The 107,072-nt window shown below is 61.4% G+C and carries 91 protein-coding genes and 1 tRNA gene (1 of these 92 only partly in view); 49 read left to right on the top strand and 43 right to left on the bottom strand.

Annotated elements, in window-relative coordinates:
• Nucleotides 1-199 precede the first annotated feature (199 nt).
• The 3 genes from BUE15_RS10325 to BUE15_RS10315 all read left to right on the top strand — a co-directional run bounded on the left by BUE15_RS10325 (nucleotide 200) and on the right by BUE15_RS10315 (nucleotide 2,972).
• A complete protein-coding gene (locus tag BUE15_RS10325; protein ID WP_084548966.1) occupies nucleotides 200-649 on the top strand; it encodes a PaaI family thioesterase in 450 nt (149 codons plus the stop codon).
• Between the two features lie 224 nt (nucleotides 650-873).
• A complete protein-coding gene (locus BUE15_RS10320) occupies nucleotides 874-2,295 on the top strand; it encodes an ATP-dependent DNA helicase (RefSeq protein ID WP_073284160.1) in 1,422 nt (473 codons plus the stop codon).
• Nucleotides 2,296-2,438: 143 nt separating this feature from the next.
• The gene (locus BUE15_RS10315; RefSeq protein ID WP_073284157.1) at nucleotides 2,439-2,972 is read left to right on the top strand and encodes a DUF1573 domain-containing protein; all 534 of its coding nucleotides are present in this window, start codon (nucleotides 2,439-2,441) and stop codon (nucleotides 2,970-2,972) included.
• A gap of 75 nt (nucleotides 2,973-3,047) precedes the next feature.
• Here BUE15_RS10315 and BUE15_RS10310 read toward each other — a convergent pair whose 3' ends face one another.
• From BUE15_RS10310 to BUE15_RS10290, 5 genes are all read right to left on the bottom strand, one after another.
• Nucleotides 3,048-3,425 carry a DUF423 domain-containing protein gene (locus tag BUE15_RS10310; protein WP_073284154.1) on the bottom strand — a complete coding sequence of 126 codons (378 nt, stop codon included), beginning with the start codon at nucleotides 3,423-3,425 and terminating at the stop codon, nucleotides 3,048-3,050.
• 115 nt (nucleotides 3,426-3,540) lie between these two features.
• Nucleotides 3,541-4,224: a YggS family pyridoxal phosphate-dependent enzyme gene (locus BUE15_RS10305; protein ID WP_073284152.1), complete on the bottom strand. Its 684-nt coding sequence runs from the start codon at nucleotides 4,222-4,224 to the stop codon at nucleotides 3,541-3,543.
• A 116-nt stretch (nucleotides 4,225-4,340) separates the two neighbouring features.
• Nucleotides 4,341-5,390: a VWA domain-containing protein gene (locus tag BUE15_RS10300; RefSeq protein ID WP_073284150.1), complete on the bottom strand. Its 1,050-nt coding sequence runs from the start codon at nucleotides 5,388-5,390 to the stop codon at nucleotides 4,341-4,343.
• 64 nt (nucleotides 5,391-5,454) lie between these two features.
• Nucleotides 5,455-6,396: a hypothetical protein gene (locus BUE15_RS10295; RefSeq protein WP_073284148.1), complete on the bottom strand. Its 942-nt coding sequence runs from the start codon at nucleotides 6,394-6,396 to the stop codon at nucleotides 5,455-5,457.
• Complete coding sequence (locus tag BUE15_RS10290; RefSeq protein ID WP_073284147.1) at nucleotides 6,389-7,291, bottom strand: DUF58 domain-containing protein; 903 nt, start codon at nucleotides 7,289-7,291, stop codon at nucleotides 6,389-6,391. Before BUE15_RS10290 ends, BUE15_RS10295 begins: the two co-directional genes overlap by 8 nt.
• A 68-nt stretch (nucleotides 7,292-7,359) precedes the next feature.
• Between BUE15_RS10290 and BUE15_RS10285 the strand changes: the two genes are divergently transcribed.
• Nucleotides 7,360-7,731, top strand: a complete 372-nt coding sequence (locus BUE15_RS10285) for a DUF4296 domain-containing protein (protein WP_139252211.1) — start codon at nucleotides 7,360-7,362, stop codon at nucleotides 7,729-7,731.
• A 45-nt stretch (nucleotides 7,732-7,776) separates the two neighbouring features.
• On the opposite strand, the gene BUE15_RS10280 is transcribed toward BUE15_RS10285, so the two are convergent.
• The 6 genes from BUE15_RS10280 to egtB form a co-directional block, all read right to left on the bottom strand.
• Nucleotides 7,777-8,115 carry a tRNA-binding protein gene (locus BUE15_RS10280; RefSeq protein ID WP_073284142.1) on the bottom strand — a complete coding sequence of 113 codons (339 nt, stop codon included), beginning with the start codon at nucleotides 8,113-8,115 and terminating at the stop codon, nucleotides 7,777-7,779.
• Between the two features lie 28 nt (nucleotides 8,116-8,143).
• Nucleotides 8,144-8,701: a DUF922 domain-containing protein gene (locus BUE15_RS10275; protein WP_073284140.1), complete on the bottom strand. Its 558-nt coding sequence runs from the start codon at nucleotides 8,699-8,701 to the stop codon at nucleotides 8,144-8,146.
• An 81-nt stretch (nucleotides 8,702-8,782) separates the two neighbouring features.
• Nucleotides 8,783-10,156 carry an MATE family efflux transporter gene (locus BUE15_RS10270; protein WP_073284137.1) on the bottom strand — a complete coding sequence of 458 codons (1,374 nt, stop codon included), beginning with the start codon at nucleotides 10,154-10,156 and terminating at the stop codon, nucleotides 8,783-8,785.
• Between the two features lie 417 nt (nucleotides 10,157-10,573).
• A complete protein-coding gene (locus BUE15_RS10265; RefSeq protein WP_073284135.1) occupies nucleotides 10,574-11,659 on the bottom strand; it encodes a pyridoxal phosphate-dependent aminotransferase in 1,086 nt (361 codons plus the stop codon).
• Nucleotides 11,660-11,678: 19 nt separating this feature from the next.
• Nucleotides 11,679-12,704, bottom strand: coding sequence for an L-histidine N(alpha)-methyltransferase (egtD, locus tag BUE15_RS10260; protein WP_084548965.1), 1,026 nt, complete (start codon nucleotides 12,702-12,704; stop codon nucleotides 11,679-11,681).
• A gap of 119 nt (nucleotides 12,705-12,823) precedes the next feature.
• The gene (egtB, locus tag BUE15_RS10255) at nucleotides 12,824-14,125 is read right to left on the bottom strand and encodes an ergothioneine biosynthesis protein EgtB (protein ID WP_073284132.1); all 1,302 of its coding nucleotides are present in this window, start codon (nucleotides 14,123-14,125) and stop codon (nucleotides 12,824-12,826) included.
• 259 nt (nucleotides 14,126-14,384) lie between these two features.
• On the opposite strand from egtB, the gene BUE15_RS10250 reads away from it, so the two are divergent.
• From BUE15_RS10250 to BUE15_RS10220, 7 genes are all read left to right on the top strand, one after another.
• Entirely contained in the window at nucleotides 14,385-14,630 is a 246-nt protein-coding gene (locus tag BUE15_RS10250) for a KGG domain-containing protein (RefSeq protein ID WP_084548964.1), read from the top strand.
• A gap of 138 nt (nucleotides 14,631-14,768) precedes the next feature.
• Nucleotides 14,769-15,857, top strand: a complete 1,089-nt coding sequence (locus BUE15_RS10245; RefSeq protein WP_073284130.1) for an o-succinylbenzoate synthase — start codon at nucleotides 14,769-14,771, stop codon at nucleotides 15,855-15,857.
• Nucleotides 15,858-15,933: 76 nt separating this feature from the next.
• Nucleotides 15,934-17,223, top strand: a complete 1,290-nt coding sequence (locus tag BUE15_RS10240; protein ID WP_073284127.1) for an aspartyl protease family protein — start codon at nucleotides 15,934-15,936, stop codon at nucleotides 17,221-17,223.
• Between the two features lie 113 nt (nucleotides 17,224-17,336).
• Nucleotides 17,337-18,503 (top strand): lysophospholipid acyltransferase family protein, encoded by a 1,167-nt coding sequence (locus tag BUE15_RS10235; protein ID WP_073284124.1) that lies wholly within the window; start codon nucleotides 17,337-17,339, stop codon nucleotides 18,501-18,503.
• A 129-nt stretch (nucleotides 18,504-18,632) separates the two neighbouring features.
• On the top strand, nucleotides 18,633-19,616 hold the full coding sequence (locus BUE15_RS10230; RefSeq protein WP_073284121.1) for an alpha/beta hydrolase: 984 nt from the start codon (nucleotides 18,633-18,635) through the stop codon (nucleotides 19,614-19,616).
• A gap of 234 nt (nucleotides 19,617-19,850) precedes the next feature.
• On the top strand, nucleotides 19,851-20,375 hold the full coding sequence (locus BUE15_RS10225) for a phasin family protein (RefSeq protein ID WP_073284118.1): 525 nt from the start codon (nucleotides 19,851-19,853) through the stop codon (nucleotides 20,373-20,375).
• Nucleotides 20,376-20,578: 203 nt separating this feature from the next.
• On the top strand, nucleotides 20,579-22,270 hold the full coding sequence (locus tag BUE15_RS10220; protein WP_073284115.1) for an ABC1 kinase family protein: 1,692 nt from the start codon (nucleotides 20,579-20,581) through the stop codon (nucleotides 22,268-22,270).
• A gap of 25 nt (nucleotides 22,271-22,295) precedes the next feature.
• Here BUE15_RS10220 and BUE15_RS10215 read toward each other — a convergent pair whose 3' ends face one another.
• The 3 genes from BUE15_RS10215 to hppD form a co-directional block, all read right to left on the bottom strand.
• Nucleotides 22,296-23,408, bottom strand: coding sequence for a hypothetical protein (locus tag BUE15_RS10215; protein ID WP_073284112.1), 1,113 nt, complete (start codon nucleotides 23,406-23,408; stop codon nucleotides 22,296-22,298).
• A gap of 128 nt (nucleotides 23,409-23,536) precedes the next feature.
• Nucleotides 23,537-25,273 (bottom strand): phospho-sugar mutase, encoded by a 1,737-nt coding sequence (locus tag BUE15_RS10210; protein WP_073284109.1) that lies wholly within the window; start codon nucleotides 25,271-25,273, stop codon nucleotides 23,537-23,539.
• Nucleotides 25,274-25,485: 212 nt separating this feature from the next.
• On the bottom strand, nucleotides 25,486-26,619 hold the full coding sequence (gene hppD, locus BUE15_RS10205; RefSeq protein WP_170865234.1) for a 4-hydroxyphenylpyruvate dioxygenase: 1,134 nt from the start codon (nucleotides 26,617-26,619) through the stop codon (nucleotides 25,486-25,488).
• A gap of 247 nt (nucleotides 26,620-26,866) precedes the next feature.
• Here hppD and BUE15_RS10200 point away from each other — a divergent pair, with 247 nt between their 5' ends.
• From BUE15_RS10200 to BUE15_RS10190, 3 genes are all read left to right on the top strand, one after another.
• Nucleotides 26,867-27,268 carry a hypothetical protein gene (locus tag BUE15_RS10200; RefSeq protein WP_244535931.1) on the top strand — a complete coding sequence of 134 codons (402 nt, stop codon included), beginning with the start codon at nucleotides 26,867-26,869 and terminating at the stop codon, nucleotides 27,266-27,268.
• Between the two features lie 100 nt (nucleotides 27,269-27,368).
• On the top strand, nucleotides 27,369-27,716 hold the full coding sequence (locus BUE15_RS10195) for a DUF952 domain-containing protein (RefSeq protein WP_073284103.1): 348 nt from the start codon (nucleotides 27,369-27,371) through the stop codon (nucleotides 27,714-27,716).
• A 154-nt stretch (nucleotides 27,717-27,870) separates the two neighbouring features.
• A complete protein-coding gene (locus BUE15_RS10190; protein ID WP_073284100.1) occupies nucleotides 27,871-28,560 on the top strand; it encodes a hypothetical protein in 690 nt (229 codons plus the stop codon).
• A gap of 76 nt (nucleotides 28,561-28,636) precedes the next feature.
• Here BUE15_RS10190 and BUE15_RS10185 read toward each other — a convergent pair whose 3' ends face one another.
• Both BUE15_RS10185 and BUE15_RS10180 read right to left on the bottom strand, forming a co-directional pair.
• The gene (locus BUE15_RS10185) at nucleotides 28,637-30,535 is read right to left on the bottom strand and encodes an ABC-F family ATP-binding cassette domain-containing protein (RefSeq protein ID WP_073284097.1); all 1,899 of its coding nucleotides are present in this window, start codon (nucleotides 30,533-30,535) and stop codon (nucleotides 28,637-28,639) included.
• Between the two features lie 81 nt (nucleotides 30,536-30,616).
• Nucleotides 30,617-30,850, bottom strand: a complete 234-nt coding sequence (locus tag BUE15_RS10180) for a hypothetical protein (protein ID WP_073284094.1) — start codon at nucleotides 30,848-30,850, stop codon at nucleotides 30,617-30,619.
• Nucleotides 30,851-30,988: 138 nt separating this feature from the next.
• Here BUE15_RS10180 and murI point away from each other — a divergent pair, with 138 nt between their 5' ends.
• From murI to BUE15_RS10150, 6 genes are all read left to right on the top strand, one after another.
• The gene (gene murI / locus BUE15_RS10175) at nucleotides 30,989-31,810 is read left to right on the top strand and encodes a glutamate racemase (RefSeq protein ID WP_073284091.1); all 822 of its coding nucleotides are present in this window, start codon (nucleotides 30,989-30,991) and stop codon (nucleotides 31,808-31,810) included.
• Nucleotides 31,811-31,903: 93 nt separating this feature from the next.
• Nucleotides 31,904-32,590, top strand: coding sequence for a Cj0371 family chemotaxis-regulating polar lipoprotein (locus tag BUE15_RS10170; RefSeq protein WP_073284089.1), 687 nt, complete (start codon nucleotides 31,904-31,906; stop codon nucleotides 32,588-32,590).
• A gap of 91 nt (nucleotides 32,591-32,681) precedes the next feature.
• A complete protein-coding gene (locus tag BUE15_RS10165) occupies nucleotides 32,682-33,857 on the top strand; it encodes a glutathionylspermidine synthase family protein (protein WP_073284086.1) in 1,176 nt (391 codons plus the stop codon).
• A gap of 376 nt (nucleotides 33,858-34,233) precedes the next feature.
• Nucleotides 34,234-34,878 (top strand): CsgE family curli-type amyloid fiber assembly protein, encoded by a 645-nt coding sequence (locus tag BUE15_RS10160; RefSeq protein WP_139252210.1) that lies wholly within the window; start codon nucleotides 34,234-34,236, stop codon nucleotides 34,876-34,878.
• Nucleotides 34,879-34,917: 39 nt separating this feature from the next.
• The gene (locus tag BUE15_RS10155; protein ID WP_073284080.1) at nucleotides 34,918-35,343 is read left to right on the top strand and encodes a curli production assembly/transport component CsgF; all 426 of its coding nucleotides are present in this window, start codon (nucleotides 34,918-34,920) and stop codon (nucleotides 35,341-35,343) included.
• 6 nt (nucleotides 35,344-35,349) lie between these two features.
• The gene (locus tag BUE15_RS10150; RefSeq protein ID WP_073284078.1) at nucleotides 35,350-36,819 is read left to right on the top strand and encodes a CsgG/HfaB family protein; all 1,470 of its coding nucleotides are present in this window, start codon (nucleotides 35,350-35,352) and stop codon (nucleotides 36,817-36,819) included.
• Between the two features lie 69 nt (nucleotides 36,820-36,888).
• On the opposite strand, the gene BUE15_RS21940 is transcribed toward BUE15_RS10150, so the two are convergent.
• Entirely contained in the window at nucleotides 36,889-37,296 is a 408-nt protein-coding gene (locus tag BUE15_RS21940) for a hypothetical protein (protein ID WP_170865233.1), read from the bottom strand.
• Nucleotides 37,297-37,311: 15 nt separating this feature from the next.
• On the opposite strand from BUE15_RS21940, the gene BUE15_RS21935 reads away from it, so the two are divergent.
• The 6 genes from BUE15_RS21935 to BUE15_RS10120 all read left to right on the top strand — a co-directional run bounded on the left by BUE15_RS21935 (nucleotide 37,312) and on the right by BUE15_RS10120 (nucleotide 49,966).
• Entirely contained in the window at nucleotides 37,312-37,776 is a 465-nt protein-coding gene (locus BUE15_RS21935) for a hypothetical protein (protein ID WP_073284075.1), read from the top strand.
• Between the two features lie 182 nt (nucleotides 37,777-37,958).
• Nucleotides 37,959-38,519 (top strand): hypothetical protein, encoded by a 561-nt coding sequence (locus BUE15_RS10140; RefSeq protein ID WP_139252209.1) that lies wholly within the window; start codon nucleotides 37,959-37,961, stop codon nucleotides 38,517-38,519.
• 189 nt (nucleotides 38,520-38,708) lie between these two features.
• Complete coding sequence (gene csgH / locus BUE15_RS10135; RefSeq protein ID WP_073284070.1) at nucleotides 38,709-39,056, top strand: curli-like amyloid fiber formation chaperone CsgH; 348 nt, start codon at nucleotides 38,709-38,711, stop codon at nucleotides 39,054-39,056.
• 41 nt (nucleotides 39,057-39,097) lie between these two features.
• A complete protein-coding gene (locus BUE15_RS10130) occupies nucleotides 39,098-40,624 on the top strand; it encodes a carboxypeptidase regulatory-like domain-containing protein (RefSeq protein ID WP_084548961.1) in 1,527 nt (508 codons plus the stop codon).
• Nucleotides 40,625-41,328: 704 nt separating this feature from the next.
• Nucleotides 41,329-44,706 carry a T9SS type A sorting domain-containing protein gene (locus BUE15_RS10125; RefSeq protein ID WP_170865232.1) on the top strand — a complete coding sequence of 1,126 codons (3,378 nt, stop codon included), beginning with the start codon at nucleotides 41,329-41,331 and terminating at the stop codon, nucleotides 44,704-44,706.
• Between the two features lie 826 nt (nucleotides 44,707-45,532).
• Entirely contained in the window at nucleotides 45,533-49,966 is a 4,434-nt protein-coding gene (locus BUE15_RS10120; RefSeq protein WP_170865231.1) for a T9SS type A sorting domain-containing protein, read from the top strand.
• Between the two features lie 101 nt (nucleotides 49,967-50,067).
• On the opposite strand, the gene BUE15_RS10115 is transcribed toward BUE15_RS10120, so the two are convergent.
• A complete protein-coding gene (locus tag BUE15_RS10115; RefSeq protein WP_073284060.1) occupies nucleotides 50,068-50,766 on the bottom strand; it encodes a hypothetical protein in 699 nt (232 codons plus the stop codon).
• Nucleotides 50,767-51,327: 561 nt separating this feature from the next.
• On the opposite strand from BUE15_RS10115, the gene BUE15_RS10110 reads away from it, so the two are divergent.
• Nucleotides 51,328-52,518: a T9SS type A sorting domain-containing protein gene (locus BUE15_RS10110; RefSeq protein ID WP_073284057.1), complete on the top strand. Its 1,191-nt coding sequence runs from the start codon at nucleotides 51,328-51,330 to the stop codon at nucleotides 52,516-52,518.
• Nucleotides 52,519-52,619: 101 nt separating this feature from the next.
• Here BUE15_RS10110 and BUE15_RS10105 read toward each other — a convergent pair whose 3' ends face one another.
• From BUE15_RS10105 to BUE15_RS10090, 4 genes are all read right to left on the bottom strand, one after another.
• A complete protein-coding gene (locus BUE15_RS10105; protein ID WP_073284054.1) occupies nucleotides 52,620-52,946 on the bottom strand; it encodes a HesB/IscA family protein in 327 nt (108 codons plus the stop codon).
• Between the two features lie 195 nt (nucleotides 52,947-53,141).
• Nucleotides 53,142-53,552, bottom strand: coding sequence for a hypothetical protein (locus BUE15_RS10100; protein WP_073284051.1), 411 nt, complete (start codon nucleotides 53,550-53,552; stop codon nucleotides 53,142-53,144).
• A gap of 149 nt (nucleotides 53,553-53,701) precedes the next feature.
• The gene (iscU, locus tag BUE15_RS10095; RefSeq protein WP_044017126.1) at nucleotides 53,702-54,118 is read right to left on the bottom strand and encodes a Fe-S cluster assembly scaffold IscU; all 417 of its coding nucleotides are present in this window, start codon (nucleotides 54,116-54,118) and stop codon (nucleotides 53,702-53,704) included.
• A 96-nt stretch (nucleotides 54,119-54,214) separates the two neighbouring features.
• Nucleotides 54,215-55,429: an IscS subfamily cysteine desulfurase gene (locus BUE15_RS10090; protein WP_073284047.1), complete on the bottom strand. Its 1,215-nt coding sequence runs from the start codon at nucleotides 55,427-55,429 to the stop codon at nucleotides 54,215-54,217.
• Between the two features lie 153 nt (nucleotides 55,430-55,582).
• Between BUE15_RS10090 and mce the strand changes: the two genes are divergently transcribed.
• From mce to BUE15_RS10070, 4 genes are all read left to right on the top strand, one after another.
• Nucleotides 55,583-55,990, top strand: a complete 408-nt coding sequence (gene mce, locus BUE15_RS10085) for a methylmalonyl-CoA epimerase (protein ID WP_073284042.1) — start codon at nucleotides 55,583-55,585, stop codon at nucleotides 55,988-55,990.
• 74 nt (nucleotides 55,991-56,064) lie between these two features.
• Nucleotides 56,065-56,646, top strand: coding sequence for an L-threonylcarbamoyladenylate synthase (locus BUE15_RS10080; RefSeq protein ID WP_084548958.1), 582 nt, complete (start codon nucleotides 56,065-56,067; stop codon nucleotides 56,644-56,646).
• A 130-nt stretch (nucleotides 56,647-56,776) separates the two neighbouring features.
• A complete protein-coding gene (locus BUE15_RS10075; RefSeq protein ID WP_073284039.1) occupies nucleotides 56,777-57,058 on the top strand; it encodes a hypothetical protein in 282 nt (93 codons plus the stop codon).
• A gap of 186 nt (nucleotides 57,059-57,244) precedes the next feature.
• Nucleotides 57,245-58,660, top strand: a complete 1,416-nt coding sequence (locus BUE15_RS10070) for a CCA tRNA nucleotidyltransferase (protein ID WP_073284036.1) — start codon at nucleotides 57,245-57,247, stop codon at nucleotides 58,658-58,660.
• 235 nt (nucleotides 58,661-58,895) lie between these two features.
• Here BUE15_RS10070 and BUE15_RS10065 read toward each other — a convergent pair whose 3' ends face one another.
• Entirely contained in the window at nucleotides 58,896-61,454 is a 2,559-nt protein-coding gene (locus BUE15_RS10065; RefSeq protein ID WP_073284034.1) for a PspC domain-containing protein, read from the bottom strand.
• A 47-nt stretch (nucleotides 61,455-61,501) separates the two neighbouring features.
• Entirely contained in the window at nucleotides 61,502-61,867 is a 366-nt protein-coding gene (locus BUE15_RS10060; protein WP_073284185.1) for a PadR family transcriptional regulator, read from the bottom strand.
• Between the two features lie 420 nt (nucleotides 61,868-62,287).
• Between BUE15_RS10060 and BUE15_RS10055 the strand changes: the two genes are divergently transcribed.
• Both BUE15_RS10055 and porU2 read left to right on the top strand, forming a co-directional pair.
• Nucleotides 62,288-63,388, top strand: coding sequence for a putative type IX sorting system protein PorV2 (locus BUE15_RS10055; RefSeq protein WP_073284031.1), 1,101 nt, complete (start codon nucleotides 62,288-62,290; stop codon nucleotides 63,386-63,388).
• A gap of 56 nt (nucleotides 63,389-63,444) precedes the next feature.
• Entirely contained in the window at nucleotides 63,445-68,577 is a 5,133-nt protein-coding gene (gene porU2, locus BUE15_RS10050) for a putative type IX secretion system sortase PorU2 (protein ID WP_073284028.1), read from the top strand.
• Nucleotides 68,578-68,687: 110 nt separating this feature from the next.
• Here the strand turns inward: porU2 and BUE15_RS10045 are convergent, their stop codons facing one another.
• From BUE15_RS10045 to BUE15_RS10035, 3 genes are all read right to left on the bottom strand, one after another.
• Entirely contained in the window at nucleotides 68,688-69,173 is a 486-nt protein-coding gene (locus BUE15_RS10045; protein WP_073284026.1) for a dihydrofolate reductase, read from the bottom strand.
• A gap of 127 nt (nucleotides 69,174-69,300) precedes the next feature.
• Nucleotides 69,301-70,260, bottom strand: a complete 960-nt coding sequence (gene fmt / locus BUE15_RS10040) for a methionyl-tRNA formyltransferase (RefSeq protein WP_073284023.1) — start codon at nucleotides 70,258-70,260, stop codon at nucleotides 69,301-69,303.
• Between the two features lie 90 nt (nucleotides 70,261-70,350).
• Nucleotides 70,351-71,610 (bottom strand): exo-beta-N-acetylmuramidase NamZ family protein, encoded by a 1,260-nt coding sequence (locus BUE15_RS10035; protein ID WP_073284020.1) that lies wholly within the window; start codon nucleotides 71,608-71,610, stop codon nucleotides 70,351-70,353.
• A gap of 48 nt (nucleotides 71,611-71,658) precedes the next feature.
• Here BUE15_RS10035 and BUE15_RS10030 point away from each other — a divergent pair, with 48 nt between their 5' ends.
• Nucleotides 71,659-72,873 (top strand): ABC transporter permease, encoded by a 1,215-nt coding sequence (locus tag BUE15_RS10030; protein ID WP_073284017.1) that lies wholly within the window; start codon nucleotides 71,659-71,661, stop codon nucleotides 72,871-72,873.
• A gap of 267 nt (nucleotides 72,874-73,140) precedes the next feature.
• Here BUE15_RS10030 and BUE15_RS10025 read toward each other — a convergent pair whose 3' ends face one another.
• Nucleotides 73,141-74,127: an MBL fold metallo-hydrolase gene (locus tag BUE15_RS10025; protein WP_084548957.1), complete on the bottom strand. Its 987-nt coding sequence runs from the start codon at nucleotides 74,125-74,127 to the stop codon at nucleotides 73,141-73,143.
• A gap of 44 nt (nucleotides 74,128-74,171) precedes the next feature.
• Nucleotides 74,172-75,704, bottom strand: coding sequence for an HTTM domain-containing protein (locus BUE15_RS10020; protein ID WP_073284014.1), 1,533 nt, complete (start codon nucleotides 75,702-75,704; stop codon nucleotides 74,172-74,174).
• 178 nt (nucleotides 75,705-75,882) lie between these two features.
• Here BUE15_RS10020 and BUE15_RS10015 point away from each other — a divergent pair, with 178 nt between their 5' ends.
• Entirely contained in the window at nucleotides 75,883-76,434 is a 552-nt protein-coding gene (locus BUE15_RS10015) for a hypothetical protein (protein ID WP_139252207.1), read from the top strand.
• A gap of 42 nt (nucleotides 76,435-76,476) precedes the next feature.
• Here the strand turns inward: BUE15_RS10015 and BUE15_RS10010 are convergent, their stop codons facing one another.
• From BUE15_RS10010 to BUE15_RS10000, 3 genes are all read right to left on the bottom strand, one after another.
• Nucleotides 76,477-76,797, bottom strand: a complete 321-nt coding sequence (locus BUE15_RS10010) for a hypothetical protein (protein ID WP_073284008.1) — start codon at nucleotides 76,795-76,797, stop codon at nucleotides 76,477-76,479.
• A gap of 344 nt (nucleotides 76,798-77,141) precedes the next feature.
• Nucleotides 77,142-78,089 (bottom strand): adenylate/guanylate cyclase domain-containing protein, encoded by a 948-nt coding sequence (locus tag BUE15_RS10005; protein WP_073284005.1) that lies wholly within the window; start codon nucleotides 78,087-78,089, stop codon nucleotides 77,142-77,144.
• 64 nt (nucleotides 78,090-78,153) lie between these two features.
• The gene (locus BUE15_RS10000; RefSeq protein ID WP_073284002.1) at nucleotides 78,154-78,840 is read right to left on the bottom strand and encodes a peptidoglycan DD-metalloendopeptidase family protein; all 687 of its coding nucleotides are present in this window, start codon (nucleotides 78,838-78,840) and stop codon (nucleotides 78,154-78,156) included.
• A gap of 265 nt (nucleotides 78,841-79,105) precedes the next feature.
• On the opposite strand from BUE15_RS10000, the gene BUE15_RS09995 reads away from it, so the two are divergent.
• Both BUE15_RS09995 and BUE15_RS09990 read left to right on the top strand, forming a co-directional pair.
• Nucleotides 79,106-80,212: a ferredoxin--NADP reductase gene (locus BUE15_RS09995; RefSeq protein WP_073283999.1), complete on the top strand. Its 1,107-nt coding sequence runs from the start codon at nucleotides 79,106-79,108 to the stop codon at nucleotides 80,210-80,212.
• Between the two features lie 132 nt (nucleotides 80,213-80,344).
• Entirely contained in the window at nucleotides 80,345-82,090 is a 1,746-nt protein-coding gene (locus tag BUE15_RS09990; protein ID WP_073283996.1) for a M3 family oligoendopeptidase, read from the top strand.
• Nucleotides 82,091-82,322: 232 nt separating this feature from the next.
• Here the strand turns inward: BUE15_RS09990 and BUE15_RS09985 are convergent, their stop codons facing one another.
• Complete coding sequence (locus BUE15_RS09985) at nucleotides 82,323-82,907, bottom strand: hypothetical protein (RefSeq protein ID WP_073283993.1); 585 nt, start codon at nucleotides 82,905-82,907, stop codon at nucleotides 82,323-82,325.
• A 384-nt stretch (nucleotides 82,908-83,291) separates the two neighbouring features.
• Between BUE15_RS09985 and BUE15_RS09980 the strand changes: the two genes are divergently transcribed.
• Nucleotides 83,292-84,413 (top strand): T9SS type A sorting domain-containing protein, encoded by a 1,122-nt coding sequence (locus BUE15_RS09980; RefSeq protein WP_073283991.1) that lies wholly within the window; start codon nucleotides 83,292-83,294, stop codon nucleotides 84,411-84,413.
• A gap of 230 nt (nucleotides 84,414-84,643) precedes the next feature.
• A complete protein-coding gene (gene thiL / locus BUE15_RS09975; RefSeq protein WP_073283989.1) occupies nucleotides 84,644-85,675 on the top strand; it encodes a thiamine-phosphate kinase in 1,032 nt (343 codons plus the stop codon).
• 128 nt (nucleotides 85,676-85,803) lie between these two features.
• Here thiL and BUE15_RS09970 read toward each other — a convergent pair whose 3' ends face one another.
• The 5 genes from BUE15_RS09970 to BUE15_RS22565 form a co-directional block, all read right to left on the bottom strand.
• Nucleotides 85,804-86,199 (bottom strand): hypothetical protein, encoded by a 396-nt coding sequence (locus BUE15_RS09970; RefSeq protein WP_244535930.1) that lies wholly within the window; start codon nucleotides 86,197-86,199, stop codon nucleotides 85,804-85,806.
• A gap of 125 nt (nucleotides 86,200-86,324) precedes the next feature.
• Nucleotides 86,325-86,594, bottom strand: coding sequence for a GIY-YIG nuclease family protein (locus tag BUE15_RS09965; RefSeq protein ID WP_317614840.1), 270 nt, complete (start codon nucleotides 86,592-86,594; stop codon nucleotides 86,325-86,327).
• Nucleotides 86,595-86,741: 147 nt separating this feature from the next.
• Nucleotides 86,742-88,151: a 23S rRNA (uracil(1939)-C(5))-methyltransferase RlmD gene (gene rlmD, locus BUE15_RS09960; protein ID WP_073284179.1), complete on the bottom strand. Its 1,410-nt coding sequence runs from the start codon at nucleotides 88,149-88,151 to the stop codon at nucleotides 86,742-86,744.
• 421 nt (nucleotides 88,152-88,572) lie between these two features.
• Nucleotides 88,573-93,312: a T9SS type B sorting domain-containing protein gene (locus tag BUE15_RS09955; protein ID WP_073283980.1), complete on the bottom strand. Its 4,740-nt coding sequence runs from the start codon at nucleotides 93,310-93,312 to the stop codon at nucleotides 88,573-88,575.
• Nucleotides 93,313-93,423: 111 nt separating this feature from the next.
• Complete coding sequence (locus tag BUE15_RS22565) at nucleotides 93,424-95,496, bottom strand: GEVED domain-containing protein (RefSeq protein ID WP_073283977.1); 2,073 nt, start codon at nucleotides 95,494-95,496, stop codon at nucleotides 93,424-93,426.
• Here BUE15_RS22565 and BUE15_RS22335 point away from each other — a divergent pair.
• Both BUE15_RS22335 and BUE15_RS09945 read left to right on the top strand, forming a co-directional pair.
• The gene (locus tag BUE15_RS22335; RefSeq protein WP_244535929.1) at nucleotides 95,489-95,764 is read left to right on the top strand and encodes a hypothetical protein; all 276 of its coding nucleotides are present in this window, start codon (nucleotides 95,489-95,491) and stop codon (nucleotides 95,762-95,764) included. The two genes, BUE15_RS22565 and BUE15_RS22335, sit on opposite strands and share 8 nt — an antisense overlap.
• A gap of 105 nt (nucleotides 95,765-95,869) precedes the next feature.
• The gene (locus BUE15_RS09945) at nucleotides 95,870-96,676 is read left to right on the top strand and encodes an SDR family oxidoreductase (protein WP_073283974.1); all 807 of its coding nucleotides are present in this window, start codon (nucleotides 95,870-95,872) and stop codon (nucleotides 96,674-96,676) included.
• A 226-nt stretch (nucleotides 96,677-96,902) separates the two neighbouring features.
• On the opposite strand, the gene BUE15_RS09940 is transcribed toward BUE15_RS09945, so the two are convergent.
• Nucleotides 96,903-97,499: an SH3 domain-containing protein gene (locus BUE15_RS09940; RefSeq protein WP_073283971.1), complete on the bottom strand. Its 597-nt coding sequence runs from the start codon at nucleotides 97,497-97,499 to the stop codon at nucleotides 96,903-96,905.
• A 200-nt stretch (nucleotides 97,500-97,699) separates the two neighbouring features.
• On the opposite strand from BUE15_RS09940, the gene BUE15_RS09935 reads away from it, so the two are divergent.
• Nucleotides 97,700-97,772, top strand: a tRNA-Lys gene (locus BUE15_RS09935).
• A 65-nt stretch (nucleotides 97,773-97,837) separates the two neighbouring features.
• On the opposite strand, the gene BUE15_RS09930 is transcribed toward BUE15_RS09935, so the two are convergent.
• A complete protein-coding gene (locus BUE15_RS09930) occupies nucleotides 97,838-99,346 on the bottom strand; it encodes a TSUP family transporter (protein ID WP_073283968.1) in 1,509 nt (502 codons plus the stop codon).
• Between the two features lie 239 nt (nucleotides 99,347-99,585).
• Between BUE15_RS09930 and BUE15_RS09925 the strand changes: the two genes are divergently transcribed.
• The 5 genes from BUE15_RS09925 to BUE15_RS09905 all read left to right on the top strand — a co-directional run bounded on the left by BUE15_RS09925 (nucleotide 99,586) and on the right by BUE15_RS09905 (nucleotide 104,035).
• Nucleotides 99,586-100,404, top strand: coding sequence for an SDR family oxidoreductase (locus BUE15_RS09925; protein WP_073283965.1), 819 nt, complete (start codon nucleotides 99,586-99,588; stop codon nucleotides 100,402-100,404).
• Between the two features lie 192 nt (nucleotides 100,405-100,596).
• Nucleotides 100,597-101,319, top strand: a complete 723-nt coding sequence (locus BUE15_RS09920; RefSeq protein ID WP_073283963.1) for a PD-(D/E)XK nuclease-like domain-containing protein — start codon at nucleotides 100,597-100,599, stop codon at nucleotides 101,317-101,319.
• 450 nt (nucleotides 101,320-101,769) lie between these two features.
• Complete coding sequence (gene asnA / locus BUE15_RS09915) at nucleotides 101,770-102,777, top strand: aspartate--ammonia ligase (RefSeq protein WP_073283960.1); 1,008 nt, start codon at nucleotides 101,770-101,772, stop codon at nucleotides 102,775-102,777.
• Nucleotides 102,778-103,079: 302 nt separating this feature from the next.
• A complete protein-coding gene (locus BUE15_RS09910) occupies nucleotides 103,080-103,523 on the top strand; it encodes a hypothetical protein (protein WP_073283957.1) in 444 nt (147 codons plus the stop codon).
• 143 nt (nucleotides 103,524-103,666) lie between these two features.
• Nucleotides 103,667-104,035: a cupin domain-containing protein gene (locus BUE15_RS09905; RefSeq protein WP_211617628.1), complete on the top strand. Its 369-nt coding sequence runs from the start codon at nucleotides 103,667-103,669 to the stop codon at nucleotides 104,033-104,035.
• Between the two features lie 11 nt (nucleotides 104,036-104,046).
• Here the strand turns inward: BUE15_RS09905 and BUE15_RS09900 are convergent, their stop codons facing one another.
• The 3 genes from BUE15_RS09900 to BUE15_RS09890 all read right to left on the bottom strand — a co-directional run bounded on the left by BUE15_RS09900 (nucleotide 104,047) and on the right by BUE15_RS09890 (nucleotide 105,042).
• Nucleotides 104,047-104,355 carry a hypothetical protein gene (locus BUE15_RS09900; protein WP_073283955.1) on the bottom strand — a complete coding sequence of 103 codons (309 nt, stop codon included), beginning with the start codon at nucleotides 104,353-104,355 and terminating at the stop codon, nucleotides 104,047-104,049.
• A 169-nt stretch (nucleotides 104,356-104,524) separates the two neighbouring features.
• Nucleotides 104,525-104,860 (bottom strand): RtcB family protein, encoded by a 336-nt coding sequence (locus BUE15_RS22330; protein WP_244535928.1) that lies wholly within the window; start codon nucleotides 104,858-104,860, stop codon nucleotides 104,525-104,527.
• A complete protein-coding gene (locus BUE15_RS09890) occupies nucleotides 104,812-105,042 on the bottom strand; it encodes a hypothetical protein (protein WP_073283952.1) in 231 nt (76 codons plus the stop codon). Before BUE15_RS09890 ends, BUE15_RS22330 begins: the two co-directional genes overlap by 49 nt.
• 220 nt (nucleotides 105,043-105,262) lie before the next feature.
• Between BUE15_RS09890 and BUE15_RS09885 the strand changes: the two genes are divergently transcribed.
• Complete coding sequence (locus tag BUE15_RS09885) at nucleotides 105,263-106,858, top strand: protein adenylyltransferase SelO (RefSeq protein ID WP_139252206.1); 1,596 nt, start codon at nucleotides 105,263-105,265, stop codon at nucleotides 106,856-106,858.
• A gap of 182 nt (nucleotides 106,859-107,040) precedes the next feature.
• A protein-coding gene (locus BUE15_RS09880; protein WP_244535932.1) for a cytosine permease crosses the window boundary here: on the top strand, nucleotides 107,041-107,072 show its 5' end (the start). 328 nt of this gene lie beyond the right edge of the window; 32 of the gene's 360 nt are visible here — the first part of the coding sequence; its start codon is at nucleotides 107,041-107,043; the stop codon falls past the right edge of the window.

Raw genomic sequence — 107,072 nt, 5'->3', positions numbered from 1 at the left:
AGGACGCAGTACATTGCAACAGTCTGTTCGCGCATGAGTGGCAGGGGCTTGGGAGGTCAGAGACCCAAACCTAGCCTGTTCACGCCGAACAGACTTTTTTTATGACCGCAATAGCCCGCAACTTGGGTTATAATAAGCAACGACCTGCGCCTGCCACTATTTCCGCCGGCACCCGGTGCAACCCGGTATCTTTGTCCCAATGAATCTTTCTGACTCTACCGCCGCTTCTACCACGCCCGCCGAGGCCCTCGAAACCCGCATCCGCCGCAAGCTCACGCGCCAGCATTTCATGCACCTCATCGGCGCCGACCTGACCCGCATCGAGCCGGGCCGGGTGGAGGCCGAAGTAACCCTGCAGCAGCAGCACCAGCAGCACACCGGCTTCGCGCACGGCGGCCTGGTGGCTACCATGGCCGACCTGGTAGCCGGTTTTGCGGCCGTTACGCTCGTGCCCGAGGGAACCGGCGTTGTGACGGCGGAGCTGAAAACCAGCTACCTGCACCCCGGCGTGGGCCAGAAGCTGCGCGCCGTGGGCTGGGTGCTGAAAGCCGGCCGCCGCCTGCACTTCTGCGAGTCGGAAGTGTGGTGCGACGATAAGCTGATTGCCAAAGCCACCGCTACCATGGCCGTAGTGGAGCCGCATGGGTAGCCTGCGGCGTAGCGGCGGAGCTACTGCCGAGTAGTTGCGTTTTTCTGCGCGGATTATCTGCTTGAGTGGTGCATTTTGGGCCTGAAATGGTGTTCATGTACATGGAGCTGAAGCCGGAAAATGCCCAGCTCGCCGTCCTCCCCAACCACTCAATTTCTCCCGGCTTCTCCTTTTAAAAGCAAGGGGCGCCCGCCCTGGCTTTTTGCGCTAGCTTTGACCTTCTTATGCTCTCCATCCGCACTCCTTCTGTCCGCGACTATTTCCCCTACGAACCCACTCAGGATCAGGCCACGCTGTTTCAGAAGCTGGATGTGTTCCTGAAAGACGACCTGCCTGGCCGCAAGGCCTTTGTGTTGCGCGGCTACGCGGGTACCGGCAAAACCACCGTGGTCAGCGCCCTGGTGCAGTGGCTACACAAGCTGGGCCGCAAATACGTGCTGATGGCCCCCACCGGCCGCGCCGCCAAAGTGATGAGCGGCTACGCGGGCGTGCCGGCCAGCACCATCCATAAGAAAATCTACCGCCAAACCAGCGGCTCCACCAGTTCCAACCTCTCGTTTCAGCGCCAGCCCAACCGCGCCCAGGACACGCTGTTCATCGTGGATGAGGCGTCCATGATTTCCGATGAGAAGTCGTTCGGCGAAACCGGCCTGCTCGACGACCTGCTCAATTTCGTGTTCGAGAAGCCCACCAACCGGCTGCTGCTCATCGGCGACACGGCCCAGCTGCCGCCCGTGGGCCAGCTGCTCAGCCCCGCCCTCGACCCCGAGCTGCTGCGCCACCGCTTCCGGGCCACCGTAGACGGCGTGGAGCTGCGCCAGGTGATGCGCCAGGCCGAGCAATCGGGCATCCTGATGAACGCTACCGTGCTGCGCGAAGAGCTTCGCCAGGAGCAACCCAACATTCAGTTTCATACCCGCGGCTACTCCGACCTGTTTCAGATGGGCGGCGACAAGCTGGAAGACGGGCTGCGCTGGGCCTACAAAAACTTCGGACACGAAAACACCACCATCATCTGCCGCTCCAACAAAAACGCCAACCAGTACAACCAGTACATCCGGCGGCTGCTGTTCGAGGCCGAAGACGAAATTGAGTCCGGCGACTACCTGATGGTGGTGCGCAACAACTACTACTGGCTGCCCAAGGACTCGGAAATGGGCTTTCTGGCCAACGGCGACTTCGTGCAGGTGGTCAAGATCATCCGGCGTACCGAGGAGTTTGGCTTCCGCTTCGCCGATGCCCGCGTGCGGTTTGTAGACTACCCCGACGAGCCCGACCTGGAAATCAAGCTGCTGCTGGACACGCTGCACACCGAAAGCCCGGCCCTGCCCGCCGACCGCAACAAAGAGCTCTACGACGCCGTGGGCAAGGATTACGACCACCTCACCACCAAGAAAGACAAGACGGCCGCTCTGCGCAAAGACCCGTTTCTGAATGCCCTGCAGGTGAAATTTGCCTACGCCCTCACGTGCCACAAGGCCCAGGGCGGCCAGTGGCAGGCCGTTTTCGTCGACCACGGCTTTCTGAAGGAAGATATGGTGAACTCCGAGTTTGCGCGCTGGCTGTACACGGCCGTTACCCGGGCTTCGGAGAAGTTATTTCTGCTTAATTTCAACGCTAAGTTATTGGCGGAGAACCCCGAATAAGCGCCGCTGTGAACAAATACTGCCAGTTGCGTGGTTTATCTTCATGTGCGCTTCATCAAGCCGGCTGAAAACTGGCATTTTACTTGCGCCACCCGGCTAAACCAGTATTTTTGTTTTCAACAACACCCTAACGCAGTACCCCCATGAAAAAAGTACTTGTACTGGCTCTGTCGCTGGCTTGCGCTGGCTTTGCCGCTCAGGCTCAGACGGCTGCCGTGAAACCTGCCAACGCGCAGACGAAAGTTGCCGGCCCGCAAATTCAGTTCGACGAAATGAAGTACGACTTCGGCGCTGTCAAGCAAGGCGACGTGGTGAAGCACGTGTTCAAGTTCAAAAACACTGGCACGCAGCCCCTCGTGATTTCCAACATTGGCGTGAGCTGCGGCTGCACCACCCCCGAGTGGACCAAAGACCCGGTGATGCCCGGCAAAACCGGCACCATTACGGCTAACTTCAACACGGCCGGCAAGCTGGGGATGCAGAACAAGGTGCTGACCGTAGAGTCGAACTCGGCCAGCGGCAACGCCATGGTGGCGCTGGTAGGCGACGTGAAGGAAGCCACCGCCAACTCGGCCCCCACCATGACCGTGGAGAAAATGGAAAACATGTCTGCCGCGGACAAGATGAAAGTGAAAGCCGACGACAACAAGCTGAAAGCCAAAGCGAAAAAGTCGTAAGACAAAGCACTTCAGACGTAAAAAAGGCGGCCCGCACGATGCGGACCGCCTTTTTTGCGTGGTGCCTGGCCGAAGCTACGCCTGCCGGGCTGCCAGCAGCAAGGCAATCCAGCCGCCAATCAGCAGCAGGCCGCCGATGGGCGTGATGGCGCCCAGCTTCGTGATGCCCGTGAAGCACAGCGCATACAGCGAGCCACTGAAAATAAGCACGCCCCCCACCCACAGCCAGGCCGCTGTGCCGAGCAGGCGTAGCTCGGGGCGGGCCAGCAGCAGCACGCCCACGGCCAGCAGGGCCAGCGCGTGGTAAAACTGGTAGCGCACGGCAGTTTCAAACGTTTCGAAGCGGCCGGAAGCCTCCAGCATAGCCCGCAGGCCGTGCGCTCCGAAAGCGCCGATGGCCACGCCCAGCCCGCCCAGCAGGGCCGCGAGTTGCAGAATGAGTTTTGCAGTCATGAGAGAGAGAGTAAGTGAGTAGCGGAGTAACTGAGTAAGATGTGCGGGATGTTGGTGGCTGGCTGGTGGGCGGGTGACTAGTTCAGGCTTGTCCGTCGCCTGAATAAGAACTCCGTTACACAGCTGCTCCATAGTTCCGGGCTCCAAAAATAGCGCTGCCCACCCGGATAAGCGTGCTGCCTTCGGCTATAGCCAGCTGGTAGTCGGAGCTCATGCCCATGCTGATTTCACGGAAGTCGTCAGCCTCAGCGAAATAGCGCGCTTTCAGCTGCCCGAAGTAGCTGCGCAGCTCCCCGAACTCCTGACGCAGGCGGGCCTCATCGTCGGTGTTGGTAGCAATGCCCATCACGCCGGTCAGGCGCACGTGGCGCAGGCCCCGGAGAGCCTCCGACTGCAAAATTTCCTCGGCCTCAGGCAGCGTCAGGCCGGTTTTGGTTTCCTCGGCGGCAATATGAAACTGCAGCAGCCCCTGGATAACCCGGTTGTGCTTAGCGGCCTGCTTCTCTATTTCCAGCAGCAGCTTCAGGCTGTCTATGCTCTGAATGGTGTGCACGAACGGCGCAATGTACTTGACCTTGTTGGTTTGCAGGTGCCCGATGAGGTGCCACTCAATATCGGTAGGCAGCTCGGGCTGCTTGGCGGCCATTTCCTGCACCTTGTTTTCGCCGAAAAGCCGCGCGCCGGCTGCGTAGGCTTCCTGCAGCTTCTCCACCGGGTGCGTTTTCGTGACCGTAACGAGCCGGCAGCCGGAGCCTTCGAGTTGCTGCTGAAAAAAGCGGAGGTTGTCAGAAATGGACATGTAGCAGGGAATTGGCGGTGGTTAATTGCTGGAAGCTGATTGCCGGGTGTGTACGGTTGCGTTGAGAAGTTCGGCTTACAATCAACAGTCAGCACAGCAAACAACCAGCCCAGCAGCTAATCTTCCAGCGCGTTGGTGAGAAACGTGTTTTTAAGGGCGAGCCACAGCAGCCACAGCCCGATGCTCCAGAACAGGTAGATGCGGTAGTAGTCCTTGGTGTTACGGAAGCGCGTCTGCTTGATTTCGGATTTCTCGTAGCGGTTGATGCGCTGAAAGATCTGGCGCAGCGCGGCGTTGTCGGTGGCCCGGAAAAACTGGCCTTCGCCGGCTGCTGCAATCTGGCGCATAGTGGTTTCGTCGAGGCGGGTTTCTACGTAGCGGGTGCGGCCCTGCGCATCGCGGCCAAACGGCACCGTGCCATCCTGCCCCAGCCCGATGGTGTAGATTTTGAGGCCGTAGGCGTGGGCCAGGCGGGCGGCCGTGAGCGGGTCGAGGCTGCCGGCCGTGTTTTCGCCGTCGGAGAGCAGAATGCACACGCGGCTGCGGCTGCGGGAGTGGCGCAGCCGGTTGGTGGCCACGCCCAGCGCCGTGCCAATAGCCGTGCCGTCGTTCGGAATCATGCCCAGCTTCAGGCCCGCAATGCTTTCCCGCAGCAGCTCGTAGTCGGTGGTGAGGGGGGCCAGCGAGTAGGCGTCGCCGGCAAACACTACAAGACCCAGCCGGTCGCCCTGGCGGCCATCCACAAACTCCATGGCTACGCGCTTGGCGGCCTCCAGGCGGTTGGGACGCAGGTCGCCCAGCTCCATCGAGCCCGACACGTCCAGCACCAGCAGCACATCAATACCCTCACCAGTTTGCACTACCCGTTCATCGGTGCGCTGGGGGCGGGCCAGGGCCAGTATGGCAAAGGCCATGCTCAGGGCCAGTACCACATCCGGCACAAAGCGCAGCAGCGCCGTCCAGTCGCGGCGGGTCTGGCCTTCCACAAAAGCCACGCCCAGCTTGCTGCGCCGGCGGTATACCAGCAGCAGCCGGCCCACAAACAGCAGCGGAATCACTGCAATCAGCAGCAGCAGGCGCGGTTTCTCCCAGGCGTAGCTGGCCAGTGTGGCATAGCGCAGGCTATCCACGAGCGGGTCAAGAACCTGTTGCCAGAGCTGCTGCATCAAAAAGCGAAAGGTAAGGATAGGGGCAAAAGTAGCCGATCAGGCCAGGACTGGCGCAGGCACCTCACGTTTCCAGCTGCGTGCGCACCAGCTCATACCGCCGTTCCGCGAAGCTGCGGAGCAGGTCGAAGGCCAGGTCGGTTTCGGTTTCGTCTTCCGAAAACACATTGCCATAGATAACCCGGTCGGCGAGGCGCAGCGCCAAGCGCACGTCAGCATCGTTGTGGTAGTGGGCCACTATTTCGCGGGTAGTCAGGCTGCTGATGGTGTTGTTTTCGAGCGTGGTGAGGTAGTTTTTCCAGAGTGTGATGGCGCGCTCCATGTTGGTGAGCGAGCGGCTGAGCGTGAAGCGCTCCACGTGGCGGGCATACTGGGCCAGAAAGTAGACGTGGTTTTTGCGCACCTTGTACAGCTGGTAGCGCTGCCGCCAGCGCCGCCCAAATGTGAGGGCCACCCCGCCCAGCACCAGCAGCACCAGCCCGGCACCGGCCAGCCAGTACGGATAGTTGAACGCCGGGGCTACGGGCAGCAGCGCCGTGTTCTGGCGCAGGGTGGGTGCAGCACCGGCGGCGGCCGGCGCCACCAGCCGGCGCAGGCGAATGGCGGCACTCGTGCTGGGTAGTGTGAGCGTGTCGCGGCCGCGCAGGATGGTAACAGGGAGCTGCAGCCGCTGCACCGAGTCCAGCGAGAAGGTGCGCAGGCGGTAGGTGGTCTGGTCGAGGCTGCGGCCCTGGCGGGTACGGGTCGGCTGGTAGGTTTTGCCCACGTACTCAAAAGGCGCGTAGCTGGCCGTCGAATCAGGGAAAATAACGTTCAGGCCCGGCTCGTGGCGGTAGCTCAGCTCGTATTCAATGATTTCGCCGATGCGTGTAGCCGGCTGACGGAAACGGCCCTGCGGCACCTCCGCCTCTGCCTGCGCCTGGGCCCCCACCGGCAGCAGCAGGGCCGCTGCCAGAACTCCCCACATGGCCCGGCCGGGCCGGCCGCGTTGCAGCGCCTTATCCACGGCCGGCCCGGAAATTGCGCCGCCGAAACAGCCGGATCAGCTGTGGCACGTAGTCGGCATCGGTGGTGATGGAAATGTATTCGGTGCGGTGGCGGCGGCAAATCTGGCTGATCTGGTCCCGGTTCTGCTCGTAGGTGGCGCGGTAGCGGGCCCGGAAGGCGGCCGACGAGGTATTGGTCCAGAGCGTGCGGCCCGACTCCTGGTCGTAGAGCGGCACAATGCCCAGGGGCGGAAACTCCCGCTCCCGCTGGTCGAGCAGCTGAATCACGACCAAATCGTGCTTGCGGGCCAGCATCGTCAGCTCCCGCTCGTAGCTGCTGTCAATAAAATCGGAGATGAGCAGCACAATGCTGCGGCGCTTAAGCAGCCCCAGCGCCTGCTTGATGCCCGCAGCCACGCCCGTCTGCTTCGATTTCGGCGCCAGCTCAAACAGCCGCTTGATGAGCGAGTAGGCGTGGCGGCTGCCTTTGCCGGCCGCCATGTACAGCTCCTTCTGGTCGGAGAAGGCCAGAACCCCCAGCTGCGCATCCTGGCGGGCGGCGGCCAGCGCCAGAATCCCGCAGATTTCGCGGCCTACATCCAGCTTGCGGCGGCCGCTGGCCCCCACCTGCTGCGAGGCACTCACGTCGAAGAGCAGCAGCACCTGTTGCTCACGCTCTTCTTTGTAGGTTTTGATGAACGTGCCGTGGCCTTTGCTCGACACGGCCCAGTCGATGGCCCGCACCTCGTCGCCGTACTGATACAGGCGCACGTCATCAAATTCGAGGCCGGTGCCCTTGAATACGGAATGAAAGTTGCCCTGCAGCTGCGCGTCCACGGCTTTCAGCATCCGGATTTCCACCTGCCGAAGCTTGCGCACTAGCTGTTGAAACGGAGTTGGCGTGGGCACGTTCATAATGGCTAAACTACGTGAATCACGGCATTATTGCGGCCGGGAAGAAACCGAATCCTTACTTTTGCGTCGTGAATACCCTGCTCCCCCGTGCTTTTCCGTTGGTAGTCAGCCTGCTGCTGAGCGGCTTGCTTTCCGGCTGCCAGACTCCCGAAGAGGTACTGCCGCCCCAGCCGCTCATGCCGCGTGAGCAGCTCGTGAGCCTGCTCGCCGACCTGCACACGCTGGAAGCGCGCGTGGAAGCCGCCGGCCTGTCGCCCGACTCGGCCCGGGCCCTGTACCTGAGCCAGCAGAAGAACATTCTGTGGCGCCGCGAGGTCAGCGACTCGCTGTTTCAGCAGAGCTACCGCTACTATGCCAGCCACAACAAAGATCTGGACGAAATCTACAGCCTAGTGGTAGATACGCTGGCGATGCGGCAGGTAAAGGTGGCCACTAAATAGCCGGATTTCCGTCTGCCGGCCTGCGCGCAGCATGGCTACGTCGCTCTATAGCAGCCGGCTGCCGTTCGGGACGGGCCCCGCCAGAGCGGCCAGCACAATGTGGCCATCGGCATCGGCGGCGCCCGTCACCAGCACTTCCGACATAAACTTGCCGATCTGCTTGGGCGGAAAATTCACCACGCACAGCACTTGCCGGCCCACCAGCTCGTGCGGCTGGTAATGATGCGTAATCTGGGCACTGGACCGTTTCTGGCCGATTTCAGGGCCCAGATCAATGAGCAGCTGGTAGGCGGGGCGGCGGGCCTGCGGAAACTCGCAGGCCTCCAGTATGGTCCCAACGCGCAGGTCAACCCGTTCGAAGTCGGCCCAGGTGATGTGCGGCATAGTACGGTGTGCGGTTCGTAAGACGATGTTATTGGGAGGCAAACGCCTCAAGCAGGGCCAGGCGCTGCTGCACCTGCGCTTCCCAGAACTTCTGCCTGGCCTCGTTCAGGCCGTGGTTGGTTTCCATGTCGTAGCGGCCTTCTTCGCGCTGCCAGGCCGTGAAAGCCACTTTGGTGAAGTTGCTGAACGCCGGATTCAGCTTCTGGCAATCGAACTTGACGGTGGTGAGCTTCTGGCGCAGCATACGGGCGTGCAGCTCCGTAATATCGAAGTGCAGCTGCTCGTGGCGCAGCAGCGCCGGGGAAGCCCGCTTGGCGTCGCGCACCCACGATTCCTGTGGCATAAACACGGCCTTTACGGTAGAGCTGAACACGAAGTCGGTGCAGCCCACCTGCACATCAATGTTGCCGGCGGTAAGGGCCTCCATCCGTTCGGAAGCCAGGGGGCGGCTCTTGAAATCAGCCCACGTCAGCGGCCGGTTCGCCGACCACGGTATCATTTCGGGCTGAGGCTTGGTAGGAGTCTGGGGTGGGGTAGGAGTCTGGAAAGCCAGCAGTAGCGGCAGTAGAAACGAGCAGAAAGCCATGGTCAAATATAGCGGAGGCCGGCCATTATGCGGGCCGGCGTAGCCAGTACACCGATTGGCGCCGGCTCGTTCCCGGCCGGGCTAGTGCGTAACGAGCGGCGCCGGACGGGCCGCTCCGGCGGCCACGGCGCTGTGCTGGCGGAAGCGCCAGAGCAGCAGGCCGGCCACCAGCGTCAGGCCCAGCAGCAGCCCCAGCCACACGCCCAGGCTGCCCATCTTCAGCCCGAAGCCCAGCCAGTAGCCCAGCGGCAGCGCCATAGCCCAATAGGCCAGCAGGGCCACCACCGAAGGCACTTTCACGTCTTCGAGGCCCCGGAGCGCGCCCAGTCCTACTACCTGCAGGCCATCGGAAATCTGGAAGGCGGCGGCCACCAGCAGCAGTGTAGCCGCCTGAGCCACCACGGCGGCATCGTTGTTATAGAAGTGCGGAATGTAGTGCCGGAATGCCACCAGCAGCAGCCCCATAGCGCCCATAAACAGGAACGTGAGCAGATACGCCGCAAAACCAGCCTGCCGCGCCCCCTGCACGTCGCCGAGCCCGCGCAGGTTGCCAACCCGGATGGTGGCCGCCGCCGCAATGCCGCTGGCGGCCATGTACGTGACTGAAGCCACGTTGATGGCAATCTGGTGCGCGGCCAGCGAGGTAGCCCCCAGCCAGCCAATCATGATGGCCGAAAAGCTGAACGCGCCCATCTCAAACATCATCTGCACGCCAATCGGGGCACCCAGGCCCAGCAGGCGGCGCAGCGTGGCGCGGTCGGGGCGGAGCCAGTGCGTGGCAGCTTCGCGGTAGGGGCGCAGGCGGGCGGCGCGCAGCACGTAGGTGCCCATCAGCAGGGCCATCAGCACACGGGCAATAAGCGTCGCCCAGGCCGCGCCCATCATGCCCATTTCCGGCGCCCCGAAATTGCCGAAGATAAAGGCGTAGCACAGCACCGCATTCACCAGGTTGGCCAGCACCGACAGGTACATGGCCTGCCGCGTGAGGCCCAGGCCTTCGGCAAACTGCTTGAAGCCCTGAAAGACCATCAGGGGCAGCAGCGACAGAAACAGCACCCGCACCCAGGGCGCAGCCAGCGCCACCACATCGGCTGGCTGGTTGAGATGGTGGAGCAGCGGGGCAATCAACAGGCCGGCCGCCGCCAGCACCAGGCCCGCCACCACGCTCAGCCAAACGCCGGCCACCAGCAGGCGGCCCAGCTGCGGCACGTCGCGCTTGCCGTCGGCGGCGGCCACCAGCGGCGTAATGCCCATCGACAGGCCCATGCCCAGCACCATCACCACCGTGGCCACGCTCACGCCCAGGCTCACGGCGGCCAGCGGCAGCTTGCCGGTTTGGCCCACCATCACCGAGTCGCAGACGTTGACCAGCACGTGGCCCAGCTGGCTGAGCACAACGGGAAACGCAAGCCGGATAGTAGGCCGAAGATGAGGGCGAAGGGCAGTGAAAGGCATGGCAATGGGGCGAAATAAACCGCAAAGGTACGCCTGTTCCGGCGCGCCGCAGTCAGTCGGTCAGGAATTGTCTGGCCGCCCCGCTTAGCAATACGCTGTGGCCGAAAGAAACCACAGCGCCAACGACACAGCTAGTTGCGCGGCCGATGCAGGTGTATGCGCGAGTGATACGAACGGTAGCGCATCTGATACGAGTAATAGCGCTATCAATATGAGTAATAGTCGCGTTAATAGGGAGGGATGCCGATATGGTGTATATAGTTGCCGCAGTATTACCGGTAATTGCCAACTCAAAATGGGTGTATGCGCATTAGATACTATCAATTGCCGTTCATATATGATAAGTTGTTGCGGCGAAGCGGTTGTAACTACACGAAATAGAGAAAGAAGTGTGCCGGATTGGGTTGATAGTGACCCTCAGCGCAGCACCGCACCCAGCCGCCGCACGGCTTCCTGCAAGTCGGGCTCCGGCACGGCGTAAGACATGCGCACGAAGCCGGGCGCCCCGCAGGTAGCGCCGTCCACCACTTCTACGCCGGCCGCCAGCAGGCGCGCTACCAGGTCGGCGGAGGCTTCGGGCAGTGGCAGATTCGGGGTCAGGAAGGCGCGCAGATCGGGGAAGGCGTAGTAGGTGCCCAGCGGCGGATGCGGTAATGCGCCGGGCAGCGTTGCCAGAAAGCCGAGCAGCCGCTGCCGGTTAGGAAGCAGCTGCCGGCACAAATCGACCCCGATGTTTCCGTCCTGAAGCACCGCCAGGGCGGCCAGCTGGCTGGGAACGGCTACCGCGCCGCCCGTGGCAAACAGCCGCGCCGCGCTGGCCCGCCGCACCGCCTGGGGCGCCGCCAGCCAGCCAATATTCCAGCCCACCAGCGCGTGCGACTTAGAGAAGCCATTCACCACCAGATGCCGGTGGCCGGGGTCGGGGAAGGAAAGCAGGCTGGGGACCGACTCCGGCCCGAACAGGATGCCGTCGTATATCTCATCGGCCAGCACGAACAGAGCGGGAAACCGGCGCGTGAGGGCAAGCAGCGCCTTCAGCTCCGGTGGCGTATATATGCGGCCGGTGGGGTTGTTGGGGTTGCTGAAGAGCAGCACGCGGGTGCGGGGCGTGAGGGCGGCCGCAATGGCATCGAGGGGCAGCGCGTAGTTGTCGGCGGGGCTGAGAGGCAGCTCGCGCAGGTGCCCGCCCGCCCGCCGCACCAGCTCCGCAAACCCGAACCAATTGGGCGTGAGCAGCACTACCTCATCACCGGATTGCAGCACCGAGCTGAGCGCCAGAAACAGCGCCGCCTTCGTTCCCGGCGTAACGAGAAACGCATCGGCGCCGCCCGAAGCAGGCAGGTGAGGGAGGTAGCGGCTGGCCAGGGCGGCGCGCAGCTCCGCCAGGCCCTCGGTGGGGCTGGCCGGCCACGGGGCCCGCGGCAGCTGCCGCGCCACCGCCGGCGCTACTACTGCCGGCGCCGGAAAGCTGCCGTAGCCGGAGGCAAGACTAATCGGAGTCATGGAGCGCTAGAATCGTGTGTCAGGCCGGCCGCAGCACCACATCCGCAAAGTAGTCCCGCTCATCGGTGAAGAACTCGGCCACCGTTAGCCCGGCATCGGCGGCGAGGCTGTCAATCAGAGGGCGGGTGAATTTGTAGGAGTTTTCGGTGTGCACCGGTTCCCAGGCTGCAAAGCTGAACGTCTGGTTGAGGGCGGCCACATGCACGTGCTGGGCTTTGGTCGGCATCAGGAAAGAGCGCACAGCCCCGGAAAGCGGGTCGTAGTCGGTGTAGTGCTGCCAGGCGGCGCGCTCGAAGTCGGCGCCCAGCTCCCGGTTCAGGCGCGTCAGCAGGTTCAGGTTGAACGCCGCCGTCACGCCCTGCGCATCGTCGTAGGCGGCCCGGATCAGGCGCGGGTCCTTCTGCAGATCGAAGCCAATCAGCAGCCGGTCGTCGGCGGAAAGCGGCGCGGCCAGTTCCCGCAGAAAGGCCTGCCGCTCCGCCGGGAGAAAGTTGCCGATGGTAGAACCCAGAAACAGCACTGCCTTACGCCCCGAGCGGCTGGCCATCAGGCGTAGCGCCGTGCCATAGTCGGCCACCAGGGGCTCTACGCGCAACTCCGGCAGCTCCTGCTGCAGGCTGGCGGCCAGCCCTTCCACCGCCGCCGCCGAAATATCAACCGGCACGTAGGTAAAGGCCGCGCCCGTATCGAGCAGGTGCCGCAGCAGAATCTTGGTTTTGAGGCCGTCGCCGGCGCCCAGTTCCAGCAGATAAAATGGCTCCTGCGCCGCCGTGGGTCGTAGCGCCGTGCTCAGCGCCGCCTGGTGCCGGGTCAGGAGGCCGAATTCGGTGCGGGTAGGATAGTACTCGGGCAGCGCCATGATCTGCTGAAACAGCCGGCTGCCTTCGTCATCATAGAAATAGGTAGACGACAACGTTTTGGGCGTGCGGCTGAGGCCGGTAGCCACATGCTGTTTCAGCTTTTCCAGCTCCTCGGTCTGGGAAGACGGCGAGAAGGCAGGGGCAGAGGCAGTGGCGGAAGGCACAGAAGCAGAAAGGGAAGACATAAGCAAAACGGTAAATGAAGCCTGACCAGCTACGTGCGCCAACGCCTTCGGCAACTGCCAAAGGCGCGGGTAGTCTTATGCAGGCAGAAAAAAGGACGCTGAGCGCCGGCACCGGTAGCCTAGCGGACCAGCCGGATACCCGTAAACTGCCAGCGCTTGTCGGCATGGAAAAAGTTGCGGTAGGTGAGGCGGATATGGCTGACCGGGGTAGCACAGGAGCCGCCGCGCAACACCAGCTGGTTGATCATGAACTTGCCGTTGTATTCGCCCAGCGCCCCGGCGGCGCGCACGTAGCCGGGGTAGGGGTGGTAGGCCGAGTACGTCCATTCCCAGGCATCTCCGAGCAGCTGATGGCAGCGGCCGGGGTCTGCATCGGCAGGCAGGGGCTGCGGATCGAGCAGGTTGCTTTCCAGGAAGGTACCGCCGGTGGGCGTAGCGCCGAAATAGCGGGCCGCTACTTCCCACTCCGGCTCCGTGGGCAGGCGCGCCCCGGCCCAATGCGCATACGCGTCGGCCTCGTAAAAGCTGATGTGCGTGACGGGCGCGGCCATATTCACCGGCTGCAGGCCGTGGTGCGTGAAACGGTGCCAGCGGCCCTCGTGCAGCATCCAGTAGAGCGGCGCTTCCCACTGCTGGGTCTGCACCAGGTCCCAGCCCTCGCCCAGCCAGTAGCGAAAGTCGCGGTAGCCGCCGGCCTCCATAAACTGCAGGTATTCGCCGTTGGTGACCAGGCGGTTCTGCAGCTCGAAGTCGGCCGTCAGCACCTCGTGAGGGGCCTGCTCATTGTCGAAGCAGAAGCCGCTGCCTTCGTAGCCGATCCGCGAAATGCCGCCCGGCACCGGCAGCCAGGCCACCGGGGCGGCCTGGGCGTCCGGAGTCTGGGCGGAGCGCTCGGGCTCCGGCAGATAGGCCGGAGCCAGCGGACTGGTGCTGAGGATGTATTTGATGTCGGTGGCCAGCAGTTCCTGGTGTTGCTGCTCGTGCTGCAGCCCCAGCTCCATCAGCTCCTGAAAGGCAGCCGGCAGCGTATCGGCCAGGGCCAGCAGCTGCGTCATGTGCTCGTCGACGTGGGCGCGGTAGCGGTACACGTCGGCCAGGGCCGGGCGGGAGAGTGTGCCCCGGTCGGCGCGGTTCACGCGGGAGCCCAGTGAGTTGTAGTACGAGTTGAACAGAAAGGCGTAGTCGGGGTGGTAGACGGCGTAGCCGGGCAGGTACTCTTTCAGCAGGAAGGTTTCAAAAAACCAGGTGACGTGGGCCAGATGCCACTTGGGGGGGCTCACATCAATCATCGGCTGCACCACGGTGTCTTCGGGAAGCAGCGGCCGGCACAGGGCTTCGGTGCGCTGGCGCACGGCCTGGTAGCGGTGGGCCAGCGACAGGGCGGAAGCCGGGGCCGGCGCTATAGAAGCAGAGGAAGGCATGGCAGAGGGTTGAGGAACACTACGAATAACTGGATTCCGGGCTTCGGGGTTTTGGGTGGGGGCAGGCTGCGCGGGAGTTCGGGGCGTAAGCTCCTCCGTATTTGCCGCAGCCGGTTGGGATAAATACGCTTGAGCTTTCCGTAGAAAGCGGTATTTTGAGCTTTAAACACGGTTTTTTTGGGTCCAGGAGCCAGCCATTAGGTGGCAGGTTGCGTTTCTTCGGCTGTTCTCTTTTTCTACTGCCCAGATTCTTGCTGCTATGGAAACCAAACAGCCTGATACTACCGCCAACCGTACCAATCCCGCCGACAACAAGCCCAAGCGTGCCCGCGGCTTTGCCGCCATGGACCCCGAAACGCAGCGCCGTATTGCCAGTGAAGGTGGCAAAGCCTCGCATCAGAGCGGCCGGGGACACCGGTTTACGCCGGAAGAAGCCCGGGCAGCCGGCCGCAAAGGTGGCCAGGCCACCCGCCGCCCGCCGCAAGCCAACGGCGCTGGCGCCTAGCAGCCCAGACTGTACTACCTCTAGTGTGGCCCTACCTGGGTCCCGCCCGCCTTTTAGGCCGGCCGGGCCTAGGTAGGGCCGCAGGGTGTCGGGGCGGGAGTTTTGGCCGTTATTTGTGGCGTTTTCTTCGCCCTGCCTATGCTCCAGTTGCACTATTCGCGCCGTACGCTGCGCTTCAGCTTTCCGGCCCGCACTTCCCGCGGCGCCCTCACCGAGCACGTGGCCTGGTACCTGCACCTCACCGATACCGCCCACCCCGGCGCGGAAGGCCTGGGCGAAGCTGCCCCGCTGGCCGGCCTCAGCCCCGACTACCGACCCGACTTTGAGGCCCGGCTTGCGGCGCTGTGCGAAACGCTTAACCAAGCCGGACTGCCGGCCGATGCGCCTCTCGAAGACCTGCTGGCGCTGGTGCCGCCCGAGTGGCCAGCCCTGCGCTTCGGCCTTGAAACGGCCCTGCTCGACCTGTACCACGGCGGCCGGCGGCAGCTATTCGACAACGCCTTCAGCCGGGGCGAGGCCGGGGTGCCCATCAACGGACTGATCTGGATGGGAGATGCGGCGTTTATGCGCGAGCAGATCCGGAAGAAGCTGACGGAAGGCTACTCCTGCCTCAAACTCAAAATCGGGAGCCTCGACTTCGCCACGGAACTGCAGCTGCTGGCCGAAATCAGGGCCGAAGCCGGCCCCGACGAGCTGACGCTGCGCGTGGATGCCAACGGGGCCTTCGCGCCGGCCGAGGCGCTGGGCAAGCTGGAGCAGCTGGCCCGTTTCGGGCTGCATTCCATCGAGCAGCCCATCCGGGCGGGGCAGTGGGCCGCTATGGCTGAGGTCTGCCGGCACTCGCCGGTGCCGGTGGCGCTGGACGAGGAGCTGATTGGCGTGACGGACCCCGCCCGGCAGGCCGCGCTACTGCACGAAACCCGGCCGGCCTACATCATTCTGAAGCCGACGCTGGTGGGAGGGATGGCCGCCGCACTGGAGTGGTGGCAGCTGGCCGAAGAGCAAAACATCAGCTGGTGGCTTACCTCGGCGCTGGAGTCTAATATCGGCCTGAACGCCATCAGCCAGCTGGCCGGCGAATACGCGCTGCCGGATTTCCCGCAGGGCCTGGGCACGGGGCAGCTCTACCACAACAACCTGGCCGCGCCGCTGCACATCCGGCAGGGCCAGTTGCACCTGCAGCCGCAGGGCGCCTGGGAGTTGCCGGTGGCCGGGCAGATGCTGTAGCGTAAAGGCAGCAGGGCTTTCGGGGAGAGGGGAAAGGTAGTTTTTTGGCTATATTTCCCGGCCTCCCCGTTTCTCTATGCCCGCCCGCTGGTTTCCTGCTTTGCGTCTGTTTCCGGGTTTGCGCTCAGTGGCCTGGCTGCTGATCTGGGCTGGCGTAGGCAGCCTGTGGCCCGCGGCCGGCCGGGCCCAGGAGGCGCGGCCGCTGCAGTTCGAAAATCCGAAGAAGCGGCGGGCAATTCTGCCGTTCGAGTTTCAGCGCAACCTGATTATCGTGCAGGCGTCGCTGAACGGGCAGGGACCGTTCAATTTCCTGCTCGATACCGGCGTGGGTACGTCGCTCATCACCGACCCCAGCCTGGCCGGACTCCTGAAGCTGCGCCGCGGCGAAACCTACCGCGTAGCTGGCGTAGGGGAGGAGGGGCCGCTCGAAGCCTTTCATACGGACAGCGTGCGCCTGACCATGCCCGGTATTGTGGGCCCCGCGCTGTCGTTTCTGGTTTTGTCGGCCGATGTGCTCAATCTCTCGGGCTACGTGGGCATGCCGGTGCACGGCATTCTCGGCTACGACGTATTTCACAGCTTTGCCGTGCGCATCGATCCGCAGGCGGCGGCGCTGGAGCTGCACGCCCCCCACACCTACCGCCCGCCGCGGGGCCGCCGCTGGGCTTTGGTGCCGCTGAGCATAGAGTCGCGCAAGCCCTACATTCAGGTGCCGGTCAGCCTCACCGATTCGCTGGTGCTGCCCCTGAAGCTGGTGGTGGATACCGGCGCTGGCCACGCGCTGTCCATCGAAACCGGCTCCGACGCGCGCCTACAGCTGCCGCCCAGCCGCATCCGGGCCCAGCTGGGACAGGGCCTGAGCGGCACCATCAACGGCTATCTGGGCCGCGTACGGAGCATGCAGCTGGGCCGCTACCGCCTCAACAGCCTGCTCACGTCCTTCCCGGATGCCGACAATGGAGCCCAGCGCGCCGAAGTGCCCCGCAACGGCAACGTGGGCCTGGAGCTGCTCAAGCGCTTTGATATGGTGGTGGACTACCCCCGCAACCGGCTATGGCTGAAACCTAACGGGCTGTACCACGACCCGTTTGAGCACGACATGTGCGGCCTGGAGCTGCTAGCTACCGGCTACAACTACCGCCGCTACATCGTGCTGAAAATAGAGCCGAACTCACCGGCCGCTTCCGCCGGTCTCACCCCCGGCGACGAGCTGGTGTCCATCAATCTGCTGCCCGTATCCTCGTTCAGCCTCACCGATATCAGCCGCATCTTTCACTCCGAGGATGGACGGGTGCTGCTGCTGCTGTTCCAGCGCCCCGATGGGGAACTATACCCGGCGCGCATCCGGCTGAAGCGGCAGATATAGCAGGAGCCCAGGCAACGCAAACTTGCTCCGGCAGGTAAAATGGCTACATTAGAAGCCCGCTGCTAGTCGCCGGGGCTGTTCTGCTCCTCTCTCTCTGCCCGCTTTCCCGCCCGATGTCCACGGCTTCCCCGACGCCTCCTGCGCTGCCCCAGCCGCCGCCCGCCATCCGGGCCAACCAGCACATCTACTCCGACTATTTCGAGGCAGATTTCGTGCACATGCTCGACGCCAACATTCTGCAGCTGCTGGACCGGGTATGGTTTCGGTCGAAGCTGGTCGGGTTCGAGGATTTTCCGGAGCGCAACAACCCCGAGCGGCCTCTCATTTTCGCCTCCAATCACTCCGGTATGGCGTTTCCCTGGGATGCCATTGTGGCCTTGGCGCATATGTGGCGCACGCTGCCCGGCCAGCGCGGGCTGCCCCGGCCGCTGTCGGCGCCGCTGCTCTCGCAGTCTACCCTGATGAATCCGTTTCAGGTAAAGGAGTTCTGGAAGAAGTGCGGCTGCGTGGATGCCACCACGCTCAACTTCGAGACGATGATGTACTACCAGGACCACAACCTGATGCTGTATCCGGAAGGCGTGCCGGGCATCGGGAAGGGGTTCAACAAGAAGTATGAGCTGCAGCGGCTGGCCAGCAGCATGGTGCGCCACAGCATTACGCACCGCACCGATATAGTGCCCTTCTACACTATCAATGGTGAGTACCTCAACCCGTACGCCTATAGCTGGGAGTGGCTCAACAACCTGAGCAAGAAAATCGGGATTCCCTTTATTCCCATCGGGCCGATTGTGCTGCTGGTTCTGCTGCAGCCCTGGTCGTTTTATATGGCGTATCCGGCCCAGCTCACGTTCGTGCTGGGCTCGCGCATCCGCCCCTACGAAATGACCGACAAAACGCCCGCCGAGCTAACCCGCGAAGACTACGTGGCCCTGTCGGAGCAGGTGCGCCAACGCATGCAGACCGAAATGGATGCCGCCGTAGCCAAACACGGCCAGCAGCCGTACCGCTGGCGCGAGCTATGGCAGCGGATGAAGGAGAACTGGCGCTATTTCCCGTTTTTTCTGCCCGTGGCCTGGCCGGCCCTCTTTCAGGAGTTCGAGCGCCAGTACGTGCGCCACGGCCGCCGCGACTTCAAACTACAGCTCGACAAGCCGGGCGCCTGGCTGCGGATGGTCTGGAAAAACCCGTTCACGCTGGCGTTTTTTATTCCGATTCTGGGCTGGATTCCCATTGCCATTCGGGGCTATAAGGGCCACCGAATCGGACAAAAAAGCTGATTTCTGCCGCCTCACCTGCCAGGTTCGGCATCTTTTTAGGGCGCTTACGTTATTAGGATGTGCCTGTGTTGGTTTTGCCGCACGGGCGCTGTGTGTTCCGTTCTTCTTCCGCCTTCCCACCCGTTTTCCATGTCCTCAGCTCAGCATCTGCTGCTCAAGCAGCTCCTAACGGCGGCCACTGGCCCGCTGGCCCGTCGGCGGCCCCGGCTGGCTACTATGCGCCTGGCGGCCGAGGCGGCGGCCGTATTCCAGTTTGTACCCTGGAATGTGTTTTTGGAAGACGCCGACGTGGATGGAATGCCGGCCGAGTGGCTGCGCCCGGCGCAGGCTCCGGCCCAGCGGGTGCTGCTGTATCTGCACGGCGGCGGCTACGTGCTGGGTTCCCTCAATACGCACCGCGCTTTGGTAGGGGCCCTGGCCCGCAGCTGCCAGCTCAACACGCTGGCCATCAACTACCGCAAAGCCCCAGAATACCCGTTTCCGGCCGCCCTCGATGATGCCCGCCTCGCCTACGACTGGCTGCTGCGCCAGGGCTACCAGCCCCACGACATCATGCTGGCCGGCGACTCGGCGGGCGGGGGCTTGGCGCTGGCGCTGCTCCTGAGCCTGCGCGACGCCGGGCAGCCGCTGCCGGCCGCCGCCATCGGCCTCTCGCCCTGGACCGACCTGGTGTTGCCGACGGCCATGCTGCGCCGGGTCTGCCACGAGGAAAGCCAGATTCTGGAGGCGCTGGAAATCCGGGGCTGGGGGCCGCTCTACGCGCATCAGACTGCACTGAGCCACCCGCTGTTGTCGCCGGTACAGGGGGCGCTGCACGGCCTGCCGCCGCTGCTTATCCAGATTTCCGATGCCGAGGTGCTGCATGATGATGTGCTGGCGTTCTGTGCCAAAGCCCGCCAGGCCGGTGTGCCCCTTACGCTACAGGTGTTCGAGGGGCTGGTGCACTGGTGGCACCTGTTCTGGCGCTTTGTGCCCGAGGCGCAGCAGGCCCTCAACCAAGTAGGCACCTTCACGCAGGGAGTATGGGCGGCGCAGGAGTCGGCGCGGGCTGTACTGCAGGCCTCCGGGCGGCGCGCCCGGCAGGTACCGCGCGGTCAGTCGCGCCGGGTGTAGTGCCTGGGCCATTGGTATGCCGTGCTACAGCGCTGCTTCCGGTGTTGTGTGCTGCCGGCTTGTAACCTCTCGGATGGCATACTTCGTAAAATTTCTATCCTCAGGCCCAACTATATAGCCGCCTTTTTGTAGGTTTGTGTTAAGTAGTCGGCTTGCATACTACTTTTCCCGGCGGGCGGGTCCGCGGTGCCGGTTTTGCTTACTTCACCTTTCTTTCCCAAACCCTACAGCCTCATGGAAGATCTATTTAAGAAGTTCGTCAACGCTGGCGTTGGCTTTGTCTCGCTCACCACCGACCGGATGCAGAAAACCATTGATGCGCTGGTGAAGGAGAGCAAGCTGTCGGAGAAGGAAGGCGCCAAGATTATGGATGAGCTGAAGAAAAACGGCGAAACCAAGCGCAAGGAGTTGGAAAAGCAGTTTCAGGGCCTTGCCGCCAAAATGATGAAGACGGTGGGCGTGGCCCCCAACTCGGAGGTAGAAGAGCTGAAGCGCAGCGTGAAAGGGGGCTCGAAGTCAGCGGCCGGTTCGGCTACCGCTGCCAAAAGCAGCGCCAAGCCTGCTGCCAAGGCTCCGGCCGCCAAAACCGCTACTGCTGCCAAAGGTGCCGCTGCCGGTGCCGCCAGCAAAACGGCTTCCACGGTGAAAAAAGCGGCTTCCGCGTCCGGCTCAGCGGCTTCCAAGGCGCAAAAATCAGCGGCTGGCTCGGCTGGCGCTGCTAAGAAAGAAGAAAACCAGGCTGCCGGCTCGGCTTCATAGCCCCAAAACGGCCCGCTGCTGGCCGGTATACGTAGGTCAAAACCCCGCTCTGATTTTTCGGGCGGGGTTTTTCACGCTCATATTTTGCAGATTGGGCGACTTTCGCCTGCGAGGACTGCCCGTAGCTGCGGCACGGTTTCTGGTCCGGTCATCCTTCGCAGCATTTGCCGCCTCTACTCCGAGGCAGCCCAAGCTAGTAGCTCATGTTCAAAAACACGATTTCCAACCTCACCCGCATCCGGCAAGTATCAGAGGTATTGATCCGCTACGGCTTTGAGGATGCGGTGACTACCACCGCTCTGCGGCGACTGGTGCCGCGCAGCCGGCGGATTTCGTGGCAGGAAGGGGAGCAGGCCGTGTTCGAAACCACGCGCTGGCAGCGGATCCGGATGATTATCGAGGAGTTGGGGCCCACGTTCATTAAGCTGGCGCAGGCCATGAGCAACCGCGCCGACCTGCTTCCGCAGCCCCTCATCGACGAGTTTGAGAAGCTGCAAAGCAATGTGCCGCCGTTTGATGTGCAGGTAGCCAAAGGGCTTATCGAGCAGGAGCTGGGCCGGCCCATCAATGAGGTGTTTTCGGAGTTTGATGACGTGCCGCTGGGCTCGGCCAGCATCGGGCAGGTGCACCGAGCCCGGCTGCTGAGCGGCGAAGAAGTGGTGGTGAAAGTGCAGCGCCCCGGCGTGCAGGAAAAAGTGCGCTCCGACCTGGCCTTGCTGCACGAGCTGGTGCGCCTCACGGCCGGCTTTCTGCGCAAACAGGGCCTCGCCAACCCGCAGGACGTGGTAGATGCCTTCGAGCGGAGTATGACCAAAGAGCTGGACTATACTTCGGAGGCGCGCTCTATGGAGCAGTTTCGCAAACTCTACGAGAGCTACGAAACGTTCTATATCCCGAAACCCTACCGCGAAATGAGCACCGCCAAGGTGCTGGTGATTGAGTTTGTGAGCGGCTGCAAAATCACGGACAAGCCGCAGCTGCTGGCCTGGGGGCTGAGCCCGGAGCAGGTGGCCGAAACCGGCATGGACATCTATCTGACGCAGATATTTGAGTTCGGCATCTTCCACGCCGACCCGCACCCCGGCAACGTGCTGGTGCGCCCCGACGGTACGCTCGTGCTCATCGACTTCGGGATGGTGGGCAAGCTGACCAAGCAGCAGAAATACGCCTTTGCGGGCGTGTTTATCGGGATGGCGCGGCAGGACCCGCGCAGTATGGCGCTGAGCTTCCGCCGCCTGGCCCTCACGTCGGACATTCCGGACATGCGGGCGTTTGAAACGTCTCTGAGTGAGCTGATTGAGGACTTCGCCACCCTCGACGTGAAGGACATGAGCATGTCGGACCTGGCCGATGCGCTGCAGGGCGTCATCTACACCTACAAGCTGCAGGTGCCCGGTGCCGTGTTCCTGATTTTGCGGGCCCTCGTGATTCTGGAAGGCATCGGCAAGGTGCTGCACCCGCGCTTCAACACCTTCGAGTTTGTGCGGCCCTATGGCGCCCGCATCATTGCCGAGCAATACTCAGCCGACAATATTCTGAGCGAGGCGCAGTACACCGGCACGCAGCTGCTGGCCCTCATCCAGACGCTGCCCGCCGACATCCGGCAGATTATGCGCAAAATCTCACGCGGCGACCTGCGGGTGCGCGTCGAGCTGAGCGGCTATCAGTTGCTAATGCGCAAAGCCGACCAGCTGGTAAGCCGGGGCATTCTGGCGGCCATTTCGGTAGCCCTGATTCTGTTTGCGGGCCTGAGTTTGCTGGGGCGTTATCCGGCCGGCCAGATGCCGTATTACCGGGGCCTGCCCGTCGTGACGTGGTATAGTCTGGGTGTGGCGGCGTTTCTGCTGCTGATTCTGTTTATTCTGGGCACCAAGCGGGAAAGGCCCCGCGAGTAGTAGACTGCCCAGCTTGCGCAGGTGGCTATTTCCAGAACAGTGTGTAAGCTGCCTGCCCGCCTATCATCCCCTGGGTGTCACCGGGAAAGTACTGGTAGGTGCCCAGAAGCCGTACTTCGTGCTTGGGGCTTATCGGCCATATCACGCCGCCGCTGCAGGCAAGATAAGGCGCCAGACCGCCGGTTGAGGTAGTGGTATACTTCGTCTGAAAAGGGACGTTGCTGCCGGTTGGCCGCTCCTGGTATTCTTCCGACTGCGCCATCCCGTAGAAGGTGCCGATGTTGCCGCCCAGGTACAGATTCAGGCGGTTTGGCCGGCCGATGCGCTGCCCAAAAGACAAGTCAAGCGTCAGCCAATGGTGGCGAATCTGGTTCTGCACATCGGTTTGGATGCCTCCAGTACCGATGAAAGAATACGATTCCGCTGCCATCGTATACCGGCTGTAGGCCCCCAGCAGGCTCATTTGCCACCCGCTGGCCCGTACGGCAGTCCATTCCAGCCCGGCCAGGTAGCCCCGGCCTTTCAGGCTGTTTTTTTGCACACCTCCGAAGTAAGCACCCGTGCGCACGCCCAGGCCATGCCGCCATATGCCCGGCTGCGGCTCGGCTTTCGGCTGTCCTTCGGGGCCCAGGCATTGGCTGTAGTGAACGATGGTTTGCCGGATGTTTTTATCCGTAAACGGGAGTTGGACCATTTGCCAGCTGGTGTAGTCCATGGTAGGGCAGTCGTGCAGGTGCCGGTTGAAGAGTACGCGCCAGTTAGCGGCCGTGAGTTCGTAGAGCGTATCAGTGGCGGGCGGCAGCAGCAGGAGCCCCTGGTCGTGGGTGTAGGAATACAGGCTGGCTTTGCCTATCTGCACGGGCCGCACAAACTGCATAGAATCGGCTCCGGTGGCCAGGCGCACGGGGCGGCTGCGGACGGCTGTGCGGCCCCGCAGGCCGTAGCCTCGCACCTGCTTCGGCCACACCTTGCGGGCTTCTGTGTTGGGCTGTTCATAGAAAAGCAGGTGCGAGGTAGCATCTGCAATAGAGCCCGAAACGGTGTCGCCGGCCAGCGTGATAAGGTAGCCGGGCAGGCCCTGGGCCTGGGAGGTAAGACTGCCGAACAGAAAAATCAGCGCAGTGTAGAAGCGACGCATGGAGGAATAGCAAACAGATAATCAGACACGTAAGCAGCTGCAGCAGTGAGCTTGGTACAATGCTGCAACACAGCAAGGGCCTGAGCGTATGCGGCCCAGGCCCTCGGGACCTATTAAATAAAGCAGTTCTATTTCAACTGCATATCCTCAATGATGGCCTGAATCTTTTCATTGGCCAGGCGCGAGGCTAGGTCGAAGTCCACCACGGATTTCAGGGGCTGCTTCACGCTGAAATAGAACTTGATTTTGGGCTCCGTGCCGGAAGGGCGGGCCGAAATCTTGCTGCCGTCTTCCAGAATAAACTGGAGCACGTTGCTGCTTTCCAGGCCGGTGGGCTGCTCCAGGCCGGTGCGCAGGTCCCGGATGACGCCGGTTTTGTAGTCGCGCAGCTCTACCACGGGCTGGCCGGCAATGGTGGCAGGCGGTGTGGCCCGCAGGCCGGCCATCATTTCCTGAATTTCCTCGGCGCCGCGCTGGCCTTTCTTGGTGAGCGAAATCAGGTGCTCCTGGTAGAGGCCGAACTGGGCGTACATCTGGGTCATTTCCTGGTAGAGCGTGCGGCCGTTGTCTTTGGCTACGGCCGCCATTTCGGCCAGCAGCGCGCAGGCCGAAATGGCATCCTTGTCGCGCACGAAGTCCCCGATCATGAAGCCGTAGCTTTCCTCGCCGCCCCCGATGTAGGTGGCGTTGCCTTCCAGCTCCCGAATCAGGCCCGCAATGTATTTGAAGCCGGTCAGGGTCTGGTAGCTTTTCACGCCGTAGGAACGGGCAATGTCGCCGAGCACCTCGCTGGTCACGATGGTATACACGATGAAGTCCTGCTCCGTCATCTTGCCCGCCTGCTGCCGCGCCGAGAGCAGATAGTAGGTGAGCAGCGCGGCGGTTTGGTTGCCGTTCACGAGCACCCACTCGCCCTGCATATTCTTCACCGCAACACCCACCCGGTCGGAGTCGGGGTCAGTAGCCAGCACGATGTCGGCGTCCAGGGCTTTGGCTTGGTCGAGGGCCATCTGCATGGCAACCTGCTCTTCGGGGTTGGGCGAGAGGACGGTGGGGAAGTTGCCGTCGGGCGCGGCCTGCGCCTCTACTACCGAGACGTTGGTGAAGCCCAACTGCGCCAATGCCTGCGGCACCAGCGTGATGCCCGTGCCGTGAATGGGCGTGTACACGATTTTCAGGTCGTGCTGGCGCTGGATGGCGGCCGGGTTGATGCACAGCTCTTTCACCTTGGCCAGATACGCAGCGTCTACTTCGGCCCCGATAAGGTGAATGCGCGACGCATCGGCCTGGAATTTTACTTCCTGCACCGACTGAATGGCCTCTACCTCTCGGATGATGTTCTGGTCGTGCGGGGCCACTACCTGCGCGCCGTCGTTCCAGTATACTTTGAAGCCGTTGTACTCCTTGGGGTTGTGGGAGGCCGTGATAACGCAGCCGCTCTGGCAGCCCAGGTGGCGGATGGTAAACGACAGCTCCGGGGTAGGGCGCAGAGCTTCAAACAGATACACGGTCAGGCCGTTGGCCGAGAAAATATCGGACACGAGCTGGGCAAAGGCGCGGCTGTTGTTGCGCGAGTCGTGCGCCACGGCCACCTTCACTTCCTGGCCGGGAAACTGCTGCAGCAGGTAGTTGCTCAGGCCCTGGGCGGCCATGCCCAGCGTGTAGCGGTTCATGCGGTTGGAGCCCGGCCCCATAATGCCGCGCAGCCCGCCCGTCCCGAATTCGAGGTTGCGGTAGAAGGCATCCGACAGAAAGTCGTCCTGGTTCTGGGCCTGAAGCGCCCGGATTTCGGCCTGCGTTTCGGCATCGTAGCCAGCGCCAAGCCAGGTAGTTATTTTCTGTTGAATGTCGGGGGAAAGGGCCATGCCAGAGGGGAAATAAAGTCTAAAACGGTAAAGAACGGGCGGTAAAGAAAACAGGTTTTCGCCGGAAACAGCAGGGCTCGTACGAATTGCCGCCGGGGCTCCGGCCAAGCACTGCAGACCGGACTGCAGGCCCGCGGCCGGGGGCTGCCACAAAAAAATACTTCCCCGAGCTGCGGGTTGCAGTTCGGGGAAGTAGAACGGGTGTGTGCTGCCTACAGGTTGCCGCGCAGGTCCTGCTCGCGCTCAATGGCCTCAAACAGGGCCTTGAAGTTGCCTTTGCCGAAGCTCTTGGCACCTTTGCGCTGAATGATTTCGAAGAACACGGTGGGGCGGTCTTCCACGGGCTTGGTGAAAATCTGGAGCAGGTAGCCTTCCTCGTCGCGGTCCACGAGCAGGTTCAGGGCCTTGATGGACTCCAGATCCTCATCGATGTGGCCGATGCGCTCCAGCAGGTCGTCGTAGTAGGTGCCGGGCACCGACAGGAACTCCACGCCGCGGCGGCGCAGCTCGGTTACGGTCGTGCGGATGTCGTTGGTGATGAGGGCCATGTGCTGCACGCCCGGCGAGTGGTAGAAGTCGAGGTACTCCTCAATCTGGCTTTTCTTCTTGCCTTCGGCGGGCTCGTTGATGGGGAATTTCACGAAGCCGTTGCCGTTGCTCACCACCTTGCTCATCAGGGCCGAGTACTCGGTGCTGATATCGTCGTCGTCGAAGGTGATGAGCAGCTTGAAGCCCAGCACGTCCTCGTAGAACTTCACCCACTGGTTCATCTCGCCCCAGCCCACGTTGCCTACGCAGTGGTCTACCACTTCCAGGCCTACCGGCGCGCCCTGCGGCACGTTGCTGGTTTTGGCCACGAAGCCGGGCATAAAGGGGCCGTTGTAGTTGCTGCGCTCCACAAACGTGTGCACCGTTTCGCCGTAGGTATAGATGCCGGCCAGCGTTACGGAGCCGTTTTCGTCCTCAATAGTATAAGGCTCGAAAGCCACTTTGGCGCCGCGCTTGGTGGTTTCATCGAATGATTTGCGGGCATCGTCTACCCACAGCGCCATCACCTTCACGCCGTCGCCGTGCTGGGCCACGTGCCGCGTAATGTCGGAGTCGGGCAGCAGCGAGGTGGTGAGTACAAAGCGGATTTTGTTTTGCTGCAACACGTAGCTGGCCCGGTCGCGCACCCCGGTTTCGGGGCCGGCGTAGGCTACCAGCTCAAAGCCAAACGCCGCTTGGTAGTAGTAAGCCGACTGCTTGGCGTTGCCGACGTAAAACTCGATATAATCGGTACCGTTGAGGGGCAGGAAGTCCTGGGCGGGCTGGGCCTGCACGGCCGGCGAGGTCATGGTTTGCATGGGCGAGAAGAATGGGGTGGTACGTGTGGATGTGTGGGTAAAAATAGTGTTTTAGCAGAAATGATTCCCTGCCCGAACCCGTCCCGACGATTTCGACGGATACCGTTGGCAGCCTGGCCGGAGGCAGAGCCTGACAAATCGGGGGGGGGCTGCCGATACGGAGTGCTTCATTCTTCGTAAAATTGAGGCGGGAGCAGAAACGGCGCACGAAACTGCCGATTCCTGTTCACCTTTGTAGCCTAACTCAATGCTTACCCTTATGAATCTGGAAGAGCTGAACCGCGCCCTCGTTACCCTGATTGAGAAAAAGCAGGTCCTGCACGACATGTCGTACGATGATACCCGCTACGATGACGTGGAAGAGGAACTGCACGACCTGGAAGACGATTTCAACGAAGAGTACGGCACGTTCCTGGAAGCGGCCCTCGACAAAGTGCATTCCGAGCTCAACTCCGATACCGACGTGCTGCTGCCCACGGCTTATCTGCCCTCCAGCACCGGCGGTACACCCTCGCCCAAAGAAGGCGTGTGGGTAGACTCCGAGAAGTATCCCGGCAAAGAAGCCCGTATCACGCTCGTGCCCAACCCCACGCGCATCATGCTGACGGTGGGCAAAACCGTGCAGCAGGAGCTCTGGAAGGCCAGCTAATCTAGGCTGAAGCCAACCTCACCGATTACAGGCCCCGCGCCGTGCTGAGTGTTAGTGCTCGGGGCGGCGCGGGGTTTTTGCTTTCCTGTTTCTTACGTGTATGCTCTATCGAATTACGAACTCGGCTGATTGGCAGCAAGCGCAGCAGAACGGGTTCTTCGCCAGCCCGGATTTGGCGGCCGAGGGGTTTATTCACTGCTCAGAAAAAAGCCGGATTCTGGAAACGGCCCGGCTCTATTACGCGGGTTGTGCCGGGCTGTACTTGCTGGAAGTGGATGAGCCGGCGCTGGCGGCCGCCGGCGTGCAGGTAGAGCGGGAGTGGGTGGAGCGCCGGCAGCAGCATTTCGCGCACGTGTTTGGCGCACTACCGCTGGCGGCGGTGCGGCGGGTGTGGGCTTTTGGCACAAAAGCTGTAGAAGCGGAATTCACTCTGCCGGACGAGCTGTAACCGGCGGAAGGTACTCCCGGGAGCTAGCGCCCGGCGCCGGAAGACCCGGTAAAACACCCACAAATTACCTCATATGCGTCAACCTATACTTGTTGCCTGTGTGCTCGGAATAAGCACCCTGTTTAGTGGCTGCGGCCCGTCCTATCTGCTGACTATGGCCCCCAGCCGCCCCAACGGCCCGAGCGTGAACGGCCATCCTGCCAGCCTGAGTGCCCGGCCGGAGGACAGCGTGGAGGTGCGGCTGGGCTTTATCCGGTACGAAGAGAAAGAACTCGTATTTGAGGTGGAAGTGAACAACAGCTCCACCCGCCCGGTACTGATAGCGCCCGAAACCTTCTACTACACCCCGCTCTACTCCGACGCGCCGGACACTGTGGTTTCGGGGGCGGCGGCAGTGCTGGAACCGGCCCGCGTGCCGGCCCTCGACCCGGAAGCCCGCCTGCAGCTGCTGGCCAAGCGCCTCGATAAGCAGGCCAACCGGGCCCAGGGCGGCGGCTGGCTGGAGCTGGTGACCAGTGCCACGCACATTGCGGAAAACGTATCCACGATTACGAAAAAGGAAACCGACCAGCAGGTAGCGGAGCGCGAGCAGCGTCATGCCTCCGACGAGGCATTTCTGGCGGACCAGCGCGAGCAGTACGCCCAGCAGGCCGATGTGCTCTACGACCAGAAGCAACACATGGAGTCGGTGGCGCTGCGCAAAACGCTGCTGCCTGCGCGCCAGTACGTCACCGGGCAGGTGCATTTCCCCCGCTCCGATGGCGCCCACCAGCTGCGCATGGTGGTGTTCTTCAACGAGCGGCCCGTCACGTTCACGTTTGTGCAGCGCCCCGGCGTACTGTAGGAGCTGCATCACCCGAAACATAAAAGCGGCCACCCGAATTTCGGGTGGCCGCTTTTATGTTTTGGCTTTGGCCGGTTTACATCAGGTCCGCCAGTTCCAGCCACCGTTCCCCTTTCGTGTCGAGGTCGGCGTCAGTGCGCTTGAGCTGAGCGGCCCAGTCGGCCAGCTCCGTATGGGAGCCGGTGCCGGCATTCAGCTTCCCGATGAGGTCCTGTTTCTGGCTTTCGAGCTGTTCCAGGTCCTTCTCCAGCTGCTCGTATTCCTTCTTTTCCGCGAAGCTGGCCTTGCGCTTAGCGGGTGCCGGGGCCGCCGGAGCGGTAGTGGCCGAAGCCTGGTTTACTGATTTCAGGGCCTTTTCGGCATCACGGGCGGCATTGTCGGCGGGTTGTTCCTGCAGCCACTCGCGGTAGTCGGTGTAGTTGCCGGGGAACTGCCGGATTTTGCCGCCCGGCTCCAGCGCAAACACCTGCTCCACCAGCGCATCCATAAAGTACCGGTCGTGGCTCACAATGATGAGGCAGCCCGTAAACTGGAGCAGGAAATCCTCCAGAATATTGAGCGTGATGATGTCGAGGTCGTTGGTCGGTTCGTCGAGAATCAGGAAGTTGGGATTCTTGATAAGAACCCGCAGCAGCTGCAGCCGGCGCTTTTCACCCCCGCTCAGCTTGCTGACCAGCGTATACTGCTGGGCCGGCGGAAACTGGAAGTGCTGCAGAAACTGCGAGGCCGTCACTACGCTGCCATCGGCCAGCTCAATCACCTCGGCTACTTCCTTCACAATATCAATCACGCGCTGCGAAGGGTCGAACTGCAGCTCCGTCTGAGTGTAGTAGCCGAACACGGTGGTCTGGCCCGCGTCTACGGTGCCGGAGTCGGGGGCGAGCTGCTTGGTGAGCATGTTGAGCAGCGTGGACTTGCCCGCGCCGTTGGGGCCCACCAGGCCAATCCGGTCCTTTTTCTTGAACACGTAGCTGAAGTCGTCGAGCACTACTTTGTCGCCGAACTTCTTGCTTAGGTGCTCTACCTCAATGATTTTGCCACCCTGGCGCGTGGTTTTCACCGACAGCTCCATTTCCGGGCCCTTGATTTTGGTGCGGGCCTTTTCCTGGGTTTCGTAGAAGGCGTCGATGCGGGCTTTTTGCTTGGTGCCACGGGCCTGGGGCTGGCGGCGCATCCATTCCAGCTCCTTGCGCAGCAGGTTGCGCGCCTTTTCCACCTCGGCGGTTTCCATCTGCTCCCGCTCGGCCTTCTTCTCCACGAAGTAAGCGTAGTTGCCCTGGTAGCGGTGCACGCGGCCGCCGTCCAGCTCCACAATTTCGTTGGCCACCCGGTCCAGGAAGTACCGGTCGTGGGTCACCATGAGCAGGGTAAGGGAAGGGGAGGCCAGCCGGTTTTCCAGCCACTCGATGGTGGCCAGGTCCAGATGGTTGGTTGGTTCGTCGAGGATCAGCACGTCGGGCTCCTCAATCAGCACGCGGGCCAGGGCCACGCGCTTGCGCTGCCCGCCCGAAAGCTTGCCTACGTTGCGCTGCAGCAGCTCGCCCAGAATGCCCAGCTTACCCAGAATCTGCTGCACCTGCGACTCGTAGTCCCAGGCATTGTAGGAGTCCATCAGCTCCATCACGCGCTGCAGGTCGGCGGGCTTATGGTTGGGGTCGTTTACTACGTGCTCGTAGTCGCGGATGGCGGCCAGCGTATCGTTCTGGCTGGCGAAGATGGTTTCTTCCACGGTCAGCGTTTCATCGAACACCGGCTGCTGGCCCAGAAAGGCCACGCGCGTGTCTTTGCGGGTGCTGACGCTGCCGGTATCGGGCGGCTCTATGCCCGCCAGAATCTTCAGCAGCGTGGTTTTGCCGGAGCCGTTGATGCCCACCAGGCCCACGCGCTGGCCCTGTAGCAGGCCAAAATTCAGTTCCCGGAAAAGCCACCGGTCGGCATAGTTCTTTGATAGATTCTCAGCAGACAGCAAATTCATACCGCAAAGGTACGCCACAGGAGCCAGCAGACAGAAGCCGCCAACAAGTAGTTGGGAAGAAATGCGCCGCTGCCGCTGCGGCTAGATCACCCGCACCCGGTCTATGTGCAGGTCGTCGCGCAGAATTTCCAGCCCTTTGTAGGCCAGCGGCCGGCCTGTGTTATGGGTCAGCTCGCCGCCATCGGCGTGCAGATGCGCGACATCGAGAACGAGCTGCGTGTACTTCCGTTCGCCCAGCTCAATGGCCACCGGGCGGCCCTGGGAGGAATCGAAGGACGCCAGGGCGTGGTCAATTTCGGCCAGAATATTACTCATAGCAGTAGGCAAGGGGGGCGGTGTCAGGGGGGGAAGATAGGAATTTGAAAGAATTGTAAAATCCAGGCTTCCTTTTTCGGCCGCTGCCGAGGCCGGGCAGCCGCAGTTCCGCCGCTTCCTTGTTACTTGCCACCTGATATGACTCCAGACCTCACTACCCGGCCCATCGGTGTATTCGACAGTGGCATTGGCGGCCTTACGGTGGCCCGCGCCGTGGCCCGCGTGCTGCCGCACGAGCGGCTCATCTACTTCGGCGACACGGCCCACCTGCCCTACGGCGACAAAAGCACGGCCGCTATTCAGGCGTATGCCGTCAAAATCTGCGACCTGCTGCTCAAGCAGCAATGCAAGGTGATTCTGATTGCCTGCAACTCGGCCTCGGCCGCTGCCTACGAGCTGGTGCGCGAGTACGTCGGCTCCAAGGCCCGCGTCCTGAACGTCATCGACCCCATTGTGGCGCACATCGGCACACAGTACGCCGGGCGCACGGTGGGCCTCATCGGCACGAAGCAAACCGTGAACAGCAACGTCTATCGGAAGAAGATTGACGATTTGGACCTGGGCGTGCAGTTGCGCAGCCTGGCCACGCCGCTGCTGGCTCCCATGATTGAGGAAGGCTTCTTCGATAATTCCATTGCCGGCAACATCATCGAAACCTACCTCACCAATCCTACCCTCGATGGAATTGAGGCGCTGGTGCTGGCCTGCACGCACTACCCGCTCATCAAGAAGCAGATAACCGACTTCTACCGGGAACGGGTGCAGGTGCTGGACGCTTCTGATGTGGTGGCCGCGCACGTCCGGGAGTATCTGGAGCAGCAGCAGCTGGCGGCGCAGGCCGGCACAGGAGCGCCCGCGCATCATTTTTTCGTTTCCGACTTTACCCGTTCTTTTGAGGAAAGCACCCGTATCTTCTTCGGGCAGGAGGTGCAGCTGGAGCACTATCCGCTCTGGGAGTAATGTTTTAGAGCTGCCTGCTGTTAAGCTGCTGCCGGCCCTGTGCAGGCTCCGGCCAACCCCATTCCATCCGACACTGAAAACCGAGCAACTGCTATGAACAAACCTTATTACCGCTTCGGCGACTGGCGCCGCAACGTATTACTGGTGGCGGCGGCCGCCAGCCTGGGCGTAGCCCTGCCCGCCTGCTCCGGCGGCAGCTCCGAGCCTGAAACCACTGCCGCCGGCGAATGGAGCAGCGGCAACGCGGGTTCTTACTCCGAGGGCGTCATCACGGAAATGACGGAGGTGCAGCCCGGCGAGTGGAAAATCACGGCGGAGCGGCCCGCCGGCAAAGAGGAAGTGGCCGCCGTGCTCAAGCACTTCGATGGCAAAGTAGATACGCTGCAGGGCCAGGCGCTGCAGCGCCAGATGCAGGACTACACCCGCGCCAACCCCGAAAACCACGCCGGCCGTACCGGCATGATGGACGTGCTGATGTGGGGCGGCATCGGCTACATGGCCGGCCGCTTCCTGACGCCCAACGTAGGTGCCTATGCCAACCCCGGCATCGTGCAGCAGAACAACGGCTGGCGGGGCCGGGTGGCGCAGGAGCGGGCGCAGGGCCGGGGCTTTTTCGGGCGCGGCTTCTCGGGTAGCAGCGGCAGCAGTGGCATCCGGCCCAGCACCACCGTTACGCGCACCACGGGCTACGGCAGTCGCAGCAGCATGCGGAGCACCGCGCCCAGTTCCGGGCGCAGCAGCGGCTTCAGTGGCCGCAGTGGCGGCGGCTTCGGCGGCTAAGCCAGCGTCTTGTTTCTTGTTAATAGAAGAAGTCAGGGGAGGAGCTATAGTAGAGTAGCTTCTTCCCTGACTCCTGTTTTTTGCTCTTGCCATGATTAAGTTATTGCCGCTGGCCGGTGATGTTGCGCCGGCCCTGCGCGGCCTGGGCTGGGACTGGGCCCTGGAAGATGCCTGCCAGAACTACGTAGCCCGCGAAGCGGTGCAGCTGTCTGAAGCGGAAGCCGACGAGCTGCTGCAGGCCGCCGACACGCTCTACCAGATGATGGTGCAGTCCATCCCCGACCCGATTCCGGATTCGCTGCTACAGCAGCTGGCCATCCCGGCCCTGCTCTGGCCTGCCGTGCGCCACTCCTGGAACGACGACCGGCACTGGCACCTCTACGGCCGCTTCGACCTGGCCCAGACCCCCGACGGCCCCAAGCTGCTGGAGTTCAACGCTGATACCGCCACCAGCCTGCCCGAAACAGCTGTAGTGCAGTGGGCCAGCCTGATGGCGACCGGACAAGCCGAGGAAGACCGGCAGGCCAACGGCCTGTTCGAAGGCCTGCAAAACCAGCTGGCCGAGTGGCTGCAGCGCAACGACGACCTGGAGCCGACGCTGCTGCTGGTGCACCTGCCGGGCAGCGCCGAAGACGCCACCAACTGTGCCGTCATAGCCGAAGCCGCCCGCGAAGCAGGTTTCACGGATGTGCACATCTGCCCCGTCGATGATATGCAGGTATCGGTGGTGGGAGAGGAGCGCGGTGTGTGGGCCGAGGTGGCAGCCGGGCAATGGCACCGCTTCGGGTTCTTGTTTAAGTTGGTGCCGTGGGAAATCTTGGCGGAAGAAGAACCTGCCCTGACCACCGACCTCACCCAGCTTCTGCAAAGCCGCGACGTTATCATTGCCAATCCGGCCTACACGTTGCTGTTCCAGAGCAAAGCTATTCTGGCGTGGCTCTGGCTGTGTTTCCCGCACCATCCGCTGCTGCTGGAGGCCTCCATGCAGGAACTCACCGGCCACTTTGTGCGCAAGCCGCTGCTGGGTCGTGAGGGCCAGAACGTGACGGAAGTAGCGGAAGGCCGCGCCGGGCAGCAGATTGCCGGCGAATTTGCCCATCAGCCGCAGGTAAGCCAGCGCTACGCCCAATTGCCCCAGGATGGCCAGGGGCGCTTCTACCAAGCCGGTGTGTTCTGGGCCGGGACGGGCTGCGCCATCGGTTATCGGCGGGCAGCGGGCTTCATCACCAATCTATCGGAGTTTGTGCCGCACGTGCTGGGTGCCTGAACGCCCCGGTAGCCTATGGTACTAGAGTTGCAGCGGCCAGCTCACTGATACAGATGTCAGTGAGCTGGCCGCTGCTTTCAGTGGCTATCAAACTGCCGCCTGCTGCTGACCTGCTTAGGCCTGTTCGCTTGTTTGCCCACCGCAGGCGAGTAAACAGGCCTTTTTGTGGTGCATACAGACGAGAAGTATGCGACAGGATAAGGTCTGGTAGGTAGTTCGATACAATGCAATTTGTCAGGTAATATTATATTTTATGTTTAAATGAGTAAATTATTTATTGCATTATTTCAGCTAATTATTACATTTATGGCGAAGAACCGTTAATCGAGTCTATAAGGATGAGATGAATGGTTTTGGCTTTTTCAACTTGTCCTTTATGGAGTGCCACAACCCCAATGCTATTCGGCAGTGTGCCAGGCCGAAGCGCGCCCTGCGTCTGCAGCAGCTCTGGCGGGAGGGGGTACTCTGCCTGCTGGCAGTATTGCTGCAGGTGGGTACGGCGGCGGGGCAGGGCGAACGGCGGGCACCAGCCCGGGAAGACGCGCCCGGCCAAAAAAGCCAGCAGGCTCCGGTGCGCGAGTCCAAGGCCGCGCCCCTGCCTGCCAACAAGCTGGAAGAAGCCCTGCGCCTGCTGCTGAAAGCTACGTCAGATTCGACTGCCGCCGCTGGCCCGCAGCGCCCACAGCGCACCCTGGAAATAGAGGGGCTAATTGTGGATCAGACAATTAGCAAAGTAGGGCACGATTTCTACGATATTTTTTACACGCAGTTTGAGGCGCCGCCTGGCATCGGCGAATACGTCGTGACTATCACGGAAAAGCCCGGGCGGGGCACCAGCACCCTGATCAGCCTGAATGTAAACGAAACGGATCTGCTGGAAATGCCCCTGCAGCCCAAGCAGGAATACATAGAAGCCGTAGCCGCCGATGCCGTGAATGCCGCAATTGGCTTTCTGGAAGAAGCCCGCAGCGTTAGCCGCCAGCTGGAAAAAGGGGGCAAGCAGCCTCTCGAAACTTTTTAAGCATACCACTCCCATACGCCTACCATACATCCCCTCTGCATGAAACCCACTCTTACGTTCCTCTTCGTGCTGGGCCTGGCACTGGCCAGCCATTCTGCCGCCGCTCAGGACTTTGTCTATGAGCCTAAGAACCCCTCTTTTGGCGGCGGTAACACATTTAACTACAGCTGGCTGCTTAGCTCTGCGCAGGCCCAGAACACGATAGAAGACCCGGCCGCCAAACCGGCCGCTTCCCGCACCACCGACCCACTGGCTACTTTCCAGCAAAGCCTGAACCAGCAGATTCTGAGTCAGCTCAGCCGCCAGTTTGTGTTGTCGCAGTTTGGGCCCAGTGGCATCACGGAAGGAAGCTACAATATCGGCTCGTACCAGATTGTCGTGACGCCTAATGGCACCGGAGTCGACATCCAGATTACGGATTCCGGCACCGGCAACCAGACTACTATCACGGTACCTTCTCTATAGTCAGCTATGCGTCGTATTGCAACGAGTGGCCAGATTGTGCGGGTGGTATTGGCCCTAGGGCTGGGAGCAGCAGGCGGGTGCGCGCCTTATTTCCATCAGCCCATGAAGACCGATCCGGCCCGGCTGGGAGCCGAGGTGCGGGCCAGCCAGACACTGGTAGCCCTGCCGGAAGCGCGCGAAAAAACGGTAGTAGCCGTCTACAAATTCCGCGACCAGACCGGGCAGTACAAGCCCACGGCCAACGGCTCCAGCTTCTCTACCGCCATTTCGCAGGGCACTACCACCATCCTGATGCGGGCCCTGGAAGAGTCGAAGTGGTTTAACCCGATTGAGCGCGAAAACCTGGGCAACCTGCTCAACGAGCGAAAAATCATCCGGTCTACCCGGGCAGAGTATACCGAGCAAACCGGACAGCGCCAGCCCAACCTGCCCCCGTTGTTGTTTGCCGGCGTGATTCTGGAAGGCGGCATTATCTCTTATGATGCCAACATGCTTACGGGCGGTGCCGGGCTGCGCTATTTCGGTACGGGCGGCTCCGGCCAGTACCGCCAGGACCGCGTAACGGTGTATCTGCGGGCCATCAGTACCAGCACCGGCCAGGTCCTGAAAACGGTGTATACCTCCAAAAGCATTCTGTCGCAGCAGGTAGACGCAAGCATGTTCCGCTACGTGCTGTTCAAGCGCCTGCTGGAAACCGAAACCGGTTTCACCTACAACGAGCCCTCGGAAATGGCCGTCAAGGAGGCTATTGAGAAGTCGGTGCAGGCGCTGGTGCTGGAAGGAATCCAGGATGGCCTCTGGACGCCCCGCAACCCCGCCGACCGCACGGGCGCCGCCGTGCTGGCGTATCAGCAGGAAAAACAGGAAAACCTGAACATTGATGTACTGAACCGGCCGCTGGTACCGCGGCGCGGCGCGTTGGGGCTGGGGGCCGCGGCCACCACCCAGCGTTACGGCGGCGACTATGATAACTCCCTGTTCCGACCGGGGGTAGAGCTGGTAGCCCGCTACGAAGGTGCCCCCGGCCGCCGCATGGCCGCGCAACTCACCGTTGGGCGGAGCCAGCTGGCCGCCGGCCGCTTCTATCGGGAAACGTTCAACTATACGGAGCTGACCGGCATCTGGCGCCTGTTTCCCTACGACCGGGTGACGCCCTACGGCGTGCTCGGTGGAGGCGTCACGACGCGCAATGCGTTGGATTTCACGGCCTCTAACAGCCTGCTCCCGCATGTTACCGCCGGGCTGGGGGTGGAGTACCTGCTTACGGATAAGATGGGCCTGTACGGGCAGGTAAACCACCGGTACTTCTTCAGCGACCAGCTCGACCAGGTAACACAGGGTAAATACAACGACTTCTACTGGACCGGGCAGGTTGGCCTCGTTTTCTACCTGGGCGGACGCATGAAGAGCAAGTCCCTAACCGGCCAGGGCCCGGTACCCGAAGTAGTTTCACCACCAGCTGGAAGCCCGAAGTAGGTTGTCTATCTTGCTATAAATCAAACTAATAGTAGCAAAGTATAATGTTTAGATTATTGCTATTGGTGCTTATCGAATAATTATTTTGACTTTTTTTATTGAAAATACTTGCAAAGTAAATTTACCAATATATATTTGTACTGTTCCTCCGGAGGGAACCCCTACACAACTCCCCTTTAGCTTTTCTGATTTCCCCTTTCCCCAACTCCCCAAACCATGAAAAAAATTAACATCCTCGTTGCAGCTCTCTTGTTCGCTGGTGCTGCTCAAGCTCAAATTGGTCAAGTAGGTGGCGCTGCTGGCAGCCCAATAGTTCCGACTACTGCTGATAACGCAGCTTCCATCATCCAGAGCGGTAACTTTAACAATGCTGACCAAGTACAGGTTGGTAACTTGACAGGTAGTGCGGCTAGCCGCAATATTGCTCAGGTTGAGCAAGTAGGTGACAATAACCGCGCTGCTCAGCGTCAGGTACACAGCGGCTCAGGTTTCTTGACCCAATTCGCTGCCGACGACAGCAACGAGGCGTTTGTACGCCAGCAGGGCAACAACAACGGTAGCGACCAGATGCAGGATGGTGACGGCAACGATGCCGTAACGCGCCAGAGCGGCAACAACAACACTGCTTACTCTGAGCAGATTGGTGATTTGAACAGCTCTTCCATCTCGCAGAGCGGCAACAACAACACCGCCAAATCGTGGCAGGGTGTTTCGGGTCGTCATGACTCCAACTCGTCTATCCAGTCGCAGGCTGGCGACAGAAACCAAGGTTATGTTGACCAAGACAGCGACCAGAACTGGGCTCGCCAGACGCAAACCGGCAACGACAACTTTGCTAACACTGCACAGGGCGGTACCAGCAACACCCACCGTGGTATCACTACCGAAAGCCAGTGGAGCGACATCAGCCAGAGCGGCAACAACAACCGCGCTACTGTTAACCAGGAGCATAACTAACATGCTGGCCGACGCAGGTAACACTACGTCGTAGCACACATCCTGCGGGGAATTTCCCCGCAGGATTCTGTGCTTATAGAGTAGTTGAGAGCGTGAGAAAGTATGTCGCGTTCGGCTCATCATAACCCTCCTATGCCATGCAAAATATGTATGCTTTTGTGCTGGTCTGCCTATTATGCTGTGTGGCAGGGTCAGCAGCTGCCCAATGGAATGCGGAAGCGCCATCAAGCCAGACGGAGCAGCAGGTGGCACTGCGCCTGGAAGCAGAGCAGAATGCTGCCACCCGCGCCGCCGCAGCCACCAATAACCTAAACCGGACAGCCCTTACGCAGCAAGGCAACCAGAATACCGGGGTGGTCAATCAGCAGTATACGGGAGCTTTTCTCAGCGGCAACGTCGTGAACCTGACCCAGGCCGGTGATGCAAACTCGGCCGTGCTGAACCAGACCGGTGCCGGCCTGCGCACCGACCTCACGCAGCAAGGCAACGGCAACCAGGTGCAGAGCGACTTGGTAGGCAACAATACTACCACCAGCATTCTGCAGGATGGACTCGGCAACCAGGTAACGCAGCAGCTGCTCGTGGATGACCGAACCTACCGGATTCAGCAGCAGGGCAACAACAACGTGCTGGAGCAACGCGAAAGTGGAGCTGCAGCGCCGCGCCCCGGCTACGACGTGCGAATGGTTGGGGACGGTATCCGGATAAAAGTAGAGCAAGGGGTAGGGTTACCTATGCCGTAGCTCACAAAGCAAGCAGCATCCAGCAACGCTAAGTTTTTGAAAACGACTTCAATAGAAATTGAAGTCGTTTTTTTATGACTTTAAGCGGATTTCATTTGAAAGTATTAAAGAATATTTTGTAAGTTTACATGTTGGTGTTTTGTGACAATTTCTTCGATTATGGCACTTAAGCTTTTTCTAGGGTTGATTATGGCTTCTCTTTTTCAGGGAGTACCTAAGGCACAGCTGCCTTGCCAGGCATCCATTATTTTCCAGCAGCCGGAGGCTGGGCAGCTGTCTGTTCAGGCCCAGTGCCAGAACAACACCGCCGCCGAGTTTCGCATCCGCTACGATATGGTGCAGGAAAAGCAAGGCCCTTCTGGCTCTACCTCCAACCGCCAGAGCGGGTGGGCAACCGTAGGAGCGGGGCAGCGCAAAATCCTGAGCAGCATCCGGCTTTCGATGCAGCCTGCCGATGCCTACTCCGTGCAGCTCCGCATTTTTGATCAGCAGGGGCAACTGGTTGCCCAGGACTCGCTGGTGCGCCCGGCCAGATAACTCTCCCTCACCCTGTTCTTTCCCACCTTTCCCTTTAGTTTATGCGAAAGTCAGTTGCCTCCCTGCGTTGGCTGATGATGCTGTTGGTTAGTTGCGTATTAGTTTCCTGTGAAGAAGACACGATAGAGCCGGAACGGTTCGGCTCCATTGAGGGCGAGGTAATCGATACCCGCAACAACCAGCCGCTGGCCAACGTCTCCCTTACCACTACCCCCGGCACCAGCTCCTTTACCACCGGCGCCGACGGGAAATTTACTATCGGCAATGTGAAGGTGGGCACTTATTCCCTGGTAGCGCGCAAAACGGACTACCGCTCCGAAACCGTCAGCGTTAACGTGGTGGAAGGCGCGCCAACCCAGGTGCGGATTATCATGGACGTCTCCACGTCGTCTAACCTGGCGCCCAACGCTCCGTTCAGCCCGACCCCAGCCACCCAAGCGGTGGATCAGCCAACCGAGCTGCAGCTCAAATGGCGGGTAAGCGACCCGAATGGCAAAGCAGATTCTGTACGAAGCGAAGTGATGCTGTACGAGAGCAACTCAACGGCCAGCATTCCGGTAACGAAGAACCCGCGGGATACCGTTGCCACCGTTACGGGGCTGAAATACAACACCACCTACTTCTGGCAGGTAACGGCGCGGGACAAAGCCGGCCTGACAACGCGCAGTGACGTCTGGACTTTCCGGACCAGAGCGCTGCCCGACAACCAGCTTTTGTATGTGCAAACTATTGGCGGCAACACAGATATCTATTCGTCTGATGCCAGCGGTGCCAACAAAGTGCGCCTGACTTCCTCGCCTTTTGTAGAATCTACCCCTCGGCTAAGTCCGCGGCTGGATCGAATAGCATATACCTCTAACGCAACAGGGCAGTTTCAACTATACACCATGAACCGCGACGGGTCAGACCAGCGCATGGTTTCGCCGGTCGGCCTGCCAGTGGAAGGGTACTTTAATTTCGGGATGGGCTACTGCTGGTCGCCGGACGGTGCACGATTGCTGTTTGCCAGCTACGACAAACTCTGGGTGATTAACCGTGACGGGTCTGGTCTGGCGCAACTAGCTACCGCACCGGCCGGCCGCAATTTCCGTGAATGTGACTGGAGCGGACAAAACGGCCGCATCGTGGTTCAGACGATAGGCTCTGTTTTTTACGATTCGGAAATTTATATAATGAATGAAAACGGGAGCAACATGACAATGCTCATAGGCGGTATTGAGCCAGTCTATTCGCCTTCCTTTAATCTGCAAGGTACCCGCATTATGTACGTGAAGGAAGTAGGGGTGTATCGGGACGCTACAGGCCGCCTGACCGACGCCCAGATATTCACTCAGAATCTGGATGGCTCAGGCGTACTTAATGTTTCGATGCCCGGAGGTACGGGCGTTGCCAATAAACCGGCTGGCACCAATGATATCCTGCCTCGATTTACGGTTAATGGTGCCAAGATTGTGTTTGTAAATGTCAGTAACGTCAACCAATCAACGCCGGAAGTGTGGCAGGTTGATATACCGGGGACCAATCGGATGCGGCTCTTTGCCAACGCAACCCAGCCGGACTCCAAGTAGCTACTTCAGGTGCGCTCAGCTGCACCTGTAGCGTTACACACCGCGAAGCCCCCATGCAGCTACCGGCCGGTAGCTGCATGGGGGCTTCGCCAGTATTGAGAGGCCGCGAAGGGGAACAATTCTTTTTGGTAAGCCGGCCACTGCGTAGTACCGTATTCCTTAACTAATATGCTACACTACTGCCGGCAGGATAAGCCTTTGGCCGGTCAATAGCTGATTATCCAAAAAAACCTCCCAAATTTGCACACTCAAGTATGATATATAAAAACTTGAATATAATTGCTTGAATGTTTTGTTGGTTTGGTATGAAAAAGGCGGAAAAAACTGCGGGGCGGACGGAATATTGGCATGAAATGTGAAAAGTCGCGCTTTCGATGTCCCCTGATACTCAGGGTCTTGTTTGAAAAGTTAAAGAATAACAGGAGAATGTAATAATCTTCCCGCTTTTTTCTGCGTATCAGCCTTCAGTTTCCCATGTAAAGCTTCAGCTTTCCTCTTCACTTGTCACACTTTTTCTTTCGTAACTCTTAACTACTCATACGAATATGAACAACCCTTACCTGCGTACCATGCGCCGGGCCCTCCGACCTCAGGATCAGCAGATTGAGGAGTCGCAAAACAGGCCTGCCAGCCGCTTCTGGGCTGTGCTACTCCTAATGTTGGGTGTTTCATTGAACACCTTTGCCCAGACTTTCTCGGAGGATATGCGTGACCCTGGAGTGAATGCTCCTACTACCCGTGAATCGGTTGTGTCTTACACCAGCCGTGGCGGCTTCAGCTTTGATGCAGCCGGCTCGGAAACGGGTGGGCTCACGTATTCTGGTAATGCCCTTATGGCTACCGCTGTGGGTGCACAGTCTACTGGGTATACCGGCGCTAGCGGCAGTAACTCCGTATTCTTCGGTGGCCCTGTCACTGGAGGCCTGCCACTGCCAATTGATTTCCGGATTGCGGGCATCAACACGGCTTCTTTGAGCCGGGTGCAGCTGACATTCGGTCTGTACACGCAGCAGGGGCTAGCGCCGACTACCGGCGACTTCCTGGTGCAGTACTCAACCGATGGTTTTGCTACCTCTACCACGGTAGGTTACTCGCGCAACACGAACAACACGGCTGCTGGTACCAACTTCGCCTGGAACCTGTATTCGGTAGACGCGGCACTGCCCAACGTCAACTCGCTGGCGGTGCGTTTCGTGCGTACCACTCAGGCTACTGGTAGCCCGAACGGTACCGGCAATACAACCAAGGACTTCCGCCTGGACGACGTGCGGGTGAACTCGCTGACGCCTACGCTGACGGCTACGATTGATAGCCAGATCTTCCCCGACACGCCTACCAACCAGCGCTCGGCTCCCCAGGAGCTGACCGTAACCGGTAGCAACCTGACCTCTGCCGCTACCGTGACGGCTCCGGCCGGCTTCCTGGTACGCGTTGCAGGCACTACCAATGCCTATACTCAGTCTATCCAGCTGACGCCAAACGTCAACGGTAACGTATCGGAGCTGGTAGATGTGATTTTCGCTCCTACGCTGGCTACTTCGCCCGGCCCATATCCCGACCCAACCGGCGGTACGCTGACGGTAAGCAGCACGGGTGCTAGCACGCGCAACATTGCCATTACCGGCAACGCGCTGGCCCCACAGCCCCTCCTCACGGCTAATCCGAACACGCTGGCCTTCGGTGCCCAGACGGTAGGTACCAGTTCGGCACTACAGTCGTTCCAGCTCACGGGCCAGGACCTGACCGGCAACGTAACGGTAACGGCTCCGAACGGCTTCGAAATCCGGGTGGGTGCAGCACCTTTCTCGCCTAACCCCATTACGCTGACTACAAGCGGTGGCAGCCTCAACCAGCAGGTTGATGTCCGCTTCGTGCCCGGCACGACGGGTACTATCACCGGCAATGTAGTAGCTACCGGCAACGCTGGCTCACAAGCTACAGTAGCCGTAAGCGGCTCGGGTACGGCAGCCCCGGTTACGCCGACCATCAACTCTTCGACGACGAACCTGGACTTCCAGACCGTAACGAACAGCGGTTCGGCCCAGACGCAGACCTTCACGGTAAGCGCTACCAACCTGAGCGGCCCCCTGACGCTGACGCCTTCGAACGCCAACATTGAGATTCGCAACATCACGGGTGTAGCGGGTAGCTTCTCCAGCAGCCCGCTTGTTATCAACCCCAACCCATCGGGCAACATCACCAACCAGATTATTGAGGTACGCCTCGTGCCAGCGGTGGCTTCCGGTGCGTTTATCGGCAACATTGCCCTGACCAGCACGGGGGCTACCACAGTAAACGTGGCAGTAAACGCAAACAACCCAAGCGGTGCCATTTCGGATATCTCGCTGACCAACCCCATCCTGACGGAGTTCAGCACCTCACCCGGTGTTCCTTCTTCGGTGAAGTCGTACAACGTATCGGCAGATAACCTGCTGCAGGACCTGACCATCACGGCTCCGCAGTTCTTCCAGATTGCTCTTTCGGCTGACCCGAATGCTCCCGGCGGATTCAACTCGCTCGGTACTACTACCGGCAACTCGCTGGTACTGCCCCGCATTCAGGGTTCTTCGGACCCCACGCTGAACGGTGACGTAGACCTGACCACCATCTATGTGCGCTACTTCCCGCCCGGACCGCAGACCAACCGCGGCCAGGTAATTTCGAACAGCAGCGCCCCGGCCCGGACCCAGTTCGTGACCGTGAACGGCTCGAGCGAGCCGGAACTGGATGTGCTTGGCTCATTCGCCAACGTGGTGAACCTGGTGAAATTCGAGAAGTCGGCTACGCAGACCCTGATACTGCGCGGCGCCCGCCTCGCAAGCCCCGTTACGATTCGGGTACCCCGCGACCCGGAGCCCGGTACTACGGCTTCGCCGCTGAACCCGGCCCGCACGCCGCAGTTCCAGATTTCGAAGTTTGCTGACTTCCGTGATATCCGTCCGGACGACCAGTTCCCTGGCACGACCCTGACCTACGCGCCTGACGAGAACGACAGCCTGGCCCGCGTGCCGCTGTATGTGCGCTACGCTCCGACCCGCGTAGGCCAGGCTACCGCCGACCTGCTGTTCCGTACGCCCGACCTGTTCTCGAACGTAGAGTTCACGCGGGTACCGAATGCTCGTCTGCGTGGCAATGCCATCGACGTAGAGCCCACGCGCCAGTCCTCGGCTACGGTGACTCGCTCGGCTGATGGCCGTAGCGTAACCATCATCTTCACGCAGGAAGATGGCTCGCCGTTCCCCGGCAACCCAGAAGGCGCTGGCTTCGGTGAGAACCGCCTGATTATTGCCAGCACCAACAACACGCTGACCCCCGGCTTCTTCCCGCAGGACGCTACGCCCTACGACCCCGGCAACAACGTGTATGGCAATGGCTCCCGCATCAACGGCAACTATGTGGTATTTGCCAGCTCGGCTACTACGGCCATCATCACGGGCCTGACCCCCGGCGTGAACTACTTCTTCTTCGGCTTTGAGTACAACAACGACCAGGTACTGGGCGCTGAGAACTTCAAAACCCCGAACCTGCCCATCACGGTGCAGCTGCCGCTGCCGGTAGAGCTGGTAAGCTTCACGGCGCAGCTGCGCAACGGCCAGGTGAACCTGGAGTGGGTAACGGCTTCGGAGAAAAACAACCGTGGCTTCGAAGTAGAGCGCAGCCAGGACGGCAAGCAGTTCACGAAGGTGTCGTATAAGGAAGGCCGTGGCACTACCAGCGCCCGCACTACCTACACCGACGTGGATGCCAAGCCGCTGCCCGGCCTGAGCTACTACCGCCTCAAGCAAATCGACACGGACGGCAAGTTTGTGTACTCGCCGGCGGTGATTGTGAAGAACGCCGGCCTGACCGAGGCCAGCTTCTACCCGAACCCAACGTCGGGCAAGCTGACCATCCTGCTGCCCCAGGCCAACACTGCCGCCGACCTGCGCGTGCAGATTCTGGACCTGACCGGCCGCCTGGTGCGCGAAGAAACGCTGCCCGTAACGGGTGAGCTGGACCTGAGCGCCCTGCAAGCCGGCACCTACATGGTGACCGTCGGCTCCGGCAACCAGAAAGTGACCCGCAAAGTGGTGAAGAACTAACCGTTCTTCAGACGCTACCCTGAAAAGCTCCCGGCCCTGGCCGGGAGCTTTTTTTTGTGCCCGTTTACTGGCGTAATCATTCCATAATGTGTAGTTTGTTGGACTTGACTCCGAACAACTTGTACCTTTGCGAACGAACCACCCCTCTGCACATCCTTTCACCCTCGTACCGTTTCGTATGCTGCACACCTTTACGCCGCCCCCTGTCTTACGCTCCGGCCCCCTGCTGCGGGTGCTGTTTGCTTTCCTGCTGCTCCTCAGCCCGATAGTAGGGTGGGGGCAGACTAATCCCACTCCTTTCGACCTAAGTTCAGGCAGCTACCAGTTCTCTGGATTCGCAACAGGAACGGTTACCACTTATCCTGCCTCCATGCAAGGGCATACACTTAGTGGTTTAGCAACTAGTTCTACAGTCACTGCACCGGTTGGAGATGCAAGCCTTTCTAATAGCTCTGCCTCTGTTACATCAGGTAACATCAGAAATGAAATTGCTTCTGGTATTAGTTTACTCTATTCAGGAAGCTTTAATGCTGGCGATATTACAGTAGGTCTTAACACAACAGGTCAAACGAATATTAGTATATCATGGACTGCTAGAGTTATTGGTACAATTAGTCGTGTTAACGGATTACAGTTACAGTACAGAGTAGGTAATACAGGCAATTTCACTACAGTCCCCTCAACTAGCTTCACGACTGTCGCTGGTGCAACAAGTCAATCTTTTAGTGGTGTCATATTGCCTGTTGCAGCGGAGAATTCTGCCAATGTTCAGGTAAGATGGATCTATTATGAAGTAAGCGGTAGTGGAGGCCGTACCCGCATTGGATTGGATGAAATTATCATTTCAAGCACAGGTTCTGCCACTCCAACCCTCACCGCCACACCAACTACCCGCACCGGCTTTACCTACGTGGCGGGCAGCGGCCCTTCGACTTCGCAGTCCTACGACCTGAGCGGCAGCAACCTTACGGCTGATGGCAGTATCACGGTATCGGGCTCAGCTAACTACGAAGTATCCAGCAACAACAGCACCTTCGGCGCTACCGCTACCATTTCCTACTCCGGTACGACGCTGGCTGCTACGCCCGTGTACGTGCGGCTGAAAGCCGGCCTCGCCCAAGGCAACTACAACAACGAAACCATCACCCACGCGGGCGGCGGCGTTACTACCGGCCCAATCGTCACGGTAAGCGGCACCGTAACGGCGGCCCCTACGCCCGGCATTGATGTAGGAGGCACCGGTACCCTGGTCTTTTCTACTACACAAGGTACCCCTTCCGGCCAGCAGAGCTTTACCGTGACAGGTACCGCCCTGTCGGCTCCGATTGAGGTAACGGCTCCGGCTGGCTATGAACTGTCGGCGACTTCCGGCAACTTCACGGGCGCAACCAACACCCTGACGCTGCCCGCTACGGGCGGCAACGTGTTTGTGCGCCTGAGCGGCGCAACGGCTGGCACCTTCAACGGCACCATCGACTTTGTGAGCGGCTCCAATACGGCCTCCCGCACGGTGCAGGGAACGGTTACTGTTCCTTTCGTTGGAGTATTCGAGCCATTTGAAACGGGCTCTACTCCTGGCACAGGCTACGTAGTACCCGCAGCACCTATTACTTTCCCTTCAGGCAATTGGACCTTCTTCCAGGCACTAACTGGCACTACATCCAGCGACAATCCTCGGGGCAGCCAGAGCGTACGAGTCCGTGGTGGTGGGTATATTGAGTATACTAAAAACAACGGTATTGGTGAGCTGAGCCTATACGCAGCACGTTATGGCTCTGATGGCAGTACTGATAACAGCTTTGCCATTTCCTATTCTACAGATGGAGGCAACAACTTCACTAGCGTAGCTGGCACTCCTACTACTTTGGGACTGAACACGCTGGTGCGTTACGCTTACACTCTCAACGTACCTGGTACGGTACTTATTCGCATTGCAAGCACGAATCCAACGGTTGGGGCTAGCACTCGGATTAATATCGATGATGTGAGTCTTTCGGACTTTGGCTCAACCACTCCTTTCATCAGCAGCATCACGCCAACCAGCGGGCCTATCGGCACGGTTGTGACCATCAATGGCGGTAACCTTACCGGTGTTACGGGTGTGCTGTTCGGTGCCACGCCGGCCAGCGCCTTCACGGTAGTTAGCGCCACCCAGCTCACGGCCACCGTAGACCCTGTCACCCCGGCCGGGGCCCAAACGGTGAGCGTGACGGATGGCACCAACACGGCTACCGGCCCCGCCTTCACGGTGGTAGCCACGCCGACCATCACGGCTTCCACGGCCAGCCTGTCGGGTTTTACCACCACGCAGGGCACGCCCTCGGCCACCCAGACCTACACCGTGCGCGGCGACGGCCTCGGCAATGCCGGCATCGTTGTATCGACGCCGGCTGGCTTTGAAGCCGCTACCGTGGCCGGCGGTCCATACACCAACTCGTTTACGCTGCCTACCAACGCCAGCGGCAACGTGGCCACTACCACCATCTACGTGCGCCTGACCGGCGTAAACCAGGGTACCTTCACCGGCAACCTCGACAACAACTCGGCCAGCGTAGCGGCTCCGGTGCAGATAGCCCTCAGCGGAACCGTCAATCCGGCTCCCGGCCTGCAGGCCGCCCCGAACGCCCTGGCCGGCTTCACGGCTACCGTGGGCCAGAACTCGGCTGCCCAGAGCTACCTGCTCACCGGCTCCGGCCTCCTGGCCGATGTGGTGGTAACGGCCCCCAACGGCTACGAGGTAGCCACGGCCGCCGCCGGCACCTACACCTCGTCGCTGACGGTGGCCCGCAGCAGCGGCAACGTCAACCAGACTATCTATGTGCGCCTGCGCAACACAATTGCGGCCGGCAGCTACAGCGCGGGCAGCGTCACCAACGTCAGCGGTGGCTTCTCGGCTTCGGTAGCCTTGTCGGGCACGGTAGCGGCTCCGGCTTCTCTGGCCGCCGAGCCCACCTCGGTGGGAGTTATCACCTTTGGAGCTGTCACCAGCACGTCCATCCGCGTGAACGTGACGTCCGGCGACGGCAGCGGCCGCCTGCTGGTCGTGCGGCAGGCAACGCCCATCACCGCCGACCCGATTGATGGTATTGCCTACACGGCCAGCCCCGCCTTTGGGGCCGGCAGCGAAATCGGGAGCCAGAACTACGTGGTGCTGCGCAGCCCGGCCAATACCCCCGGCGTGACGGTGACCGGCCTGACGCCCGGCGTGACGTACTACTTCCGCCTGTATGAGTACAACGGTACTGGCGGCAACACCAACTACCTCACCAACCTCACCGCCAACAACGACGCTACCACCAGCGCTCCGGTAGCTACCACCGGCCCCGGCGAGCTGTACATGGAAGAGGCCTTCGACTACCCGCTGGGCACCACGCTCACCGGCACCGGCAACTGGACGGCTCTGAACAACACCACCACCAACGCCATCCAGACCGATAACCTGACCCTGAGCGCCAGCCAGTACGGTACGCCCAGCCTGGGCACGGCCGCCAAGCTCGACGCCGACGGCCAGGATGTGCGCCGCACGTTCTCGCCCTCGCTCACGGCCGGTACGCTCTACGCCTCATTCCTCGTGAACGTGGGCGCCAACGGTATCGGCAACGATAACGACTACTACGTCAGCCTTTCGGGCGCCGCCGACGGAGCATATCGGGGCCGTGTTCACTTCCGCGCCAACGCCAGCGGCCCCGGCTACAACATCGGGGTGAGCTTCGCCGGTAGCACGGGTGGCGATGCTAACCGGATCAATTACGCGGCCGATGGCAGCGGCCCGCTGGCGTACGCCTACGGCCAGACCTACACCGTCGTGATTCGCTACACCCGCAACCCGGGCACCAGCGACGACGTGCTGCGCCTCTACGTGCTCGACCAGAACACGCCTGTCGTGGAACCCACCGTGCCGCAAGTGGCCGATTTCCCCATCACTTTCAACAGCACTTCCACTACGGAGGAAATTATCACCTCAATCGTGCTGCGCCAGAACTCCAACAACCAGAACCTGGTGGTTGACGGTATCCGGGTGGGCAGCGGCTGGGGTGCCGTAGTAGGCCGCCCGCGCTTCGTTGATGAGCAGTTTGCGCTACGCGCCGGCAACTACTACGATGTAGAAGTGAACCTGCCCTCGGCTTCCGAGGCCGTAGCCGTGCTGGGCATGACCACGGTGGAGAGTGCGCTGCTCCTGACCCAGGGCCGCCTGCTCACGACTACCGCCAACCTGCTGACGCTGCGCTCTTCTGCTGCCATTGTGCCGGCCACGCCTACCATCACGGCCACGAGCTTCGTGGATGGCCCGCTGGCCTGGGAGTATGACGGCAACACCAACCGCACGTTCCCCATCGGCAAAGATGGCATTGTCCGGCCCTTCACGCTCAACGTGAGCCAGACCGGCACAGCCATTTACCAGATGGAGGTTATCAATGGCGTGTCGCCGGACTTCGGGCTGCCGGCCAACATCACGCGCCGCTCGGCCGTGCGCTACTATACGCTCAGTCGCCTCTCGGGCACGGCGGCCGTCACGGCGGCTCAGGTCACGCTCACCTACGGCACCGACGACGGGGTGAATGACCCTTCGTTCCTGCGGGTGCTGCGCTCCGTGAACGGGGCGCCGTACGAAGACCGGGGCCAGAGCAGCGGCGGTACCGGCAACCCCACGGGAGCCATCATCTCCGACGCGTTTGCCGCTGACTTCAACCTGCAGAACATCTTCACGCTCGGCAACCAGACGCCCGGCACCAACCCGCTGCCCGTCACGCTCATCAGCTTCACGGCGGAGCGGCAGCGCGAAGTAGTGAACGTGGCCTGGGCCACGGCTTCGGAGAAAGACAACGCCCGCTTTGAAGTGCAGCGCTCCGCCGATGGCAAGGCCTTTAGCACCCTGGAGAGCGTAGAAGGGCACGGCACCACCACCCGCCGCCACGACTACCGCATCGTGGACCGTCAGCCGCTGGCCGGCCTTGCGTACTACCGCCTGCGCCAGCTCGATACCAACGGCAAAGCCACGTTCTCGCCCGTCGTGACGGTAGCGCCCGGCAAGGAGCTGGCCCTGTACCCGAACCCCACCCGCGCCTCCCTGACGCTGGTAGCGCCCGCTACGGCCGCTACCTACCGCGTCATCAGCACGGTGGGTAGCGTAGTGCTGGAAGGGCAGGCCCCCACCGGCACCGCCACCCTCGATGTAGCGAAGCTGCCGGCCGGCCTCTACCAGCTGGAAGTAACCTCCGCTGCCGGCCGCACTGTTCGCAAGTTCACCAAGCTGGACTAAGCCCCCGGCCCACGCCGGCCCGCCTCAGCCCTAGCAAAAAAGCCTCTTCCACTCAGTGGAAGAGGCTTTTTTTGTGTGCCGCTCAGCCAAGGCCGAAGGCGCTACTGGGCCGGGCCGGGGGGCGGGGTAGCAGTGCCGGTGCCCGGCTGGCCGCCGCGCCGCACCACGCGGGCCGCCCCCTGGAAGGCCGCCCAGAACTCGGGCTCATCGGCCTGGTACACGGCCAGCAGCGCCGCGATGCGCGCCCCCAGGCGGCTGGTTTCCTTGATGAGGCGTTCGAGGCCGCTGCGGCCGGCGGCCCCGGCCGTGTCGTTGATGCGGCCTTCGGTGGCCGTGGCCCGAAACTCCTGGAGCAGCTTCTGGGCCTGCTGGTAGTGCTCGGGCAGGAAGCGGCGCTTGCTCAGGCCCGCGCTCCGCTCGGGGGCCAGGCTCAGCAGGCGGCGCGCTTCCTCCTGAAACGAGGTTTCGGTGAGCTTGGCCAGCTGGCCGGGCCGGCCGGCCAGGGCCAGCAGGCGGGTGTCGTTGGTGGCGGTGGCTTCGGCGCGCACGGCCACGGCCAGGCGCTTGAGCAGGGCCGTGAGCTGGCTGCGGCTGCCGCGCTTGTGGGTGGTGTTGGCGTCGGAGTCGGCGGCCAGCACCTCATCGGCGAAGGTTTGGGCCTGCTCCAGGGTCTGCTGTAGCTGGGTGCGCAGGGGCGCTACATCGTCCTCCACGTCGGCGTACTGCGCTTTCTGCTCGGTCAGGAAGGCGAGCAGGGTGGTGTCGCGCCGCAGGCGCGCCTCAATCAAATCGTTTTTCATGGAATAAGGTAAAGTGAAAATAACACGCGGATAAGGTACTCACTTAATCGAAGCGCCGCCATACCCCGCGCATTTTCCTGCGTGCGGATTCCATTTCCACCCGTGCGGATTCCATTTCCACCCGTGCGGATTCCATTTCCACCCGTGCGCGCGCCATTTCCACCCATGCGCGCTACGTTTCCACCCATGCGCGCGTCACTTCCACCTGTGTGTGTTGCGTTTCCACCCGTGCGTGTTGCGTTTCCACCGGTGCGCACCGGACTTCCGGGTGGGGCGCAGGGCGCGGGGCACCGGGCGGGGAGGAGGCAACCGGTTGGTATGTTTCCAAGGTGCTGCCGCCACGAGCGGGCTGCATGGGGTGTGCTATGTCGCTGAGGTTAAGGAGCTCAACTGTACGGCGGCTGCGGCTGAGGGGCTTGCTGAGTAGCAGAATGCTATTGCATGTAGAAATAGGAATAGTAGCAGTAATCGGATATACGAATTATTTGACTTTATTTATAAAAAATTAGCCAACCTCCTACCATCATGCAACGTATTTACGCACCCTTTTCCCGACTCAGTGTGTTTTCTCGCACCCTGCTTCTCGCAGCTACACTGAGTGCCGGTACCCTTGCTTCGCAGGCTCAGTCTACCACCGCCGTGCAGGGGTTCAATGGATCCAATAACAACACCACAACCGGTGAGTTGGGCTATGATGGTGAGCCTACCCTGCGTAGCACTCCTACGTCAGCCAGTGACCAGCCTGCCAGTGCCAACGTGTATACCTCTCCCGGCAGTTCATGGGCAGTAACGGACGCAACGGAATCGGTGCTGCTGCGTCCGCGCTACTTCACAAACTTCACTGGCAATTACATACAGTTGCGGGTAGGAGCATTCTCACTCAACGGAAGAGGCAACGGCCTGGACGACGTGGATCAGGTTCAAGTGTATGTGAGCGTCAATAACTCGCCTACGTATTATTATACCGCGAGAATTAACGGGCGCAACAACAGCACCTGGAATTTTAGCAGTGAAACAGCAACCACAGTAGGCTACGATGGAGATAATAATCCTGCCATCATTCAGCCCGGCAATGCTGGCAATGGCCGGGACTATACCGGTGACGGGTTCAGCAATGTTCGTATCAATCTTCCGGGTGGCACTTCCCAGGTACGAGTATACATTGTAGCGAATAGTGGCCCAAACGAATTGTGGGCTATTGATGACATAACGATAGGCAGCAACTCGCCGCTGCCTGTAGAGCTGAAAAGCTTTACGGCTGACGCTACTGCCAAAGGCACACAGGTACGCTGGTCTACGGCCTCTGAGAAGGACAATGCCGGCTTCGAGGTGCAGCGTGGTGCCAGCTCTGATAAGTTTGAAACCATTGCCCGCATTGCCGGCCACGGCACCACCACGCAGGCACGTAGCTACGAGTGGCTTGACGCCCGTCCTCTGGCCGGCGTGAGCTACTACCGCCTGCGCCAGACCGATACCGACGGCACCGAAACCTTCTCCCCGGTGGTGGCTGTGAAATCAGGCAGCAAGGCCGCTGCATTCTACCCGAACCCGACCACCGGCAGCGTGGTGCTGGCTCCTGAACTGGGTGCCGTGCGCTACCGCATTCTGAACGCCCTGGGCCAGGCGCTGCAGTCGGGCGAGTCGAGCGGCGGCAGCACGATTGACGTGCGGGCGCTTCAGGCCGGGGCCTACTTCCTGGAACTACAGACTGCCAGCGGGCGTCAGGTTCAGCGCTTCCTGCGCGAGATGTAGCCTGAGTGCTTTCAAGCAAAGAAAAGGCCGCTATCCAACCGGGTAGCGGCCTTTTCTTTTAATTGCTACGAGGCAGGAGCCCCGTATAGGCAGTGCAATGGTTATACCGAGAAACTCTCGCCGCAACCGCAGGTACGGGAGGCGTTAGGGTTATCGAAGTAGAAGCCTTTGCCGTTCAGACCGTCGGAGAAGTCCAGCTCGGTGCCGGCCAGGTAGAGGAAGCTTTTCATATCCACTACCACGCGCACACCCTTGTCCTCGAATTCCTGGTCCATGGGCTTCACCTCGTTGTCGAAGTCGAGCTTGTAGCTAAGGCCCGAGCAGCCACCACCCGCTACCGAAGCGCGCAGGCGGTACGTGGCATCCAGCTCTGCGTCGCGCATGAGCTTTTCTACTTTCTCTTTGGCTTTATCAGAAACAGTAATCATGGGAAGGAGAGGCTAGGCTAACCCCGCTGCTGCGGCCAGAGAGGCCACCGTAGCAGGTTGTCAAAAAGCAGAACACCAAAGGTACGCTGCTTGTTCAGAAAGAATCTAAAAAGCTGCCAGCAAAATTTCACCCCGCAGAAAAAACGGAAGCGCAGTCTGCACTTCCGTTTCGGTGCTTCTGGCTACCGGCCGGCGTCAGGAACTGGGGTTCAGCACCACGCTGAATACCGTAATGGTGCTCAGGTCGCGGCCATAGTACAGCTTGTCGAGCGCCTCGTACACGTTGTGCGCCCGGAAGTAGGACGTTTGCAGCTCTTTGTCGCCGCGGGCACGCCACTGAATGGTGTAGGAGCTTTCCTCGTCGCGGTAGCGCTGCACGTAGGCCTGCATCTTGCGCAAGGCGTCCAGCTTGTCGTGGCCCATTTCGTAGCGAAACAGGAAGCTCTGCTGGTGGCGCGGATTCACTGTAATGAGGTCCAGGCGGGTCTGGCCATCCAGCTGCCGGAACTCAAACAGCAAATTGCCCGGGCCCAGCCCCAGATAGTCTTCTATCTGTCGCTGAATCCGGGCACTTTCTACGTGTACGTCGGAGGGCGTAACGTCCATGGGGCAATGGGTGAATGGTTGAATGAGTAGATGAGCAAATAGGTGTTGTATGCTGTACGACTCCTGCTCATCCTTTTACACAATAAACGAGTGAGCGAATAAAGTGCCACGGACAGCACTCATTCGCTCACTCGCTCATTCAGTCCTGGCTAGTGGTGCGACTTCGCCATTTCCAGCTCCGGCATTCCGTTTTTCACGCGGTAGTCGTTGATGGCCGATTTGATGGCGTCTTCAGCCAGCACCGAGCAGTGGATTTTCACGGGCGGCAGCGCCAGCTCTTCCACAATTTCCATGTTGTCGATGGCCAGGGCCTCGTCCACGGTCTTGCCCTTCAGCCACTCCGTCGCCAACGACGAGGAGGCAATAGCCGAGCCGCAGCCGAAGGTTTTGAATTTGGCGTCGGTGATGGTGTTGGTGGTTTCGTCTACCTCAATCTGCAGACGCATTACGTCGCCGCACTCAGGCGCGCCTACCAGGCCGGTACCTACGTTTTTTTTGCTTTTGTCCAGCGTGCCCACGTTGCGGGGGTTGCTGTAATGGTCGATTACCTTATCGGAGTAAGCCATGGCTTTATTGAAATTTAGATGTCAGATTTTAGAACTCAGAACTCAGAACGAGCAGCCAAACTAACTTCTTGGTTCTCCCTTCTGAGCTCTAACCGATTAATGCTCCGCCCACTCAATCGAGTTGAGGTCGATGCCTTCCTTGAACATCTCCCACAGCGGCGACATTTCACGCAGCTTCGTTACGGCCTCCTTCACGTGGTTGATGGCGTAGTCGATCTGCTCGTCGGTGGTGAAGCGGCTCAGGCCGAAGCGCAGGGAGCTGTGGGCGAGGTCGTCGCTCAGGCCCAGGGCCTTAAGTACGTACGAAGGCTCCAGAGAGGCGGACGTACAAGCCGAGCCGGACGATACGGCCAGGTCTTTCACGCCCATCATCAGGCCTTCGCCTTCCACGTACTTGAAGCTGATATTGGCCACGTGGGGCAGGCGGTGCTCCACCGAGCCGTTTACGTAGCTTTCTTCCAGAGTCAGCAGCTCTTTCTCCAGCCGGTCGCGCATGGCGCTCAGGCGGGCCGTGTCAGCGGCCATGTCCTGTTTGGCCAGCTCGCAGGCTTTCCCGAGGCCCACAATGCCGGGCACGTTCAGGGTACCGGAACGCATGCCCCGCTCGTGTCCGCCGCCGTCCATCTGGGCGGTTACTTTCACACGTGGGTTTTTGCGGCGCACATACAGAGCACCTACGCCTTTAGGGCCGTACATCTTGTGAGCCGTGAAGGCCATCAGGTCGATGCCGTCGGCTAGTACGTCTACCGGAATCTTGCCTACGGCCTGGGTGCCATCCGTCATGAACAGAGCGCCATGCTTGTGGGCAATGGCAGCAATTTCGCGAATGGGCTGAATGGTGCCGGTTTCGTTGTTGCCGTACATGATGGTCACCAAGATGGTTTCCGGGGTCATGGCAGCTTCCAGCTCTTCCAGGCTGATGAGGCCTTCCGCGTTAACGGGCAGGTAGGTTACGCGGCCACCCAGCTTCTCGATGTGCTTGCAGGTGTCGAGCACGGCTTTGTGCTCCGTCGTGGCCGTGATGATGTGGTTGCCCTTCTGCGAGTACATCTCAAACACCCCTTTGATGCCCAGGTTGTCGGATTCGGTGGCACCGGAAGTGAAGATGATTTCTTTAGGGTCGCAGTTGATAAGGCCGGCAATCTGCTCGCGGGCATAGTCTACAGCTTCTTCGGCCGCCCAACCAAACGGGTGGTTGCGCGAGGCTGCGTTGCCGAATACCTCGGTCAGGTAGGGCATCATTGCCTCCAACACACGCGGGTCGAGGGGCGTAGTAGCGTTGTTGTCGAGGTAAATAGGTAGCTTGAGCATGGCTCGGAGTCTGGTTTCAGCGGAGAATCATTCGCAGGTAGAACACAAAAACCAGTAAACAGGTTTTCGTTTCTTCCCACATTTGCACTTGCAAAAGTAGAACAAATACAAAGAAGCCCCGCTATGGGGCCAAGCCGCATTTTCGACTAACCCATGCTCACCAACCTCGAACACCTGGGCCTCGCCGTTAAAGACCTGACGGCGGCCACTGCCTTATACACAAAGCTGCTGGGGCAGGAGCCTTATAAGCAGGAGCATGTGGCCTCTGAGGCCGTGGATACCGTGTTTTTTCAGGTAGGCGGCTCCAAGATAGAGCTGCTGGCCGGCACCTCGCCCGATAGCGCCATTACGCGGTACCTGGAGAAAAAGCCGGAAGGAATTCACCATGTGGCTTTTGAGGTAGACGACATCCGGGCCGAAATGGCGCGGCTGCGGGCCGAGGGCTTTCAGCTCCTGAACGAGGAGCCCAAGCGCGGCGCCGACAACAAGCTCGTATGTTTCGTGCATCCGAAATCGGCGGGCGGAGTGCTGGTGGAGCTGTGCCAGTCCATCAAAGAGTAAGCGGGCGGCCTGTACTGCGCGTAGCTGCACTTCCATATCTCGATTTCACTTCCTGATTTCAACCGGCCTGGCTTATGAGTACCAAATTCTTCCGTGAAGAAGTAGATGCGGCAGTGGATGCGCTGCTGATGCAGCAGGTGATTCTGTACCCGACGGATACCGTGTGGGGCCTGGGCTGCGACGCGGAGGCGCCGCCGGCCGTGGAGAAGGTGTACCAACTCAAAAACCGCCCCTCCAATAAAGCCTGCATTGTGCTGGTGGCCGACGAGGCTATGTTTGCCCGGTATGCTGCCGTAGTACCCCCGAACCTGACGGAGCTCCTGGCTACCCAAACCCGGCCTACCACCTACGTAGTGCCGGGCAGCCGCCTGCTGGCCCCGAACCTGCTGGCCCCGGATGGCACTATCGGGCTGCGGGTGGTGCTTACCGACGAGTTTTGCAGCAAAGTAGTACGCCGGCTGGGGCACGGGCTGGTATCTACGTCGGCTAACCTGAGCGGGGAGGCCACGCCAGGCATATACGCCGAAATTAACCCGCAGCTGGTGCGCAAAGTGGAGTACGTGGCCCACTGGCGCCAGGATGATGCTACGCCGGCTACCCCGTCGCGGGTGGTGCGGGTGCTGCCGGATGGCTTGCTGGAAGTGCTGCGCGACTAAAGGCTGCTGGTGTTCAGTAAAGTGTTTGGCTGGTGCCGGCTACAAAAAATATTGGTCCGGCGGGTTACCATTTGGGCGGCGGCGTATGAAGCGGGAATTCTTTGTTCAGAAACTCCATACCCAACTCACTATGAAACGCTCGTTCAAATCCCTGCTCGTTCTCGCCGCTTTCGCTCCTTTCGCTCTGGCTTCGTGCTCGGAAAAGACTCAGGAAAACGCTGAAGCTACGGCCGAAAGCGCTGCTACCGATGCTGCCAACGCTACCGAAAACGCCGGCGACGCAGTTGAAAACGCTACCGACAACGCTGCTGCTGACGTGAAGGCCGACATGGCTCCCGAAGCTGGCGACACGGCTGTTGTAGTAAACAAAGAAGCCAACAAAGTAGTAGAGGAAGTTCCTGCCAAGCAGTAATTTTCCGGTCCTCCCGGACCTTAAAAAGCTCCTTCAGACCTGGTCTGAAGGAGCTTTTTCGTTTTCGAATTGCCTGAGCCTGCTAGTGGTAGCCGGCCCGCCGGGACTAACCAAGCCCGTCATGGAGCAAGCACAAACCCCGGCAATAGTGGCTGTGGCGTACCTTTGAAGTCTAATCCGTTTTGCATGAATACTCCTCAACTGCCCGAGCTTCCGCTGTTCCGTACCATTGCCGCTGCCGCCGGCGAGCTGGGCTTCCCGGCCTACGTAATCGGGGGCTACGTGCGGGACCTGGCGCTGGGGCGGGAGAGCAAGGACGTAGACGTGGTGTGCGTCGGCGACGGAATTCAGCTGGCGCAGACGGTGGGCCGCCTGCTGCCCGGCCGGCCCCGCGTGACGGTGTTCAAAAACTTCGGCACGGCCATGCTGCCCACGCCCGACATTGAGGTGGAGTTTGTGGGTGCCCGCAAGGAAAGCTACCGCGCCGAGAGCCGCAAGCCCGAAGTGGAAGCCGGCACGCTGGAAGAGGACCTGGCCCGCCGCGACTTCACCATCAACGCCCTCGGCCTGAGTTTGAACCCGGAAGACTTCGGCACGCTCGTGGACCGCTATGATGGCATGGGCGACCTGCGGCGCAAGCTCATCCGGACGCCCCTCGACCCGGACATTACCTTCTCCGACGACCCGCTGCGCATGCTGCGTGCCATTCGGTTTGCCACCCAGCTGGACTTCGATATTGACCCCGACACGTTCGACGCGCTGGCCCGCAATAAAGAGCGCATCAAGATTGTGTCGCAGGAGCGGATTACGACCGAGCTGAACAAGATTATCATGGCCCCGAAGCCCAGCTATGGCTTCAAGCTGCTGTTCAGCAGCGGGCTGCTGGCGCTCATCTTCCCGAAGATGGCCCAGCTGCAGGGCGTGGATAAAGTGGGCCAGCACGCGCATAAAGACAACTTCTACCACACATTGCAGGTCCTCGACAATGTGGTGGCGGCCGGCGGCGACCTGTGGCTGCGCTGGGCGGCCATCCTGCACGACATTGCCAAGCCCGCCACCAAGCGCTACGACAAGCGCGTGGGCTGGACTTTCCACGGGCACGAAGACAAGGGTGCGCGCTGGGTGCCGGGCATCTTCACCGACCTCAAGCTGCCCCTGGGCGAAGAAATGCGCCAGGTGCAGAAGCTGGTGCGCCTGCATCTGCGGCCCATTGTGCTGTCCAAGGAAATCGTGACGGACTCGGCGGTGCGGCGCCTTCTGTTCGAGGCCGGCGACGACATTGACCGGCTTATGCTGCTCTGCCGCGCCGACATCACCAGCAAAGACTACGACCGCAAGAACCGCTACCTGCGCAACTTTGATGTGGTGGAGCAGAAGCTGAAGGAAGTGGAGGAAAAAGACCACCTGCGCAACTTCAAGCCGGTTATTACCGGCGAAATCATCATGGAAACCTTTGGCCTGAAACCGAGCCGTGAAGTAGGCGAGCTGAAGGAAGCCTTGCTGGATGCCATTCTCGAAGGCAAAATCCGGAACGAGTACGACGAGGCGTTTGCGCTGATGCTGGAGCTGGGCCGGCTTAAGGGCTTGGCTCTGGCCAGGTAAGCGCTGGCACGCGCTGCGGATGGCCCAAAAATGAAGAAGCCCCTTATCTACTGGTTGCAGCACAGTAGACAAGAGGACTCCTTCGGTGTGGCCTCTCACTCACCAGAAAAAGGCCAAGCTTTCGGTTTTCACAGGAATAGATGAGCTTTTACGCAGGAGCGTTGCCCTAAGAATAGTAAAAAATTCGGAGCATACAGCTAACCCGTTGATTGCCAGTGAAGCCAGGCTCCAAAAACTAGTCTACTGACTTAACGGAGGAAGCCCCGGTGGCATTGCGCCGCACTGAAGAGGGGCTGCCGCTGTACTCAATCATGCTGGCACCCACTGCATTGGCATCCAGCGTGTTCGTGACGTGCAGGCGGGCTTTGCTGCCGCCCACCAGGTCTACGTCGGCGCGGCGGGCCGTGAAGTCGGCCGCGGCTATCTCGCAGCCGGCGGCTCCGTCAATATCCAGGTTGTTAGCGCTGCCCTGCAGCTCGGCGCGGCACCCGGCCGCCAGGTCCAGCTCCAGGTCGTTGAGCGTAGCATCGAGGCGGAACTGGCTGCCCCCGGCCTGCTGCACGCGCAGGTCGCCGGATTCAAAGCCGCTAATCTGGGCCCGGCTGCCGCCCACCAGCTTCAGCTCGTTGAGCTCGGGCGTGGTGATGGTGATGAGCACTTTGTCGCCTCCGTTGCGGCGCGAGTCAAACATGTCGCGGTTGCGGGGCCGGATCAGCAGCTCGCTGCCTTCACGGTCCACTTTCAGGTCGCGCAGCGCCCGGCCGTTGCCGGCTGCTTTCACCTCGTAGCTGTTGCCGTGGCGTACCACCACCCGGTAGGGGCCCACAATGCTCACTTCATCGAAGTCGGTTTCCTCGAAGCTCTGCCGTTCCGAGCCGTATGCATTTTCGTCTGTCTCAAACGCACCCACCTGGCCGAAGTCGAGGTGAACGTTCATGCCTTCCTCATCGGCGCCGTCTTCGTAGTCGGCGGAATCTTCATCCGAGTTCCGCTCTTCGGCGGGAGGGCAGCTGATGCACTCCAGCTTGTTGCCTCGTAGGCGGTACGTGTAGTTCTCGGGGCTGTCGGGCATGGAGTTGCCTGCGAAATTGTCGTCGCCGAGCCAGCTGGCCATGCCTTCGCTCAGGCGGAAGGTCCGGTCGCGTGGCAGGCGCAGGGTCAGCTCCAGGTCCTGGTCGCGGTAGCGGGCATTAGGCTGAAAGGAGAAATGGTCGTCCAGAATCAGGGTAGAGTCGCCGCGGGTGCGCACCGTGTAGGCCACGGAAGTAGCGGCCGTGCGGCTAGCTTCGGCTTCCGAAGCCCCATCAGCGGAAATCAGGCGAATGATTTCCACTGCTTTGCCACTGTCGGCGGCGGCCAGCCGCACATCCACATGCTGGTCCCAGTCGCGCTCTACGCGGCGGGTTTCCAGGCGCAGAACCGGAGCCGTGAGGGCAGCGTAGCGGGTGCTTTGCTCCACGTCGGCACTGTATTGAAACTCGCGGCTCTGGCGGGCCACTGCCACCGTTACGCCAATGATGCTAAGCAGCCACAGCGCAAACATCGACCAGCCTACCGTGCGGCTGATGAGCACGCGGCGCAGCAGCAGGCCAATCCCCAGCAGCAGCATGGCCAGCGAAGGAATAGCCGTGGCGGCGTAGCCGGCCATCCAGGCCCAGCTGGGCTGCTCTTCCAGCAGCTTCAGGAAGCTGGCGTCGCCGAAGGTTGGGTTCTGGGATTCGGGCACCAGGCCCAGGGCGGCGCCCAGCGTGATGGTGAAGCCTACCAGCAGGCTGAAGCCAATGACGGCCAGCATAACCCCGGCAAAAATGCGGATAGCAGTGCCCACAAAGCTCAGCAGCGGGTTAAGTGCCTTGGCCAGGTCCTCGAAAAAGGTGCCCACGGGGCGGCGGTTGCCGGCAGAGGTGTCGTCGTAGTTGCGGGCGTTGCTGGCAATGCCCGACAGGGTCAGGGCGTCGCCGCGCATCCGCATCCGGTCGGCCACGGTTTTGGCCTCCGGTACCGCAATCCACAGAATGATGTAGAGAATCAGGCCGAATCCGACGAAGAAGCCTACCAGGAACAGAATCCGGACCAGCGAAACATCGGTGCCGAGGTAGGCGGCCAGACCCGCCGAAACCCCCCCGATTTTACCGGTGTCGGTGTCACGGAACAGCTGCTTTTCGTTGCCGTCAGTCGGTTCCGGCGTGTCGTAGCGCTTGGGCAGCACAATCCAGAGGATTACGTACGACACAATCACGAAGCCCGGCAGGAAGCCGATGAAGTCGCCGATGATAGGCGAGAGGAGCGAGGCCAGCGCAATGAGCCGGACCCACACCGCGCTGATGTGGAAGTATTGCGCCAGGCCGGCGCACACCCCCGCAATTTTGCGGTGGCTCATGTCGCGGAACAGCTGGCGGGTCTCTTCGGGGGCAGTAGCGCCGGCCGCGCCGGTGCCGCTGTAGGCCTGGCCACCGCCGGCGTAGGTGCCCTGGGCAGTGCCGCTGGCTACGGCGTCGGCCAGCAGCTCGTCGTCGTCCTCGGCCTCATCGGCGCTCTGGAAGTCGCTCACGCGGCCCATTTTAGCGACCATCGCCTGCACATCTTCCAGGGCCACTACCTGCTTCATATCGGAGAGGCGGGCGGCGAAGATTTCGGCAATGCGGCCTTCAATGTCGGACACGATTTCGTCGTGGCCGCGGTAGCCGCTGAAGTGGGCTTTCACTTCTGCCAGGTAGCGGCTCAGGACTTCGTAGCCATCTTCTTCGATGTGGAAGATGATGCCCTGGAGGTTGATGCTGATGTTCTTTTTCATCTCAGTTGCTGCAACTAGTCGGAAAAATCGGGAGAGGAAGCGGGCCGCTAGAGTACGACCGGCGTTTCGGGGCTCCCGCTGGCGGAAGGCTTGGTTCGGATGATGCGGATGGAATCCTCGACTTCCTCCCACGTCAGGCGCAGCTGGTGGAGAAACTCCGTGCCGGCTTCAGTGAGGGTGTAGTACTTGCGGGGCGGGCCACTCATGGATTCCTTCCAGGTATAATCCAGGAGGCCGGCATTCTTGAGGCGGGTCAGCAGCGGGTAGAGCGTGCCCTCCACCACAATCATGCGGGCTTGGGTGAGCTCTTCGAGCATGTCCGACGCATAAACCTCGCCGCGGGCGATGATTTCCAGAATGCAGAACTCCAGGATGCCTTTCCGCATCTGCACTTGGGTGTTCTCTACTTTCATGGGCTTGAGGCGGTAGTCGGTGAAGAATAAGTCAAAGGTAGCAAAAGGTACTATGTAACACAAGGTACTAGTCAAAATAAATTTTTGTTGCGCGATTTTGTCGGTTTTTAGCAAATGGGAGCGGAGCCAAAGTGCACTATACCAGCTGCAAAAGTCTGCAAAAAGCAGTGTGCAGGCCGTTTTGCGGCGTGCACCTGCTGGCCGGCCGCTGCATCGGACAGGCTGTTTTTTTCTGCGCGCGGGCCGGGTTGCTTGTTGCCGGTCCGCCGGAAAGGCCCGCGGCAGCGCCACTGGCGGGCCGCGAAAAGCCGGGTTTGGGCGGAGGGCGTGGCGCGGTTTGTGCGGGCTTGCCGCGCGCGACGCACTATTAGTTAGTACCTTGCGTTGTGAAGCGGATTACCCGTTTTTAGCCCATTTTCTATGTCGCACGTTTTCCGTATTGCTCCGTTGCTGCTTGGGTTGAGCAGCGCACTGGTTCTGGCTCCTAACGTGGCCTCCGCGCAGGATTCCACGCCCAAGTACAGCAACGAATTTCTCAACATCGGTGTCGGGGGGCGGGCCCTGGGCATGGGCAAAACGCAGGTGAGTCTGGCGCAGGACGCCACTGCCGGCTACTGGAACCCGGCCGGTCTGCTCGACCAGAAAACCAAGTACGATGCCGTGCTCATGCACTCCGAGCTGTTTTCGGGCATCGTGAAAAACGACTACGGCGCCTTTTCCATGCCCCTCGACGACAAAAGCGCCATTGGGGTGAGCGTGGTGCGGCTGGGCGTCGATGACATTGCCGACACCCGGGACCTGATCAACGAGTACGGCTACATTCAGTACGACCGGATCCGGTATTTCTCGGTGGCCGACTACGCGGTGTTGTTGTCCTACGCCCGCCGCGTCGGCAACATTGAGGGGCTGAAAGTGGGGGCCAATGCCAAGGTGATTTACCGCAACATCGGGGAGTTTGCCAACGCCTGGGGCTTTGGCATTGATGCCGGCGTGCAGTACGACAAAGGCAACTGGCGCCTCGGCCTCATGGCCCGCGACATCACGACGACCGTAAATGCCTGGTCCATCAACTCCGACCGGCTGCGCCCCGTAGCCGGCGACTCGACCGATATTCCGGCCAACAGTACCGAAATAACCCTGCCCCGGTTTGTGTTAGGCGTGGGCCGGCTGATCAAGCTGCCCGGCGAATTCACGGCCCTGGCCGCCCTCGACCTGGAAATGACCACCGATGGCCAGCGCAATACGCTCATCTCCAGCAAAGCCGTGAGCATCGACCCGCGGGCGGGCCTGGAAATCGGCTACAAAAACCTGGTGTTTCTGCGCGGTGGCGTCAGCAATATTCAGCAGGTGAAAGCCTTTACCGGCTCCGACGAGTGGAAAGTGCAGCCCAGCCTGGGCGTAGGCGTGGCCCTGAGCGGCCTGCGCCTGGATGTAGCGCTTTCGCAGCTGGCCATTGAAAAGCTCGGCGGGCGCAGCCAAACCAACAACATCATCGTTTCCCTGGGCTACGGCATCAAGTAGGCTCAGCGCAACAGGGCGGCACGCCTATTTCCGATATATCGTCTTACGGTTAGAATATGAAACAACACTACCGCCTTCGGCTTCTGGTGAGCTGGTGCAGTCTGCTGCTGGCCCTGGTGGCATTCCGGCCGGCGCAGGCCCAAACCGCCGCGCCTTTCGGCAACGAATGGATTGTACCCGGCCAGCAATACTATAAGATTCAAGTCCTGAAAGACGGCCTGTACCGGCTCGACCAGCAGTATCTGGCTCAGGCCGGTATCAGTGGCGTGAACCCGCAGCGGATGCAGCTGTGGCGGCGGGGCCGGGAGGTGGCCATTTTCGGCGGCGGCAACCAGACCGCGCTTGACGCTACCACCTACTTCGAGTTCTACGGGCAGCGCAACGATGGCAAGCTGGACCAGTACCTCTACAAAGGCGGCGCCGCTACCCAACCCCACGACCTGTACAGCCTCTACACCGACACCGCCGCGTACTTCCTGACGTGGTCGGCCACGACCAACGGCCGGCGCATGGCTCAGCCCACGGTAGCGCCCACCGCTGCCCCGCAACCGCACCGGATGGCGCGGGAAACCGAGTTGTTTACGAGCAGTTTCGCCTACGTTGACGATGCTTCCTTCACTTACCAGCCCTGGGGCGAAGCCGGCGAAGGATATCTGTCCAGAGCAGCGGCCGCCAACGCCGCGCTGACCGACTCTCTCTGGAGCCGTAGCGCCACCGGCCGCCGGCCGGTAGTAGAAGTGCTGCTGGTGGGGGCATGGCAGGGGCAGCGCACGGTCGAAGTATCCGTCACTATTCCAGGCGGCACTGCCACTCGTCCGCTGGGGGTTGCCACGCTCACCAACTATGGCAAGCAGCTTCTGCGCCTGCCGTTGCAGGACACCGACATTGATGCCAGCGGAAGAGCAAACCTTGTGTTTACCTCCACCGGTTCTGCTACCGGCAACAGCCGTAACTTCCGGGTTGGCTATGCCCGCTACACCTATGCCCAGACCAGCCGCTGGTTTGCGGGGCGCAAGCACGTGAGCTTCGCCAACGACTCTACGCTGGCCGGCCCGGCCTACTACACGCTCGATTCCATTCCGGCCACCGTTGCCGGCTTTGATATTACGGACCCCTACAATGCCCAGCGCATTGCCGGCACGGCCTTGGGCGGCCAGCGGCGCGGCTACGTATTTCCGGAGGCCAACAGCCGCACCCGAAATCTGCTGCTCGCCGATGAAGCGGTGGCCTCGGTGCCCCGGCCGGCCAAGCGGGTGCAGTTCCGGGCGCTGAATGCGGCCAGCTCCAATTTCCTCATCATCAGCAGCAAGATTCTGATGCGGCCGGTGGGGGGCGTAAATCCCGTGCGGGCCTATGCCGACTACCGCGCCTCCACGGCCGGCGGGCGCTACGACACGGTGGTGGTGACGGCCGAGCAGCTCTGCAACCAGTTTCACTACGGCGAACGGTCGGTGGACCAGGTGCGCAACTATGTACGGTGGGAGCTGGCCAACTCACCGGCCAGCCAGACCAACTATCTGTTGCTGCTGGGTAAGGGCCTGATAGTAGGAGAGGCCTTCCGCAACGGCAGCAACTTCGAAATTGACCTGATACCCTCCAGCACGCGGAGCGGCTCCGACAATTTCCTGTCGGCGGACTGGGAAAACAACAACTATGTGCCCCGCATGCCCACCGGGCGCCTGCCGGCCACCAGCCCGCAGGACGTCAGCAACTACCTGGACAAGCTCAAAACGCACGAAACCCTGGGGCCGGAGCCCTGGCGCAAGAACATTGTGCATCTGGCCGGCGGTGAGGACGTGAATGAGTATGCGGAATTTGAGGGTTACGTCGATAAGTACAAACGGCTGGCCGAGCGTCCGCTGTTCGGTGGGAAGGTGGTCAATACTTACCGGCGCAGCCAGGCTGGTGGCAGTAATCTGCCCGTTAGTATTACTCTGGCGCCCGAGGTAAACGCGGGAGTTTCGCTTATAACCTACTTTGGCCACGGCTCTACATCTGCATTTAACCTCAACTTCGGGGACCCCTCCGACCCGGGCAAAGGCTATAACAACCCCGGCAAGTATCCGGTATTCCTGCTCAATGGCTGCGCCGCTAATGCCGTAGACCGGCGCAATTACTCGAAAGTAGTTTCTGAAAACTGGGTTTTCTCGGCCAGCAAAGGCGCCATAGGGTTTATGGCGGCTTCCGACGAAGCCTTTGCCTACGACCTGGACGCCTTCACCACGGAGTTCTACAAAGTGGCCTTCAACGAGCCGGCCTGGTATGGTAAGCCCATTCCGGTGCTGCAGGCCGAGGCGTCGCGCCGGATGGTGGCTATCATTGGGCAGCCGTCCTCTATTGCCCTGAGCCAGATGAATGTGTGGCTCGGCGACCCGGCCGTGCGGTTCTACTCGCCCGAAAAGCCCGATTTCATTGCCAACCAGACCGGCGACGTGCAGATTCTGTCCAACAACGCCGGACCGCTGCAGGCTGCCTCACCCGACCTGAAGGTGGTGGTGAACGTGAAGAACCCCGGCAAAATCACCTACGACTCGCTCGATATCCGGGTGACGCGCCGCTACCCGGCTACCAGCACGGGCACCCGCACCCCGGACGTGTTTACCTACACCGTGCGGCAGGCCTGGCGCGACACCACCTATGCTTTCGTACTACCCAACTCGGGTAACGTGTTCGGGGAAAACTGCTTTGAAGTGGCCCTCGACTACCGCATGCGCATCGACGAGCTGAGCGAAACCAACAACGTGGGGCAGGCCTGCTTCAACTTCCTGCAGGGTGGCGTCACGACGCTGTGGCCGCCGGAATTTGCCATTGTGCCCGCTACCGGCCTGCGGCTGGTGGGCCAGACCAACGACCCGCGTGGTGCTTCCCGCGTCTATGAAATGGAGCTGGATACCGTGCCGACATTCACCAGCGGCCCGGCCATCAAGCAAACCCGCACCATCACGACGACGCTGCTGCCCGACTGGCGTCCCACGCTGCCTGTGCTGGCCGGCCGCGACAGCACGGTATGGTACTGGCGTTTGCGCTTCCAGACCCCCGACCCCGCGCAGAACGAAAACGGCGACTGGGCCACCAGCTCGTTCCGCGTGATTCCGGGTAGCCCGGGCGGCTGGTCGCAGAGCCACCACGGCCAGTTCAAGCGCGACCAGCGGACTAACGTAGACGTAGCCGCGCCCTCGGGCCGCTGGGACTTCGCCGATATCAGCCAGGCCGTGACGATGGTAACGCGGGGTGGCGGCACCGGCGCGTCACCGACGTTCAACCAGATAACCGACGGTATTACGGCCGCCACCTCGCCCTTCGTGGGTAATTGCAGCATCGGAGCTCCGAACGTGATGGTGGCCGTGTTCAGTGGCCAGACGCTGCGGCCGGTGCGCAATATCGGTGGCGGGCCGTACGATTCCTGCGGCCAGGGCAACCTGCGCTTCTACCATTTTGCCCTTTCCGGCACCGACAACATCAACACGCCCGCTCGCCAGGCCCAGCTCCAGACGCTGCTCACCAACGTCCGCCCCGGCGACTACATAGCGCTGCTGTCGATGAACAAGGTGAACTTCACGGCATTCAGTGCCTCGCTGAAAGCTACGCTGACTGCGCTGGGCGCCACCCGTATCAACAGCCTGCAGGACGGCGACCCATATGCGCTGCTGGTGCAGAAAGGCCCCGGCGCCCGCCCCGCGCAGGAACTCACCGCCGACCCGGGCAGCCCAACGCCCCGCGCCAACCAGGTAATCACGCTGAACGGACAGATTCAGACGCGCGCCGGCAGTGGTACTATTACGTCTACCCGTATCGGGCCGGCGCGGCAGTGGCAGAACCTGTTCCACACGGTGCGCACCCCCGACGTTTCCGATGCCTACACGCTGCAGCTGGTCGGCATTGATACGCTGGACGTGGAAACCGTGCTCAACCCCAGCGTGACCAGCCGCAACCTGGCGCTGGCCGGTATTTCGGCTACACGCTATCCGTACCTGAAGCTGGTACTAAGCCTGCGCGACACCGTGAACCGCACGGCCCCGCAGCTGGAGCAGTGGCTCGTGACCTACGAAGGCGTGCCGGAAGGCATTGTGCGCCGCGACCTGGCCACGCCCACCACTGCTTACGATGCCGCCACCCTGGCCCGGCAGGCGTCCGAAACGGGCACCATTACGGTGCCGGTGGTATTCCAGAACGTGTCGAACATCAACTTCAGCGGCGCGTTGAAAGCCCGTATCACGGTGCGCGACAACACCAGCGCCCGTACGCAATTGGTAGACGTGCCCGGTGGTCCGCTGCTGGCCGACAGCCAAGTGAGCTTCGAGGCGAAGCTGAACGTGGTGGGCATGTCCGGCGCGCTCAGCGGCAACGTCATCGTGAATCCGCGGCCTACGGCGCCGCGCGAGCCCAAGGCCCTGCCCGAGCTGTATTACTTCAACAACGAGCTGACGCTGCCTTCTTTCCTGGTGGAGGACCGCAACACGCCGCCGGTACTGGATGTGGCCTTCGACGGGCAACACATTCTCAACGGCGACATTGTGTCGCCTTCGCCCACCATTGTGGTGCAGCTCAAGGACGATGACCGGCTGCGGCGCATCAAAGACCAGAGCCACTTCGATTTGCTGCTGACCTCGCCCGGCCAGGCCACGCCCGTACCCATCAACCTGAACGGAGCCAACGTGCGCTTCGAGTCGGACTCGACGAAGGGCATGGCCCGCCTGACGGTGGAGATGGGCCGCGGCCAGCAGGCGCTGGACAACGGCACCTACACGCTGGAAGTGCAGGGCCGCGACGCCACCGGCAACGCCGCTGGCTCGGAGCCCTACCGCGTAACGTTTGTGGTGGTGAAGGAGTCGACCATCACCAACATCTACCCGTACCCGAACCCCATCACCAGCAAAGCGCGGTTTGTGTTTACGCTGACCGGCAGCGAGATGCCGCAAAACATGAAGATTCAGATTCTGTCCCTGACGGGCCGGGTGGTGAAGGAAATCATGATGGCCGAGCTGGGGCCGCTGCGCATCGGTAACAACATCACGGAATACGCCTGGGACGGCACCGATGAGTACGGCGACCGGCTGGCCAACGGCACCTACCTGTACCGCGTCATCATGGACGACCCCGGCAACAAGTTCAGCCGCCGCGCCTCCAGCGCCGAAGCCGACAGCCGCGCCTTCAAAAAGGACTGGGGCAAGCTGGTGATACTGCGCTAACCACCAGATTTTGCGCCTAACGAAAGCAGGCCGCCCCGAGGGGCGGCCTGCTTTTTTGTGGTCAACTCTGCATTTGGCGGAGTGTGGTGATGAGCGGCCTGGGCCGCAGCCTATCTTCTGCGCAGCGTGACGAAGCTGAAAGCGTAGGCGTGCTTCTCATCCGGCTCGTGCCGCTCCCGCGACTCTTCGCGCCATTCGGTGTTGTTGAGCTCCGGGAATACCACGTCGCCTTCAAATGCGTGATGCACCTCCGTCAGGTAGATGATATCGGCGGCAGGCAGGGCCTGGCGGTAAATTTCGGCGCCGCCGATGACGAATACTTCTGCATCCAGCTGAGTTGCCTGCTCCAGCGCATCGGGCACGGAATACGCTACTTCGCAGCCGTCCGCCTGCCAGTCGGCCTGGCGGGTTACTACGATGTTGGTGCGGTTGGGCAGCGGCCGGCCGATGCTTTCGTAGGTGCGCCGGCCCATCACAACGGGGTGGCCCTGGGTGAGGCGCTTGAAGTGCTTCAGGTCGTCGGGCAGGTGCCAGAGCAATTGATTATCGTTGCCGATGACGTTGTTTTCAGCAATGGCCACTACAAATGCGAGCATTCAATCAGGGGTTAGGGGCAAGTATCAGACTTCATAAGCCTGCTTCTCGCTCGGTTGTTTGGGGCAGAGTGCCCGCTGGAGTATGGTAGCCGGAGAAACTCTGGCGGCAGTAAGCCACTGGTAATGCTTATCCGCCGGACTTCGGCGTCAGCACTGCCACATTGAAGCCCCGCAGAAACTCCTGCACGGGCATGCGCTTTTTGCCCTCCAGCTGCACATCGAGCAGGTCGAGCAGGCCGCTGCCGGTTTGCACGCGCAGGTAGGTGCGGCCATCAGTGTGCCAGGTGCCGGCGCCACCCGAGTCGGGGCCGCTGGCTTCCTCGTCGTCGAAGGGCTGCGCCTTGAACACTTTAAGCGTGCGGCCATCGGGCAGCCGGGTGAAGGCCGTGGGAATGGGCGAGAGGCCCCGCACCCGGTTGGCCAGCGCCGGCGCCGCCTCCGTGAAGTCCAGCCGGCCGGTTTCCTTCTGAATCTTGGGGGCGGCCCGCAGCTCGTCGCTTTCCTGCTGGGGCAGGCTGGGGGCCGTGCCGGCCGCAATGGCCTGCACCGTGCGCAGCGCCAGCGCCGCCCCGGCCGTTTTCAGCTTCTCATACAGCGTCCCGAAGTCGTCTTCATCGGCAATGGGCACGATGTCCTGAAAAATCAGGTCGCCGGTATCTATTTCGTGGCGCAGGAAAAAGGACGTAACGCCGGTCTGGGTTTCGCCGTGGATGAGGGCCCAGTTGATGGGCGCCGCGCCCCGGTACTGGGGCAGCAGGGAGGCGTGAATGTTGATGCTGCCGCGCGGCGGCATGTTCCAGACGGCCTCGGGCAGCATCCGGAACGCTACGACCACCTGCAAATCGGCGGCGTAGCTCTTCAGCTCCGCCTGAAACTCCGGCGACTTGAGGTTGGTGGGCTGCAGCACCGGCAGGCCGTGCCGCACCGCCGCCTGCTTCACCGCCGACTCCGCCAGCTGCCGGCCGCGTCCGGCGGGCTTGTCGGGGGCCGTGACTACCGCTACCACCTGGCAGCCTTCCCAGCTAAGCAAAGCGTCCAGGGTGGGCACCGCAAATTCCGGCGTGCCCATGAAAATGATGTTCAGCATTTAGTAATGAGTGAATGAGTGAATGTTTGGATGAGTGAATGAATAAGCGCAGCACTATGGCCGCCATACTCCTTTACTCATCTACTCACTCTACTTAGAATCCGGGTACAGCAGGTACTTCTGGCGCATGGCCTTGTACTGGCTCAGCGCGGGCTCCCAGCTCTGCCGGATTTCCTGCTCCGACTTGCCGGCCATCACCATCTGGCGTACGGTGCTCGTGCCGGTCAGCTGCTCGAAGTATTTGCCGAAGAACTTGTCTTTGGCCGTGCTTTGCTGATAGAAGTCCAGCAGATACTTCACCGTGAAGCCTATGTCGTTGCCGGTCTGGCGCAGGTCGAGGCCGTAGCAGAGCTTGCCGTTCTGAGGCGGCGTGGGCGAGCCGGTATTGGGCTTGGGCGTGAAGCGGAACGGCCGGGTGGCGGGCTGGGTGGGCGCTCCTACCACCTCAAACGGCATGTCGGTGCCGCGGCCTACGCTCACATCGGTGCCCTCAAACAGGCAGATGGTGGGGTAGAGCGAAACCGAATGCGCGTTGGGCAGGTTGGGCGAAGGCCGCACCGGCAACTCGTAGCGGGTGGCGTGGGTGTAGCCGGCCACGGGCACCACCGTGAGCTTGCACTGCTTGCCGCCGGCCAGCCATTTCTCGCCGTTTATCATCTGAGCCAGCTCGCCCACCGTGAGTCCGTGCACCACTGGAATGGGGTGCATGCCCACAAACGACTTGTGCTGTGGCTCCAGCACGGGCCCATCCACGTACCAGCCGTTGGGGTTGGGCCGGTCCAGAACAATGACTTCCTTGCCCTGCTCGGCGGCGGCCTCCATCACGTAGTGCATGGTGCTGATGAAGGTATAGAACCGCACGCCCACGTCCTGAATATCGAAAACCAGCACATCCACGTCGGCGAGCATGGCCGGCGTGGGCTTCTTGGTGGCCCCGTAAAGGCTGCGCACCGGCAGGCCGCTGCGGGCGTCTTTGCCGTCTTTGATGGTCGCGCCGTCGGCCGCTTCGCCCCGGAAACCGTGCTCCGGCCCGAATATCACCTTCACGGGCACACCCTGGGCCAGCAGCGTATCTACCAGAAACGCCCGGCCAACCAGCGCGGTCTGGTTCACCACCAGGCCTACGCGCTTGCCTTTCAGCTGGGGCAGGTAGCGGCTGAACTGCTCGGCGCCTACGCGCAGCGGCGTGGCGGCTGGGGGCGCCTCTGCGACAACCTGCGGCGGCGAAGCCACGGTAGCGGTGGGCGCTGCTGCCGGAGCAGTGGCGCTGGTTTGGGTGGGCGAAGTGGCACTGCAGTTGGCGAGCAGCAGCGTGGTGCTCAGCAGGCTGGCGAGATTGGATAGCGGCATGGAGTAACGAAGCTAGGAAACTGAGCGTAGACGCGTAGCTTTACGGCAGTGAACGTCTCGCGGTACATATCCCACAAGATTGACGGAGCCGACTCGGGGTCTTTTACCTCGTCGGTGACAAAGATAGCCATCATCAGCATTGCCATGGGCGTTGCCGTGATGATTGTGTCCTTTGCTATCCTCGAAGGATTTCGCAACGAAATCCAGAGCAAAATATTCTCGTTCGGGGCGCACCTGCAGATCAGCAAGTACGACACTAACAACTCGCTGGAGGTAGAGCCCATCGGCGGGCCCAGCCTCGTGCAGGATCTGCACCGCTTCCCGCAGGTGCAGACGATTCAGCCCTTTGCCCGCAAAACGGCCATCATCAAAACCAGAGAGGAAGTGCTGGGCGTGGTGCTCAAAGGCATTTCGGAGGAAGATGGCCAGTCGCCGATGCGCCAGAACCTGCAGGCCGGCACCTTCCTGACGTTCCCCGACTCGGCGGCCAGTAACGACATTCTGCTCTCGCGCAAAGTGGCCGACAAGCTGCGGCTCAAAGTCGGGGATGATGCGCTGTTCTACTTCATCCAGAACCCGCCGCGGGTGCGCAAATTTACCGTGAAAGGCATCTACCAGACCGGGCTCGACGAGTTCGACGAGGTGTACGTCATCGGCGACATTCGCCAGATCCGGGAGCTGAATGCCTGGCCCGACTCGCTGGTAGGCGGCGTGGAAGTGGTGCTCAAAGACTTCAACCGCCTGGACCCGGTGGCCGAAACGCTCTACGAGAACCTGCGCTACGACCTGAAGCTGGACAAGATTACGGACCAGTACGCGCAGCTTTTCGACTGGCTGCAGCTGCTCAACCGCAACGTCATCATCTTTTTGGTCTTGATCATCTTTGTGGCCACGTTCAACATGGTGGCCACCATCTTCATCATGATTCTGGAGCGCACCAACATGATTGGGGTGCTGAAAGCCATTGGAGCCACAGACCGGCAGATTCGCAGCATGTTCTTTTTTCGGGGGCTGAGCCTGACGCTGCGCGGGATGCTGTTCGGCAATCTGGTGGGGCTGGGCTTCTGCGCCATTCAGTACTACACGCACCTCATCCCGCTCGACCCCGAAAACTACTACATGGACCGGGTGCCGATTTTCTGGGACCCGACCATCATCGTGATTCTGAACGCGGCCGTGTTTGCCACCTCGCTGCTGGCCGTGCTCATCCCCACATATCTGATTTCGCGCATCAAGCCCGTCACGGCTATCAAGTTCGATTAAGCGGTATAGGATGGCCACCGCCTCAATAAGAACGGGCCCGCAGCATGGTGCTGCGGGCCCGTTCTTATTGAGGCGGTATTGGTTGTCAGAATCGACGCAGATTCAAACACCGTAGTTTTCTGATGTAGCGCCGTACCTCCGCACCGGTCAGGGAGGAATGTGAGGAATACTTCATCTAAACAAGAAACTGGAGAGCAGAACCATAGCTGCGCTGGCCACAACTGCTGCGGCCGACGCAGTCTACATGAAGCTTTAGTGGGTTGGGGGTTAATGGGGGCGTTTGCTGCGCTGCTCCTGCTGCCGGATGATAACGAAGAGACTGGCCGCCAGCGTAGCTCCTACCACCCAGAGCGGTATTCCGGTTTTGGGCACTGGCGGCACATAGGTCACACCTGTTTCATCGGCGGTGGCGGGGTGGCCTACGTAGCGCCCGTGGGCCGGCACCGCCCGCTCGGCGAAGTGCTGCGCCAGTTCCAGAAGCTGTTGCCGAAGCCGGTTGCCCCGCATCGGGATGCCGTGGCCGGTGGCGGCTACGGCCGGCTGTAGCGCCGCCAGCTTGGCCACCGAAGCCGCCGCCTGCTCCCAGTCCTGGGTGAAGTAGGCGGGCGGCCCGTTCACTTCCTGCTGCTGGGTTAGCGTGGCCAGTCCCGACTCGGCCTGCACCGTCACGAAGGCATCACCGGCCAGCAAAGTCTTGTCCTGCTCCCGGAAAAACGAAACGTGCCCCGGCGTGTGGCCGGGCGTATGCAGCCAGCGCCAGCCCGGCAAGTGGGGCACCGAGCCATCGGCGGGCAGGGGCTGCACCCGCTGGCCCAGGTCCAGCGGCTTTTTCGGGTACAGAAACGACATGGCAGCCATAGCGCCGCCGCCCACGGAGGGGTCCGGTGGCGGATACGACGACATGCCCCGCAGATAAGGCAGCTCCAGCGGATGCGCGTACACCACCACGTCGGGCCAGGTTTCCAGCAGATCAGGCAGGGCGCCTACGTGGTCGAAGTGGCCATGCGTCAGCAGAATGGCCGCGGGCGGAGAGTCGGGCCCGAACAGGGCTTCGGCATTGTGCTGAATTTTGCTGCCCGCGCCGGGCAGGCCCGCATCTACCAGCACCCAGGGGTCGGTAGGCGCATCGGGGTTGCGCACATAGTACAGGTTGACGAACACGTTGCGCAAACCCCAGATGCCCGGCACTACGTGCAGGAGGGCCGGCGTATTGGCGCGGTTGGCTTTCAGAGAAGCAGTGGCAGATTCGTTCATGGGAAAAGTTGGTTTAAGCGGGCAGCTGATGGGCGTTGGCTGCCTTATTGGGGTGATGAAGTCGGCGGCTCGCAGCTGCACAGCACCTCGCGGGTGGGAGTGGCTACGCGGTAGTCGGGCAGCGAAACTTCTTTCATATAAATGACATCCAGGCGGCGCAGCGCCGGGCGGCCCGACTGCTGCCACACGCGCAGCAGGTAGTTGCAGTAGTAAGGCCGCATGTAGCTGTTTTGCACAAACAGGTAATTCTCCGAGTATTTGCGCCACCGGTCGTTGCGGAAGAGGGCTACTACGGCGGCGGGCTTGGCGTAGGTGAGCGGTGCCCCGTTGCGGTTCAGGTCGAGGTGCCGGCCAGTAGTGGTGGTACCATCGAGCAGATACCAGCCGTCGTCCTTGAAAACGGTCGGGGCAAACATGCCCCAGTGCTGGTCTATCCGGACGAGGTAGCCGAGCCAGCGCAGCTGCTCACGCAGGGCCCAGTCGGGGCGGGAGAAACTATCGAGGTTCCACCAGCACACGTACGCCAGCAGGCCCAGCACCAGCCCTTCGCGGGCCGCTTTGAGCAGGCGTTGGGGTCCGGGGGTCAGTTCCAGCGAAGCCGCCACCTGCACCCGCACGCCAGGCCGCCACCGCACCAGCGGCGCAGCCCATTGGCGCAGCCGGCTCCCGAGCCCTTGTACCGCTGCCTGCACGTAGGGCAGCCAGCGCCTTTCCAGCCACTGCATGGCGCGAGGCGGCAGTAGGCCCAGCACCGAGGCCATGCTGATCAGGAAAAACAGCCCCACATACAGCGTGACACTAATGCTGAGGTGAAACCCCCAGAGCAGCCCCACAAATAGCAGCCGCCACCACCACACCCGCCACGGAATGAAGAGCACAAACGGCAGCAGCAACTCCAGATAAAACGTGCCCAGCGTAAGTACCCGCAGCAACTCCGGATAGGGATACAGCAGCCGGCCACCGGGCAACAGCACCTGGTCGAGGCTGAGGGCGTAGTACAGAGCGGTACCTTCCTGCCGCCATTCCGGGCTGCTTTTCAGGATAGCCGTGCACCAGTACACCAATGCCAGCTGCAGTACATAAGCCGCAGTGGCAGCACTGGCATACCGCAGCGAGGCGGGAGCAGGCCGTTGCCGGGCATCCAGCGAATACACACGCCCCCAGGGCAGAAAAAAGCCCCAGAACAACAGCATCCGCAGCAGGTCGTCGCCGCCCTGCAGGATAAGCGGATTGCGGTTCTGCACCGACAGCAGCAGCACCCACGAAACAGCCGTAACCAGCCGCGTATGCCAGCCCAGAAACAGCGCTACCGCCGCCGCCGCTGCCAGCCCAAACAACAGGGCCTGCGCCTGCCACAGCCCACTGCTGGCATGCAGCGAAAACTGATAGGGGTTCCAGACCTGTGCCTGCAGCACCGGCAGGGGCAGCACCCCCAGGTTAGAGTAATGCGCCTCCAGGTCGGTGCTGCGGATGCCGATATCGAGCAGAAGCACGAAAGCTACTGCTGCCCGCAGCAGCGCCAACGCCCGTAAATCAAGCACAAAAGGACGCCGCAAAACCGAATAGAGTGCAGGCATACGGTATCCTGGGAGAAGTCGGCTGGAAGGAAAGGGGAGTACTAGGGTACGACGGTTGGCAGGGCTGCGTTTTTCAGCCAAAACGCTTTTTACAGCCGCCCGCAACCTCGCTAACAACGCGGGGCTGCGGGCGGCTGTAAAAAGCGTTGCTACTGGGGGCCTAAAACCCTAGTACGTGGTGCCGCCAGTGCTCCGCGAAGACGTGGTGCTGCCGCTGGTCGACGAACCGGTTTTCTTCTTGGTTTTGGTTGCGTTGCGGCCTGATGTAGTGCTACCACTCGTGCTACCGCTACGGCCGGAAGTCATAGAGCCAGAGGTAGAACTGCCGGAAGTAGAGCTGCCGGAAGTGCTCATGGAGCCCGAGGTGCTGCTACCACTCGTAGAGCCGGAAGTCGTGCCCATTGTGGTGCTGCCGGAAGTAGACCCCGATGTCATGGAGCCCGACGTCATACTGCCGGAAGTTGATCCGGAGGTCATGGTGCCGGAAGTAGTACCCGAGGTGGTAGTGCCGCTGCCCGATGTCGTGCCGGTGGTAGTGCCCGAGGTGGTACCGGAAGTGGTGCCCGATGTAGTCCGGCCGCTGGTAGAGCTGGTCGTGCCGGTGGTGGAGCCCTGGTCGGTGGAGGCGTTAGCGGAGCTGGACAGCGCTGCGCCGGTAGATACAACAAATGCCGCCACAAGCGCGGCGCCTAGGAAAATGGATGGCTTTTTCATAGCTCAGAAAGAGTAGGTGGATGAATGGGTTGGTTGGAAAAGGTAGAAGAAGCGGAGGCTACTGGCCCGTGGTGCCGCCGGAAGTACCGCTGGTGCCGGAGCCCGTGGTGCCGCCCTGGGTCGGGCCGGTGCCCATGCCGTTGCCGTCGTCGGAGCTGCCGCCGCTGTTGGCATTGATGTCGCCTCGGGTGGAGGCGGCGCCGGCATTGTTGGCGGCAGCAGAGTCGGGGCCGGCGTCGTAGCCATTGATGTCGGCGCTGCCGTTGGCATCCGTATCCAGCGGAGCGTTGCCGCCGGCGTTGCTGCTGTTGCTGTCACAGGCGCTCAGGGCCAGGGCAATGCCTGCCAGGGCAGCCAGTAGTGAAGTGCGTTTGACCATACTAGTATAGAGTGAACCGGTAGAGGCGGCCGTACTGCCAGGGCCTAGTTGCCGATGCAGGCAGGCTGCCGGTACAAGAAAAACTCTCCTGCTATACGGCTTGCCCGCGCCGGCAAACGAAAACGGAGGGAAGGAATAAATACTGATTTTTAAGCGGTTAGCCTGTGCGTGGAAATACGGAGCTGCCTCCCCGCAGCAGGCGCGTCGCGCGAAATTCAGGCCGTTGCATCACCAAAAAAGCCCGGCCCGACTGCCGCAACGGGCGTAGTCAGGCCGGGCCTTGTGGCAAGGTCGGCAGCGGATGTGGCAGTGAAGGGCGGCTATGCTGCGCCCTCCCGGTGCAGCTAGTGGCTCAGGTCGCTAGAGCTGCCGAAGCCGGCCGGTTCTTCCAGATTAACCTCATACAGGCGGTGCAGCCCTTTTTTGCCCTTCAGTGGAGTCAGGAAACCCCGGCGCACGGCCAGCGCATCGCCCAGCTCGTCCACCACAGCCTGCGACACCAGCAGCGCCGTGCCGCACTCCTTGTTGGCGGCCTCAATGCGGGCGGCCACATTCACGGTGTCGCCGATGGTGGCCAGCTTGCGCAGCTCCGCTCCCCCAATGTGCCCGACCACTACCTCGCCGTAATGAATACCAATCCGGATACGGAAGCCGCAGCCGTACATGCTGCGCAGATAGGGGTTCAGGCGCTCAAGGGCCTGTAGCATGGCGCGGGCTGCCGCCACGGCATCGGCGGCGGCAGTAGCTTCGTCTTCCAGCCCGAAAACCACCATCAGCCCGTCGCCGATATAGTCGCTGATGTAGCCATGGTGGGCACGTACTACTTCGCTCATCAGCCCGAAGTAGCGGTTGAGGACATGGATAACGTCGTACGCGGGAATGGCTTCGGCAAACGCCGTATAGTCTTCGATGTCGGAGAACAGGACGGCCAGCTTTTTCTCCTCGCCCAGCCGCTGGTCGGCGTGCGTAAGCCCTTGGCGGGCCAGCTGAATATCCAATTCGTCAATCACCGGCCGCCGGAACCGGACGGTGCCTTCCGCTAGCGCCGTCTGGCAGGCCAGCCGCATGGTCGGAGGGAGGTTGATGCGCGCGGCTAAGGTCTGTTCCAGGTCGTTGCGTGGGGGCAGGTGCTCCAGTCCGTCAAGCACCAGCACCCGGCAGGTAGAGCAGCGGGCAAGGCCCCCGCAGGCGTGCACATGCGCAATACCGTTGCGCAGGTCGGCCGCCAGAATAGTTTCGCCCGGCAGGCTGTCGAATTGCTTGTTATCAGGTAGTACAACCAGGGAAGCCATGCCGGAAAAGTCAAGATGGGCAGCAGGTAGGCGAAGCAGCAGGCAGAACGAACCGGTCAGGCCGCTACAGCCACTGGCTCTGCAGAATCAGGTTAGGGTTGGGGCACAGCGCGGCCCATTTTTCCTGCTCCTCGGGCAGTGCCACGCCCGGAAAGTCGCCTGCCAGCCCCAGCATATCGGCAATAACCTGGAAATGCAGATGTGGCGGCCAGTCGCCGTTTTCGGGGGCGGGGCCTACCTCCGTGAATGTCTGGCCCTTCTCGATGACCATGCCGGGCCGCAGCAGCGCGGTTTCGCGGCGGCTCAGGTGGCCGTAGAGGGTATAAAACGTGTCGCCCTCCAGCTGATGCTGCAGAATAACGGTCGGGCCATAGTCGCCGAAGTTGTCGTTGTCCTGCACGCTGTGTACGGTAGCATCCAGCGGAGCCAGCACCGGCGTACCGGCCCGCAGCCACACATCTACGCCCAGATGCAGCGAGCGGGCCGGCACGGCCGGGTCGCCGAACAGGCCGGGGCTGCGGCGGTAGATAATGCGGTTTTCGAGGTAGCCACCCACACCGATGTGGGCCTCCTGGCTGGCCAGCAGCCGCGCTACCAAAGCCTCAAAAGCAGCGGTGTCGCGCAGGTCAGCGTCGCGCAGAAGTGGGTTGGCCGCCGTGAAATCGAGGCGGGCTACATCGGGGGCGTTCAGGTCGACGGGCAGCACCGGGCCGAACTCGTGCTGGTGGCGTTCAAGCAGGTCAGAAAGCATATAGGCAAGGATAAGAGCAGAAACGCGGAAAAGTTCTGCCGGCAACCCGGTTGCCGGCAGAGCGGCCAAGCAGCCGGCGACGACCAGCCGGCCCGGGAAGCGCCCGGCGCTACGCGGGGGCGGGCTTTTGGGCAGGGCAGCGGCGCCAAACGGCAAGATCTTACACGCCGGGTTCCGGCCGCGCAAGCTAAAGCTTCCGCTACAGAATCCCGTACTTTGCAGCCTGTTTCCAGTCCTTAAGTCCCCTAAGCTCTCCACGCCGTCAATGAGTAGTCCATATCTTACGCTTACCGTCGTTGCCCTCACCCAGGAAACCACCGATGCCGTTACCATTCACCTGGAAGCACCCGGCCGCCAGCCCATTGCCAGCGCGCCGGGCCAGTTCCTGACCCTGATTCTGCCCTGCGGACCGGGCGGCAAAAAAGAGCGCCGGGCCTACTCGCTCAGCAGCACGCCCAGCGAAGCGCCGCGCCTGTCCGTGACGGTGAAGCGCGTGGTAGGCGGGCTGGTCAGCAACTACCTGCTCGATACGGTGCGCGTGGGGCAGCAGCTGGAGGCTATGGCCCCGCTCGGCAATTTTACGTTCAGCCCCAACTCTGGTACCGCCCGCTCGCTGGTGCTGGTGGGCGCCGGCTCCGGTATCACGCCCCTGATGAGCATGCTGAAAGCGGCGCTGCGCGATGAGCCCCGCAGCCAGGTACTACTCGTGTACGGCAACCGCAACGAGGAATCCGTGATATTCCGGGAGCAGCTGCGGCAGCTGGAGGCCCAGAGCGGCGGCCGCCTGCAGGTAGAGCACATCTACAGCCAGCCCACCGGCCCGGTAGCGGCCCATCAGCATGTCGGCCGCCTCAACCGCACCATGCTGCTGCGTATTCTGGAGCAGCGCCAGGTGCCGCCGGCCCAGGCCGAGTACTACCTCTGCGGCCCCGAAGGCATGATGGCCGAAGCCCGCTCGGCGCTGGAGCTGCTGGGCGTGCCTGAAAGCCGCATCCGGCGCGAGAGTTTCGTGGCCGCCGCCGATTCGCAGGAAACCGCCGCCGCCCAGCCCACCGGCCACGGCGACGTGTCGGATGCCGACGACGATGGCCAACTGGTGACGCGCACCGTGACCGTGAACTACGAGGGCACGGAGTACCAGTTTGAAGTACAGCCCAGCCAGACCATTCTGGAAGCCGCCCTCGACCTGGACATCGACCTGCCGTATTCGTGCCAGGCCGGCCTGTGCACCGCCTGCCGCGGCAAGTGCCTTTCCGGCAAAGTACACCTGGATGAGCGCGAAGGCCTTTCCGATGCTGAAATGAAGCAGGGCTATGTGCTGGTGTGCGTCGGCCACCCGATGACCCGGGACGTGGTTATCGAAATAGATTAAACAATAGCCCGCCCGAAGCTTTTGATTAAAACCGGCGGCTGGCAGATGCTCCGCGTCTGAGCGTCGGTTTTTCAGCTCTTTCGTGGGAAACGAGGCACCACTCCGCCCGTTTTCCGCGTATCATATGCTCTTATGACGACTACTTCCCTTGATTTGCAGGCCGCTTCTGCTACTGATACCCAGCGCCCGCCCCGGCACTATCTGCCCGAAGACTTTACTGTGACCGACTGGACCGCGCTGGAGCCCTTTTTCGTGGAGCTGCTCGACCGGACCATTGCTTCCGGCCAGGAGCTGGAGCGCTGGCTGCTCGACCGTTCGGAACTGGAATCGGTGCTGAGCGAAGACCTGGCCTGGCGCTATATCCGCATGACCTGCGACACGCAGGATGAAGCGAGCAGCACGGCGTTTCAGTTTTTCGTGAACGAGATAGAGCCCAACGTGGCGCCCTATGACCACGCCCTGAATGAGAAGATGATGGCCTCGGAGTTTCTGCCGGAGCTGGACCCGCAGCGCTACCGCGTGTTTCTGCGCTCGGTGCGGCAGGCGCTGGAAATCTACCGCTCCGAGAACATCCCGCTCAAAACCGACATTAGCACCAAGCAGCAGCAGTACGCCGCCATTGCCGGGGCCATGACCGTGACCCTGGACGGCGAAGAAATGACGCTGCCCCGGGCCGCCGACCTGCTCAAAAGCCCCGACCGGGCGATGCGCGAAGAGGCCTACCGCGCCATTCAGGCCCGCCGCCTCCGCGACTCCGAGCCGCTGGACTCGCTCTACACCGAGCTGATTGGCCTGCGCCACCAGATGGCCCTGAATGCTGACTTCCCCAACTTCCGCGACTATATGTTCGCGGCGCTGGGTCGCTTCGACTACACACCGCAGGACTGTCGCAACTTCCACCAGGCTATCCGCGAAACGGTGGTGCCGCTGATTGACGACCTGGACCTGGAGCGCCGCCAGGACCTGGCGCTGCCCGAGCTGCGCCCCTGGGACCTGGACGTGGACGTGAGCGGCAAGCCGCCCATGCGCCCGTTTGAGACGGGGGAGGAGCTGCTGGAAAAAACCATCACCGTATTCCAGCGCCTCGACCCCTATTTGGGTGACTGCCTGCGCACGATGCGCCAGATGGGCCACCTCGACTTGGAAAGCCGCAAAGGCAAAGCCCCCGGCGGCTACAACTACCCGCTCGACGAAACCGGCGTGCCCTTCATTTTCATGAACGCCACCAGCTCCCTGCGCGACGTCGTGACGATGTTGCACGAGGGCGGCCACGCCGTGCACTCCTTCCTGACCCGCAACCTGCCGCTGGGCGCCGACAAGCACCCGCCATCTGAGGTAGCTGAGCTGGCTTCTATGAGCATGGAGCTGATGAGCATGGACCACTGGGACGTGTTCTTCTCAGACGCCGATGAGCTGCGGCGGGCCAAGAAAACCCACCTCGAAAGCGTGCTGGAAACCTTCCCCTGGGTGGCCACCATCGACAAATTTCAGCACTGGGTGTACGAAAACCCGGAGCATACCGAGGAGCAGCGGCACCAGCAGTGGCAGCAGATTTTCGATGAGTTCAACCAGCGCACCGTGAGCTGGAAAGGACTGGAAGGCTTCAAGCCGTATTTGTGGCAGAAGCAGCTGCACCTCTACGAAGTGCCGTTCTACTACATCGAGTATGCTATGGCGCAGCTCGGGGCCATTGCGGTGTGGCGCAACTACCGCCAGAATCCGCAGGAGGGCCTGGCAGCCTACAAACGCGCGCTGGCGCTGGGCTACACCGCGCCCATCGGCGACATCTACGCCGCCGCTGGCATCCGCTTCGATTTCAGCACTGACTACCTGCGCACCCTCGCCGATTTCGTGCGCGACGAAATGGCCAAGCTGTAGCCGTAAAACGTAAAAAAGCGGCCGGAATATTCCGGACGCCTTTTCCACAACCAACTCAACCAAACAGCTCATAGTGCTGTGCACCATAACCGCTGGTTTGCCCTAAAGAGTTGAATGCGAAGGAGGAGGTTGCACCGGCCCGAAAATTTAATGAAACGTTGTTTCATTCCCGGCACAGAAAAGCCCGCTGCATAGCTATGCAGCGGGCTTTTCTGTGCCGGAAAACTGCCGGCTACTCCTGCAGCTCAAACAGCGGCAGCGGCGTGAGCTGGCCGTACTTGCCGCCCAGGCTCTGTAGCTCATTGCGGTGCAGCTGCAGGTAGTTGTTGAATTGCTTGGCGGCCCGGTCGTACTGCACGCGGTAGCCCACTACCAGCCCGTCGTATTCGCCGATGGTAGCGAAGGTGTTCTGGACGGTGGTGCCGGGTGCCGCCGCGCCGGGTGCCTGCAGGATGCCACGCAGCGAAGTGAGCAGCGAGTCCTGCGCCATATCGTACTGGTCTATCTGCGCCGACTGCATGGTGAGCTGCTGGTAGCGGCGGGCCTGCAGGCGGCTGTTGGCGCGGCTGAGCTGTTGAAGCAGCTGCTTATCGGTGCTGGGGTTGCGCTCCAGCTCACTGATCATCTGGGCGGTGGCCACAATTTTGGCGTCGTCGCTGGCCATCATCTGAGTCCAGCGGGTGTCCACGGAGTCACGCAGCACGTCCAGCTGAGCTTTGGCAGCGGCCGCCGACGCCGGATCGAAGGGCTTGGGGGTGCGGTTGCAGGCGCTGAGCAGCGCGGCCAGCAGCAGCGCCAGCCAGAGGGTGTTTTTCATATGAATACGTAAGAATCGGAAAGACAAGCAGCAGCAAAACGAGGTTCCTCAAAACAGGAAACCTGCTCCGCAAAATGCGAGTGGCGGCCTCTAATCGGGCTATTGGCGACTCCGGGCCCAATAACGGCATTTGCCGTACTTCCGCATAGAGGGGGCGCAGAAAAGTCCTTTGCGTGCTACTGCTGCCCCGAAATCCGGGAATGTCGAGTATGGCTCGTCCTTTTTAGGGAAAGAAATCAGGGTGGGTACCGGCAGGTATCTGGCTTTAAGACAGTGGATTTACGGTAATATAGGCCAACCTCTTTATCATTTAATAACGTATAAAGCCCGGGCAAAGTGCTTATCTTTGCGGCCGGTTTCGTCAAACACTTACCTTTTGCTTACATGAAAAAGAACTACTTCCTGGTGTCTGCGCTGCTGCTGGCGGCTCTCACTTCCCGTGGCCAGGGCACCGAATTGTTTCTCTCCGAGTACATTGAGGGCGCTCATCAGTCAGGTGTGAGCTACAATGGCGGCGTTTCCAACTCCACCGGCAACGAGCGGGCCCTGGAAATCTTCAACCCCACGACTTCGGCCGTCAGCCTGAACGCCTACTCGGTGCGTCGCTATTCCAACGGCAGCGCTACCCCGATTGACGAGGAGCGTTTGATGCGTGCTACGGGTGCCAACACCCTGAACTCGGCGGCTGCTTTCGTGTACGTCAACGGTGAGTCTACTCTGACGGAACTGACTACCAAGGGCAACCAGCGGGGTGGCGTTCCTTACAACGTTAACGGCCCGAACTACATTTCGCAGGGCGGTGCTCCTACCGGCAGCGTAAGCTACTTCAACGGTGACGACGCGCTGGGTCTGGTGCGCTGGACGGGCGGCACAGCCGGCGTTGGCTCGCCGGTATTGGTGGATATCTTTGGCATAATCGGCAACCAGCCGCTGCCTGCTGGCGGTGGCACCGGCACCGGCCAGTGGAGCGGCACCAACCCCGCCGATGCTCCGGTTATCGTGAATGGTGTGAGTGTACAGCCGCTGGTAGCCTCGGCCAACCAGTCGCTGATGCGCCGTCCTTCGGTTTCGTCGGGCACCCGCGTAAACCCCGCAGTTGCTACCTACAACATTGCCGACCAGTGGAAAGCGTATAGCTACGCTTTCCCTCCCGGAGGCACTTCTAACCCCGGCGGCCAGAGCTACTCGCGCCTCGGTGAGCACAACGATTACACCGGCCCCTTCGGCGTATACGGCCCGCTGAAAGTGCTGGAGAAATTCAACAACGGCATCAGCGTATATCCTAACCCCGCCAGCGGCTCGGCTACCATCGAGCTGAAGGACGTGAAAGTAGGTTCCATCGTTATTCTGAACAGCCTCGGCCAGAGCATTTCCGTGAAGCCCCAGGGCCTGACCTCGGAGAAAATCACCGTTGACATTTCGAGCCTGAAAGCCGGTCTGTACTTCGTGCAGTTCGTGTCGAAGGATGGCCAGACCAAGCTTTACAAAGAGCTGCTGGTGAAGTAATTCATCCGTAAGACGGCTTGCGGTTTTTATAGCCGTTGTGCCGCATTCCTCAGTAAAAAGGCTGCTTCTTCGGAGGCAGCCTTTTTTGATTGCAGCTGTTCGGCAAGTCGAGGCCTGAACTGCGCCGGAAGGCTCCGGTGCGGTTGCGTACCTTTGCCGTCGGCAGCCACGGCTGGTTCTGCGTATGCAAAGCGGCCCCGGTTACTCCATTACCCCAACTCTCTGACCTTATGAGCGACGTCACTCCTCTCGATAAAGTAGGCGAATTCGGCCTGATTCGCCGGATTCAGGATACCATTCAACTCAACCAGCCCAGCACCATCCTCGGCATCGGCGACGACGCGGCTATTCTGGCTCCGCCGGCCGGGCAGGAAGTGGTAGTAAGCACCGATCTGCTGGTGGAAGGCGTGCACTTCGACCTCACGTTCTGCCCGCTCAAGCACCTGGGCTACAAAGCCGTGGCCGTAAACGTGTCGGATATTGCGGCTATGAACGCGCTGCCTACCCAGATTGTGGTGGCCCTGAGCATTCCGGCGCGGTTTTCGGTGGAAGCCGTGGAGGAGCTGTACGACGGGATGCGCCTGGCCTGCGAAGCCTACAACGTGGACCTGGTGGGCGGCGACACCACCGGCAGCCGCAGCGGGTTGACCATCGGCATTACGGCGCTGGGCCAGGTGGAGGCCGGAAAAGCCGTGCGCCGCAGCGGCGCCGGGCCCAACGACCTGCTCTGCGTAACCGGCGACCTGGGCGGAGCTTACCTGGGCCTGCAGGTGCTGGAGCGCGAAAAGCAAGCCTGGCAAGCCGACCCCGAAACCCAGCCCGAACTCGCCAAGTATCCCTATGTGCTGCAGCGCCAGCTCCGTCCCGAGGCCCGCATGGACGTGGTGCACGAGCTGCGCGACCTGGGCGTGGTGCCCACCAGCATGATTGACGTGTCGGATGGGCTGGCTTCCGAAGTGCTGCACCTTTGCCAGGCCAGCGGCACTGGGGCCCGCGTGTTCACCGAGAACCTGCCCATTGCCAACCCCACGCTGGAAGTAGCCGAGGAGTTCAGCCTAGACCCCATTATGTGTATGCTCAACGGCGGCGAAGACTACGAGCTGCTCTTCACCGTGCCGCTGTCAGACCACGACAAAATCAAGAACCACCCCGATATCACCATCATCGGGCACATGGTAGACCGCAGCGAAGGCGCCAACCTCATCACCAAAGCCGGCCAGCCCATCCCGCTGCGCGCCCAGGGGTTCAACCATTTTGAGTAGGGGTGTGGAATAGAAACCCTGTCATCCTGAGCAGAGCGAAGGACCTTACCACGCTAGAACGAGTCGTTTCTACGATTGTCGTTCACACGTGATAAGATCCTTCGCTTTGCTCAGGATGACAGGGTTTGTCAGTCTTCCGGGTAGGGGACGTAGACGAAGTTGGTGAACTCCTCGTCGAGTACGAACAGGCAGCAGTACTCGTTCGGGTCGCGGTAGGTTTGCTGGAAAGCTTCGATGCCATCCTGGCCCACGATGCCCTGCTGCACGAACAGCTCCAGGTAGCTGGCAAACACGTGCCACTCCAGGTTCAGCTCGTCGGCGTTGATGAGCAGGCCGCCCAACGGCACCTCCTGGCGGGCAAACACGAAAATGGGATACTTGGAAATATCCCGCTTGCGGATCTGCGAGGAAGCCTCGCTCAGCGTATCGGAAACGGTAGCAAAATCCTTGGTGATGGTGCCGAGGTATTTGCCGTTCAGTTCAGGGTCGTTGGTGTAGTCCATTGGAATTTTTCTTTGTGTCATCCTGAGCGAAGCGAAGGACCTTATCACGAATGAACAAGTAGCATTCGAACAACTCGTTCAGGACTGGTAAGGTCCTTCGCTCCGCTCAGGATGACACGTGGCGCATAGAATGACAGGTGGCGCAGTTAGGTTTCGAGAAAATCCCACGCTGGGTTACCAGTTGCAATCAACACTTCCTTTTTAGCCCGCGTCCAGCCTTTCAACTCTTTCTCTCGCGCAATGGCGGCTTTACTATCAGTGTATTCCTCGAAGTGAACCAGATTGTAGCAGAAGTAACGTCCCGCAAAGGTCTGGTCGGAGCCTCGGTTGGCGTAATGCTGCGCCATGCGGGAAGCGAGGCTATTTGTGATGCCAATGTACAACACTGTTTTGGCTGGGTTGGTGGTGATGTACACATAATAAGGCATGACTTCTGGCAGTAGATCCTGAAAAATACGCTGTCATCCTGAGCGGAGCGAAGGACCTTACCACGTCAGGATTACTACCGGACGGCTCATTCTTGCGTGATAAGATCCTTCGCTCCGCTCAGGATGACAGGTAGGTTACTTCAACTCCAGCAGTACTACATTCTCCACGTGGTGGGTGTGGGGGAACATGTCTACGGGCTGCGCTTTTACCACTTGGTAGGCTTCGTCGAGCAGCTCCAGGTCGCGGGCCTGGGTGCCGGGGTTGCAGCTGACGTAGACGATGCGGGGGGCGCGCATTTCTAGGAGGCGGGCCACTACGTCGGGGTGCATGCCGGCGCGGGGCGGGTCGGTGATGACGACGTCGGGGCGGCCGTGCTTCTGGATGAACTCGGCGTTGAGCACGTCCTTCATGTCGCCGGCGTAGAACTCGGTGTTGGTGGTGCCGTTGATTTCGGAATTGATGTAGGCGTCCTTCACGGCCGATTCCACATACTCCACGCCCACTACGTGCTTGGCCTGCCGGGCCACGAAGTTGGCGATGGTGCCGGCCCCGGTGTAGAGGTCATACACCAGCTCCGAGCCGGTGAGCTGGGCGAAGTCGCGGGTGATTTTGTAGAGGTTGAAGGCGCCGTCGGAGTTGGTCTGGTAGAACGATTTCGGGCCGACGCGGAAGCGCAGGCCTTCCATTTCCTCGTGAATGTGCGGCTCGCCCCGGTAGCACACCACCTCCAGGTCGTGGAAGGTTTCGTTGCCCTTGTCGTTGAGCACGTAGTTGAGGGACGTGATTTGCGGGAACCGCTCGTGCAGGAAATCCAGCAGCGGAAACAGCGCGTCGTGGGCGTAGTAGCACTGCAGAATCACCATCAGGTCGCCGGTGTTGGCCGTCCGGATGATGAGGTTGCGCAGGAAGCCCTCCTGCGTTACGAGGTTGTTGAAGGGCAGCTCGTGCTCCAGGGCGTAGTCGCGCACGGCTAGCCGGATCTGGTTGCTGGGGTCGGGTTGCAGCCAGCAGTGGTTGATGTCGAGAATCTTGTCGAAGCGGCCGGGGGTGTGGAAGCCCAGCACGCGCCGCTCGTAGTTGTGGCCGCTGGCAATCTGCTCGTTGGTGAGCCAGCCGTTGTGGCTGAAGGTGTACTCCAGCTTGTTGCGGTAGTAGGTCTGGTCAGGCGAGGCCTGAATCGGCAGGATCTCGGGCAGGGCTACTTTGCCGATGCGCTGCAATGTGTCGGCTACCTGCTGGTGCTTGAACCGGAGCTGGGTTTCGTAGCCCAGGTGCTGCCACTTGCAGCCCCCGCAGGTACCGAAATGCTCACAGAACGGCTGCACGCGCAGCTCGGAGTACTTGTGGAAGTGCGTGGGCACGGCTTCCAGAAAGTTCTTTTTGGCCTTGGTCACGCGCAGATCCACCACGTCGCCGGGGGCTACCTGCGTCACAAAGATGACCAGGTTCTCGCGGCGCACCAGGCACTTGCCCTCGGCCACCATGTCGGTGATTTCGACTTCGCGGAGCAGCTCCGCCGGGATGTTTTTAACTGATTTCCTCACCCGGCAAAGATAACCACGGATTACAGCGGATTTGACGGATTGGTCGGATTTTGTGGGCGACTGCCTGGAGGCGTTGGGGACGGTCCGGAAGTCCTTGGGCACGATCTGGAAACCGTTGGGCACAGTCTGGAGGTGCTTGGGCACGGCCCGGAAACTGTTGGGCACTGCCCGGAAACCGTTGGGCACGGCCCGGAAACCGTTGGGCACAGTCTGGAGGTGCTTGGGCACGGCCCGGAAACTGTTGGGCACGGCCCGGAAACCGTTGGGCACGGCCCGGGAGTCATTGGGCACGGTCTGGAAGTCGTGGTGAAGCAGGGCTACTAAAAAAGGCGCTTCATCAGAAGCGCCTTTTTTAGGTCGAACGAGGCAGAATCGGCTACAGAATCCGATAAATCCGTCAAATCCGCTGTAATCCGTGGTCCTATTTCACTACTTCGAACCAGCCTTTGTAGGAGCGGCCGCCGGGCAGCTCCAGCAGGTAGTAGTAGACGCCGGCCGAGGCGTTGGCGCCGTCGTAGGTGTTGCGGTAGTCCGTGGCTTTATACACTTCCTTGCCCCAGCGGTTGAAGATGCTGAGCTTGTTGCCGCTGTACAGCTCCACGTTTTTGATGATGAACTGGTCGTTGAGGCCGTCGTTGTTGGGTGTCACCACGTTGTAGAAGGTCAGGTCGTTGGCGAAGTTCACGCAGGCTTCGTTGGAGCTGGAAACCAGCGTGCCCGGCCCCACGGCCTCCACGCGGAAGCACTGGTCGAAGCCGGCGCTGCCCGTGGTGAGCTGCACGCTGGCGGTGCCGGCGCCCACGGTCTGCACCAGCTCGGCGGCCCCGCTACCGGCGCGGCGGTAGATGCGGTATTGCTGCACCGCGAAGCCCTGGTAGGCATTCCAAGTCACGGTTACCTTGCCCTCGTCGCGGCCGGAACCGCCCTCCACGGCCGTAGCCTGGGCCCGGATGGTGGTGTGCTGGGTGCTCAGCAGCTGCGTGCCGCAGGAGTTGGTGAGCAGCAGCTGGTACTCGTAGCTGTTGGCATCGGCGTCCACGCTGTTATCAGCGTAGGCGGTGCTGGAGTTGGCAATGTTGCCGACGGGCTGAAACGGATTGGTGCTGCCCGCCACCCGGCGCCGAATGCTGATCTGGCTGGTGGTGGCGGTGCTGTTGGGGGCCTGCAGCGTCAGGTTGATTTTGCGGTCATCCTGGGCATCAACCGAGGCTACCAGCAGAGCCACCGTGGCATTGTCGGGGCGCACCGTGAAGGTAGCCTCACAGTTGGCGCTGGCCGTGTCGCGCACGGAAATGGTGGCGCTGGTGCTGCCCGCCGGGAAGTCAACCTGGATGGTGCCCGTGCGCTGCCCGCTCACGATGGTGCCGCCTGTCACGGTCCAGCGGTAGCCCAGCAACAACGACGAAGGCCCGATGGAGTACGTCAGGCCGGTGCGGCTTTCGGGGCAGTAGCTGGCCGGACCCGAAATGACCAGAGGCGCCACTACGTTGACGGAGGAGGAATACAGCCGGCCGGCGCAGCCGCTGGCGTTGGTTTCGCGCACCGTCACGGCATTGGGCCCGAGCGTAGATGCCACTACGGTCAGCGAGCTGGAGGTAGTGGCCTGCGGCGTGCCGTTGAAAGTCCAGGCGTAGGTGGAGCCGGGGGCGCCGGGCAGCGAGAACGTAAGGTTGCCCTGGCTGACGCAGGCGCGGCTGGGGCCGGCCACTATCAGGTTGCTAGCCGGCGAAGGCAGCACATTCACGTAGAGCGTGTCGCTCTGGCCCAGGCAGCGGCCGCCGGCCGGGTTGCTGGATTCCGTCACGACCAGCTTGGCCAGGCCGGGCCGGGTGAAGTTCACCTGCACCGTGTTCTGGCTGGAGCTAACCTGCGTACCGCCAATGATCTGCCAGCCATAGGTAGAGCCGTTGGTGAGCTGGGTCTGGTACGTGAAGGGGCCATCGGAAAGGCAGACGGTGAGCGGGCCGGTGGGGCGCTGGGTGAGTAGCTGCTGGTTGACGCGCACCGGAAATACTACCGTATCGGAGGAGCAGCCGAGGCTGTTGAGACGGAAGGCTTTCACGCTGGCCGTGGTGGTAGCCGGGCCCCAGTTGACGGTGATGGCCGCCGTGCCCTGGCCGCTGGCCAGCGTGCCGCCCGTCACGAGCCACTGGTAGGCGGTGCCGCGTGGGGCCCGGATGCTGTAGGCAATGCCCTGCACCGTGGGGCACACCGAAGCCGCGCCCTGAATGCTGTCGGGCAGTGGCCGCGGATTCACCGTGATGCGCACCGTGTCGCGCCCCACGCAGTTCTGGGCCGTGGTGGCCGTCACGACATAGGTCAGGGTGAGGGGCGTTTGGGTGGTATTGGCGGCCGTGAACACCGGGCGGGCCGTGGTGGCGCTGCTCAGGTTGGTGGCCGGGCTCCAGGAGTAGCTGTAGCCCGCCACGGCCGTGGTGCCCAGAATGGCGGTTTTCTGGTCGCAGAGCACTACATCAGCGCCCGCATTCACCACCGGCACCGGATTGACGGTCACGCGTACCGTGGCAGTGCTCACGCAGCCCTGGGCCGTAGTGGCCGTGAGCGTGTAGGCGAAAAGCTGCGGGGTAGTGCCGGTATTGGGGAGGGAGAAGGTAGGGTTGGCCGCCGAGGTGCTGCTCAGGCCCGCCGCCGGACTCCACGAGTACGTGTAGCCGGTGAGGGCCGCAGCGCCCAGCGTGGTGGTTTCGCCGGAGCACACGGCGCGGTCGGGGCCGGCCGTGGCCACCGCCGCGGGGTTCACCGTAATGCGCACCGTATCCCGGTTCACGCAGCCGCTGGGAGTAGTGGCCGTCAGTATGTAGGTGCTGACAATGGGAGCCGTGGTGGTGTTGGCCAGGGTGATGGTAGTGAACGGTACTACGGGCGAGAAGATACCGGTGGCGGGGCTCCAGGCGTACGTGGTGCCCGTGGGGTTGGTGGTGACGGTGGCCCCGATATTTACTCTTTCGCCGGAGCAGAATGCCTTATCCGGGCCAGCCTGCGCATCGGGCCTGGGGTTCACGGTCACGGTCACCGAGTCGCGGGCCACGCAGCCCAGGGCGGAGGTGGCCGTCACGTAGTACGTGTAGGTCTGCGGCGTCGAAGTGTTGTTGGCCAGCACGAAAACCGGCTGCGCCACCGACGTATTGCTCAGGCCAGTGGCCGGGCTCCAGGAGTAGGTATACCCGGCCAGCGCTGCCGTGCCCAGCGTGGTGCTTTCGCCCGGGCAGGTAGCTGCCGGCGTACCGGCATCGGCCACGGCGGCTGGGTTTACGGTTACAGTCACCTGGCGCGTGGTGGTGCAGGTGCCATCCGAAGTAGAAACGCTGTAGGTAGTGGTGGCCGCCGGGCTGACCGTAATAGTGCTGCCGGTGAAGGTCTGGCCGGTGCTGGAGGTCCACTGGTAGGTGGTGCCGCCGGTGGCAGTGAGGGTGGTGGAGCCGCCGGGGCAGATGGCGGCGGTGGTCGGTGTCACGGCCAGCGCGCCGGCGGGCCGCACATCAATGGTGCGCACCACCGAGTCGGTGGGGCAGCCGAACGCCGAAATACCGCGCAACACTACCCGGCCGGCACCCGTGCCGTTCCAGAGCACCTGCACCGAGCTGCCGGTGCTGGCGCCCTGAATGATGCCGCCCGTTACGCTCCACTGGTAGGCCGTGGCCGATGGGCCGCCCGCCGAGTAGGTGCGGGCCACGCTCCGGTCGCAGATGATGGAGTCGCCGCTGATGCGGTTCGGGCCGATGGCGCGGGTCACCAGAATCTGGAAGACGTCGGCCACGGTTTTGGAGCCGCAGGCCACGTCCGAGGCCGTAATGACTACATCGTAGGGAGTGGCGCGGCCGTTGCCGCACTGGCTGTTGAACACGAACTGGCCGTTTACGCTGCCGTTGCCCTGCACCGTGGCGCTGCCCGTGGGCGCCCCCGGCAATACCGTGCCCTGGCTGCCGCCAAACGTGGCGTTGAACGGTCCGCTGCCATCGAGCAGCACACTGTTGGCGCGCAGGTTAATCGGGTTGCCATCCGGGTCAGTCGCTGCCAGGTTGAAGCTCACCGACTGCCCTTCTTCGATGGTGAACAGGCGAGGCTGAGTGGTGGTGGCGGGCGTAAACTGCGGCGAGTTGTTGGGCGAGCAGGTGCGCGAAACCAGCTGAATTTCGCGCCGGGTAGAGCCTATCAGCACCTCACTGCCGTTGATAGTGCGGTACTCCTTCACTTCCACGGCCACCACGTAGCGCCCCACCCGCGACGTGGCGTAGCGGCTGATACCGTTGCTGGCATTGAGAAAAGCGTAGTTGCCGGGGCCGGTGCCAAACGGGTTGGTGGCCGAGTAGCCGCCGGTAGGCGCATAGGTAACTGAGGGGGGTGGCGGTGTAAAGCTGACGATAGCGCCCTGGGGCCCGTTGTAGGGCGTGCTGAACGAGTAAATCAGCCGGTCACCATCGGGGTCCACGGCGTTGTTTACCAGAATGCTGGTGTCGCCCTGGCAGATAACCACTACAGCCGTATCCGAGAAGGTGGGGGAGGAGTTGGGCAGCAGCGGCGGCGCCATTTCCACGTACAGCGTCTGGTTCTGGTTGCTGGGATTCTGCAGGTTATCGATGTTGAAATTGCGCGTTCCGTCGGTATACACGGCGTAGTAGCCATCAAACGACACCGGCAGATTCACGATGGCCTCGTAGCGGGCCAGGCGCACGGGCGGTACTGACCCGGCCGGAATGCTGCAGCCACCCGGCTGGGGCGGCGTGATGCTGGGGTTGGAAATGCGCGGCAGCCGGAACGTGCCGGCCGGCTGCTGGTCGTTTTGAACCGGGTTTTGCAGTGTGGGGCAGCTGATCTGGGTGCAGGGGAAGCTGTTGGAGCCCTGGCTGCTGAGAATGCGCTGGCCGGTGGCCTTGTTATACAGGTTCAGGAAGATGTTGCAGCGCCCATCCGGCACGTTCGACTGCGTGGCCGAGGAGCCGCCGCCGGCCGGGGGGCACTCCCAGTTGAGGTAGATAAATACCGTGATGCGGTAGCGGAAAGGCGTACCCACGGGGCCGTTGGCGTCGAGATATTCGTATTTCATCTCGCCTCCCAGCAGGTGGGAAGCCATTGCCGGCCCCGGGCGTAGCCCCGTCAGCAACAGCAGCAGGAATACGGCGCGGAGTAAAGTTTGGCGCATAAAAAAGAAGTAGGAAAGGAGAGAGGAGGAGCCAGGGAAACCCGGCTAGGGCAACGAAAAAACGGAGTAGCCGTGGGACGCATTAGCCGCCCACGGCTTCTTCAGCAGAAGCTAGTCGCGCTGCACGCGGCGCACGGCAGTCTGGCCCTGCGCATCCTGCAGGCGCACCACATACAGGCCCCGCGGCAGCGCCGACAGGTCCAACTCGGCGTCCTGGGCCGGGCTCAGGCGCACGTTGCTGGTAAGCACCGTGGCGCCCAGCACGTTGTGCACCGTTATGGCGTAAGCGCCGGCTGCGGCCGGGTCGGGCAGGCGCAGGTGCAGACGGCCATCAGTGGTGGGGTTGGGGAAGATGCTCAGCGACGGCAGCGTGCGGGCTTCTGCCGTCGACTGTACCTGGGTCACCAGCACCGAGTAGTCCTCCGTTTCGGAGTTGTTCTGGTTGATCTGGCAGGGATTGGGCGTGGGCAGATTACTCAGGCGCACCATCACCCGCATGCGCGTAAAGCCCACTGAGCCGGGCGTAGAAGGCACCGTGAAGCCGGCCGTGAAAACAGGAGATGCCGTGACACTGCTGGAAATCTGCTCGGAGGTTTCAAACGTGCCGTTGCGGTTCCAGTCGACCCAGGCCCACAGCACGTGCTGCAGGTTGCCATTCACGGTCATATCCAGCGAGGTATTGGCCCCCTGGTACATCGTAATCACCTTGTCCACGTAGTTGCCGTAGCCGCCGGCACTGGCCGCCGAAGGGTTGGCAAAATCCTGCGTGGCACTGCGGCGCACGGCCACGTTGGTCAGCCAGATATTGGGCGTAGTGCCCGTAGCGGTGCAGTACTGTACGCAGGGCTGCATCAGCACCACGGAGTTGGTTTTGGTGAGCGTGTTGGTGCCGAAGGTGTTGGTGGTCGTGAGCGTGACGCTGAAGGCGCCGCCGGCCGTGTACTGATGCGAAGGGTTCTGCAGCGTGCTGGTGGCCCCATCGCCAAACTCCCAGAACCAGCTGGTGGGGGCGTTCTGGCTTTGGTCGGTGAACTGCACCGGGTTCTGGCAGGCGCCCAGCACATAGTTAGAGGCAAAGGCCGAAACCGGCGGGTTGATATTGGCCCGCACCGTCACGGTGTAGTCTTCCACCTGGCCCAGCTGCGGCGCCGCACAAGGCCCCGCGGCCCCGCCCACAAAGTCCGACAGTACCCGCAGGCGCAGCGGCACGTTTTTCACCGCCGCGCCCGGAATCAGGACGCTGCCCGTTGGGTTCACGCGGTTCAGGGCCGTAAACAGCAGCTCGTTGCCGGTGAAGGCGCCGTCGTTGTTCAGGTCCAGCCAGATACGCGTGTCCTGGGGGTTGGTGCCCGTGGTGAGGCTCAGAGCATAGGAGTTGCCTTCGGTGAGCTGCACGCGGCGGCCACAGGTGAAGTCTTCGTAGCCGGCCTGGCCGTTTTGCGACGAGCTGGTGAGCGTACCCAGCGTAAACTGCGTGATGCCGTAGCCGCAGCAGAAGGCCGTGGTGGCCGGCGAGCAGGTAGCGGCCACCGGCACGGCATTGTCATATACGATGTAGTCCGTGCGCGTCCGTGCGTTGGTGCCGGCCGGGTTGGTGGCCGTGAGCGTAACGGTGTAGGTGCCGGGCGTGGTGTAGCAGTGGCGCGGGTTCTGTTGGGTGCTGGTCGTGTTGTCGCCGAAGTTCCAAAGCCAGCCGGTAGGGGCGTTCTGCGTCAAATCGGTGAACTGCACGCAGCCCGAGCAGGTCTGGGTGGCGTCGGCGCCGAAGTCGGCTACGGGAGCTGCTGCGTTGGCCTGCACCGTCACGGCATAGTCCTCGGTCTGCGAATACTGCGGCGTGGAGCAGGGCGTCGGGAACGGGGCATTCACGTAGTCGGCAGCTACGCGCAGGCGCAGGGCCGTATTGAGCACGGTGCCCGTTGGAAGGGAGATGGTGCCGGTGTGCGTGCGTGCCGCGTTAGAGCTGAAAATCAGCTCAGTTGTTGGGTTCAGCGTGCCATCGTTGTTCAGGTCGAGGTACACCCGCACATTCTCATTGGCGTTGGCATTGGTCCGGATGCTGATAGAGTAGCTCTGCCCCACCGTAAGGGTAGTTCCGAGGGTACAGGCGTAGTCGCGGAAACCTTCCTGCACTCCGGCGGTGGTGTTGTTGATGGAGCCCAGCGTGACGTTCAGAATGCCCATTCCGAAGGCAAAGCTTGATGAAGGGGCTGAACCCGGCGTGCAGGTGCTGACCGCGGAAGGGCACTGCGCCCACACTGCCGGCGCGAGCAGCACAAGCAGCAGCAGAAAGCAAGCCCGAAAAAAAGGCGCACTGCGCCGAATACGTAAAGTTGGGGTCATAGACGAGAGCAAGAAGGTGCGCGGTGTGAGAAAAGCGAAGGTAGCGACGAAACGGGGTCAGAATGCAATTTTTAGCACCGACAATCCAATATATGAGAAGATTAATTAATGTCCGCAAATAATCTGTGCCCTGCGGTTTTATACCGGTGTCCTGACGCTAAATAGATAATTTTGTGGGCGGCCCGTCAGGGCGTAGCGCAATCAGTTATTTCAGATGAAAAATAAAGTAGTACTAATTACGGGCGGCACCTCCGGCATCGGGCGGGCCTGTGCCGTGGCTTTCGGGCAGGCAGGGGCCCATATCGTTGTCACGGGCCGCGACGAGAAGCGCCTGCAGGAAACCGCCCGCCACCTAGCGGACCTCGGCATCCGCCATCACACCGTGCGCGCCGATGTAGGCGTAGCCGCCGACTCGGAGCGGGCCGTGCAGGAAACCATTGCCACTTTCGGCCGGCTGGATGTGCTGCTCAACAATGCCGGCATCAGCATGCGCGCCCGGTTTCAGGACGTGGACCTGAGTGTGATTGAGCGCCTGATGCAAACCAACTTTTTCGGCACGGTGTATACCACCAAGTTTGCGCTGCCACACCTGCTGGCCAGCAAGGGCTCAGTGGTGGGTATCAGCAGTATAGCCGGGTACCGGGGGCTGCCGGGCCGCACCGGCTACTCGGCTTCCAAGTTTGCCATGCACGGCTTTTTGGAAGCGCTGCGCACTGAGCTACTGCCGCAGGGCGTACATGTGCTGCTCGCCTGCCCCGGTTTCACAGCTTCCAACATCCGGCAGGTAGCGCTGGCCGCCGATGGCTCCGCCCAGGGTGAGTCGCCGCGCGACGAACAGAAGATGATGAGCAGCGAGGAAGTGGCCGGGTACATTCTGGAGGCCGTGCGCCAGCGCCGCCGCGACCTGGTGCTCACCGGGCAGGGCAAACTCACGGTATTCCTCAACAAGTGGCTGCCGTCCCTCACCGACAAGCTGGTGCTCCGTCACTTCCGCAAAGAGGAAAAGGACTTCGAGGTGTGAGTGATGAAGTGAATGGTGATGGGGTGATGTGGTAAATGGTGACAGGCAATAGGTAACAAGACCGTCATTCCGAGCGAAGCCGAGGAATCTTGCTAGTGTAGTAAACAATAGCACCACAACCTCAGCCCGCGAGATTCCCCGGCTGCGGCTGCGCCTTCACTTGGAATGACGTGCTGCTTTCACCCCATCACGATTCACCTCATCACTCCATCACCTCATTACCCAATCACTGCACCAGCAGCAGGTCCTGCGTGCGGATGTACGCATCCTGGCCCTGCCAGTGTACGCGGTACCAGGTATCCTGCCTGCCCTCTACTACCAGCCGGTCGCCGGCAGCAGCGGTGGTGAGCCAGGTAGCACCCGCACTGGGGCCGCTCATAAGGGCAGCTCGCGGGCGGGCCACCAGAGCTTCCTTCTCCATGCCGAGCAGGTTCAGGTAGGCTCCCGTGAGAAGCAGATAGGCCCCGTAGGCGGTCCACCAGCCGCGGGAGAGGGTGCGGCGGCGAACCAGCAGCAGCGTGCCACCCACCACAGCCCCGATCAGCAGGCTCTGCAGCCCAGGATAATAGTAGCGCCGAAAAGTAAGCTGCAGGTCCTGGCGCCAGTTTTCGGGGTAGCCGGTCAGGCGGTTGTCGCGGGCAAGAGCGGCCATTTTGCGCCAGGTAGAGAGGCGTGGCTGCCGGGCCTGCGCCATGCTCAGGTAATACAGGGCGGCCGGATAGTGGCCCAGGCCTTCCTGCACATACGCCATGCGCAGCAGCATCTGCGGCGAAACCTGCTGCTGCTGGTGCAGAATGCGGCGGTAGAGCTGGTAGGCGGGCATATAAGCGCCGGTCACGAAAGCAGAGTCAGCCCGAATCAGCTCGGGAATAACTTTTTGGGCCGTAGCTAGTTGAGAAACCAGCGCCCAGAAAAGAAAAAAAAGAGGGAGTTTTTTCCGCAAAACGTTTGGAGCGTAGAACGCAGCCCGCTACTTTTGTGCCACAATCAGCCAATCAGACGCGTTTCGGCTGCAAGGTAATTGATTCTGTAGCTCAGCTGGTAGAGCAATACACTTTTAATGTATGGGTCCTGGGTTCGAATCCCAGCGGGATCACACAAGCGAAAAAGCCGCCAACTCTTCCGGGAGTTGGCGGCTTTTTTCATGACAGGTCGGGTGCTTTAGAAAAACTTTCGCAGCGCCCATAAGCTCCAGACGATTACCATCAGCCCCACGCCTATAAACATCCAGCGTACGGGCAGGCGGCCGGCCAGACGCGCCGCTAGAGGAGCAGCGGCCACGCCGCCCACAATCAGGCCCAGCACTATCTGCCAGTGCGAGATGCCCAGCGTGGCAAAAAACGTGACGGCGCTGGCAAACGTGACGAAAAACTCCGTGACGCTCACCGAGCCAATGACGTACTGCGGCGTGCGGCCCCCGGCAATGAGCGTGCTGCTCACCAGGGGCCCCCAGCCACCGCCCCCGAACGAATCCAGAAACCCGCCCGCGGCGGCCAGAAACCCCAGCCATTTGTGCTTTTTGCGCGGGCCCGGCTTGGAAAAAGCTTTGCTGATAATGCGCAGCCCCAACAGCAGCAGGTACCCGGCCAGCAGCGGCTTCACGTACCCGGCATACGTTTCGCCGAAGGTGGCCAGCAGATAGGCCCCCAGGATGGCGCCCAGTACGCCCGGAATCAGCAATGCCTTAAACAGGCGCTTGTTGACGTTGCCGAAGCGGTAGTGATGGTAGCCGGACGCGCCGCTGGCAAACATTTCGGCGGTATGAATGCTGGCACTCACGGCCGCCGGGGCAATGTTCATGCTCATAAGGCTGATGGCCGTGACCACGCCGTACCCCATGCCCAGCAGCCCGTCGATGAGCTGCGCCGCGAAGCCGATGCCCACGAAAATGTAGAACGTGTCGGCGTTGCGGGCTACCTCCCAGGCCTGCTTCCAGGTGAAATAATGGGAGAGGATGCTGAAGATCAGCAGCAACCCAAACGCCAGCAACGACCAGGTAGCCAGGCGCCGCCACCGGGCCGCAGCCGGCGACTCGTAGGGCGGCCCGCCGGTCAGCTCGGCCGTCACGGCATTCAGCGACCGGACCTTCTGCGTGAAGTCGCCGCCCACTTTCTCCCCAATGATGGACATGCGCTGCAAAATATCGTGCAGCTCATGAGGCAGGGTAGTGGTCAGCATTTCGCGCAGCCGCCGGGCAATGGTGGCCGACTTGCCATTGGTACTGATGGCAATCTTCAAATCGCCTTTCTGCACAATCGAGCTCATGTAGAAGTCGCAGGCATCGGGCATATCGGCTACGTTGCACAGCAGGCGCTGGCGGGTAGCAGCGGCTTTCACGGCCAGATTCACCTGCTGGTCGTTGGTGGCCGCAATGATGAGGTCGTGGCCAACCAGGTCGGTGGGCTGGAAGGGCTGCTGGCGAAGCTGTACCAGAGGGTGGCGCGCGGCCAGGGCCCGCAACTCAGGCGAAAGCCACGGCGCCACCACCGTCACGGGCGTGGCCGGACTGTTGAGTAGGATGGCGGAGAGCTTCTCGCCGGCGGCCCGCCCACCGCCCACCAGCAGCACATGCAGCTGCTCTAGTCTGAGGAAGACGGGAAAGAGGCGGTTGGTGCTGGCATCAGGCTGCGGTCCGGAGAGGCGCTCGGCGGAGTTGTCGGCGGTTTTCATGAGGCAGCGACTAAAGCAGGAAAGGAAAATAGAGAAAACCGCCGATTTGTGGTGACTTCGCCAGAGAAAACTGCCGCAAACATGGCGCACTGCTGGTTTTCCCGTCTTAACATTTCCCAGGGCGGCTTGTTCCGGTGCGCTCCGGCAGGTTGGATGCGTTGCACACTATATAGGAAGGCATCTGTAACCTATCGGCGCTGGTTTAAGTCTTTAGAAGGCCAACCAGGATTTTCCGCTATATGACTGATTCCAGACCCCGGCAGCGCCTACGCCACCAGATTGCCCTGGTCACGGGCGGCAGCTCCGGCATCGGGGCCGGCGTAGCCAAGGCTATGGCCGCCGAAGGTGCCGTGGTGTATGTCAACTACTCGAGCGGCGCCGAGGAAGCGGCCGCCGTGGTGCAGGAAATAGAAGCAGCCGGCGGCCGCGCCGTAGCCGTGCAGGCCGATGTAAGCAAGGAAGAGGATGTGCAGCGCATGTTCCGGCATATTTGCGAAGAGCAGGGTACTCTCCACATTCTCGTCAGCAATTCCGGGATTCAGCAGGACGCCGGCTTCCTGGACATGACGCTGGAGCAGTGGCAGAAGGTGATTGATGTGAACCTGACCGGCCAGTTTCTCTGTGCCCGCGAGGCCGCCCGCGAGTTTGTGCGGCGCGGCCCTCAGCCCGATATTTCAGCTGCTACGGGCAAAATAATCTGCATGAGCTCGGTGCACGAGCTGATTCCGTGGGCCGGGCACGTCAACTACGCAGCCAGCAAAGGCGGCGTCATGCAGCTCATGAAAAGCATGGCCCAGGAGCTGGCGCCGCACCGTATCCGCGTCAACAGCATTGGGCCGGGCGCCATTGCCACGCCCATCAATGAAGACACCCGCGACACGCCCGCCGAAGAGAAAAAGCTGCTCACGCTCATTCCCTACGGCCGCATCGGGGAATCAGCCGACATCGGCAAAGTGGCCGTCTGGCTGGCCTCCGACGAGGCCGACTACGTGACGGGCACCACGCTATTTGTGGATGGCGGCATGACGCTTTATCCCGGCTTTGCCGACAACGGTTGAGGCGGCGCGCCCGGCCCAAGGTCTTTGGGCCTTCGGGTGGCTGTCTGGCAGGTACTACCTCTCCGGCTTACTGCGGAGGCCGTTCTGCTGCCGCGGGCCGGCTCGTTCCCCAAAAAAGCCCTATACTTCCCCTATTCCATTCCACCCACCTCGTTGCCGGAGCCTTTTCGGGGGCTCGGCTGTTCTTTTCACGTGACTGATTCTGCCATTCCTGCTACCCCGCGCCCGGACCTGCTGCGCGTGCCCTACGACGATTACCGCGCCCTGCCGGCCATTGCCAACTCCGACCTTTCCCGCCTGCGCGACGCCCTCAACGGTCGCCCGCCCCGGCCCACCAGCTCCCTCGGGGCGCTGGGGCTGGGCACGGCCTTCCACACGGCGCTGCTGGAGCCCGAGCTCTACGAAGCCGGCCAGCCGGGCATCAACGACACGCTGGTGTGGTGGATGGTGGAAGGCGTACAGTTGAACCCGGAAGTCAACCAGATGCTGCAGGACGGCATCCCGGAGCCCAGCTGCATCTTCACCGAGCCCGTGACGGGCACGCTCTGCAAGCTCCGCGCCGACCTCATCGTGGATAAGCCCGGGCAGCCTTATACTATCGTCGATTTCAAAACCACGATGGCGCGCGACTACAACCACTTTGTGGAGCAGTGCAGCGGCTATGACTACGACCGGCAGGCCGCCTTCTACTCCGATGCACTCCGCGCCGACCGGTTTGTGCTCGTGGGTGTGCAGAAGGTGGAGCCGTTCAAGCTGTTTGTGTTTGAGGTGCCCCGATTCATGCTCTCGGAGGGCCGGGCCAAGTATCTGCGGCTGCTGCGGCTGCTACAGCCTGAGGCGCCCGTGCCAGCGGCCGTAGCCGGTGCCGTGCGCGAAGTCCGGGACCGGCTGACGGGTGAGGAAGACGAAAAGTAACTTTAGGTAGAATAATAGCAAGCCGGATAGTATTTTGAAAAGTAATTTTCTGTGAAATAAAAAGTATTTCAAATTTTATTAGGAGTTAAAGCAAGTGGCGGCTATACTTGCATACATCTGACAAAGAACAACCCCCAAGCAATGCGTTTTTTTAGCAATAATCTTCCTAATAATAACTCGAATAATAATCCGATTCGAGACTGGAAGGCTATTGCTCCATTGGAGAAGAGAAAAATCCTTAACTGATTTTCTTTTAAAGCCTTCCCTCATTCGGAAGGCTTTTTTTTGTGCCTGTTGCCCCGATTATGGCTACTCGTCATTTCGGCCAGGATCTTTTTTTCTGCGTGCAAATAAATTCCTGTCAAGCAAAAAAATCCCGGTTGGGAGGGTGGGAAACGCGTGCCTTTTTTAATGTAAAAACATTTTCAACTCACATAAATAAATACCGGTATGTCTGCCCAGGAAATGCTCAAAACCGAAGAAGCCATCAGCTTCGTGAAAGAAACGTTTGCCAAGGAACTGGCGACGCAGCTGCAGCTCGTCAAAGTGTCTTCGCCTATTGCCGTGCTCGATGGAACGGGCATCAACGACGACCTGAACGGGGTGGAGCGGGCCGTAGGATTTCCGATAAAGGCCTTGGCTGAGCGCCGGGCTGTGGTGGTGCATTCACTGGCTAAGTGGAAGCGCGTGCGGCTGCAGGAACTGGGCATTGAGGCGGGCCGCGGCCTGCTGACCGACATGCGGGCCCTGCGCCCCGATGAGGACTACTCGCCCATTCACTCCATCTACGTAGACCAGTGGGACTGGGAAAAGCACATCGGGATGGAGCAGCGCACGCCGGAGTTTCTGAAGGCTACTGTGGAGCGCATCTACGAGGCTCTGCGCACTACGGAAGCCCGCGTGACGGCCGAGTACCCGGAAATTACGCCTGTTCTGCCGGGTAAAATTACCTTCCTGCACGCCGAAGACCTTCTGAAACAGTATCCTGCCCTTACGCCCAAGGAGCGGGAGCATGAGGCCGTGAAGCAGTACGGCGCGGTGTTCCTGATTGGGATTGGGGGCGAACTGAGCCACGGCGAGCCGCACGATGGCCGCGCCCCGGACTACGACGACTGGAGCACGGAAACCAGTGACGGCTACCGCGGCCTCAACGGCGACATTCTGCTGTGGCACCCGGTGCTGGAAACTTCGTTTGAGGTGTCTTCGATGGGAATCCGGGTGGACAAGCACGCGCTGGTGCGGCAACTGTCCCTGCGGGGTTGCGAAGACCGGCAGGAACTGTCGTTTCATGCGCGGCTGCTGGCCGGCGAGTTGCCGCAGAGTATTGGCGGCGGCATCGGGCAGAGCCGGGTATGCATGTTTATGCTGCGCAAAGGCCACATTGGGGAAGTGCAGGTAAGCATCTGGCCTGAGGCCGTGCGCGAAGAACTGGTGGGGGCCGGGGTAGGGCTGCTATAAGGAAGCCCGCAGGCTCGCTGCCTTAAAAAGCGGAGCGGAAAGGCCCGGCCTTTCCGCTCTTTTCGTTGGTGGCGGCAGGAGCAAGGTGCATTATTTGGTGGCTGCTGCAGAAAGGTAAACGGTTGATAATAAATGCTGAAGCTGAAAATTTGGTGCGCAGCCCACAGACCGACGAAGGCGGCGGCTGGCGGCTTGCCGCCAATCGGCACTATGCTTGCAAGGGCTGGGAAAAGCGCTTAAACCCAGGCCTCCGCTCGTGCACAAAGCGGCGGCCCCTGTTTTCACCTCACGCCTTCCTTTCCATGAAAACCTTCCTGCTTTCACTTGCCGCTTCTGCGTTGCTGGCTGGCCCGGCGCTGGCGGCTCCGCTTGCCGCTCGCCCCGATGCCGCCCGCTGGGAAAAAAACAAAGGCCACGACAAGAAACACAAAGGCGACAAGCGCCACGGCCCCGACAAGAAGCGTGGCAACGGCCACGACCATCACAACCATGGGCGGCCCAGCTACGGCTACTCGCACCCCAGCAACAACGGCCATGGCCACCACAACCATGACCGGCGCGACGGCCGCTACTCCCGCAACGACCGATACGACCAGCGCGACCGATACTCCCGCAACGACCGGGACCGGCGCGACAATCGTGATAACCGCACTGGCAGCTACGGCTACGGCACGCAGAACAACCCCCGCACTACTGTGCCGGCCCCGGAGCAGCCGCGCTGGAAGGTGCTGGGCCAGAACAAGTAGCCTTCGTACAGCCCCACTTGTGGCAGGGCCCTGCGGTGTTTCGCCGTGGGGCCTTGTTGCTTGGAATAGGATGCGTTTCTTTTTGCATCTTGAGGCGCGGCCGCCTCACCCGCGGTTCTTATTTCTCTCTAATACTCAGCAGCATGAGCCAGCCTGATACCCTGATGGGCCCGATGCCCGGTGCCGACCACCGCGTGGTAGGCGGAGTAGCCATAGATATGATGCGCACCGGCGACGCGCGGGTGAAGCGGGTCGTCTACCCGGCGGGCTTCCGCTGGTCGGAGCACATGAAGCCGGTGGTGGGTACCGAGCGGTGCATGCACGCACACGTGGGCTTTCTGGCGCAGGGCGAGTTTCACATTCAGTATGCCGATGGCCACATCGACAAGTTTGTGGCGCCGCAGATAGTTGCTATTGCGCCCGGCCACGATGGCTGGGTGGTGGGCGAAACGCCCGCCGTGCTGATAGAATTTGACTTTGAAGGCGAAACTATCAGCCGGATGGGCCTGTAAGGCCGCACAGATTACCGCAGCCCCAGCAGTGTGGAATTCGTGGGCATCCCCGTGGGGTGGGTCTGTATCTGCACCACCGGCGACGAAGCCGTAATGGTGCCGGCCGCATCGCAGTAGCACACTTTGTATTCCACCAAAGCGCCCGTCGGTGGGTTGCGGTCCAGATGCGGGCTACAGGCATTGTGGGCAATGCACTCCCAGGCCAGGTTGTGGTGGCGCCGGTAGATGTAGGCAAACTGGCGGGGCAGCCGCGGAAAATCGAGGCGGCAGCCGGCCGGTACCAGATGCAGGCGCAGCTCGGTTAAGGCAGAACTAGGCATAATGGGCAGGTCAGGCGGAAAGCCAGAGCATCCTGAAGGTCAGAACGCTGGCTTGAGTGGGAATGTCAGGATTTTTATGCCGGAATTTCTACGTGTTTGTCTGGGTAAAACACTGATTTTCATAAGCGGAACGTAGTGCCCGCAGAGCCGCAAACCGTGGCGAATCCGGCTACTCGCCACCATAGCGGCTTTTGCCGCCGCCCCCGGCATCCATGCGCACAATGCGCGGCGCAAACGAGCCCAGCACATCCACTAAGTCGCGCTGGTGGGCCATTACGGCATTATCCACGGCCAGCACGCCCCCGATGGGCAGGCCGTAGCCCTGGTGCGCATCGGGCATGAGGGCGCCGTCCAGCGTGACGGGCAGCTGCATGGCGGTGTCCATCTGCCGGCGCGCCCCGTCCTCGATAAATGCCTCGCCGTAGCGGCGGTAGTCCTTGATTTCGGGGTTGAGCGTCACGTCGCGCCTGGGGTCGGGCACAAACTCCTTGGCCAGCCCCGCCACAGCGAGTCGCGCAGGTAGGCATACGGGTCGGCTTTGATTTTCTGGAGCAGCGCCAGGGCACTGCCTTTGTCGAGGGTTTTGAGCTGGCGGTCTTCCAGAATGTTGAGGGCCAGGGTGGTGGCGCGGCCTTCGGGGAAGCCTATTTTGCGCAGGTCGTTGCCGCGGAGCTTGGAGGTGGCCATGGGAGAGAAAGGGAGGGTGGAGCCTGTTGTAGCGCTGATTGGCGGCCGGGGGTTATGGACGAGCTACCCGCTGCCAGCCAGTGCTGCTCAAGGCAAGCTCCACCGAAACAAGCGCCCCTGTTCTGCGTTTTCGAACTGCCCGTGCGGGCTGGCCGCTGCGGCTGCCAGCCCGCTGGAGGCTATTGTGCCGACACCCAGATTCCTTTCTACTATGCCTGATATGTTGCAGCCTCTCGATAAGGCGTTGTTTCAGAATTCCTTCGTGGAGCAGATGCGCGGCGAAGCCTCCATGGACCAAAGCCCGCGCCAGGTGCCCGGCTACCACTATTCGCGGGTCTTGCCTACGCCCGTTGCCGACCCACAGCTGCTGGCCTGGTCCGAGGAAGTAGCTGCTTTTCTGGGGCTGGAACGGCCCCCGGAACGCGGTCCGGCCGTGGATGCGCTGGCCGGCAACCTCGTAACGGAAACTATGAAGCCGTTTGCGGCGCGCTACGGCGGCCACCAGTTCGGTAACTGGGCCGGCCAGCTCGGCGACGGCCGGGCCATGTCCCTGGGTGAGCTGATGGCTACCGACGGTACGCCCTGGGAAATCCAGCTGAAAGGCGCCGGCCCCACGCCGTATTCGCGCCGCGCCGATGGGCGGGCCGTGCTGCGCTCCTCGGTGCGAGAGTTTCTGTGCTCCGAAGCCATGCACCACCTGGGCGTACCCACCACCCGCGCCCTGAGCCTGGTGCGCACCGGCGACGAAGTGGTGCGCGACATGTTTTACGATGGCAATGCCCGCCCCGAGCCGGGCGCCGTGGTAGCGCGGGTTGCGCCCACATTCGTGCGCTTCGGCAACTTCCAGATTCTGGCGGCCCACGGCGAAAAGGACAACCTGCAGGCTCTGGCCGACTACGTTATCCGGCGCTACTATCCCGAACTGGGGGCGCCCTCGCCGGCCGTGTATGTGCAGTGGCTGGAGGAAGTGTGCCGCCGCACCGCCGTCATGATTGCGCACTGGCAGTCGGTGGGGTTTGTGCACGGCGTGATGAACACTGACAATATGTCCATCCTGGGCCTTACCATCGACTACGGCCCGTACGGCTGGCTGGAACCCTACGACCCCGACTGGACGCCCAACACCACCGATTTTGGCGGGCGGCGCTACGCGTTTGGGCAGCAGCCGCGCGTGGCCCTTTGGAACCTGATGATGCTGGCCCAGGCCCTGATTCCGCTGGTAGAAGACGTGCAGACACTGCGCGCCGCCCTGGACCAGTATGTGGCTACCCTGAACGAAACCCAGCACCGCCTGATGCTGCGCAAGCTCGGCCTTACGGCGCAAACTGCTGCTGAGGAAGACGCCGCGCTGCTTGGGGCCCTACCCGAGGCGCTGGCGGAAGCCGAAGCGGACATGACGCTGTTTTTCCGGCATCTGTCTCACGCCACCCCGTCCCTGATTTCGCACCCGGCCATTGAGGAAGCCGTGCTGCAGGAATTGCTGGAAGCGGTAAGCTACATGGACGCCCCGGAGAAGCACCAGAAGCTGCGGCAGTGGCTGGGGCAGTACGCGGCGCGGCTCCGGCAGGAAACGGCCGCCCCGGAGGAAATCCGCGCCGGAATGCTGGCTGCCAACCCCAAATACGTGCTGCGCAACTACCTGGCGCAGCAGGCCATAGAAGCCGCCGAAACCGGCGACCTGACGCTGCTAAACCGCCTGATGCTGGTGCTCAAAACACCGTTTGATGAACAGCCTGAGCACGACGAGCTGGCCGCCAAACGCCCGGACTGGGCCCGCGAAAAACCCGGCAGCGCCACATTGTCGTGTAGCTCGTAAGCCGATTTTTTACCTACGCACCGCAACCGCAGGGCCCCGACATTGCCGGGGTCCTGCGGTTGTTTGCTGTAGTGGAGAAGCCACTCGGTGGCTGGCAGGAGAGAGTGAAATAAGTTTCCAATATGCTGAATGCCAGATACTTATGAATTCTGCTTTATTTACTGGCGTAACTTACCTGGTTGGTGGGCTACTCGGCGCTGTTGGGGCCCATCGG

This window comes from Hymenobacter psychrotolerans DSM 18569, from assembly GCF_900142395.1.
Lineage (GTDB): Bacteria > Bacteroidota > Bacteroidia > Cytophagales > Hymenobacteraceae > Hymenobacter > Hymenobacter psychrotolerans.
The sequence above is the reverse complement of the archived record's forward strand: the minus strand, read 5'-3'. Positions and strand labels throughout refer to the sequence as shown.

Coding starts and splice junctions, on each gene's coding strand:
- BUE15_RS10325 (WP_084548966.1), top strand. CDS start 200: ATGAATCTTTCTGACTCTACCGCCGCTTCTACCACGCCCGCCGAGGCC.
- BUE15_RS10320 (WP_073284160.1), top strand. CDS start 874: ATGCTCTCCATCCGCACTCCTTCTGTCCGCGACTATTTCCCCTACGAA.
- BUE15_RS10315 (WP_073284157.1), top strand. CDS start 2,439: ATGAAAAAAGTACTTGTACTGGCTCTGTCGCTGGCTTGCGCTGGCTTT.
- BUE15_RS10310 (WP_073284154.1), bottom strand. CDS start 3,425: ATGACTGCAAAACTCATTCTGCAACTCGCGGCCCTGCTGGGCGGGCTG.
- BUE15_RS10305 (WP_073284152.1), bottom strand. CDS start 4,224: ATGTCCATTTCTGACAACCTCCGCTTTTTTCAGCAGCAACTCGAAGGC.
- BUE15_RS10300 (WP_073284150.1), bottom strand. CDS start 5,390: ATGCAGCAGCTCTGGCAACAGGTTCTTGACCCGCTCGTGGATAGCCTG.
- BUE15_RS10290 (WP_073284147.1), bottom strand. CDS start 7,291: ATGAACGTGCCCACGCCAACTCCGTTTCAACAGCTAGTGCGCAAGCTT.
- BUE15_RS10280 (WP_073284142.1), bottom strand. CDS start 8,115: ATGCCGCACATCACCTGGGCCGACTTCGAACGGGTTGACCTGCGCGTT.
- BUE15_RS10275 (WP_073284140.1), bottom strand. CDS start 8,701: ATGGCTTTCTGCTCGTTTCTACTGCCGCTACTGCTGGCTTTCCAGACT.
- BUE15_RS10270 (WP_073284137.1), bottom strand. CDS start 10,156: ATGCCTTTCACTGCCCTTCGCCCTCATCTTCGGCCTACTATCCGGCTT.
- BUE15_RS10265 (WP_073284135.1), bottom strand. CDS start 11,659: ATGACTCCGATTAGTCTTGCCTCCGGCTACGGCAGCTTTCCGGCGCCG.
- egtD (WP_084548965.1), bottom strand. CDS start 12,704: ATGTCTTCCCTTTCTGCTTCTGTGCCTTCCGCCACTGCCTCTGCCCCT.
- egtB (WP_073284132.1), bottom strand. CDS start 14,125: ATGCCTTCCTCTGCTTCTATAGCGCCGGCCCCGGCTTCCGCCCTGTCG.
- BUE15_RS10250 (WP_084548964.1), top strand. CDS start 14,385: ATGGAAACCAAACAGCCTGATACTACCGCCAACCGTACCAATCCCGCC.
- BUE15_RS10245 (WP_073284130.1), top strand. CDS start 14,769: ATGCTCCAGTTGCACTATTCGCGCCGTACGCTGCGCTTCAGCTTTCCG.
- BUE15_RS10240 (WP_073284127.1), top strand. CDS start 15,934: ATGCCCGCCCGCTGGTTTCCTGCTTTGCGTCTGTTTCCGGGTTTGCGC.
- BUE15_RS10235 (WP_073284124.1), top strand. CDS start 17,337: ATGTCCACGGCTTCCCCGACGCCTCCTGCGCTGCCCCAGCCGCCGCCC.
- BUE15_RS10230 (WP_073284121.1), top strand. CDS start 18,633: ATGTCCTCAGCTCAGCATCTGCTGCTCAAGCAGCTCCTAACGGCGGCC.
- BUE15_RS10225 (WP_073284118.1), top strand. CDS start 19,851: ATGGAAGATCTATTTAAGAAGTTCGTCAACGCTGGCGTTGGCTTTGTC.
- BUE15_RS10220 (WP_073284115.1), top strand. CDS start 20,579: ATGTTCAAAAACACGATTTCCAACCTCACCCGCATCCGGCAAGTATCA.
- BUE15_RS10215 (WP_073284112.1), bottom strand. CDS start 23,408: ATGCGTCGCTTCTACACTGCGCTGATTTTTCTGTTCGGCAGTCTTACC.
- BUE15_RS10210 (WP_073284109.1), bottom strand. CDS start 25,273: ATGGCCCTTTCCCCCGACATTCAACAGAAAATAACTACCTGGCTTGGC.
- hppD (WP_170865234.1), bottom strand. CDS start 26,619: ATGCAAACCATGACCTCGCCGGCCGTGCAGGCCCAGCCCGCCCAGGAC.
- BUE15_RS10200 (WP_244535931.1), top strand. CDS start 26,867: ATGCTTACCCTTATGAATCTGGAAGAGCTGAACCGCGCCCTCGTTACC.
- BUE15_RS10195 (WP_073284103.1), top strand. CDS start 27,369: ATGCTCTATCGAATTACGAACTCGGCTGATTGGCAGCAAGCGCAGCAG.
- BUE15_RS10190 (WP_073284100.1), top strand. CDS start 27,871: ATGGCCCCCAGCCGCCCCAACGGCCCGAGCGTGAACGGCCATCCTGCC.
- BUE15_RS10185 (WP_073284097.1), bottom strand. CDS start 30,535: ATGAATTTGCTGTCTGCTGAGAATCTATCAAAGAACTATGCCGACCGG.
- BUE15_RS10180 (WP_073284094.1), bottom strand. CDS start 30,850: ATGAGTAATATTCTGGCCGAAATTGACCACGCCCTGGCGTCCTTCGAT.
- murI (WP_073284091.1), top strand. CDS start 30,989: ATGACTCCAGACCTCACTACCCGGCCCATCGGTGTATTCGACAGTGGC.
- BUE15_RS10170 (WP_073284089.1), top strand. CDS start 31,904: ATGAACAAACCTTATTACCGCTTCGGCGACTGGCGCCGCAACGTATTA.
- BUE15_RS10165 (WP_073284086.1), top strand. CDS start 32,682: ATGATTAAGTTATTGCCGCTGGCCGGTGATGTTGCGCCGGCCCTGCGC.
- BUE15_RS10160 (WP_139252210.1), top strand. CDS start 34,234: ATGGAGTGCCACAACCCCAATGCTATTCGGCAGTGTGCCAGGCCGAAG.
- BUE15_RS10155 (WP_073284080.1), top strand. CDS start 34,918: ATGAAACCCACTCTTACGTTCCTCTTCGTGCTGGGCCTGGCACTGGCC.
- BUE15_RS10150 (WP_073284078.1), top strand. CDS start 35,350: ATGCGTCGTATTGCAACGAGTGGCCAGATTGTGCGGGTGGTATTGGCC.
- csgH (WP_073284070.1), top strand. CDS start 38,709: ATGGCTTCTCTTTTTCAGGGAGTACCTAAGGCACAGCTGCCTTGCCAG.
- BUE15_RS10130 (WP_084548961.1), top strand. CDS start 39,098: ATGCGAAAGTCAGTTGCCTCCCTGCGTTGGCTGATGATGCTGTTGGTT.
- BUE15_RS10125 (WP_170865232.1), top strand. CDS start 41,329: ATGCGTGACCCTGGAGTGAATGCTCCTACTACCCGTGAATCGGTTGTG.
- BUE15_RS10115 (WP_073284060.1), bottom strand. CDS start 50,766: ATGAAAAACGATTTGATTGAGGCGCGCCTGCGGCGCGACACCACCCTG.
- BUE15_RS10105 (WP_073284054.1), bottom strand. CDS start 52,946: ATGATTACTGTTTCTGATAAAGCCAAAGAGAAAGTAGAAAAGCTCATG.
- BUE15_RS10100 (WP_073284051.1), bottom strand. CDS start 53,552: ATGGACGTTACGCCCTCCGACGTACACGTAGAAAGTGCCCGGATTCAG.
- iscU (WP_044017126.1), bottom strand. CDS start 54,118: ATGGCTTACTCCGATAAGGTAATCGACCATTACAGCAACCCCCGCAAC.
- BUE15_RS10090 (WP_073284047.1), bottom strand. CDS start 55,429: ATGCTCAAGCTACCTATTTACCTCGACAACAACGCTACTACGCCCCTC.
- mce (WP_073284042.1), top strand. CDS start 55,583: ATGCTCACCAACCTCGAACACCTGGGCCTCGCCGTTAAAGACCTGACG.
- BUE15_RS10080 (WP_084548958.1), top strand. CDS start 56,065: ATGAGTACCAAATTCTTCCGTGAAGAAGTAGATGCGGCAGTGGATGCG.
- BUE15_RS10075 (WP_073284039.1), top strand. CDS start 56,777: ATGAAACGCTCGTTCAAATCCCTGCTCGTTCTCGCCGCTTTCGCTCCT.
- BUE15_RS10070 (WP_073284036.1), top strand. CDS start 57,245: ATGAATACTCCTCAACTGCCCGAGCTTCCGCTGTTCCGTACCATTGCC.
- BUE15_RS10065 (WP_073284034.1), bottom strand. CDS start 61,454: ATGAAAAAGAACATCAGCATCAACCTCCAGGGCATCATCTTCCACATC.
- BUE15_RS10060 (WP_073284185.1), bottom strand. CDS start 61,867: ATGAAAGTAGAGAACACCCAAGTGCAGATGCGGAAAGGCATCCTGGAG.
- BUE15_RS10055 (WP_073284031.1), top strand. CDS start 62,288: ATGTCGCACGTTTTCCGTATTGCTCCGTTGCTGCTTGGGTTGAGCAGC.
- porU2 (WP_073284028.1), top strand. CDS start 63,445: ATGAAACAACACTACCGCCTTCGGCTTCTGGTGAGCTGGTGCAGTCTG.
- BUE15_RS10045 (WP_073284026.1), bottom strand. CDS start 69,173: ATGCTCGCATTTGTAGTGGCCATTGCTGAAAACAACGTCATCGGCAAC.
- fmt (WP_073284023.1), bottom strand. CDS start 70,260: ATGCTGAACATCATTTTCATGGGCACGCCGGAATTTGCGGTGCCCACC.
- BUE15_RS10035 (WP_073284020.1), bottom strand. CDS start 71,610: ATGCCGCTATCCAATCTCGCCAGCCTGCTGAGCACCACGCTGCTGCTC.
- BUE15_RS10025 (WP_084548957.1), bottom strand. CDS start 74,127: ATGAACGAATCTGCCACTGCTTCTCTGAAAGCCAACCGCGCCAATACG.
- BUE15_RS10020 (WP_073284014.1), bottom strand. CDS start 75,704: ATGCCTGCACTCTATTCGGTTTTGCGGCGTCCTTTTGTGCTTGATTTA.
- BUE15_RS10010 (WP_073284008.1), bottom strand. CDS start 76,797: ATGGTCAAACGCACTTCACTACTGGCTGCCCTGGCAGGCATTGCCCTG.
- BUE15_RS10005 (WP_073284005.1), bottom strand. CDS start 78,089: ATGGCTTCCCTGGTTGTACTACCTGATAACAAGCAATTCGACAGCCTG.
- BUE15_RS10000 (WP_073284002.1), bottom strand. CDS start 78,840: ATGCTTTCTGACCTGCTTGAACGCCACCAGCACGAGTTCGGCCCGGTG.
- BUE15_RS09995 (WP_073283999.1), top strand. CDS start 79,106: ATGAGTAGTCCATATCTTACGCTTACCGTCGTTGCCCTCACCCAGGAA.
- BUE15_RS09990 (WP_073283996.1), top strand. CDS start 80,345: ATGACGACTACTTCCCTTGATTTGCAGGCCGCTTCTGCTACTGATACC.
- BUE15_RS09985 (WP_073283993.1), bottom strand. CDS start 82,907: ATGAAAAACACCCTCTGGCTGGCGCTGCTGCTGGCCGCGCTGCTCAGC.
- BUE15_RS09980 (WP_073283991.1), top strand. CDS start 83,292: ATGAAAAAGAACTACTTCCTGGTGTCTGCGCTGCTGCTGGCGGCTCTC.
- thiL (WP_073283989.1), top strand. CDS start 84,644: ATGAGCGACGTCACTCCTCTCGATAAAGTAGGCGAATTCGGCCTGATT.
- BUE15_RS09970 (WP_244535930.1), bottom strand. CDS start 86,199: ATGACACAAAGAAAAATTCCAATGGACTACACCAACGACCCTGAACTG.
- BUE15_RS09955 (WP_073283980.1), bottom strand. CDS start 93,312: ATGCGCCAAACTTTACTCCGCGCCGTATTCCTGCTGCTGTTGCTGACG.
- BUE15_RS22335 (WP_244535929.1), top strand. CDS start 95,489: ATGCCCATTCCGAAGGCAAAGCTTGATGAAGGGGCTGAACCCGGCGTG.
- BUE15_RS22565 (WP_073283977.1), bottom strand. CDS start 95,496: ATGGGCATTCTGAACGTCACGCTGGGCTCCATCAACAACACCACCGCC.
- BUE15_RS09945 (WP_073283974.1), top strand. CDS start 95,870: ATGAAAAATAAAGTAGTACTAATTACGGGCGGCACCTCCGGCATCGGG.
- BUE15_RS09940 (WP_073283971.1), bottom strand. CDS start 97,499: ATGCCCGCCTACCAGCTCTACCGCCGCATTCTGCACCAGCAGCAGCAG.
- BUE15_RS09930 (WP_073283968.1), bottom strand. CDS start 99,346: ATGAAAACCGCCGACAACTCCGCCGAGCGCCTCTCCGGACCGCAGCCT.
- BUE15_RS09925 (WP_073283965.1), top strand. CDS start 99,586: ATGACTGATTCCAGACCCCGGCAGCGCCTACGCCACCAGATTGCCCTG.
- asnA (WP_073283960.1), top strand. CDS start 101,770: ATGTCTGCCCAGGAAATGCTCAAAACCGAAGAAGCCATCAGCTTCGTG.
- BUE15_RS09910 (WP_073283957.1), top strand. CDS start 103,080: ATGAAAACCTTCCTGCTTTCACTTGCCGCTTCTGCGTTGCTGGCTGGC.
- BUE15_RS09905 (WP_211617628.1), top strand. CDS start 103,667: ATGAGCCAGCCTGATACCCTGATGGGCCCGATGCCCGGTGCCGACCAC.
- BUE15_RS09900 (WP_073283955.1), bottom strand. CDS start 104,355: ATGCCTAGTTCTGCCTTAACCGAGCTGCGCCTGCATCTGGTACCGGCC.
- BUE15_RS09890 (WP_073283952.1), bottom strand. CDS start 105,042: ATGGCCACCTCCAAGCTCCGCGGCAACGACCTGCGCAAAATAGGCTTC.
- BUE15_RS09885 (WP_139252206.1), top strand. CDS start 105,263: ATGTTGCAGCCTCTCGATAAGGCGTTGTTTCAGAATTCCTTCGTGGAG.